This window comes from Psychrobacillus sp. FSL K6-2365 (assembly GCF_038003165.1).
GTDB lineage: Bacteria > Bacillota > Bacilli > Bacillales_A > Planococcaceae > Psychrobacillus > Psychrobacillus psychrodurans.
The window spans coordinates 3460290-3575632 of record NZ_JBBOOO010000001.1 but is presented as its reverse complement, the minus strand read 5'-3'; the positions used below and the strand labels follow the sequence as shown (position 1 = coordinate 3575632).

Below are 115343 nucleotides of genomic sequence, written 5' to 3'. Positions count from 1 at the left end.
GCAATTGAAAAAGGTGACTTTCCTGAATGGGAGCTTCTAGTTCAAACGATGAGCGATGATGATCATCCAGAGCTCGATTTTGATCCATTAGATGATACGAAGCTTTGGCCAGAAGATTTATTTCCATGGAAAGCCGTAGGTAAAATGGTGTTAGATCGAAACCCTGAGGATTACTTTACAGAAGTGGAGCAGGCGGCGTTTGGCACAGGGGTGCTCGTAGATGGGTTAGACTTTTCAGACGATAAAATGCTGCAAGGTCGCACATTTTCGTACTCGGATACTCAGCGACATCGTGTTGGAGCGAACTATTTACAGCTTCCAATCAATGCTCCTAAGAAGCGCGTCGCAACCAATCAAAAGGGAGGACAGATGGCGTACCGGTTAGATAGAGGACCTTTCCAAAATCCACATATCAACTATGAGCCTTCTATATTAGATGGATTAAAGGAAGCAACACAGGTAGGCAAAGAATATACTCCTATGATAAAAGGAAACTTAGTTCGCGAATCCATCGATCGTCAAAGTAATACCAAGCAAGCTGGGGAAACTTATCGCCAATTTGAACAATGGGAAAAAACGGAGCTCATCTCTAATTTAGTAAATGACCTATCTGCATGTGATCCGCGAATTCAAGAGAAAATGATTGCACTAGCGGAGGAAGCGGATGCCGATTATGGGCGACATTTAAGAGAGGGACTTGCTCAAGCTAAAAATAATGGTTCCTCTCAAAAACCGTTAGGAAATAAAGGCGGAGATCAAGCACCAGAACAAGCGGTCAAAAAAGGTCATGAAGCCGATCCATATTAACAGTAAAAACCCTGCTCTTTCTTGAGCAGGTTTTTTTATTGTTGTGGATGCGGGCAACTGGATTGTGTTTGTACGTTAACATACTCCACTCATGCTTGTAGTTAAGGTCTTTTAACGATAGACACCTTGTGTATTTTCAATAAAGAAATATAATAAAGGAAAGAAACTGCATAGGGGGTATATATATGAGTTTACTAGCATTCGGAGCTATTTCATTGGTTATTTTGTTTGGATTATTTGCGCTGGCTATTGCAATATTCGTATTACTGAGGATGTCTAAAAAGTAAGAGGATGACCGATCACATTATGGTTCTCATTTAATAGCCTGCAAAGCCTAGGATACCAATTGTTTTTCGTTAAACTAAGATTTTGTTATGATTAACATAAACTAGTTACATAGGTTTCTATTTTGGAGGAAATAAAATGAAGTTGGTTTCATGGAATGTGAATGGCTTAAGAGCCTGCGTGAAAAAAGGATTTTTGGAATATTTTAATGAAGTAAATGCAGATATTTTCTGTTTACAGGAAACGAAGCTACAAGCAGGTCAAATAGAACTATCATTAGATGGGTATGAGCAGTACTGGAATTACGCTTTGAAAAAGGGGTATTCTGGAACCGCAGTGTTCACCAAGGTAAAACCGTTGTCTGTGAAATATGGAGTTGGGGATAATGATTCAGAGGATGAAGGTAGAATTATTACGCTTGAGTATGACCAGTTTTATTTGGTGAATGTATATACGCCTAATGCAAAACGAGATTTAACAAGACTTCCTTATCGACTTGAATGGGAAGATGAAATGCGTAACTATTTGAATATGTTAGATGCGATAAAACCTGTTATCATTTGTGGCGATTTAAATGTGGCTCACGGGGATATAGATTTGAAAAATGCTAAGTCTAATAGAGGAAACTCTGGGTTCACAGAAGAAGAACGTGGCAAAATGACAGCTTTACTTTCAGAAGGATTTGTAGATACATTTCGTTATTTTTATCCAGACAAAGAGGGTGCCTACACTTGGTGGTCCTATATGAGTAAGGTGAGAGAGCGGAATATAGGGTGGAGGATTGATTACTTTATTGCCTCTGAAACACTTGCCCCCTTATTAAAGGACGCTTCTATAGATGCTCATGTCCTTGGAAGTGATCATTGTCCTGTCATTTTAGAGTTGAAGCAGTAACAAGGTTAGAACGATATAATTTATGAAAGGGTATTATACTTTAGGTAAATAGAGTACAATATTTTTAAATCAAACATTTCGGAGGGACCAATAGATGAATGCTTTAGCAGCCCAATTAAACGAGAAAATGCAAAATGAAAATCCAGCTATTTATAATATGTTATCGGATTTAGGTAAAAACTTATTCTATCCGAAAGGTATTTTAAGTCAAAGTGCAGAAGCAGGGAAAAAAGCACACCGATTTAATGCTACTATTGGAATCGCAACGGAAAATGGCGAACCGATGCATTTCCGTCATATACAAAACAAACTAGATTATAAGCCAAATGATATATATCCATATGCAGCTCCTCAAGGTAAGGAAGCTTTACGATCAATATGGAAAGAAAAACTTTTAGTAGATAACCCTTCTATGAAAGGTAAATCGATTGGCACACCGATTGTGACAAGTGCACTAACACACGGCTTAAGTATCGCTGCAGACTTGTTCATGGATGCTGGTGATGTATTAGTAACACCACAGCAATACTGGGGTAATTACAATACTGTATTCCAAGTAAGAAGAGGCGGACGTGTCGAGACTTTCCCTCTATTCAATGAAGCAGGCGGTTTCCATGTAGAAGCCTTCCGTGAAACAATTGCTAAGCAAAAGGAAAAAGCAATTGTATTGTTAAACTTTCCTAACAATCCTACTGGTTTTACTCCTTCTGTAGAAGAAGCTAAAGCAATCGTCCAAGTGTTGAAGGATGCTGCTGAAGGTGGATTGAAATTAGTTGTATTACTAGATGACGCTTATTTTGGATTATTTTATGAGGATTCTATTAAGGAATCATTGTTCGGATTACTAGCAGACATCCATATGAACATTCTTCCAGTAAAAATTGATGGTGCGACGAAAGAAAACTACGTTTGGGGATTACGTGTAGGATTTATCACGTATGCAGCGGATCCAGATACACTAGATGCTTTAGAACAAAAAACAAAAGGTATTATTCGTGGGACTATTTCAAGCGGATCTCATATTTCTCAAACGATTCTTTTAGAGTCACTACAATCTGAAGAGTTTTCACAAGAAAAAGAAGAGAAATTCCAAATCATGCAAGGGCGAGCTATAAAAACGAAGCAAGTCTTAGCGGATGAAAAGTACGCACCGCACTGGACTTACTATCCGTTCAATTCTGGTTACTTCATGTGCTTGAAGTTAAATTCAGTGGATGCTGAAACTTTAAGACTGCATTTACTCGATCAATACGGTGTAGGGGTAATCTCAAGCAATCAAACAGATATACGAGTAGCATTCTCCTGTGTAGAAGAAAACGATATTCAAGAGTTATTTGATCTAATCTATGAAGGTTGCAAGGACTTAACTAAATAAGAATATTATAAAGAAAACTGTTCCAGGGTCTAAACTCTGGAACAGTTTTTTATTTGGTTCGATTTCAGAAGGAACGGCATTTCTTTCAAATTCGAAACATAAACTATTTAATCAGCACATTTCAACAGGTTGGAGGGAGGGTCAGATGCGAAGTAGAGGATTATCGGTATCCGCACTAATCTTTATAGGTTCATTAAGTATTTTTGTAGCTTTTTTTATGGTATTTCTAGTAGTAAACTTTGAAAAATCGGATGATGGAAACGATGAAGTTCCATATGCCAGCATAACAGTAAAAGAAGAACCTGATAAAGAAGGCCAAGTTGAACCTAGTCCATCAAATGATGATGCAGTTGTAAATTATGCTTCTACAGAGTGGACAACACATGGTGGAGATTACTACAACAGACGCTATTCTATGCTAAACCAAATTACTACTGAAAACATTGTGGATTTAAAACCTACCTGGGTTTCAAGCTTAGGTTCTGGAGCAGAAAATAAATATTCTGGTGAAGCAACGCCAATTGTTGTAGAAGGAATAATGTATATTGCCACAGGGGCTAATGATATTTTTGCAATTGACGCAAAAACAGGAGAACAAATTTGGGCATATACTCCAGAAATTCCTCAAGAAATGGATACTGTATGCTGCGGGTGGACAACGCGCGGGGTTGCAGTCGGCGATGGAAAAGTATACGCGGGTTTGCTTGATGCACGTTTAATCGCACTTGATCAAAAAACAGGTGAATTACTATGGGAAACAACAGTAGCGGAATGGGAAGAAGGATATACAGTAACAAGTGCACCACTATACTACAACGGTAAAGTTTATACTGGGGTAGCTGGTGGAGAATATGGTATACGTGGTCGTGTAATGGCTTACGATTCTGACTTAGGATCAGAAGTATGGAGATTTTATACGATTCCAGGACCAGCTGACGAACATGGAGATACTTGGCCATCAGATAATGATGCTTGGTTAACAGGTGGAGGGCCGGTTTGGAATACTCCAGCAGTTGACCCAGAACTAGGTTACATTTACTTTGCTACAGGTAATACCGCTCCAGATTTAGACGGGAGTAATCGTGAGGGGGATAATTTATATGCCAACTCTGTAGTAGCGGTAAATGCGGAAAACGGCGAGTATGTATGGCACTTTCAAGAGGTGCATCACGATATATGGGATATGGATCCTGCAAATCCAGTTATTCTTTTTGATGTTGAAAAAGATGGAGAAATGCGTAAAGGACTCGGGCAGGCCGGTAAAACTGGGTGGATTTATTTCTTAGATCGTACAGACGGTACTCCACTTGTAGGTATTGAGGAAAAACCAGTGCCTCAAGATGAACGACAAAAAACAGCTGCGACTCAACCATTCCCGGTAGGAGATGCATTTGTCCCTCAAGGTGTAACTGAGGAAGACATTGAACGAGATTTAGTTAATACCTTTGAAGGTGAAATAGGTGATATTTTTACACCTTTCTGGGATGTGCCGGTTACGTTAAAGCCAAGTCCTCAAGGTGGAGCAAACTGGCCGCCATCTGCATATAACCCAGACACGGAACTATTTTATGTACTAGGCAATGATACTTATGTGGCACTTTCCAAAGAAGATGAGGCCGCTTATGAGGAAGGTTCAATGTATATAGGAAGTATTATGGCACCTGTTTCCAATGCTCCTCAGAGAGGAACTATTACAGCAATGGATGTTAAAACAAACAAAATTGTATGGCAAGTTGACTGGGATGCAATTGCATATAGTGGAGTTTTAACAACTGCTGGAAATTTAGTATTTGTTGGACATAATGACGGACGTTTAATAGCTTTTGATGCAAAAACAGGAGAGCAAGTTTGGGAATATATGATGGATGCAGGTGCGAATGCGCCATCTGTTACTTATGAAATAGATGGCGAACAGTATATTTCTATTTATGTTGCTGGGAATGCACTTGCTGGAACAAAGCATGGCGACAAAGTTTATACATTTAAATTAGGAGGAGCTTTACAAGAAGGGCAGGTTATAGATGCGTCGGCAAAAGGTAAAGCCACTAAAGTGGAAACTGAAGTAACGGTAAGTGTAGATACTGGGCTTACTAGTTACAAAAATAGCTGTATAGCTTGTCACGGAGATCAAGGTGCTAATGGACACAATGGTCCAAACTTGCAAAATAGTACAGTAGCAGAAAACAAAGAGGAAGTGATTGATCGTATAATAAACGGCAAAGGCGCAATGCCATCATTTAAGGATACACTTACAGCAGAAGAAATAGATGCGATAGCGGAGTACGTAGCTACTGTCATTTCTCCGTTAGGCGATTAAATTAAAAACCAGTCATCCCTGGATGTCTGGTTTTATTCGTGATGGCATATTGCCATAAAATTATACGCTACACTCTATAAGCAACAAAATCTGTGTCATTAACGCTCTTCTAAGTATGTGTTTCTCTGAATGGTTTGCCTCCACTCCTTAGAGATGATTACTTGCCAAGAAAAAGGGTAAATAGTGTATACTTAGTTCAATAGTTATGGAGAAGGGGATTTTCATGAAAAAAAATTATCCAGATGACGGTTTAGCATTACATACAGACTTATATCAAATAAATATGGTAGAGGCCTATTGGGCAGATAATATGCATGAACGAAAAGCGGTATTTGAGCTATTTTTCCGCAAACTTCCATTTGGTAATGGTTATGGAGTTTTTGCGGGGCTGGAAAGATGTCTCGATTATTTGCGAAACTTTCATTTTACCGATAGTGATTTAGCTTACTTACAAGATGAGCTTGGATATAGAGAAGACTTTATAGCTTATTTACGTACTGTTCGTTTCACTGGAAATGTGTATTCAATGGTAGAAGGTGAGCTTGTATTCCCAAACGAACCGATTATTAGAATTGAGTCAACGCTTGCGGAAGCACAACTTGTGGAAACAGCTTTACTTAATATTGTCAATTACCAAACGTTGATAGCGACAAAAGGATCTCGAATTAAACAGGTGATAAAAGATGAAGTTGCAATGGAGTTTGGTTCAAGGCGTGCGCAAGAAATGGATGCGGCCATTTGGGGTACTAGAGCTGCATACATAGGCGGGATAGATGGAACTAGTAATGTTCGTGCTGGGAAAATGTTTGGAATTCCTGTTACTGGCACGCATGCTCATTCGCTAGTACAAGCATATAAAAATGAATATGAAGCTTTTCATTCTTATGCGAAGCGACATAAAGATTGCGTATTTTTAGTGGATACATATAATACGTTGAAAACGGGAGTGCCAACAGCTATAAAAGTGGCAAAAGAGCTTGGCGATAAGATTAACTTCATCGGTATTCGACTAGATTCAGGTGATATTTCCTTTTTATCGAAGGAAGCAAGAAAAATGTTAGATCAAGCCGGATTCCATGATGCAAAAATTGTTGTTTCCAATGATCTGGATGAATATACAATTCTAAACCTAAAAGCACAGGGAGCTAAGGTTGATAGCTGGGGTATTGGTACGAAGCTAATAACTGGATATGATCAGCCAGCACTTGGAGCTGTTTATAAAATTGTTTCGATAGAAAACGAAGCTGGGGTAATGGAAGATACGATTAAAATTTCTTCTACTACTGAAAAGGTTACAACTCCAGGTCAGAAAAAACTATATCGAATTATAGATAAAGAAAATGGGAAAGCGGAAGGCGACTATATTACGATGCACGACGAGGATCCTACGCATGAGGAACGTTTAAAGATGTTCCATCCAGTGCATACATTTGTCTCTAAGTTTGTGACGAATTTTGAAGCAAGGGATTTACATGTAAAAGTGATCGAAAATGGTCAAATAATCTATGATATACCTGAGTTATCCAAGGTTCGAGAATACGCTCATGATAACCTTGATTTATTATGGGAAGAGTATAAACGTTCACTAAATCCCGAGGAGTATCCAGTGGATTTAAGTCAAAAATGTTGGGATAATAAAATGCGTAATATTCAAGAGATCAAGGAGATGGAACACAATTTTATTGATCAAAATGGAGGTAGGTATTAATGTCAGCTAAACAACAAGAGATTATAGCAGCGTTAAAAGTGAACCCGACCATTGATGTACAAAAAGAAATACGTATTAGTATCGATTTTATGAAGGACTATTTAAAAAAACACCCATTTTTAACTAGTATGGTTTTAGGTATTTCTGGTGGTCAGGATTCTACATTAGTTGGTAAACTTGCACAGCTCACGATAGACGAATTAAATAAAGAGCTTGGTGAGGATAAATATTCATTTATAGCAGTAAGCTTGCCATATGGTGTTCAATTTGATGAACCAGATCGTCAGGATGCACTCGATTTTATAAGACCAAGTAAACGAGTGACGATCAATATAAAAGAAGCAGTAGATGCTAGCGATAAAGCTTTAGAAGATGCCGGTATCATCCTATCCGATTTCGCTAAAGGGAACGAAAAAGCTCGCGAGCGTATGAAAGCTCAATACTCTATTGCAGCTATGCATAATGGGGTAGTTCTTGGTACCGATCATGCTGCAGAGGCGGTAACTGGTTTCTATACAAAATACGGGGATGGTGGAGTAGATATCACCCCAATCTTTCGCCTAAACAAGCGTCAAGGTAAGCAATTATTAAAGGAATTAGGTTGTCCTGAGCATCTTTATACGAAAGTCCCAACAGCTGATTTGGAAGAAAACAGGCCTGCTCTACCAGATGAAGTTGCACTTGGAGTAACGTATGAAGTAATTGATGATTATTTAGAAGGTAAAACGGTACCTGAGGAAGCTCAAGAAAAAATTGAAGGTTTCTATAATCGTTCTATGCATAAGCGTCATTTACCAATCACCGTTTTTGATGACTTTTGGAAATAAGATAGAGCAGAAATAATATATAACAAAAAGTCGAACTGTCATTAAAAAGACAGCTCGACTTTTTGCTTTGTATTGTACTTAAGGCAAATTTTGGGTATGCTTATAGCGTATTGTATAAATTTTCACGCAAGTCAATATATAGGGGACCTGAGGGGGAGAATGAATGAAAGAACGAGCACAGATAGAAGCAATTATTGAAAATATAGAAAAAGTAATGATTGGTAAAAAAAATATTGCCGAACTTGCTGTAGTAGCATTATTGGCGCAAGGCCATGTGTTATTAGAGGATGTACCAGGTGTAGGGAAAACGATGATGGTGCGTGCACTTGCTAAGTCGATCGGAGCAGATTTTAAAAGAATTCAATTCACACCGGATTTATTACCTTCAGATGTATTAGGTGTATCTATTTACAATCCAAAGGAAATGGAGTTTGAATTTAGACCAGGTCCGATTTTAGGAAATATCGTTCTTGCTGATGAAATCAATCGTACATCTCCGAAAACACAATCTGCGCTTCTAGAAGGAATGGAGGAGGCTTCCGTTACTATTGATGGAGTAACAATGCCAATTCCAAAGCCGTTTTTTGTTATGGCAACGCAAAACCCGATTGAACATGAAGGAACATATCCACTACCGGAGGCACAATTAGACAGGTTCTTATTAAAGTTAAAGATGGGCTACCCACATCCGAGCGAAGAAATTGAAGTATTAAATAGGTTAGAGCATGCATCACCGATTGATACATTAGTACCCGTCATCTCTCTTGAGGAATTAATCGAGCTTCAAAAACAAGTGAAGCAAGTAAAAGTAGATGAAACGATGAAGAACTATATTGTTGACCTGTCTAATCGTACAAGACAGGATACATATATTTATCTAGGCGTTAGTCCACGTGCATCTATTGCACTAATGCGTGCTTCACAAGGCCTTGCTCTACTTAATGGTAGAGAGTATGTTACTCCAGATGATATTCAGTATTTGATGCCTTATGTATTTGGACATCGTGTCATCTTACGCCCGGAAGCACGATATGATGGAATTTCTTCTGAAGAAGTGCTTGCTCGAATTGTGAAGCGAACTCCGGTCCCTATTAAGAGGAAAGTAAGTCAATGAAGCAATTGCTTAATCGGTGGAAGAAGATTCGAGGAGTAATAGGCATACTGTTTCTACTAGTAATCGCATTCATATATGCAATGTTTCAAGGTGGATTTGTGAGTTGGTTTTTGTTTTATTTAATTATCCCTATTTCTTTCTATTCGTTGCTGTTATATATGAAGTCGTTAACCGATATCGTTGTTGAGAGAATTATTGAAACGCGCAAAGTTCAAAGTGGTGGGCGGTTCTCAGCAACAATTCGTGTGACTAGGAAAAGTCGTTTTCCTCTTATGTACGTTCAAATGGAGGAGAAAGTCAGTCCTTCTCTTGCAACAGAAGCTTCTTGGAAGCAACTTACCTTTTGGGGTATGAAAAAAGAATTTACATGGACCTATGAAATAGAACATATTCCTCGTGGTGAGCATGTTTTAGAGGGGACGAGTATTCAAGTAAGCGATCTATTCGGGTGGGTAAAAAAAGAAGTATTTATAACTAATCCTAAAACCATTCTAGTATTTCCTAATTTGACTGAGATGGTCTACATACCAATAGAAACGAGGTACGATCAAGGTGCTGCAGCTTCAAGAATTCAGGCAATGAAAGATACATCGATGGCAACTGGGGTTAGATCTTACCAACCTGGTGATAGGGTATCATGGATTCACTGGAAATCCTTTGCGAGAACACAAACATTAAAAACAAAAGAATTTGAAGATCGTCAATCTCAGGATATGTTTGTAGTAGTTGATCGAACTCCTTCACCTCTGTTTGAGGAAGTGGTCGATTTAACTGCTTCTATTATGCAAGCAATCGTAAGACACCAGGCATCCTCTGCGTTTCTGTCTGTTGGAGAGGATCGAATGTTTTTACCTGAAGTTCAGACGGAACAACATCTACAACGAGTACTATACCATTTAACAAAAGTAAAAGATGATTTAACGAAGCCACTAGAGCAAGTAATTTTACATGATCAGTCGTTATCCAATGCGACAACGCTTTTATATGTTACTAGTAACCTAACTTATGAATGGATGGATAGTGTTCAAAAAAATGCAACGAATCTACGAGCTTGTACTTGTTTTGTCATAAAAACCAAAACTGAAAAAAATACCAGTGAAGAGAATGCAATGTACAAGTATGCAGCTAGCAGAGGTTTTCAGGTACAGCCAATTACGAAGGATCGATTTGCCCAAGCCTTCATGGAGGTGAAACGTTCGTGAGTAAAAAAACACAGCAAACTATAATATCTGTATTTGTTTATTCATTTGTTTTAATCCTCATGATGGAATGGTTAAAGCCAGTAATTGAGCTAACAGATACGGGTCATTTAAACTTATTTGGTTGGTATTTAGTTATTTCATTTGTATTCTATTTATTAAAATTGAAATGGGTATATGTATTTCCGATTAAGTTAGTATATATTTGTTGGGTAATTGTAAATATCTATACAGATTTATCTATCTTATCAGTAGAATCTTTTAAGTTAATTTTGGAAATGTTCAAAGAAAATATTGCATCTCTTATAAGTCAAGACTGGGTACAGGTTACAGATCCCTTTCGAACATTTTTGTTTTTTATTTTATTATGGATGACTACTTATTTACTAAACTACTGGATAAGAGTACGTAAAAATTTAATGTTATTCTTTCTATTTACTGTTCTTTTTATAACAATTCTAGATACGTTTAGTCCATATAGTGGCGAAAAGAGTATCGTTATTGTATTAACTTCTGGATTTATCATTTTAGGTTTGTTATATGCACAAAAAATGATTCATGAGCAAGAAGGGAAACTTCATGGTGCATTTTTAATAGCTGGAATTGGAAGTTTAATAGGTATAGTGGTAATTAGTAGCTCACTTGCCTACGCACTACCAAAAGCTGGTCCAAGCTGGCCGGATCCAGTGCCTTTTCTATTATCAACGAGCCCAAATGCTGCGAACGGTGACGATGGTAAAGGCGTGAGAGGAGCTACACAAAAGGTTGGATATGGGGAAAATGATGAACGCTTAGGCGGAGCTTTCGCAAGCGATGATACTCCAGTATTTTATGCAACTACTCCAACTAAGCAATATTGGAAGATTGAAACGAAGGATACGTATACTTCAAAAGGATGGATAAATTCAGCACCGGAGACTCCAGTTCTTAGGGGGTATGAGTTGGGAGAGCCGATTGAATCTGATATAGCACCTGGAACAGAAGATGAATCATTAAAGGCTAGTATTTATATGTCCCAGGCTTATTCTTTTATTATGCAGCCTTATGGAATCGAGCAAGTTGATTCAATGGAGCCAATTTATTTATCGATGAATGAAAGAAATCAAAAACTATATACTTTTAATGGAGGCAATGAAACACCTGTTGGAACCTATGATGTAACTTACAATGAGCCGTTGTATAGCTTAAAAGCACTTAGGGAAACAGTGCCTGCAGATTTAGAAGGATTACCTAGTGAATTAGATCGTTATTTGCAGCTTCCCGAAACATTACCAACAAGAGTAAAAGATTTAGCAACCTCTATTACTTCTGACAGTGATAGTTTATACGATAAAGCAAAAGCAATTGAACGGTATTTCCGTTTGAATGGTTTCAGCTATAATCAGGATATGGCTGCGGTACCAGAAGGTGATACCGATTATGTGGATCAGTTTTTATTTGATACAAAGATAGGATATTGTGATAACTTCTCGACATCGATGGTTGTTTTGCTACGTTCTAAAGGAATTCCTGCACGTTGGGTAAAGGGTTTTGCATCAGGAGAAGTAGTCGAACGTGAAAATGGTCTTCCAGTATACGAAGTGACAAATAATAATGCTCACTCATGGGTAGAGGCTTACTTCCCAGGTATAGGATGGATGACGTTCGAGCCAACTATTGGATTTACGAATTCTGTCAATTTAAATTATGATATAGATACTGAAAAAGATCAGTTGGAAACACCTGAAAGTACTCCTGAGAAAGCTACTGAAAAACCAAAAGGAGAGAAAGAAGATAAGGAAGTTTCTATAGGATTCAGTGAAATTATGAGCAATATTGCTAAATGGGTAAATAATAATAAAGCGTCTATTTTTTGGACAATACTCGGTTTGGCATTACTATCTATGTTTGCATATCACCATCGAAGAAAGTGGTTAGCGAAAGTATTAATACCAGTTAATCGCATGAGAAAAAATGATTGGGATACGTTTGAAAAGATGTATCATCAATTGTTAAAACAATTAGATGGATATGGAATGGCAAGAGAGCAAGGACAGACGTTATCTGCATATGCAAAATATGTAGATGCAGGCTTTGGAGAAACACATATGCGCAAATTAACAGCTGCATATGAAAAAGGTCTATATGGTAATAATCGAGAGGGTATAGATTATGTATCGATGAGAGAAAGTTGGGAAAATTTAATCAATCAGCTTAGCGGTTGATTTTGAGAGCAACAACCTGTAAACTGAAGTCAAATAAAATGACCGATGTTGCCCTCGTATATGTCCGATGATATGGTTCGGATGTTTCTACCAAGTTGCCATTAACAACTTGACTATGAAGGTGGATGCAGTCATGTCTTTTTCAGACATATGCATTCACCTTTTTGATGTAGAAAACATAAACGCGTAGAAAGAGGTATGCTTTCTAACGCGTTTTTTTATCATTCAATGAGACAGAGGGTATAATTGGATTACTTATAAGAAGAGGTGGAGCTAATGTCTTTAACACCATTGTTAAAAGAACAAGAAAAGATTGTCGTTCTAGATTTCGGAAGTCAATATAACCAACTTATTACACGTCGTATTCGTGAATTTGGCGTATACAGCGAACTACTTCCACATACAGTTACAGCTGAGGAATTGAAGAAAATAAATGCAACGGGAATTATCTTCTCAGGTGGTCCTAATTCAGTTTATGATGAAAATGCATTCCATATCGACTCTGCAATTTATGACTTAGGTGTGCCAATTTTAGGTATTTGCTACGGTATGCAGTTAATGTCTCAGCATTTTGGTGGGAAAGTAGAAAAAGCTTCTCATCGAGAATATGGTAAAGCAGAGATCAATGTGAAAAACGCAACACCTTTATTTGGACAACTTCCGGAAAACCAAGTCGTTTGGATGAGCCATGGAGATCATGTAACAGTTGCTCCTGAAGGCTTTGAAGTTATTGCAACAAGTCCATCTTGTTCAGTAGCTGCAATGGCAAATGAAGCTAAAAATTTCTATGCTGTACAATTCCATCCTGAAGTTAGACATTCTATCTACGGGATTGAGTTAATCCGTCAATTCGTATTTGATGTTTGTCATGCAAAAGGTGACTGGTCGATGGAAAGCTTTGTTGAAATGCAGCTTCATAACATTCGCCAAGAAGTTGGAGATAAAAAAGTTCTTTGTGCTTTAAGTGGCGGTGTAGATTCTTCAGTAGTTGCGGTATTAATCCATAAAGCAATTGGTGACCAACTAACTTGTATGTTTGTCGATCATAACTTAAACCGTAAAGGTGAAGTAGAACAAGTTATGAAGACTTTCACAGAAGGCTTTAACATGAACGTCATAAAAATTGATGCTCGTGAACGCTTCATGAATAAATTAGCTGGTGTTTCAGATCCAGAGAAAAAACGTAAAATTATTGGTAACGAATTTATTTATGTATTCGATGAAGAAGCTTCTAAATTAGATGGTATGGACTTCTTAGCACAGGGTACTCTTTACACGGATATTATTGAGTCTGGAACTGCTACAGCTCAAACGATTAAATCTCACCATAATGTTGGTGGACTTCCTGAAGATATGCAGTTTAAACTAATCGAGCCGCTAAAAACTCTATTTAAAGATGAAGTGCGTGCTTTAGGATTGGAACTTGGTTTAGATGAAAAAATCGTTTGGCGTCAACCTTTCCCAGGTCCTGGTTTAGGAATTCGTGTGCTAGGTGAAATAACAGAAGAAAAATTAGAAATCGTTCGTGAATCTGATTTCATCCTTCGTGAAGAAATTGCAAAAGCTGGACTTGACCGTGATATTTGGCAGTACTTCACAGTGCTTCCTGATATCCGCAGCGTTGGAGTAATGGGAGATGCACGTACGTATGATTACGCAATCGGTATTCGTGCTGTAACCTCTATCGACGGAATGACTTCTGACTGGGCACGTATCCCATGGGATGTTCTAGAAAAAGTAAGTGTTCGTCTAGTCAATGAAGTACCTCACATTAACCGCGTAGTGTACGACATTACGAGTAAGCCACCAGCAACTATTGAGTGGGAATAGGACTGTATTTTATTAGTAATTAAAGTGTCTTGAAAACCTTATATACCAACGCTTGTTTAGGGTTTCGTATAAGGTAATAATTACTTACCTGCAACTATCGGTTTCATAAATTACTCTCTTTTATTTGTGTTATTTCACAAGTAGAAGAGAGTTTTTTTCATGACTAAAATTAGATGTCTTTCGATTAAAACAGAAAATAGGAGGGAGGAATCAAGGTTAACTGAACCACTTTTAAAAACTAAAAAAAAAATCCAAACTGCTAGATTTGGATAATTGAAACAGTAATAACTTATCGTGGGGGAGTTTGTACAGAACGCATTAATGAACGTCTTATAGAATCAGTAGAAAGTACAACAATATTATTTGTGAGATACCTCACTCTGATATAAGGAACTAACATAGTTTATAAAACAAACAGAAATATATAGGATGAAAAAGAAAAACCAGTGTAACACTTTATTTTCGTGTTTATGAATGGTTTTTCTTTTTTGGGTGACTAATTAGTGAACAATTATTTTGTAAATGAACTAAATGCTGATTTTAAAAAAAGAATATACCCAAGTACTTGGACGATTCTATCCCTCTGTTTTAGCATGTTTTTTAGTTTCAAAGCTTCCCTAATGTTGCCCGATGCCGTACATAGCCAATCAGCATGGGAGTGGCTATCAGAAGACTGATCATAACCGGCACAATAGAGCCCTCGAGTCCAAAATCCCCCCCCGTGAGAAGTTCAGCACCGTTTACTTTCACAGTAAACAGACCGACTGAAGAGTGTCCAGAAACCGGAATACCAAGTAAACCCTCACATGCATTCCAGGCAAAATGCAGTCCCATGGCAAACCACAAATTCCGTCGCCACATGAATGCTGCTCCGAGCAGAAGACCTGCTTCTATAGAAATGGCGAACGAGCTCCAAAGTGTTGCCCCTGTATTTCCAAGATGGGCAACTCCAAAGAATAGTGAGGTCACAGCGAGTGCGAGCCAGTTTCCTGCTAATTTACTGATGGCTTGGAACATAAGCCCACGAAAGATGAGTTCCTCAATAATGGCTGCGCCTAAAGCTGCTTCAATGGAGGATATAAGAACAGAACCCATATCCGCACTCGCCCATTGAAAGGAGTAACCTCCCATAGCAACTATTATAAAAGTGGATACTATGATAAAGATTGCCCCAGTTAGTAATCCCATGCCAGCTTCAATTCCTATGCGGTGTGTTGATATCTCTGGAGTTGACCGACTTGCCAGGTATTTCATCGTAAGCTTGTAGACCATAATGGCAACAAAACCCGCTGTTAATGTCAAAAGAAGGGAAAAAATTCCCTCTACTTGTTCTGCTAGAGCACGGAATAGTGAATCCACGAGAATAATACCGATTGACCCTGCAATCATCCAGATGATTGGAAAGCGCCAAAATCGACTCCATGTACTTAATTTCCCACCAACCTGCTGCTTCACTTTGTGTGCAGACGTTTTCTTCATTCTTGCTTCAGCTCCTCTATTGCTTGATAGTTATGAGTATAGGCTGAAAAAGTCATAAAGAGAAAGTGAGCTTTTGTCATTATTTAAACATGACCAAAAAAGCCAGCAACAATAATAAGTTGCTAGCTTCATAGATATCGGTTTCTTAATGATCCATGATTCCGGAATCTCGGGCTTTACGGGCGGCCTCACGCCTTCCACTCACATTAAGTTTCGAATAAATGGTTGAGATGTAATTTTTAATAGTTCCTTCACTAAGAAATAGTGCCTCAGCAATGTCTTGATTGCGCAAGCCCAAAGCCAGCTTATGCAGCACTTCAATTTCACGGGTACTGAGTCCGTATTCATTACTTTTTGTGGAGGAGTTATTGTTCATACTTTTAATCATTTTACTCGCCATCTCCTGAGTGATTAAAGTCCCTCCCGCATGAACTACCCGTATGCCTGCAGCCAGATCCCTAGGATGAATAGCTTTGAGCAGATAACCTTCTGCTCCATGGCTTAATGCTGTCAATACATACTCTACTTCTCGATAGGAGGTCAGCATAATAACTTTGATTGCAGGTATCCGTTCTTTTATCAGGGCAGTTGCGGCAACGCCGTCCATGACCGGCATATTGATATCCATCAGCACAATATCTGGCCGAAACTGCTCACAGCCTTTAATTGCTTCTTCGCCATTCTTGGCTAACCCGACAATTTCTAAATCTTCTTCCATGGAGAGTACTATGTGCAGACTCTCCAGAATTAATTCCTGATCATCGGCAAGCAACACTTTAATTTTCGCCATGCAGCATCAATCCTTTCAGCGGAATTTCACAACTGACTTCGGTGATTGCTGCATTTCCCACTTTAGGTGACACAAACAGTCTACCTCCCAATCGCTCAACTCGATGTTTCATAGTAGTCAAGCCAAAGCCATATTCCAAATTGTTTTCAATCGGTTTTCCATTATTTTGAATTAACAATTGCAAATTGGACTTGGAAAATCGAAGCTCCAAATGCAGTTGAGACGCTTTTCCATGTTTTAGTGCGTTTGTAAAAGACTCCTGAATGACTCGAAGGATAGTTTGTCGCACTTCAAAACGCATCGGCTGCTCTGTTCCAAACAGACTCAAAGTGAGGACTGTTCCAGTGTACTCCCGGAAACTGACCGCAAGCGCCTCAACTTGTCGTGTAAGATTCGACTCCTCTTCTTCTCCCATCTCGTGGACAATGTTTCTCATTTCGTCCAGGTTTTGTTCAGCTAATGCTCTTAAACGAATTAACCGACCTTTTACCTCGGTAGGTTTGCGATCCAAAAGGGCAATGGAAGCATCAAGACTCATAATGAGTGAGATAAAGGAGTGCCCCAGTGTATCATGAAGTTCCTTGGACATACGGTTGCGCTCTTCAAGTAAAGTCATCTTCTCAATCTCATCTGCATAGTGGGTTAACAGCTTATTTTGTTGCTCCACTTCAGCTACCAGTTCATCTTTCTGATAATACGCTTTGGCTATTAAGCTTACCCATAAGCCGATGAAGCAGAATAACAGATTGTCTGCTCCGATACTCAGGGTTTGTTCCCAAGGTAATCTTAAGAAAGACTGAAAGGTAAAAGGAATCAAAGTAACCGCAGGAATGATCCAGAACGTCTGCTTAGTCAATAAGTATCCCATTGTAAGGCTCGGTAACAAGTAGTCTGCTTTTGATGTCAAATCCGGATCGAAGACAGAATTCACATAATAAGAACCACCTAGCAATAGCTCCAGTATGCAGAACCAGACTTTGTTCATCCTTCGTTGAGGAAACCAAAATATCATAGGGATGATAAGTGCTATCATCAACCAGATGAAGTTTAACAATATTCTGTTCGAAAGCTCACTTTCTGTGAAAAACCGGGACAATAGCAAAATATAATGGTATAAACGCAGGGCAAATATGCCCCAATCCATGAAAGATAATATTTTTTTTATATCGCCATCCCCACTTTTCCAATAAAGTAAATAACACCTATGATTCAAGTGTATCATTAAAGTTTTCTTCCAACAATTTACTTTTTCTTATAATGAGAAATCTTTTTGCAACTATTCCATCCTCGATTGGTTGCTTCGTTCATGACTTAGGGAGTACTACGCTCTACCGGCAATATATGTAACCTGAAACTCCGCAAGTATTGTTTCGATTTAATGTAGTATCACCTCACACTAACCTCGTAGTGTATGACATTTAGTGTAAGCCCCAGCTACTATTAATGGGAATAGTTAATTAATAATAGCCTTGTGCCCATATTGCAAAAGGACACAAGGCTATTTTTTATGACTTACGTAAAACAGATAAATAAATTGCTATACTTCCGTTAGTTTTATAAATTTCAAAATCCGTTTTATAAGCTCTCGGTAAATCACTTTCCCAAATTTCTTTCCATGCCATACCAACGCCATTAAGATCTTTAGATTCTACTTCCCAAACGTAATATTCTCCATTATCAATAGTGATGCTATCTTCTCCAGCCATTTCTTCCGTTCCAATCATAAAGTCAAAGTCACCGGTAAAATCACTTTCATAGTTACTATAGACTGCATAAATATCGCTATTTACTTTATTCTGTAAAAATTCCTCCCACTTCTTCGAGAATATACTACTATCATTATTGTTTGTTCTAACCTTATTTCCATAGATTACTTTAGTATCTTTCACTTAAAATCTCCACCCTTCTAAAAGGAATATATCATGGTATATATGACAACTGATTGTCATCATTTATTTTTTTGTGGATTTTATTCAATTCATTGTAATATTCTTGTTTCAATGTTTGTGGGTTAATCACATCAACAGTACTACCGAACATTAATAAAAAAGGAATCAGATTTCTATTGCTATCATATTTGAAATTGACCTTTATATAATTATTTTGTATTTCAATTTCTTCATCCAAAAAAAAATCATATAATTTCCCTAATTGATTTCTATGGAAAATTAACTCAACCTGCTCGTAAATAGTTGTTAAGTCAATTTCTTTTCCTTCACTTTGGATAGATTTTTCATCTATTAAGAGGTGCTCTCTAATTCGAGTAAGTTTGAACATTCTTCTATCTTTTCTTTTTTCACAATACGCTTCCAAATACCAACTACCATTTGTTAGAACTATGTTACTAGGAGAAATAACGCGGCTAGTAATATCTCCATTTAAAGAAATGTACTTTATTTTTAACTTTTTTTTCTGTGATATGGCACCTCTTAAAGTAGTTAGCTTTTCTTTGGTCTCTTGTTCTATTTCTGTTCTATGGATGGTAGGAGAGTAGAAGGAAAGGTTACTAAAAGATTCATCACCCTTTAAATTCTCTAGCTTTTCAATGAGAACTTGGTTATCCTCTTGTAATATATTATGTTGCATTCTTAAAGATTCTATAATTTTTAGTTTCTCCTTATCTGAAAACAAATATTTATCCATCTTGTAGGATGGCATCAGTCCAACACCTCCATTTCGACCATGAATGGTTATGACTGGGAGGCCAGATAATCCTAATGATTCAATATCTCTATAAATCGTTCTTTTACTTACTTCTAGTTTTTTGGCTAGTTCATCGGCTGAAACTACTTCTTTATTTAACAAGGCAACTAGTATAGACAATAGTCGTTCGATTTTTATCATTATTCACACTCCCTCTATACGAAATTGAGATTATCGGTCAGATTCATTTATTATACTATGGCTGAAATATACGTCAGTGTTTTGTTTTTTGAACTCTTAGAATTAACATATTAACGAACTATTTTGTTGTTTATTTGAATAATGTTCGGATTCTGTATTGATTTTCTAAAATAATGATGTTATATTACTAACATAATTTAATTATGTCGTCGTATAACGTTGGGAATAAGGCCCAAAAGTCTCTACCGAATCACCGTAAATGATTCGACTACGATTAAGTGGAAGAAGAATAATTTTTCCCTTACTAGAGATACTAAAGCAGACGACTGATTCACTAGTCGTCTGCTTTTTTCTGTTATACGGACAATAACTGGAGGAAATTATGAAAAAGTATTTTCAGTTTGAAGAATTAGGAACTAACTATCGCAGTGAAATTATTGGTGGTTTAACAACTTTCCTAGCAATGGCGTATATTCTTGTAGTTAACCCAATGATACTATCACTTGAGTCGGTTGAAGGATTACCTGATTTTATGCATATGGATAAAGGAGCTGTGTTTACAGCTACTGCACTAGCGGCAGGTCTTGGTTCTATATTAATGGGCGTACTAGCAAAATACCCAATCGCACTTGCGCCAGGAATGGGATTAAATGCATTTTTTGCTTTTACAGTTGTTTTGGATTTTGGGATATCGTGGCAAATCGCTTTAACCGGAGTTTTTGTAGCAGGTATTATCTTTATTCTTCTTTCTTTAACCGGTATTCGTGAAACAATTATTAATGCAATTCCAACGGAGCTAAAATTTGCAGTTGGCGCTGGAATTGGTTTATTCATAACCTTCGTAGGTTTGCAAAACTCTAAGATTATCATTAGTGATCCTTCTGTAATCGTAGGTCTAGGAGACTTAACAGATCCTAATATATTATTAACAATTTTTGGTCTCGTAATTACTGTAATTATGATGGTAAAAGGCGTTAAGGGCGGAATTTTTTACGGAATGCTAATTACTGCAATCGTTGGGATGATTTTCAGCCTAGTACCATTACCAACTGGAATCGTTAGTAGTATTCCAGATGTCAGCCCAACATTTGGGGCTGCACTTGATCCAATTTTTAACGATCCAACTTCTTTATTAACAACGCAATTCTTAGTTGTAGTACTCACTTTCTTGTTTGTAAACTTCTTTGATACAGCTGGAACATTAATATCTGTAGCAAACCAAGCTGGGTTGATGAAAAATAACAAATTACCGCGTGCGGGTAAAGCGCTACTAGCAGATGCAATCGCTACAACAGCTGGAGCGGTAGCAGGAACTTCTACTACTACTAGTTATGTAGAATCGACTGCGGGTGTAGCAGCTGGTGCTCGTTCAGGATTTGCAGCAGTAGTGACAGGAGTATTAATGTTATTGGCATTATTCTTCTATCCAATATTAAGCGTAGTTACTTCTTATGTTACTGCACCGGCATTAATAATAGTTGGTGTGCTAATGGTATCTTCCTTAGGGAATATAGATTGGAAGAAATTCGAAGTTGCAGTGCCTGCATTCTTCGTAATTATTGCAATGCCATTAACATATTCTATTGCAACAGGTATCGCAATTGGATTCTTATTTTACCCAATTACAATGATCGTTGCTGGACGTATTAAAGAAATACATCCAATTATGTATGGACTATGGGTAATATTCCTTTGTTACTTTATTTTCCTATAAAATGTTTCAACAAAGAGGGGGCATCTTGCCTCTCTTTTTTTGTTTCTTCTATAAAGAGAGTTATTAATTAGGGAATGGTTGTCATGTAAAAGAATTGGGTGGCTTAAACGTATTTAAGTTTATGATGAAATACAAATAAGAAGATATAATATACTGAGTTAAACTAAACTCATAAAGTTTAATACTAAAAAAATAGACTAATTTAAGTTTATAGTAGTGCTATGAAGCTAGTGTTCTAAAGGGTTGTAATCAAATCTAACTTATTGTTGCATTTGTCAGAATAAAGTGTTATCATATTTTACACAACTTCTTTACTAAAAGGTGTTGACGAAGTTGTTAAAAGGGTGTTAAGATACAAAGGTCGCTGAAACAAGACGACAACTTACAACAACATGAACATTGAAAACTGAACATGCAAAACGTTAAGACATACAGCTTATCAGCTAACTTTGTTAGTCTGATAGCAAAACAATTTTGACATCATTTAATGATGATGCCAGCAAAACAAAATGAGCTTTTAAACTAGTTCTATTCGCTGGATGACGAGACGTAGTGCAGTGCGAGGGAGCAATCGAGAGAGGGAAGGGACGTACTAGCGTACGTGACTGACCGAACGAGTGAAGCTGACAAAGCAATGTGCTGCGTAACGTCATCCAGATCTTATGGAGAGTTTGATCCTGGCTCAGGACGAACGCTGGCGGCATGCCTAATACATGCAAGTCGAGCGAATGACGAAGAAGCTTGCTTCTTCTGATTTAGCGGCGGACGGGTGAGTAACACGTGGGCAACCTGCCCTGTAGATTGGGATAACTCCGGGAAACCGGGGCTAATACCGAATAATCCATTTCCTCACATGGGGAGATGTTAAAAGACGGCATCTCGCTGTCACTACAGGATGGGCCCGCGGCGCATTAGCTAGTTGGTGAGGTAACGGCTCACCAAGGCGACGATGCGTAGCCGACCTGAGAGGGTGATCGGCCACACTGGGACTGAGACACGGCCCAGACTCCTACGGGAGGCAGCAGTAGGGAATCTTCCACAATGGACGAAAGTCTGATGGAGCAATGCCGCGTGAGTGAAGAAGGTTTTCGGATCGTAAAACTCTGTTGTGAGGGAAGAACAAGTACGAGAGTAACTGCTCGTACCTTGACGGTACCTCATTAGAAAGCCACGGCTAACTACGTGCCAGCAGCCGCGGTAATACGTAGGTGGCAAGCGTTGTCCGGAATTATTGGGCGTAAAGCGCGCGCAGGCGGTCCTTTAAGTCTGATGTGAAATCCCACGGCTCAACCGTGGAAGGTCATTGGAAACTGGGGGACTTGAGTACAGAAGAGGAAAGCGGAATTCCAAGTGTAGCGGTGAAATGCGTAGAGATTTGGAGGAACACCAGTGGCGAAGGCGGCTTTCTGGTCTGTAACTGACGCTGAGGCGCGAAAGCGTGGGGAGCAAACAGGATTAGATACCCTGGTAGTCCACGCCGTAAACGATGAGTGCTAAGTGTTAGGGGGTTTCCGCCCCTTAGTGCTGCAGCTAACGCATTAAGCACTCCGCCTGGGGAGTACGGTCGCAAGACTGAAACTCAAAGGAATTGACGGGGGCCCGCACAAGCGGTGGAGCATGTGGTTTAATTCGAAGCAACGCGAAGAACCTTACCAGGTCTTGACATCCCGCTGACCGGCCTAGAGATAGGCTTTTCCCTTCGGGGACAGCGGTGACAGGTGGTGCATGGTTGTCGTCAGCTCGTGTCGTGAGATGTTGGGTTAAGTCCCGCAACGAGCGCAACCCTTGATCTTAGTTGCCAGCATTCAGTTGGGCACTCTAAGGTGACTGCCGGTGATAAACCGGAGGAAGGTGGGGATGACGTCAAATCATCATGCCCCTTATGACCTGGGCTACACACGTGCTACAATGGACGGTACAGAGGGTCGCAACCCCGCGAGGGTGAGCAAATCCCATAAAACCGTTCTCAGTTCGGATTGTAGGCTGCAACTCGCCTACATGAAGCCGGAATCGCTAGTAATCGTGGATCAGCATGCCACGGTGAATACGTTCCCGGGCCTTGTACACACCGCCCGTCACACCACGAGAGTTTGTAACACCCGAAGTCGGTGGGGTAACCCTTACGGGAGCCAGCCGCCGAAGGTGGGACAGATGATTGGGGTGAAGTCGTAACAAGGTAGCCGTATCGGAAGGTGCGGCTGGATCACCTCCTTTCTAAGGATAATATCGGAATACGAATCTTTATTCGTATCTTAACGTTTTGCAGTTCAGTTTTGAATGTTCATTTTTATATGAAGATTCATCTCTTGCTCCTGCGATTACTCGTCGCAAAGTGAGCAAAACTTTGTTCTTTGAAAACTGGATAAAACGACATTGAAACAATAAACAACAAGAAATTCTGTTGTGATTACTTACGTAATCATGACGTGTAAGACTTTTTAACTTTTAGGTTAAGTTAATAAGGGCGCACGGTGAATGCCTTGGCACTAGGAGTCGACGAAGGACGGCACTAACACCGATATGCTTCGGGGAGCTGTAAGTGAGCTTTGATCCGGAGATTTCCGAATGGGGAAACCCACTGTTCGTAATGGAGCAGTACATTTGCGTGAATACATAGCGCATCTGAGACACACCCAGGGAACTGAAACATCTAAGTACCTGGAGGAAGAGAAAGAAAAATCGATTCCCTGAGTAGCGGCGAGCGAAACGGGAATAGCCCAAACCAAGAGGCTTGCCTCTTGGGGTTGTAGGACACTCTACATAGAGTTACAAAGGAATGAGTTAGACGAAGCGATCTGGAAAGGTCCGCAGGATAGGGTAAAAGCCCCGTAGTCCAAAATTCATTCTCTCTTGAGTGTATCCTGAGTACGGCGGAACACGTGAAATTCCGTCGGAATCCGGGAGGACCATCTCCCAAGGCTAAATACTACCTAGTGACCGATAGTGAACCAGTACCGTGAGGGAAAGGTGAAAAGCACCCCGGAAGGGGAGTGAAATAGATCCTGAAACCGTGTGCCTACAAGTAGTTAGAGCCCGTTAATGGGTGATAGCGTGCCTTTTGTAGAATGAACCGGCGAGTTACGATTACATGCAAGGTTAAGTTGAGAAGACGGAGCCGCAGCGAAAGCGAGTCTGAATAGGGCGAATGAGTATGTGGTCGTAGACCCGAAACCAGGTGATCTACCCATGTCCAGGATGAAGGTAAGGTAACACTTACTGGAGGTCCGAACCCACGCACGTTGAAAAGTGCGGGGATGAGGTGTGGGTAGCGGAGAAATTCCAATCGAACCTGGAGATAGCTGGTTCTCTCCGAAATAGCTTTAGGGCTAGCCTCAAACGTTAGAATCTTGGAGGTAGAGCACTGTTTGGACTAGGGGCCCATCCCGGGTTACCGAATTCAGACAAACTCCGAATGCCAATGATTTATGTTTGGGAGTCAGACTGCGAGTGATAAGATCCGTAGTCAAGAGGGAAACAGCCCAGACCACCAGCTAAGGTCCCAAAGTATTTGTTAAGTGGAAAAGGATGTGGCGTTGCTTAGACAACCAGGATGTTGGCTTAGAAGCAGCCATCATTTAAAGAGTGCGTAATAGCTCACTGGTCGAGTGACGCTGCGCCGAAAATGTATCGGGGCTAAACAAATCACCGAAGCTGTGGATTGATACCTTTGGTATCAGTGGTAGGAGAGCGTTCTAAGGGCGTTGAAGTCAGACCGGAAGGACTGGTGGAGCGCTTAGAAGTGAGAATGCCGGTATGAGTAGCGAAAGACGGGTGAGAATCCCGTCCACCGTATGACTAAGGTTTCCTGAGGAAGGCTCGTCCGCTCAGGGTTAGTCGGGACCTAAGCCGAGGCCGATAGGCGTAGGCGATGGATAACAGGTTGATATTCCTGTACCACCAAACCACCGTTTGAGTAATGGGGGGACGCAGAAGGATAGGGTAAGCATGCTGTTGGTTATGCATGTCCAAGCAGTAAGGTGTGAATGTAGGCAAATCCGCATTCTATAACATTGAGCTGTGATGGCGAGGACGTATGTCCGGAGTTCCTGATTTCACACTGCCAAGAAAAGCCTCTAGCGAGGTGATAGGTGCCCGTACCGCAAACCGACACAGGTAGTCGAGGAGAGAATCCTAAGGTGAGCGAGAGAACTCTCGTTAAGGAACTCGGCAAAATGACCCCGTAACTTCGGGAGAAGGGGTGCTCTTTTGGGTGCATAGCCTAGAAGAGCCGCAGTGAATAGGCCCAGGCGACTGTTTAGCAAAAACACAGGTCTCTGCAAAACCGTAAGGTGAAGTATAGGGGCTGACGCCTGCCCGGTGCTGGAAGGTTAAGAGGAGTGCTTAGCGCAAGCGAAGGTGCGAATTGAAGCCCCAGTAAACGGCGGCCGTAACTATAACGGTCCTAAGGTAGCGAAATTCCTTGTCGGGTAAGTTCCGACCCGCACGAAAGGCGTAACGATCTGGGCACTGTCTCAACGAGAGACTCGGTGAAATTATAGTACCTGTGAAGATGCAGGTTACCCGCGACAGGACGGAAAGACCCCGTGGAGCTTTACTATAGCTTGATATTGAATTTTGGTGCAACTTGTACAGGATAGGCAGGAGCCTTAGAGCCCGGAGCGCCAGCTTCGGAGGAGGCGTCGGTGGGATACTGCCCTGGTTGTATTGAAATTCTAACCCATACCCGTAACCCGGGTAGGAGACAGTGTCAGGCGGGTAGTTTGACTGGGGCGGTCGCCTCCTAAAGTGTAACGGAGGCGCCCAAAGGTTCCCTCAGAATGGTTGGAAATCATTCGAAGAGTGTAAAGGCAGAAGGGAGCTTGACTGCGAGACCTACAAGTCGAGCAGGGTCGAAAGACGGGCTTAGTGATCCGGTGGTTCCGCATGGAAGGGCCATCGCTCAACGGATAAAAGCTACCCCGGGGATAACAGGCTTATCTCCCCCAAGAGTCCACATCGACGGGGAGGTTTGGCACCTCGATGTCGGCTCATCGCATCCTGGGGCTGTAGTCGGTCCCAAGGGTTGGGCTGTTCGCCCATTAAAGCGGTACGCGAGCTGGGTTCAGAACGTCGTGAGACAGTTCGGTCCCTATCCGTCGTGGGCGTAGGAAATTTGAGAGGAGCTGTCCTTAGTACGAGAGGACCGGGATGGACACACCGCTGGTGTACCAGTTGTTCTGCCAAGAGCATCGCTGGGTAGCTATGTGTGGACGGGATAAGTGCTGAAAGCATCTAAGCACGAAGCCCCCCTCAAGATGAGATTTCCCATTACGCAAGTAAGTAAGATCCCTCAAAGACGATGAGGTAGATAGGTTCGGGGTGGAAGCGTGGCGACACGTGCAGCTGACGAATACTAATCGATCGAGGACTTAACCAAATTTGTTTAACGTAACAATGTCGTTTATCCAGTTTTGAGTGAACAAACACTCTATTTATTATGAGGGTTTCAAGATACAAGCAGTGCTAGGAAACAAGTGAGAGAAAGAAGGAACGTACTAACGTACGTGACTGACAGATCGAATGAAGTTGACAACGCAATGCGCCGTATATTGAAAGCCGAATGAGTCTAGTGATGATGGCGAAGAGGTCACACCCGTTCCCATACCGAACACGGAAGTTAAGCTCTTCAGCGCCGATGGTAGTTGGGGGTCTCCCCCTGTGAGAGTAGGACGTCGCTGGGCACAAAAGAGAAAGTCGTTACCGAATTATCGGTAACGGCTTTTTGTATTTAGAAATAAGCCGTATAAGCCGTAGGCAGTCTATCTCTATAAGAAAGTATGCGAGAAAGTAGAGGGGCAAAGAGTTCGAGGAAGCAAACGAGAGAGACTCGGAGCGTATAACATACGCGAGAATTGAACGAGTGCGGCTGACGAAGAAATCTGCCGTCCATCTGCTTTCGCAGCCCTGGACACGGAAGTAAAGCTCTTGCGCCGATGGTAGTTGGGGGTGGGGGTCTCCCCCTGTGAGAGTAGGACGTCGCTGGGCACAAAAGAGAAAGTCGTTACCGAATTATCGGTAACGACTTTTTTGTATTTAGAAATAAGCCGTATATGCCGTAGGCACTCTATCTATATAAGAAAGTATGCGAGAAAGTAGAGGGGCAAAGAGTTCAAGGAAGCAAATGAGAGAGACTCGGAGCGTATAACATACGCGAGAATTGAACGAGTGCGGCTGACGAAGAAATCTGCCGTCCATCTGCTTTCGCAGCCCTGGACACGGAAGTAAAGCTCTTGCGCCGATGATAGTTGGGGGTCTCCCCCAGTGAGAGTAGGACGTCGCTGGGCACCAAAGAAAAGTCGTTACCGAATTATCGGTAACGCATTTTTTGTATTTAGAAATAAGCCGTATATGCCGTAGGCAGTCTATCTCTATAAGAAAGTATGCGAGAAAGAAGAGGGGCAAAGAGTTCAAGGAAGCAAATGAGAGAGACTCGGAGCGTATAACATACGCGAGAATTGAACGAGTGCGGCTGACTAAGAAATCTGCCGTCCATCTGCTTTCGCAGCCCTGGACACGGAAGTAAAGCTCTTGCGCCGATGGTAGTTGGGGGTCTCCCCCTATGAGAGAGTAAGAGCCGCTGGCACTAAAGAAAAAGTAGGTACCGAGTTATCGGTACCTACTTTTTTGTATGTTGATATAAGAGAGTAAAAATTTCCGAGCTTAATTTCATTCTAGAGCACTATAGTCACTTTTAAAGAAAGAGTTTCTTCAATTTGCTACATGCTCACTCTATTCAGAATAGCAAATGGTTTTTATATAGTAGTTGCTAAGAATAAGAAAATATCTTTCAAAGCTTCTTTACCATTTTAGGATATGGAAGCTTTTTCAAGTGTATATAAATGGGAAGCTTTTTAAGCAACTCCAGTGCCTTCTGTTCATTGTATTTTTTTTCTATCTCTTTAAGTCGCATTATTTCTTCTTGTGAGTAGGAGGAGAAACCATTCTCTCCAGCTTCTTTAAATTTTCTTATCCATGTAGTGATTGAATTGACGCTTACATTCAATTCTAATGCTAGCTCTTTACGCCCTCGTCCATTTTTTAGAACTTCTAGAACTGCATACATCTTTTGTTCCTGAGTTGTTTGTGTATATCTTTTCCTAAATTGTCCATGCATTGTCTGATCCCCCTATTTTGAAATTGGTGACACTTTTACTAATCTTCATGAAATAAGAGTACAACTATTCTTCATTTTAACACTTCACTCAATTAGTGTATTGTACTACCTATTATATAATTTGTCATCAGAATATTTAAAATTTATTAGAAGTATAGTCAAAATTACTGTTTAAAACACTCGTTATAGCTTGAATTCCTTGAAATTGTGACTCTATATGCGATAATGAAGAACAATATAAAACAAATAGTAGGAGTTGGTTGGGTGGATTCATCAGCAATTTTGATGGTAGTTATAATTTTTGTTATCAATATTGTCTACGTGACATTCTTTACTTTGCGAATGATTCTTACACTGAAGGGTTACCGCTATATTGCTGCTTTAATAAGTATGGTAGAAGTGGTTATATATATAGTAGGGCTGGGTTTAGTTTTAGATAATTTAAATGAAGTTCAAAACTTGATTGCTTATGCGGTAGGATATGGAACAGGAGTTATCATTGGTACTAAAATTGAAGAGAAAATGGCACTTGGTTATATTATGGTTAATGCGATCTCCACAGAAATGGAATTAAAATTACCAGAAATTTTAAGAGCAGAAGGCTATGGTGTGACAGATTGGCAAGCAAATGGGCGTGAAGGGAATAGACAAGCTCTTCAAATCTTAACTCCTCGTAAATACGAGTTAAAGCTATATATGAGACTTAAAGAACTTGATCCGAAAATATTTATCATCGCATATGAAGCTAAAACGATTCACGGTGGATTTTGGGTTAAATCAGTGAAGAAAGGAAAATTATTTAAATGAAGAAAGAGACAAAATGGTTTGAAGTGGGAGAGAATGAAAGCGTTACAGAGTGTATAGAAAGAATGACTAGAGATGGTTTCCAGATCGCTGGACGGAGAGAGGAACCGCTTTTTGCAGAGGTTGATGGTCAACCTATTCCGGTAAGACAATTAATAATGTTAAAAGGAATTAAAGAAATATAATAGCGATAATTAGACCTAAAACCGAACATTAAAGTTATCTGAAAATTAATCGTTCGTATTTAAGCGTTGACGTCTTCCATTTAACTTGTTAAAATATGAATAGAAATAGACGATTATATCCCCATATATGCTAAAGGATTGGCTTTAGCGTCTCTACCAAGTCACCGTAATGACTGGACTATGAGGGAAAGCGACTTATGGATACTGCAAAAGGATGTGTTTGTTTATGTTTTTTCCGACACAAACTGGGCATTTATGTTCCCTAAGTAAACTGCTTTTCTTTCATAGAGAGAAAGTAGTTTATTTGGGGAATTTTTTATGCTTACAACATTTATGCCTTAGGTTAATCCATTAAGCTCGATGTAATCGCCTGAGTTTTAGTTTCGATGCCGAGGTGAATTTGACAGAAGGGACGATAAATTTTGAATACAAAAATTGGTGTGATAATGGGTAGTTCTAGTGACTGGGAGACAATGAAATATAGCTGCGAGATTCTTGAAGAGCTTCATATACCTTATGAAAAACGAGTAGTATCTGCACATCGAACACCAGATTTAATGTTTGAATATGCAGAGGAAGCAAGATCACGCGGAATACAGGTCATTATTGCAGGAGCTGGAGGCGCAGCGCATTTACCAGGTATGGTTGCGGCTAAGACAACACTTCCGGTTATCGGGGTGCCAGTTCAATCTAAAGCACTAAACGGATTAGATTCATTATTATCGATTGTTCAAATGCCAGGTGGAGTGCCGGTGGCAACCGTTGCAATTGGAAAGGCTGGAGCTACAAATGCAGGATTACTTGCCGCTCAAATCCTTTCTATCCTAGATCATGAGTTAGCAGAACGTCTGGAAAAGCGAAGAGAAGATACGAAAAACAAAGTATTTGAAAGCAATGGTGAGCTTCAATGACAAAAGTTATTTATCCGGGACAGACGATAGGAATAATTGGTGGAGGGCAGCTTGGTAGAATGATGGCATTAGCTGCAAAGGAAGCTGGATTTAAGGTAGCAGTTTTAGATCCTATGATAGATTCACCTTGCGGACAGGTTTCCGATATACAGATTGTTGCGTCATACAATGACGAGGCTGCGTTAGAGGAGTTAGCAGAGGTAAGTGATGTCATAACTTATGAGTTTGAGAATATAGATTATGCTGGATTAAAAAGACTATCAGAGATTGCTTATGTTCCTCAAGGAGCGGAATTAGTGAGAATTACACAAGATCGTATTCTTGAAAAAACAGAAATTCAGGCAGCTGGCGTGCCAGTTGCGAAATTTGTCGAAGCTAGTACGTATGAAGAGCTAGAACAAAGAATCGATAAAGTCGGCTTTCCATGCGTAGTCAAAACCTCTCGTGGAGGATATGACGGCAAAGGGCAGCAAACAATTCAATCGAAGGAACAACTAACCTTAGCTAAAAATTTGTTTGCTCATTCTGCATGTATCGCAGAGGCATTTGTACAATTTACTAAAGAAATTTCGGTCATTGTACAGCGCAATGGAAATGGTGAAACATACTGCTTACCAATTGGTGAAAATATTCATGTAAATCATATTTTGCACGAAACGATTGTTCCAGCGCGTATTGATGAATCACTTGCTTCAATGGCAATAGAGGCTGCTGAAAAAATTGCTAACCATCTAAATTTAATAGGCACACTTGCGGTTGAAATGTTCGTTTTAGAGAATAATAAATTATTAATAAACGAATTGGCACCAAGACCACATAACTCTGGCCATTACTCGATTGAAACATGCAATATTTCTCAATTCCATCAGCATGTAAGAGCAATCTGCGGATGGCCACTAAGAGAACCAAAACTTTGGACAGGAACAGTTATGGTGAACATATTGGGACAGCATGTGATTCCTGTGACGAATAATCTTTCCAAATACCCCAACTGGTCAATTCATTTATATGGTAAAAACGAAGCGAAAGAGAATAGAAAGATGGGACATGTCACCATCCTATCATCAGATATTGAACAGACATTAATGGAGATAGAACAATCTAAAATTTGGTTATAGCCTAGGAGGAAGTTAAATGATAGAACGTTATACACGCCCGGAAATGGGAGCAATTTGGACAGAACAAAATAAATATAATGCATGGTTAGAAGTAGAAATTCTTGCCTGTGAAGCTTGGGCTGAAATTGGAGATATTCCTAAAGAAGACACAGTTCTTCTTCGTAAAAATGCTTCTTTCGACGTAGACCGTATTTTAGAAATTGAAAAAGAAACTAGACATGACGTAGTAGCGTTCACTCGTGCCGTATCAGAAACTTTAGGAGAAGAGCGCAAGTGGGTACATTACGGTCTGACTTCTACTGACGTAGTAGATACAGCTCTTTCTTATATTATTAAACAAGCAAATGTTATTTTACGTAAAGATATTGAAAACTTTATCGAAATCTTAGAAAACAAAGCAAAAGAGCATAAATACACAGTAATGATGGGACGTACGCATGGAGTTCATGCAGAGCCAACTACTCTCGGACTAAAGCTAGCTCTATGGACTGAGGAAATGAAACGTAACCTAGAACGATTTGAAGCTGCTGCAAAAGTAATTGAAACAGGTAAAATGTCCGGTGCTGTTGGAACATATGCAAATATTGATCCGTTTGTAGAGCAATATGTATGTGAAAAATTAGGTTTAGCCGCATCACCAATTTCTACTCAAACATTACAACGTGATCGTCATGCACAATACTTAAGTGTTATCGCATTAGTTGCTACATCAATCGAGAAATTTGCTACAGAAATTCGTGGTCTTCAAAAATCAGAAACACGTGAAGTAGAGGAATTCTTCTCAAAAGGTCAAAAAGGTTCTTCTGCAATGCCACATAAGCGTAATCCTATTGGGTCTGAAAACATGGTTGGGTTATCAAGACTTATCCGAGGCTACATGATGACGGCATATGAAAATGTTGCTTTATGGCATGAAAGAGATATTTCTCATTCGTCTGCAGAACGAGTAATCTTACCTGATGCAACAATTGCACTTAACTATATGTTAAACCGCTTTGGTAATATTGTGAAAAACTTAACTGTGTTCCCAGAAAACATGAAACGCAATATGGATTCAACTTTAGGTCTAATATACTCTCAACGAGTTTTGTTAGCATTAATTGATAAAGGGCTAGCTCGTGAAACGGCATATGATACTGTACAACCACTTGCGATGCAAGCGTGGGAGTCTCAAACTGCTTTCCGTACTTTTGTAGATGCGAATGAGCAAGTTACTTCATTGTTATCAAAAGAAGAGCTAGATGATTGCTTTGACTATAACTATCACATTCAACATGTAGATATGATTTTTGAACGTTTAGGACTTAACTAAGCTTTAAATTGATTAGGGGGAATTGAAAGTGGAAAAAGGTCGCCTATTATACGAAGGTAAAGCAAAACAATTATTCGAAACAGAGGATGAAAATATCCTCTTTGTATCATATAAGGACAGTGCTACAGCATTTAACGGTGAGAAAAAGGAAAACATCGATGGAAAAGGTATTTTAAACAATAAAATCACTACTATCCTTTTTGAGCAGTTAAAAAGTCAAGGAATTGAATCCCACTTTGTAGAACAAATCTCAGACAATGAGCAACTTGTTCGCAAAGTGGATATCATTCCACTTGAAGTAGTAGTCCGTAATATTGCAGCTGGTAGTCTATCAAAGAGATTAGGAATTAAAGAGGGAACACCTTTAAAGCACACTATCGTGGAATTTTATTACAAGGATGATGAACTCGGAGATCCTTTATTAACAAATGCTCATCTAGAATTACTAGCACTTGCTACACCAGAGGAAATAGATACCCTTCAATCAAAAGCATTAGAAATCAATCAAGTGCTGATGCCCATTTTCAAGGAAATAGGAGTTACCCTAATCGATTTTAAACTAGAGTTTGGAAAAACAGCAAACGGAGAAATCCTACTTGCGGATGAAATTTCTCCCGACACTTGTAGATTGTGGGACGACAAAACAAATAACAAACTAGACAAAGATGTGTTTAGACGTAATTTAGGAAGCTTAACAGAAGTTTATGAAATAATACTTTCCCGCCTAGGAGGATTATCAAAATGAAAAAAGTTAAAGTATATGTGACATTACGTGAAAGTGTTTTAGATCCACAAGGTTCTGCAGTTATGGGAGCTCTTCACTCGATGGACTATAAAGAAGTGAAGGACGTTCGTATAGGGAAATTTTTAGAGCTTCAAATTGAAGAGGGAACACGTGACATAGATTCAATAATAAAGGAAATGTGTGAAAAGCTTTTAGCTAATACAGTAATCGAAGACTATCGTTATGAAGTTGAGGAGGCTGTAAGCAAATGAAGTTTGCGGTAATCGTATTTCCTGGATCGAACTGTGATTTAGATATGTATCACGCGATCAAAGACGAGCTTGGAGAAGAAGTAGAATATGTTTGGCATGATGCAAAAGATTTAAGCAGTTTTGATGGTATTTTATTGCCAGGCGGATTCTCATACGGCGATTATTTACGCTGTGGAGCTATGGCTAACCAATCAAATGTTATGTCAGAAGTCATTAAAGCAGCTGAGGCTGGTAAACCTGTTCTAGGTATTTGTAATGGATTCCAAGTGCTAACAGAAGCCGGATTACTACCTGGAGCCCTTCTACGCAATAAAAACCTAAAATTCATGTGTCGTACAGTTGACTTAAAAGTCGTGAACAATGAAACTCAGTTTACAACTGTATATGAAAAAGACGAAATAATTCAAATTCCAATTGCACATGGTGAAGGAAACTATTATTGCGACGAAGAAACACTTGCTAGATTAAAAGCTAACAATCAAATTGTTTTTAAATACGCATCAGAGGGTCCTAATGGAAGCATTGAGGATATCGCAGGTATTGTCAATGAAAAGGGAAATGTCCTTGGTATGATGCCACATCCAGAACGCGCTGTAAATGAACTAATAGGTGGATCAGATGGATTAGCATTATTCAAATCAATAGTGAAACAGTGGAGGGAAACTCATGTCAGTCATGCTTGAACCAAATCCAACGCAAATTAAAGAACAAAAAATATATGCTCAAATGGGTATGTCAGATTCAGAATTTGAAATGGTTGAGGAAATTCTTGGTCGTCTACCGAACTATACTGAAACTGGGTTATTTTCAGTTATGTGGTCGGAGCATTGTTCGTATAAAAACTCTAAACCTGTTTTAAGTAAGTTCCCTACAAAAGGGAAACATGTTTTACAAGGACCGGGTGAAGGTGCTGGAATTGTTGATATTGGCGATGGTCAAGCAGTCGTATTCAAAATGGAGTCTCATAATCATCCATCTGCGATTGAACCTTATCAAGGTGCAGCAACAGGCGTAGGCGGTATTATCCGTGATGTTTTTTCAATGGGAGCACGTCCAATTGCAATGCTAAATTCACTTCGCTTTGGAGAACTCAAGACTCCACGTGTGAAATACTTATTTGAAGAGGTAGTAGCTGGTATAGCTGGTTATGGTAACTGCATAGGAATTCCAACAGTAGGCGGAGAAATTCAATTTGACGACTGTTACGAAGGAAATCCACTTGTTAATGCAATGTGTGTTGGACTGATCAATCATGAGGATATTCAAAAAGGGATAGCAGCAGGTGAAGGTAATACAGTAATGTATGCTGGAGCAAAAACTGGACGTGACGGTATTCATGGTGCAACATTTGCATCGGAAGAGTTAACTGAAGCTTCTGAAGAAAAACGTCCAGCCGTTCAAGTAGGAGATCCTTTCATGGAGAAACTTCTATTAGAGGCTTGTTTAGAAGTGATTAAATCGGATGCATTAATTGGTATTCAAGATATGGGAGCAGCAGGATTAACTTCCTCGTCTGCAGAAATGGCTTCTAAAGCTGGCTTCGGTGTAGAAATGAACTTAGATTTCGTACCACAACGTGAAACTGGGATGACAGCCTATGAAATGATGCTTTCTGAATCACAGGAACGTATGCTAATCGTTGTGAAAAAAGGCCGTGAAGATGAGATTGTTAAAATCTTTGAAAAATATGACCTAGATTGTGTAGCGGTTGGTAAAGTTACAAGTGATAAAATGCTTCGTTTAATTCATAACGGAGAAATAGTAGCAAATGTACCTGCAGATGCACTTGCAGAAGAAGCACCAGTTTACTATAAACCCTCATCAGTACCTGCTTACTATACAGAATTCCAAGCGTTGGAAAATGTAGAGCCTGCAGTGTCAGATTATAAAGAGACTTTACTAAATCTACTTCAACAACCTACAATTGCTTCTAAAGAATGGGTTTACGATCAATACGATTATCAAGTACGCACAAGTACAGTTGTAACACCTGGTTCAGATGCTGCGGTAGTTCGAGTTCGTGGGACTAATAAAGGACTTGCTATGACAACAGATTGTAATTCACGTTATATCTATTTAGACCCAGTTGTTGGCGGTAAGATTGCGGTAGCTGAAGCTGCTCGAAATGTTGTTTGTTCAGGTGCAAAACCGCTTGCTATTACGGACTGTTTAAACTTTGGTAACCCAGAGAATCCAGAAATCTTCTGGCAAATTGAGAAATCAGCAGACGGTATTTCTGAGGCATGTATTGCATTAGAATCACCAGTAATCGGTGGGAATGTATCTTTATATAACGAACGTAGTGGGACTGCGGTTTATCCAACACCAACAATTGGCATGGTTGGACTTGTAGAAGACCTTGCACATGTAACGACCCAATCGGTGAAACAAATTGGAGATATTGTATACGTAATTGGTGAAACAAAAACAGAATTTGGTGGATCAGAGCTTCAAAAATTAGTAGAAAAACGTATTTTTGGACAAGCACCATCAATCGATTTAGAAGTAGAAGTAGCACGTCAAAAAGCTCTTTTAAACGCAATCAAATCTGAGGTTGTACAGTCTGCACATGATATCTCGGAGGGTGGATTTGCAGTAGCTTTAGCTGAAAAAGCTTTCGGTGCTACTGGTCTTGGAGTAGAAGTAACTATTACTGGATCGGCTACAAGTGCGTTATTCAGTGAATCTCAATCACGCTTTATCGTAACGGTAAAACCTGAACATGCTAAGAAGTTTGAAGAAATCGTAGCAGATGCAGTACAAATTGGTACAGTAACTGATTCTAATAATATAGTAATCTCACATGAAGACGGAACTACTTGGATTAGCGGTTCTGTTGATGAATTCCGTTCCGCTTGGAAAGGAGCAATATCATGCTTGCTGAACTCAGAGGCTTAAACGAAGAATGTGGTGTATTCGGGATATGGGGACATCCAAATCCTGCAGCCATGACTTATTATGGATTACACGCACTTCAACACAGGGGGCAAGAAGGTGCTGGAATTATCGTGACGGATGGCAAGTACCTACGTGCAGTAAAAGGGGAAGGTCTAGTAAACGATGTATTTAATAACGGCAAACTAGAGAAATTAGAGGGGCATGCTGCAATAGGCCATGTTCGCTATGCTACCTCTGGTGGCTCTGGCATTGAAAATGTTCAGCCTTTGTTATTTAATTCGACAACTGGAGGCCTTGCGATTGCACACAACGGGAATATCGTAAATGCAACTCGTTTAAAACGTAACTTAGAGCAGCAGGGTAGTATTTTCCAAACAACATCTGATACAGAAGTTCTTGCGCATTTGTTGAAGAAGAGTAATCTTGCTTCATTTGAAGATCGTGCAAAACAAGCATTACGCTTATTAGATGGAGCTTTTGCTGTTATTATCATGACCGAGCATGCTATGTATGTGGCGCAGGATCCACAGGGCATGCGACCTCTTTCTTTAGGGATGTTAGACGGTGCATGGGTAGTTGCATCTGAAACAAGTGCATTCGATTTAATTGGTGCAGAGTTGGTCCGTTCGATTGACCCAGGTGAATTATTAGTAATAAATGAAGAAGGTTGTCGTTCAGAGCGTTATGTAGAAAAAAAAGACCGTGCTATTTGTACGATGGAGTATGTCTACTTTTCTCGTCCTGATTCAGATATTGATGGTATTAATATTCATATGGCTAGAAAACGTCTTGGTAAGCAGCTTGCAAAAGAATTATCTATTGATGCAGACGTTGTAACAGGTGTACCAGATTCAAGTATTTCTGCTGCCATTGGTTTTTCAGAGGCTACAGGTATTCCTTATGAGCTTGGTCTTATTAAAAATCGTTATGTTGGCAGAACATTTATTCAGCCATCACAAGACCTGCGTGAGCGTGGTGTCAAGATGAAGCTGTCACCAGTACGTCAGGTTGTGAATGGCAAACGGGTAGTTATGGTAGATGATTCAATTGTTCGTGGAACTACTTCTCGTCGCATTGTGAAAATGTTGAAGGAAGCTGGAGCAACAGAAGTTCATGTTGTTATTAGCTCTCCTCCTTTAAAGAATCCTTGTTTTTATGGCATTGATATTAGTTCGGATTCTGAACTGATTGCTGCTAATAATACAATTGATGAGATGTGTGAATTGATCGGAGCGGATTCGTTAACATTCTTATCGGTTGAAGGAATGGTAGAGGCAATTGGAAGATCAGATGCTGAAAAAAACTGTGGGCAATGCTTAGCATGCTTCACTGGAGAATATCCGACAAGTATTTACGCGGATACGAAATTACCACATGAAAAAGAGCTTGTTCGATAGGAGGATTTTACATGTCAAAAGCATATGAAAAAGCAGGCGTTAATATTGAAGCTGGATATGAAGCCGTGCAAAGAATGAAATCACATGTCGAGCGTACAGCTAGAAAAGGAATCATGGGCACTTTCGGTGGTTTCGGTGGGATGTTCGATTTATCTTCATTGAATTATAAGGAACCTGTTTTGATCTCTGGAACAGATGGTGTTGGAACAAAATTGAAGCTTGCATTTATGACAGATTCACACGATACAATCGGTGTAGACTGTGTAGCAATGTGTGTTAATGATATCGTAGCACAAGGGGCCGAGCCTTTATTTTTCTTAGATTACGTAGCAGTTGGTAAAGCTGTTCCTGAAAGAATTGAACAAATTGTTAAAGGGGTAGCAGACGGCTGTGTACAATCCGGAGCAGCATTAATCGGTGGAGAAACAGCGGAAATGCCTGGTCTTTACGAGGAAGATGAGTATGATCTTGCAGGATTTGCAGTAGGAGCTTGTGAAAAATCAAAAATCGTAACAGGCGAGAATATTGCAGAAGGCGATGTGTTAGTAGGTATTGCCTCAAGCGGTGTTCATTCAAATGGATATTCACTTGTACGCAAAATTGTATTTGAAGAGCGAGGCTACTCTCCGAGTGATGTTGTGGAAGGATATGAGGCGTTGGGTGAAATTGGTAAAGCCCTTTTAACCCCTACGAAAATTTATGCAAAGCCTATAATGGAAATGCATCAAGAGCTTTTTATTCATGGGATGGCACATGTGACTGGCGGAGGGTTTTACGAAAATCTACCACGGATGATGCCTGATGGTCTAGCCGTTGAAGTTGAACTGGGTTCATGGGAAGTGCTGCCTGTATTTGATTTCTTAAAAGAAAAGGGCGAGCTAGCGGACCGTGATTTATATAATGTGTTTAATATGGGGATAGGCTTTGTACTTGCACTTTCTACAGAAGAAGCGGAAAAAGCAATTTCTATTGCTGAAGCTCATGGAGAAAAGGCATTTACAATTGGTCGTGTTGTGAAAGGTGAAGGGGTAATCTTCAACGGAACACATGACGGGAGCTTAGTATAATGACCGAAGTAGTAACGAAATTTGCTGTATTTGCATCAGGAAGTGGTACAAACTTTCAGGCTATTTATGATGCAGTGAAACAAGGAAAACTCACTGGTGAAGCAGTGCTAGTAGTTACAGATAAGCCAGATGCTTTTATAGTAGAACGTGCCGAGAAAGCGGACATAGCTACGTTGGCTATTAAGCCTTCAAGTTTTTCTTCCAAGTCAGCTTATGAACAAGCAATTTTAGAAAAACTAACCGAACTAAACGTGGAATGGATTGTCCTTGCAGGATATATGCGACTGATTGGAGATGTTTTATTAGAAGCATTTCCAAATCGAATTATCAATATCCATCCTTCTTTACTACCCGCATTTCCGGGAAAAGATGCCATCGGACAAGCTATGGAGCACGGAGTAAAGGTAACTGGAGTCACGGTTCACTATGTGGACGCAGGTATGGATACTGGCACTATCATAGCACAGCAAGCAGTAGAGGTAGTGGAAGGCGATAGAGTACAAACCGAAAAACGAATCCATGAAGTAGAGCATGCATTATATACGAAAGCTTTACAGCAGTTGTTTGGGAAGTAATTAATACTTAGGATGTGCGCCATACATGCCGCAAGAGCACGAAGAATGAGACTTCAAAAAGGATGTAGGGGCAGAAGCCGACTCATCCTTGAAAGCGAAGTGTGCGGCAGTGCATAGTCGTAAAAATAGTCATTTAAATGCAAGTAGTTGCTTTACTTGCTTTGGCATGTTAGTTACTTGCGTTTAGCATAGCAATACTTGCTTAACTTTATAAGATACTTGCGCTTATGATACGGTTACTTGCTCTCTGGAATGATTTACTTACGTAGCGGTAAAAATATCCATTTAATCGGTTTACAGCAGCGCATAGCCGTAAAAATAGTCATCAAAAGGCAAATATTTTGTTTTACTTGCTTTGGCACGTTAGTTACTTGCGTTTAGCATAGCAATACTTGCTTAACTTTATAAGATACTTGCGCTTATGATACGGTTACTTGCTCTCGGGTATGATTTACTTGCGTAGCGGTAAAAATATCCATTTCATTCGATGTAGCAGCACTTGTTTACAAGTGCGACAGGCTTTAGCCGTAAAAAGTCATCAAAAGGCAAATATTTTTTTTACTTGCTTTGGCACGCTAGTTACTTGCGTTTAGCATAACAATACTTGCTGAACTTGATAAGATACTTGCGCTTATGATACGGTTACTTGCTCTTAGTTATGTTTTACTTGCGTAGTGGTAAAAATATCCATCTGCTAACTGTATTGCAACTCTTGTTTGCGGATGCTGCAGCGCACATCCAGCTTAGTGGCAATGATTAAGTTCTAATCTCAGCGGTAATATTCCAATAGCAATGAACACAAATAGAACTACCAATTTAAGGAGGAATTATGGTGTCAAAACGTGCGTTAATTAGTCTTTCAGATAAATCAGGAATTCTCGAGTTTGCAAAAGAGTTGGAACTACTTGGCTATGAAATTTTATCAACTGGTGGAACGAAATCATTTTTAGAACAAAATGGTGTGGCAATTACATCAGTAGACCAAGTTACGAACTTTCCAGAAATTTTGGATGGTCGAGTAAAAACATTGAACCCAATGATACATGGTGGTTTATTGGCAAAGCATGACGACCCTTCACACCAAGCACAGCTAGAAGAGCATCAAATAACTCCTATTCAAGTAGTTTGTGTAAATTTATATCCTTTCCGTGAAACGATTTCCAAACAAGATGTGACATTTGAAGATGCTATTGAAAATATTGATATCGGCGGACCATCAATGCTTCGTTCAGCAGCGAAAAATCATCAGTACGTAACAGTTATAACAGATGCATCTGACTATGCTGAAGTACTTGCACAGTTAAAAGAGAGTGGTGAGACGACACTTGAAACAAGACGCAAACTTGCTGCAAAAGTGTTCCGTCACACTGCTGCATACGATACATTGATTGCTGGCTATATGACCGATTTAGCTGGTGAAGAATTCCCAGAATTGTTGACACTTACATATGAACGAAAGCAATCTTTACGTTATGGTGAAAATCCTCATCAACAAGCAGCATTTTACAAACGACCACTTGGTTCTGATTTTTCGATTGCTTCTGCAACACAACTGCATGGTAAAGAGCTATCCTATAATAATATCCAGGATGCTAATGCAGCTATTCAAATCGTAAAAGAGTTTAAACTTCCAGCTGCAGTAGCGGTGAAACACATGAATCCGTGTGGTGTTGGGACAGGCGAAACAATTTCGGATGCTTTCAATAAAGCCTATGAAGCAGATTCAACGTCTATCTTTGGTGGGATTGTTGCATTAAATCGAGAAGTAGATGCAGCAACTGCAAAAGTATTAGCAGGTATTTTCTTAGAAATTATTATAGCTCCTTCATTTTCAGATGAGGCAATTGCTATGCTTACAGCGAAAAAGAACATTCGCCTTTTGACTATTTCTTATGAGCAAACGAAAAAGGATGCGTGGAATACAGTATCTGTGGAGGGGGGATTACTTGTTCAATCCCCTGATACATTCGGGTTAAAGGATGCAGATGTAAAAGTAGTAACCGATCGGGAGCCAACTGCCGATGAATGGAAAGCATTAGAGCTTGGTTGGAGCGTAGTTAAACACGTTAAATCTAATGCAATCGTAGTAGCAACTGAAGATATGACCATTGGTGTTGGTGCAGGCCAGATGAACCGTGTAGGCTCAGCTAAAATTGCTTTAGAGCAAGCGGGACAACGTGCAATAGGAGCAGGTCTTGCTTCAGATGCATTTTTCCCAATGAACGATACAGTGGAGATAGCTGCTAAAGCAGGTATTACAGCTATTATTCAAACAGGTGGGTCAGTGAAAGACCAAGATTCTATCGACAAAGCGAATGAATATGGTATTGCGATGGTATTCACTGGCGTTCGTCATTTCAAACACTAAGGAGGAATATCTAGATGAATATTCTCGTAATTGGTAGTGGTGGCCGTGAGCATGCAATAGCCAAACAATTCATGGATTCACCTTCAGTTGAAAATGTATTTGTAGCTCCGGGTAATGACGGCATAGCAAGGGATGTTCAGATTGTTCCCATTGATGTGCTGGCTTTTGAAGAACTGGCAACCTTCGCAAAGGATAATAACATTGACTTAACATTTGTAGGACCAGAGCAACCACTGGCAGCCGGCATCGTAGATTATTTTGAAGCAGAAGGTTTACGAATATTTGGTCCCACAAAAGCAGCAGCTCAAATTGAAGGAAGTAAGGCGTTCGCAAAAGAAATTATGGATAAATACAATATTCCTACAGCTGCGTATGAAACTTTCACAGAGGTAGCTAGTGCGAAGGCATATATTGAAAAGCTAGGAGCTCCAATTGTTGTAAAAGCAGATGGACTTGCAGCTGGTAAAGGTGTCGTAGTTGCCATGACAGTGGAAGAGGCAAACCAAGCTGTGGAAGACATGATTGGTAATCAGTTATACGGAGAGTCCTCATCACGAGTAGTTATTGAAGAGTTTTTAGCCGGAGAAGAATTCTCTTTTATGTCATTCGTCCATAAAGGACAAATTTATCCAATGGTCATCGCACAGGATCATAAGCGTGCTTATGATGGCGATAAAGGACCGAATACAGGGGGAATGGGTGCTTATTCACCAGTTCCACAAATCTCATCGGACATAGTTGACAGAGCGTACGAAACTGTCATAGTTCCAACTGTGAAAGCAATGACAGCAGAAGGAATCACTTTTACAGGTATTCTTTATGCAGGATTGATATTGACGAATGAAGGACCAAAAGTAATCGAGTTCAACGCGCGTTTCGGAGACCCGGAGACGCAAGTAGTATTGCCCCGAATGACGAGTGATTTTGGAAAGTTCATGTTAGCCTTGATGAATGAAACACCATTTGAATTAACATGGTCAGATGAAGCGGTGCTTGGTGTTGTAATCGCATCTGAGGGTTACCCTGCTGACGTGAAAAAAGGTGCTAAGCTTCCAGATTTAACTACATTAACTAGCGCAGGATTATATGTTTTCCACGCCGGGACTAAAGTAGAAGACGAAGACTTTATAGCTAATGGAGGACGTGTCATCCTCGTGGCAGCGAGCGAGTCTACTTTAAAGGAAGCACAACAAAAAGTATATGAAGGCTTAGCTGATTTTGAATGGAATGGTCTATTCTATCGTAAAGATATTGGCTGGCGTACATTTCAATAATTGACGATCAGGCAAAGAAAAACGATATGTTTTTCTTTGCTTTTTTAAAGGAAGTATATAAAAGTCTCTCTTGAATATAATCCAGCAATGATTTCCGTGGGATTTACACATTTATGCTATAAAATAGTAAACTAATTTTGGCGAAAATATCCTTCCAACAGTATATATAGACATATAGCAAGTAGCCTACAGAAGGAAACAAGTAATGATAAAATAAAATTGAATCAGTCATAAATGTTCAAGCCTGTCGAAGTCTACTGAAAACGCTAGAAATAGTTTTTAACTTAAAGAATTGTGACTCCATTTTGTTAGTTTTACATGTTGATTTCAAGCCTTTATTTCCTAACTTTACCATTTTATTTCCCTGAATTTAAAATTCGCTACTTTGCTTTACTAAAGTACTATGCTAATATTATTTTTATGAGTAAACAAAAAGAAAGGAGAATGGATGGAATGCAATATCCCATTTGGAAGATTGAAGAAATAAGGCATCAGCTCGATGTGGTCAATGGAACGCAGTCACCAGACATTGTTATTACTAATGCAACGTTTCTGCATAGTCATTTAAAGAAATGGATTACAGGAAACATTTGGATTGTAAAAGATCGGATTGTTTATACGGGTTCTGAAATGCCGTTAGTTTCCGAACAAACAGAGGTATATGATGCAACTGGTCAAAAAATTGTACCGGGTTATATTGAGCCTCATGTACATCCATTCCAGCTTTATAATCCACTAACATTTGCAGATTATGCTGCTCAATTAGGAACGACTACATTTATCGCAGATAACTTAACTTTTTTCTTGATGCTTGAAAATAAGAAAGCGTTTTCATTTATAGATGAACTACAAAAAAGGCCATTTTCTTTTTATTGGTGGGCACGTTTTGATTCTCAAACGGAGTTAGAGAATGAAGAAGAATTGTTTACTTCAAAAACGGTAGGAGAATGGATAAAGCGTCATGATGTCATAATGGGCGGTGAGTTGACAGGTTGGCCACGCTTACTTTCAGGTGATGATCAAATGCTTTATTGGCTGCAGCAAGCTAAGACAAATGGTATGAAAATTGAAGGGCATTTTCCTGGAGCCTCTGAGCGCACGCTTGCAAGGATGCGTTTATTAGGAGCAGATGGAGATCATGAGGCGATGACTATTGAAGAAGTGGAGCGCCGTATTCTTCATGGATATGCAGTAACACTCCGTCATTCGTCGATACGTCCAGATTTACCACAACTATTAAAGGATATTTTAGAAAAAGATCTTCATATTTTTGATCATTTAATGATGACGACAGATGGAGCAACTCCTTCGTTTCATGTGGATGGAGTTATGGATAAATGCATTCAAGTTGCACTTGATGCAGGAGTGAAACCGATTGATGCATATTTGATGGCATCCTTTAATGTGGCGAAATATTATAATTTGTCTAATTTACATGGCGTAATTGCAACGGGACGTTTTGCAAATCTCAATTTCTTAAAGGATGAGCAAAGTCCTGTCCCATTAAGTGTATTATCCAAAGGAGTATGGTTGAAGAAAGAGCAACAAAAGACGAGAACATTAGAGCCAATTGACTGGTCTCCTATGCCAGACTTAAACTTGTCGTTTGATGTATCAGAAGCAGACTTTCAGTTCTCGATACCGTTTGGTATAGAAATGGTAAATGATGTAATTACTAAACCCTATTCCATCTCATTTGATACAACCGACATCGAGCTATCAAAAGATCACGATGAAAGTTTTCTATTGTTATTAGACCGTAAAGGGAAGTGGAAGGTATCCACACTTATTAAAGGTTTCGCAACTTCTCTAATGGGCTTCGCTTCTTCGTACTCTAATACAGGAGATATTATATTAATTGGGAAGAATAAAAAAAGTATGCAACAAGCCTTTAGGGAAGTTAAGAAAATGAATGGTGGAATAGTCATTGTAGAAGATGAGCAAGTTGTTTGTTCTATTGAACTTCCAATAGGCGGAGTACTTTCTAATAAGTCAGTAGAAGAATTAATAGAAGAAGAGCTAGTATTAAAAAAAGAACTAGCTAATAGAGGATTTAAGCATGGGGATGCGATTTATACATTGTTATTTCTACAAGCGACACACTTACCATATGTAAGGATTACGCAAAGAGGAATTTTTGATGTGATGAAAAAACAAGTATTATTTCCAGCATTAATGAGGTAGGGGGACGTTGGTTGTGTTCAAACGATGGGGAATTTTAATAGCTGCTAGTGTACTTCTCGTAGCTTGTTCCAGTAAAGATGAAGCAGATCCAGTAGAAGAGATAATAGAAGATGTAGTGGAAGAAGTAGAAGTACAAGCGGAGGAAGAAGTGCTGCCGTATAGGGCTCCCTTCACTGGTATTGGCTCAGAAAAAGAATTGACACAAAGACCCGTATTAGTCACTATCAACAATCATCCGCTCGCACGTCCACAGTCGGGAATAGCAAAAGCAGATATCATTTATGAAATGTTAGCAGAAGGCAATGTGACAAGATTTTTAGCAGTGTACCAAAGTGAGATTCCAGAAAAACTTGGACCTGTTAGAAGTGCTAGAGATTACTTTGTTGACGTTGCCAAAGGGCTAGACGCATTTTATATTGCACATGGATATAGTCCAGATGCTCAAAAAATGCTGAGTTCTAGAGTAGTTGATAATATAAATGGAATGCAATACGATGGCATATTATTTGAGCGATCAAGTGAAAGAAAAGCTCCTCATAATTCGTATATTACAAAAGAAAAGATTTTAGCAGGTGCGGAAAAAGTAGGAGCTTCGATGGAAATGAGTAAAATACCTAGGTTCTCTTTCTATGAATCCTTTGAAGGGATAAAAATTGGTAATCCCGTATCTAATTTTTCTATCCATTACGGATCGGGCTCATCTTTTGAGAATGAATATACGTATATATCGGATGAGGGTATTTATGAGAGAGAGACCGCTGGAGTTCTTACAATAGATAAAGAGACAGACAAAGCTATTAAAATTGCAAATGTAATATGCATGGAAATTCCACATAAAGTTATTGATAGTTCTGGTAGACGTCAGTTATCTTTGAATGATGGAGGAAGAGCTTATATATTCCAAGCAGGTATTATGAAGGAAATCGAATGGGAAAATATTGATGGAATTCTTATGCCGATGGAAAATGGGGTTCCTGCAAAACTAGTACCGGGACAGACTTGGATCAATTTTATACCAACTAGTCCTGGATTAGAGGAAATGGTAACTTATTTACCTTAACTAGCCTAGGTATTGTATGTAATAAGTGAAAATCCAGATACGAAATAATATAGCCAATTAAATAAAGAGGAGATGACCGCAATGCAGATTGAAAAAATTAAAGGCAATCAAACCGAACAACTATTTAAAGCGGTACTAGAATTAAAGGATATGGAAGAGTGCTATCGATTTTTTGATGATCTATGTACGATAAGTGAAATTCAATCCTTGGCACAGCGTTTCGAGGTCGCACATTTATTGCGCTTGAAAAAAACATATGAATCTATAAAAAAAGAAACTGGGGCAAGTACTGCAACAATATCACGTGTAAGACGTGCATATGACTATGGTAATGGTACCTACGATGAGATGTTAGGGCGACTATATCCTGATGAAAATCCAGTACCAACAATAAAAGAGTAGGAAGAAAAATATAAGTTTTCAAAATATGTTAGAACATGTACTGAACAGCGATGTCTGTTCAGTTTTTTTGTTATAATGGATGAATGTTAACTAATTAGATGTAGGTGAAAAAAATGGAATATAAAGATTGGCGACATATATTTAAGTTAGACCCGGCAAAACCTATAGGTGCAGATGCTCTAGAAAAAATCTGCGAATCTGGTACAGATGCAATTATCATCGGTGGATCTGACAATGTAACACTCGACAATGTGATTGATTTGCTCATGCGTATTAGAAGGTATGCAGTTCCTGTGGCATTAGAAGTATCTACGATTGAATCTATTACACCTGGGTTCGATTATTATTTTATACCGAGTGTATTAAATAGCTCTGAAACGAAGTGGGTAAAGGATTTACATCATGCAGCTACCAAGGAGTTCGGAGAAGTTATGAATTGGGATGAGATTATCCCAGAGGGGTATTGCATTTTAAATCCCGATTGTAAAGCGGCAAAATTGACGAATGCAGTGAATCCGAGCAGTGAAGAAGATATAATAGCTTATGCGGAAATGGTGGAGTATTTATTTAAATTTCCAGTCTTCTACATGGAATATAGCGGAATGTATGGAAACGTAGAAACTGTGAAAAAAGTAAAGAATCGTTTAAAAAACACAAAGCTATTTTATGGTGGAGGTATACAAACAGAGGAGCATGCAAGACAAATGGCTACCTATGCGGATACAATCATTGTGGGCAATCAAGTATACGACAACTTGGCAGAGGCATTAAAGACAGTTCAAGCTGTAAAGACATTGAGTAAACAATAGAATTACGATATGATTAGGGAACAAATGTTCTCGAAAGGAAGTGCACTATGGAAATCATCGCGAAAAACCTATTGAATGGTATGAATAAAGAACAAGAAGAAGCCGTGAAGACAACAGAAGGTCCACTTCTTATTATGGCTGGTGCAGGTTCAGGGAAAACGCGTGTATTAACGCATCGAATCGCATATTTAATCGTGGAAAAAGAAGTATACCCATCGAAAATCTTAGCAATCACCTTTACAAACAAAGCGGCAAGAGAAATGCGTGAACGTATTAACGGCTTATTGGGAGCAGGAACAGGGGAAAGAATGTGGGTGTCAACGTTTCACTCCATGTGCGTACGTATTTTAAGAAGAGATATTGATCGAATTGGATACACAAAAAACTTTTCGATATTAGATACAAGTGATCAATTAACGGTTATTAAAAATGTGCTAAAAGAACAAAATATTGATTCGAAACAATATGACCCTCGCTCGATGCTTAATGCCATCAGTGGTGCCAAAAATATTTGTATCGATTCGGATACGTATCGTGCGCAGATGAATGAGATGAATCCATTTGAAAAGACAGTGGCAAATGTGTATCAAAGCTATCAAAAAAAATTGAGAAAGAACCAATCCCTCGATTTTGATGATTTAATCATGTTGACATTGACATTATTTAAACGAGTTCCTGATGTGCTTGAATTTTACCAAAACAAGTTCCAGTATATCCATGTGGATGAATATCAGGATACGAACAAAGCACAGTATGAACTAGTGCAGATGCTTGCTAAAAAGTTCAAAAATATTTGTGTCGTTGGTGACTCGGACCAATCAATTTATCGTTGGCGTGGAGCTGATATTCAGAATATCTTATCGTTTGAAAAAGATTACCCAAATGCAAAAGCAATTATGCTAGAGCAAAATTATCGTTCATCACAACGAATCTTACAGGCAGCAAATGACGTCATTGGTAATAACACGAGTAGATATCCGAAGGTTTTGCGAACGGAGAATCTAGAAGGGGAAAAAATCGAGTTATTCCGAGCGATGAATGAACAGCAGGAAGCACAATATGTAGTTCAAAAAATTCAAGACTTGATGGAACTAGAAAATCGTACTTTAAATGATTTTGCTATTTTATACCGTACGAATGCTCAATCCCGTGTGATGGAGGAAGTGCTCGTTAAATCGAATATGGCTTACACAATTGTGGGCGGCACAAAATTCTATGATCGTAAAGAGATTAAAGATTTACTTGCCTATCTACGTTTGATAGCCAACAACGATGATGATTTGTCTCTTGCTCGGATTATTAATGAGCCTAAACGAAACATTGGAGCGACATCCTTTGAACGTATGGCGCTCTATGCACTGGACCAGGACCGCTCGATTTTAGACGCGTTAAGTGAAGTGGACTTTATGGGGATACCAGCTCGTGCTGTAAACTCAGTTATTCAATTTCAAGGGTTAATCAATAACCTGACCCAAATGCAGGAGTTTTTGTCTGTGACAGAAATTGTCGAGCAAGTGCTAGATAAGACAGGATATCGCACGATGTTGAAAAATGAAAAGACAATTGAAGCAGAAAGTCGCTTAGAAAATATTGAAGAGTTTCTGTCTGTAACGAAAGAATTTGAGAAACAGAGTGATGACAAGTCGTTAGTTGCATTTTTAACTGATTTGGCACTTATCTCAGATATAGATAAATTGGATGAAGATGAAGATGTATCTAAAGGGAATATTATTTTAATGACAATGCATGCGGCAAAAGGGTTAGAATTCCCTGTAGTATTTATCATTGGGATGGAAGAAAACATCTTCCCACATTCACGATCACTTGGTGACGATGATGAAATGGAAGAGGAACGACGCTTGGCCTACGTGGGAATCACTAGAGCAGAAGAAAGACTTGTAATTACCTGTGCGCAGTCTCGAACTATTTTTGGTCGTGGAAGTTTTAATAGCCCATCTCGTTTTATCAAAGAAATTTCAGATGATATTCTGGAAGTCGTTGGTTGGACAAAAGATATTGGCAAAAATCCAGAAAGACATGCAAAAGCTAGTGGTAATACTCGTAAAGCAGTAGTTACTCGTCCAGCATACAACGAGTCTGGTGGAGAAAAAATGGGCTGGCAAGTCGGAGACAAAGCGACTCATAAAAAATGGGGTGAAGGTATGGTTGTCAGTGTTCGTGGAGAAGGTGAGAATACTGAGCTAGATATTGCATTCCCAAGTCCTACGGGTATTAAGCGTCTGCTTGCAAAATTTGCCCCAATCGAAAAAGTATAATCACAACAGGAGGAACCCTGGATGGATCAGTTAGAACAACGAGTACAAGAGCTACACAAATTGTTGAATGATTATGGACATGCCTATTATGTATTAGATGATCCTATTGTTCCGGATGCCGTATACGACCAATACTTGCATGAACTAATAGCTTTGGAGGAACAAAATCCAGATTTAATATTACCAGATTCTCCTACTCAGCGAGTTGGTTCCATCGTAAGTGAAGGCTTTAAAAAAGTAACTCATGCCAATCCAATGCTAAGCCTATCCAATGCATTTGGCGAAGAGGATTTACGTGATTTTGATAAACGCATTCAAGGTATTATCGGTGAGTCACCAACGTATGTATGTGAATTGAAAATTGATGGTCTTGCAATTTCCTTATTGTATGAGGATGGACTTTTAAAAAGAGGAGCTACCCGTGGGGATGGTTCCACCGGTGAAGATATTACAAGTAATATTAAAACCATTCGTTCGATTCCAATGCGCTTAAAAGAAAAGGTAACCATAGAGGCAAGAGGGGAAGCATACATGCCAAAGTCTTCCTTCTCTAAGTTGAATGAAGAACGTACAGCACAAGCAGAAGTCTTATTTGCCAATCCACGCAATGCGGCAGCAGGTTCCTTACGTCAGCTCGACCCTAAAATTACTGCTAGTCGTAATTTAGCCATGTTCGTATATGGTATGGGTGGCGATGGTGAGGATCAGAATATAGACAATCATTTGGATGCACTAGGATTTATGAAGAAACAGGGGTTACCAACTAATAAGGAAACAAAAAAATGTACATCCATTGAAGAAGTACTTAGCTTTATAGAAGAATGGACGAAAAAAAGACATGACATTCCATATGAAATTGATGGGATTGTTATTAAAGTAAATGACTATGCACAGCAAGAAGAGCTAGGGTTTACCGCGAAGAGTCCACGCTTTGCGATAGCGTACAAATTTCCGGCAGAGGAAGTAGTTACTAAAATTATCGATATTGACTTAACGGTTGGTCGTACGGGTGTTGTCACTCCAACTGCTATTTTAGAACCGGCACAAGTAGCTGGATCTACTGTGCAACGTGCAACACTTCATAACGAAGATTTAATCCGTGAAAAGGATATTAGAATTGGTGATCATGTTATTATCAGAAAAGCTGGAGATATTATTCCAGAAGTAGTTTCCGTTATAAAGGAAGAGAGAAAAGGCACGGAAGTACCATACGAAATGCCAAGCCATTGTCCTGTTTGTGAAAGTGAATTAGTTAGAATCGAACAAGAAGTCGCACTTCGTTGTGTAAATCCACAATGTCCCGCTCAAATCCAAGAAGGTATTTACCACTTTGCGTCTCGCAATGCCATGAATATTGATGGACTTGGTGAAAAAGTGGTTGAACAGCTGTTTAGAGAACAATTAATAAAAGATATTTCAGATCTATATAATCTGACAGTGGACGATTTAGTAAAGCTTGAGCGTATGGGACTCAAATCGGCAACTAATTTAGTGGAAGCAATAGAAGCATCTAAAGCAAACTCAATGGAAAAAGTATTATTTGGACTTGGAATTCGCCATATTGGGGAAAAAGCGGCAAAAATATTATCCGAGAGTTTTCATAGCTTTGATGCGCTAATGAAAGCAACAAGAGAAGAGCTTATAGCGATTTTTGAAATTGGAGACAAAATGGCTGATTCATTAGTGACCTATTTTGAGCAAGAAGAAGTCCAATTACTGGTTAATCGCTTAAAAGAAGCAGGATTGACACTACAGTATACTGGTAGAATTATTGATGCGAATGTAATGGAAAATAGTCCATTTGCAGGGAAAACAGTTGTTTTAACAGGTAAACTAATGCAACTATCTCGTACAGAAGCAAAAGAAAAAATAGAGTCATTAGGTGGTAAAGTTGCTGGAAGTGTCAGTAAGAAAACAGATTTGGTCATTGCTGGAGAAGAAGCAGGATCTAAACTTGAAAAAGCCACAAGCCTCGGTATCGAGGTTTGGGATGAACAAAAATTATTAGACTCCATAGCGGAGTAAAGGGAGTGGCGAACATGACCAAAAAACATATAGGCATGTTGACGCTGGCTTTATTACTAACGGTCTCAGGTTGTGCCCCTTCTTTGGATGACAAAACAGAGGTTATTCAAAATACAGAAGAAGCAGCAGAGGCCAAATCAGTAATAATTCCGAGTTTGCAGCTAGACGAAACATATTATCGAACATTATTACCTTACGAGGAAAGTGCGAGTAGAGGGTTAGTAGTATCCAACTTATCTAGTAAGTATGATATGAAGGAAGTGGAAAATGGACTTCTTCGTATTTCTCAAAATGAGTTTTCGCCAGAAAAGTATTTGTTCCAGGAAGGGCAGTACTTAGATACGAGTACCTTAAAGGATTGGCTAGCAAGAAGCAATCAAGAAGAAGGTGGATTAAATCCTAGTGATGTAGGTTTAACTGGGGAAGAAAAAGCAAAAAAAGCCCCGGTTTATATTACGCATATCGTGGAACAAAACTATTTAGAAAAAGTAGATAATAAAGTAAGTCTATCAGGAATTTCCATAGGATTGGCGTTAAATTCAACTTATTACTACAACAAAGAAAAATATGGTGCTACGTTTGAAGAGAAACTGACCCAGGCTCAGATTGAAGAGAATGGCAAACGAATCGCTGAAGAAGTAGTTACCCGTTTACGTAAAATGGATGGTCTTGCGGATATTCCAATTGTAGTCGGCTTGTTCAAACAAAATAGCCGGAACGCAGTTGTTCCAGGAACATATTTTACGTATAGTACAGCGACAGCAGGAAAAAATGTATCTGACTGGAAAGCAATTGACGAGGAGTATGTTCTATTTCCTACTGCGGACTCTCAAGAAAAATACCGTGATTTAGATACAGTTTTCCGCGGCTTCAAACAAGATGTAGAAACATACTTTTCCAATTATACGAGTATTATTGGGACAGGTTATTTCAAAGATAAGCAACTTCAAAAGTTGACAATCACTATTCCTATACAGTTTTATGGTACTGCAGAGGTTATTGGATTTACACAGCATCTTGCAGGCTTAGTAAAAAATCTCCCTGCGATGAATATTGAAGTACAAGTGAATTCGATAGATGGTGCAGAGGCATTATTAGTGAAAAAAGCTGGTGATGAAGAACCGTATGTGCATATATACACACAATAAGGAGTAAAGAGGTACTCTCTGTTCAAGCAGAGTGAAAAATGATATGATATTTCGTATGGTTACCTGAATTCGGAGGTGTGATAAATGGCGGAGTTAACAAAAGAAGAAGTAAAGCATGTTGCCCATCTTGCGAGACTTGCAATTACAGAGGAAGAAGCAGAAAAGTTTGCACTTCAACTAGGAGCAATCACGGAATTTGCTGAGCAATTAAAAGAGTTGGATACAACAAATGTAGAACCTACTACACATGTCCTTCCATTAGTAAACGTGCTACGTGAAGACGTAGCTACTAAAGGTTTGGAAAGAGATACGATGATGTTAAATGTGAAAGACCAAGAAGCTGGTCAAGTAAAAGTACCATCAATTATGGATTAATAAATGTAAGGAGGGAAAATCATGACGTTATTTAATCGCTCATCGAAAGAATTACAAGGGCTTATACATAATAAAGAAGTTTCTTTAGTGGATTTGACAAACGAAGCTTTTGCACGTGTAGAAAAACTTGATGGCGAAGTAGAAGCCTTCTTAGCTTTGAATAAAGAAAAAGCATTAGAAACAGCTACAGAATTAGAAAAAATACCTTTTGAAGAACGTGGACCATTATTCGGTTTACCGATCGGAGTAAAGGATAATATCGTAACAGAAGGATTAGAAACTACTTGTGCAAGTAAAATTTTACAAGGATTCAATCCTATTTATGATGCAACGGTTGTGAAAAAGTTACGCGAGGCTGGTATGATTACAATCGGTAAATTGAATATGGATGAATTTGCAATGGGATCTTCCAATGAAAATTCAGCCTATAAAACAACTAAAAACCCTTGGTCATTAGATCGTGTTCCTGGTGGTTCTTCAGGTGCATCAGCAGCAGCAGTAGCAGCTGGTGAGGTGCCGTTCTCGCTAGGTTCAGATACTGGTGGATCTATTCGTCAACCAGCATCCTATTGTGGTGTTGTCGGCATGAAACCTACGTATGGACGTGTTTCTCGCTTCGGTCTAGTAGCGTTTGCTTCTTCTTTAGATCAAATTGGTCCGATCACTCGTAACGTAGAAGACAATGCACTACTTCTAGAAGCAATTTCTGGAGTTGATGCAAATGATTCTACTTCAGCAGATGTTGATGTTCCAAACTTTGTAGCAGCTTTAACAGGAGATATTAAAGGTCTTCGTATTGCTGTACCTAAAGAATATTTAGGAGAAGGTGTAAGTGAAGCAGTTCGCCAATCTATTATGGATGCGTTGAAAGTATTAGAAGAACAGGGAGCAACTTGGGAAGAGGTTTCATTGCCACATTCTAAATACGCTTTAGCTACATACTATATTCTTTCATCTTCTGAGGCTTCTTCCAACCTTTCTCGTTTTGATGGAATTCGTTATGGCTTCCGTGCTGAAAACGTTGAAAACTTATTGGATCTTTATAAAGAAACTCGTGCACAAGGATTTGGTGACGAAGTTAAACGTCGTATTATGCTAGGTACTTATTCATTAAGCGCAGGTACTTACGATGCTTACTATAAAAAAGCACAGCAAGTTCGTACACTTATCAAACAAGATTTCGATAAAGTTTTAGCGGATTATGATGTAATTGTCGGACCAACGGCACCAACTCCAGCATTCAAAATTGGAGAAAACGTAGAAGATCCATTGACGATGTATGCAAATGATATTTTAACAATTCCAATTAACCTTGCAGGTGTACCAGCAATTTCTATCCCTTGTGGATTTGAAGATGGATTACCACTAGGTCTACAAATTATCGGGAATTATTTTGACGAGTCAACGATTTATCGCGTAGCACATGCTTATGAGCAATCTACTGATTTCCATAAACAAACTCCTCAGATTTGGGAGGGAAAATAACATGAACTTTGAAACAGTTATTGGATTAGAAGTACACGTAGAGTTAAAAACTAACTCGAAAATCTTCTCATCAGCACCTAATCATTTTGGGGCTGAACCAAACACAAACACAACAGTAATAGACCTAGGATACCCGGGTGTATTACCTGTATTGAATAAAAACGTAGTCGATTTTGCAATGCGTGCAGCACTTGCGCTAAATATGGAAATCGAGCAGAATACGAAGTTTGACCGTAAAAACTATTTCTATCCAGATAATCCGAAAGCATATCAAATTTCGCAATTTGATAAACCAATCGGTAAAAATGGTTGGGTTGAAATTGAAGTAAACGGTGAGAAAAAACGTATTGGAATTACTCGTCTTCATATGGAAGAAGATGCTGGGAAACTTTCCCATGCAGATGGATATTCTTTAGTTGACTTTAACCGTCAAGGAACTCCGCTAGTTGAAATCGTTTCAGAACCAGATATCCGTACACCTGAGGAAGCTTATGCTTACTTAGAAAAAGTAAAATCTATTATCCAATATACAGACGTTTCAGATTGTAAAATGGAAGAAGGATCTTTACGCTGTGATGCGAATATTTCTATTCGCCCTTATGGTCAAGAAGAATTTGGTACTAAAACTGAGTTGAAAAACTTAAACTCATTCAACTTTGTACGTAGAGGACTAGAGCACGAAGAAGTTCGTCAAGCAGAAGTATTATCTGCTGGTGGAATCATTGAACAAGAAACTCGTCGCTATGATGAGAAAACTGGTAAAACGATTCTTATGCGCGTTAAAGAAGGTACGGACGATTATCGTTATTTCCCAGAGCCAGATTTGGTGGATCTTGTAATTGATGATGCATGGTTAGAACGTGTACGCTCAGAAATCCCAGAGCTACCAGATGCTCGCAAACAACGTTATATAGAAGAGTTAGGGTTATCTCCATACGATGCACATGTATTAACATTATCTAAGGATATGGCTAACTTCTTTGAAGCAACTATTGCTGATGGAGCTGACGTAAAACTATCTGCTAACTGGATGATGGGTGAGGTTTCTGCATACTTAAACGCAGACCAAAAAGAATTGAAGGATATAGAACTAACTCCTGCTAATCTTTCTGGAATGATTAAATTGATCTCGGATGGTACTATCTCATCAAAAATCGCGAAAAAAGTTTTCAAAGAGCTTGCTGACAACGGTGGAGACGCTGCAGAAGTCGTAAAAGCTAAAGGCTTAGTACAAATTTCTGACGAAGGCGCCCTACGCGAAATCGTAACAGCAACACTTGATGCTAATCCGCAATCTATCGAAGACTTCAAAAACGGGAAAGACCGCGCAATCGGCTTCCTAGTTGGACAAATCATGAAAGCAACAAAAGGCCAAGCAAATCCGCCTCTTGTTAACAAAATCTTGAACGAAGAAATCGTAAAACGCTAATACTCAGGGATGCCCATTTCATTTGGGCATCCTTTTTTCTATAAAAGTATCCGCTCCCAAGCGCAAGTAAACCCCAATAATGAAGCTTTTCGCCAAGGCGAAAAGCTATTAGCATATAAATCTTCCAGATAACCCCGTTTAGCAAGTAAAAGTAAATACTCCGCAAGTAAACTGGTCCCGAGCGCAAGTATCTCACTAACTCCGCAAGTAACACCACCCTGAGGGCAAGTAAAGCCCAATATGGAAGCTTTTCACAAAGGCGAAAAGCTAAGAGTATATAAATCTTCCAGATAATCCCATTTAGCAAGTGAAAGCATCAACTCCGCAAGTATACTGGTCCCGAGTGCAAGTATCTAGCCAACTTCGCAAGTAAATCCACCTCGAGCGCAAGTAGATCCAAATAAGGAAGCTTTTCGCCTTGGCGAAAAGCTAAGTGCATTTAAATCTTCCAGATAATCCCGTTTAGCAAGTAAAAGCATATACTCCGCAAGTAAAAGCATTTAAACCTTCCAGATAATCCCGTTTAGCAAGTAAAAGTATCAACTCCGCAAGTAAACAGGTCCCGAGCGCAAGTATCTAACCAACTCCGCAAGTAAATCCACCTCGAGCGCAAGTAAACCCCATCCCACGGCAAGTAAACCCCATCCCACGGCAAGTAAACCCACTTATAGAAGGTTTTTCTTATATGTGATCGGTGCTCTCTCGTATAGCATACAACCTCTCATTCATCCAAATTTTAGGGATACAAAAACTAAATAGTATTTATTTCCATGTGTGTTGGTGCTATGATGAAAGAATATTTTAATTAATACGTAATGGGGAGTAAGCACAGTGGAGTTATGTTTTATTGGTGGCGGGCATGTTTTAAAAGGTGAATTGGATGAAGTATTTGAAGAATTGTCGAAGAGGATTAAACCAAATTCGAAAGTTTTAGTAGTTCCTTTTGCAACGGAAATTTCAAAGTATGATAGTTGGATGGAAAGTTTAATACAGGTTTTCTCTAACATTTCAAATGTGACACTAGATTTATTACATGAGGAACTTTCCACAAAAGAAATGGTTTCGATGATAAATGAGAGTGATGTTCTATATTTGATAGGTGGCAGACCAGAAAAGTTACTCAAGATAATCGAAGAAAAAGAACTTTCTTCAAGCATTAGAAATTATCCTAGGTTACAAATTGGTTATAGTGCAGGGGCTTTGGCATTTTGCCGGGAATGTATTTTAACAAAAGACGATGATTATCCAGAGTCGTTAGTGATAAAAGGTTTAGGTTTAGTAGACTTTAGCGTGGAGGTACATTATAACGAAGCATCTGATGATGAATTATTTGCACTTTCCACTGAACGTACTATTTATGCTCTCCCAGATGGAGGCGCCATTTTTTATAAGGATGGAGAAATACATAAAAAAGTGAATGACGTTATTTTATTTCAAGCGAAGAAGAAATCAATAATATAAAAAGTTATAGAATAGTCTAGCTTGTTTGAATAACGATTGAAAACGAAGTATACTTAGAAAAAAAGGAGGCAACTCACTTGTCTACAGAACAACAATATTTTGAAAATGCAAAGCCACTAACTCAATATATGGATGATATGACTACGAAGAAAGAAGAATCTTTCAGCATCTACAATAAATTCGATGTACCCGCAGATGATGAATTTATTGAAGTATTAAAGGAAAAAACACCACATATACTAGTTATTACAGAAGACTGGTGTGGCGATGCTATGATGAATAATGCTATTTTACGTAAAATTGCAGAGGCTGCTAATATTGAAGTACGTGCTGTTTATCGCGATGAAAACTTGGATTTAATAGATCAGCATTTAACAAATGGTGGCCGTTCAATTCCTGTTTATTTGTTGTTAAATAGAGATGGTGAAGTGGTTTCTAAATGGGGTCCACGCGCAGGGTTAGTTCAACAGTTTGTAATGGATGGTAGAGCAAAGTTTCCTGCAAAAGAAGATCCTTCTTTTGAGGAAATACAAAAAGAATTTTATGCGCAAATGACTAATGAGTTTATCAGCAATCAGGAATTTCATCTAGCTGTATATGAAGGTATACGTAATACTTGGATTCAAGCACTACAAAAATAAAATATTACTAACCACATTCCTAAAGGAGTCGGCTAGAGTCGACTCTTTTAATAGTGTCATGGAACTTTTTGTAATGATGTATAGTCTTTATGAGAAGTAAGTATTGTGAAGCAGAAAGGAAATAAGTATGAAACGTGCAAGAATTATCTATAATCCAACTTCCGGAAGAGAGTTATTTAAAAAACATTTACCAGAGGTTTTGGAAAGCTTAGAGATCGCTGGATATGAAACATCATGTCATGCGACCACAGCTGAAGGAGATGCCATCGAGGCAGCGAAGAAGGCGGTAGAAAATGGCTTTGATATTATCATTGCATCTGGAGGAGATGGAACGCTTAATGAGGTAGTTGCAGGTGTAAGTGAATTTGAGAAACGTCCTAAAATTGGGCTAATTCCGATGGGAACGACAAATGACTTTGCTAGAGCTGTTCATATTCCAAGAGACATAAAAAAAGCAGTGGATATTATTATTAAAGGTGATTCGATTCCAGTGGACGTAGGCTTAGTTAATGATCGCTATTTTATCAATATTGCTGGTGGCGGTCGAATTACGGAACTTACTTACGAAGTACCGAGCAAACTTAAAACGATGCTTGGGCAGCTTGCCTATTATTTAAAAGGTATAGAGATGCTTCCATCGATCAACGCAACAAAGGTTAGAATTGAATATGATGGGGAAGTATTTGAGGACGAAGTAATGATGTTCTTAGTTGGTTTAACGAATTCAGTAGGTGGATTTGAAAAACTTGCTCCAAATTCGAGTATTAACGATGGGTTATTTTCTTTATTGATTCTAAAAAAAGTGAACATTGCTGAATTTATTCGTGTGGCGTCTTTAGCTTTACGCGGAGATCACTTAGCAGATCCACATGTTATTCATAAAAAAGCGAAACATATTAAAGTTACTTCTGATGATAAAGTTCTTCTTAACCTAGACGGGGAATACGGAGGGACTATTCCTGCAACATTCCAAAATTTATATAGACATATAGAGGTCTTTGTTCCAATCGATGAAATTCGAGAACAGGATAGACCGTAAGCAAAAGCTCAGCATTATAAATGTTGAGCTTTTTTGTATGAAATTTTAAACCATAGAAAATCAAAAATCCCTGTCTTGCTATCATAATTTTGTATTACCTTCATAATAATAAAGTTCAATAACTTTAATTTTGGGTATTATGTAGGTAAAGGGGTGAAGCACATGTATAAGAAACAGGAAAAGTATTTAATGTGGCTTGCTTTTATTGTGGCAGGAATCATGATGCTATCGATTGCGGGGAGAATATTTGGTAATTAGAAAGGGGGAAGAATGATGAATGAAGAATCCGTATTTTTTAGTCGCGTACTAACCGAATTGACCTTATCGTTTCATATTATTTACGCAACTATTGGTGTTGGTGTTCCTTTAATGATTATGATAGCCCAATGGGTAGGTATTAAAAAGAATGATGAACATTACATATTACTAGCACGAAGATGGGCGAGAGGATTCGTAATTACTGTTGCAGTTGGTGTAGTGACTGGAACAGCGATTGGTATGCAACTTTCTTTACTCTGGCCGAACTTTATGGAACTAGCGGGAAATATTATTGCCCTTCCACTATTTATGGAGACATTTGCTTTCTTTTTTGAAGCTATTTTCCTAGGAATTTACTTATACACATGGGATCGATTTGAGAATCAAAAGAAGCACCTTCTGTTACTTATTCCAGTAGCTGTTGGAGCATCATTTTCCGCTGTTTTTATCACAATCGTAAATGCATTTATGAATGCACCCCAAGGGTTTGATGTATTAAACGGAGAGTTAGTGAATATTAGCCCACTTCTAGCTATGTTCAATCCTGCTATGCCAACAAAGGTAGCACATGTAGTAGTGACTGCATATATGACGTCTGCATTTGTGTTAGCGGCAATTGCAGCTTTCCGTTTATTGAAAGGCTCGAATCATATATATCATAAAAAAGCATTATTCTTAACAATGAAGGTTGGCTTAGTATTCTCAATTGCTACTGCTATTATTGGAGACTTTTCGGGGAAATATTTAGCTGAATATCAGCCAGAAAAGCTAGCAGCTGCGGAATGGCATTTTGAAACGGAAGAAAGTGCACCACTAATTTTATATGGAATCTTAGATGATGGAGAAGTGAAGTATGCGATAGAAATACCTTTTGCTTTAAGCATTCTAGCACATTTTAATCCGACTGCAGAAGTAATTGGTTTAGATCAGTTCCCTGCAGATGAAACACCACCGTTATATATCCACTATCTTTTCGATATTATGGTGACGATTGGTATGTCGATGGTAGTACTTTCGGGATTATACTGGCTAGGTACGAAGCTAAAATGGGCATTTGTTAACTCCAAGTGGTATCGCTGGCTCATTGTTCTAGGTGGACCGGCATCAATTATAGCGATTGAAGCAGGATGGTGGCTTGCAGAAGTCGGAAGGCAGCCTTGGATTCTAAGAGGTATTATGCGAGTCGAAGATGCTGCAACGACCAGTCCCCATGTGGATATTATGCTCATACTATTTGCAGGACTGTACTTGGTACTTGGTGTCGGAAGTATTGTAGTTTTAACGCGCATGTTTAGGAAAAACCCAGTGGAACAGGAAATAGAGGATAGACATGTAGAAAAAGGCGGTGATATATTATGACATTAGAAATCATCGGAATCTTTGTGTTGTGGACATTTCTTTTTGGCTATTTGATCGTTGCATCTATTGACTTTGGTGCAGGTTTTTTTAACGCTTACAGTTTACTCACTGGTAAGCAACGAATTCTAACGAATATTATACAGCGCTACTTGTCACCAGTTTGGGAAGTAACGAATGTGTTTCTTGTATTTTTCTTTGTTGGCATTATCGGATTTTTCCCGAAGACTGCTTTTTATTATGGTACGACCTTACTAGTACCTGCGAGTATAGCGTTAATATTACTTGCAATCCGTGGCTCCTACTATGCTTTTGAAACGTATGGTTCTAGAGGGCATAAGGGATATTCATTTATGTATGGTCTTGCTGGTCTATTTATCCCAGCAGCACTTTCCATTGTATTAACTATTTCAGAGGGCGGCTTTGTTCACATGATTAATGAATCACCAACTCTCGATTATGAAGCGCTATTTACAAGTCCTCTCACATGGTCGATTGTAGTGCTAAGCCTTTCTTCTGTTTTGTATATTTCATCAGTGTTTTTGACCTGGTATGCCAATAAAGCAGGTGATTTAGATGCAACTAGGCTGATGAGAAAGTATGCGCTCATTTGGGCACTTCCCACCATTATAACAGCGGGCGGAATTATGGTGGAGCTCCGTTCACATAATCTGGAGCACTATGAAAATATGCTCGATATATGGTGGGCATTTGCATTGTCGTTATTGCTCTTTATCGGAACAGTATGGTTATTATGGTCGAAAAGAAGTTACGGATTGGCATTTGTGCTACTAGGAGGGCAATTCTTAATAGCGTTCTTCTCATACGGATTTGCGCATCTTCCATATTTACTGTATCCACACTTAACGATATATGACAGCTTTACAAATGAAGCTATGGCTATTGCCTTAATTGTCGCTTTTATAGCTGGGCTTGCTCTGCTAATCCCATCGTTGTATTTATTACTAAGATTATTTTTATTCAATAAAGACTATGTACGTGGAAAAAAAGAAAATAACCACGCGTAAGGAGGAGAGATTATATGACAGAGTTTATGATATTTTACGCACCATTCATCGTATTAATCGGCTCCATTATCGTAGCCTTTTGGGCTGCTTCTAGGGACGGAGCAGTGAAGGACGAATAAAAGGTAATGACCTCAATCGTATAGATTGAGGTTATTTTTTATATTGAGGATGGCCCTAAAAAGTTTAAAATAGCCCATAGACAAATAAATAGAGCCCATAAATCTAAAAATCTCCAATAAAACTTGCACTAAAACCCTAAAATTTAATAAAATAGCCCATTTCTTATCAAATATAGCTCTTAAAATACATTTTCGCCAATGAAATAGTCTCTTAATACTGGATAATAATAAAGGCTATTCCGGTATAATATTCACCTTAATATGCTAAAATTATAGGAGTATGAAAGGTGGAATTTTATGAGGTACGATGTACTATTATTTGACTTAGATGATACATTGCTCGATTTTGGAATGACTGAACAGAATGCACTCCGTCTTTTATTTGAAGAGTATGGACTTCCAAATGGTTTAGAAGATTATTTTACTAGTTATAAATCGATTAGTAAGGTGTTATGGGATGACCTTGAGTATGGTCGCACATCTTTAGCGGAATTAAAGGTCGAACGTTTTAAACGATTATTTATAGAACATTCCTTAGATATAGATCCGATATTATGCGGTCAAAAGTACATAGAAAATTTAGGAAAAGAAGTTCATATGATTGATGGAGTAGAGGAATTGTTTGCAAGTTTAACAGATTTTCGAATTGCACTCCTTACTAATGGATTTAAAGACGCCCAACATGCTAGAGTAAATGGCTCGGCATTAAAAAATCTCTTTGAAGTCATAATTACCTCTGAAGAAACAGGATTTCAAAAACCGCAAAAAGAAATTTTTGCATATGCATTAGAACGACTTCAAATTTCCGATCCATCGCGTGTATTAATGATAGGAGATTCACTTTCATCCGACATCCAAGGTGGAAATAATTTTGGAATTGATACATGTTGGTTTAATCCAAAAAGAAAACTAAATCATACTGATATCCAACCGACATTTGAAATTCATACCTGGGATCAGTTATCAAAAATCGTAAACAAGCAAATTACAGAAGTAAAACAATAATTCAGAGACCTCAAAATTGAGGTTTTTTTGTTTATATCCACCTTTAGAAACTATCCAGTTTTTCAAAAAAAGGATAAATGATGTTAAATAGCACACGATAAAACAAAACAAGAGAGGAGGAAATGTAAATGAGTAAACGTTGGTTAAATGTAATGACAGCGATTTTAATGACTGTTGGGTTGATGGGTTTGACGTCAATGGAGGCAAAGGCAGACATGCCAACAGATGTAAAATTAACGTCGGAGCAGCAAGAAGAGATGAAGGTGTTACAACAAGAAGCTCTTAAGCAAAAGAAAGAAATTATCAACAAATACGTTGAGTACGGCGTCTTTTCGAAAGAAAAAGGTCAAAAAATAATAACTCATTTAGAGCAACGTTATATAAAAATGGAACAGAATGGGTTTGTTCCAATCTTTCATGACGACTATAAAAGACATCGAAGTAAAGAATCCTAACCAATAAAGTATTAGCAACCAAAGTAATAATTTTGGTTGCTTTTTTTGATTTACAACGTAAGTTAAAGTGTATGGAATTTCACGAGAAACTCTATGCAGTAAACTAATCCTAATCGTATTCCATGAGCAATAAATCGAGCTAGAAGACCCCCAAAATACATATACAGATAAAATAACGGAAAAATATATGATTATGCGTATGAGTCAGCAGACTTGTACGCATTCTTTTTGGTATAATGAATCAATCATAACTAGAACGGAGTTTAACATTGAATACACCAGTACAAAAAAATGATCAGTTAACAGTCCATATTGAAGATTTAACACATGACGGAGCAGGAGTTGCAAAGGTCGATGGATATCCTCTATTTATAGCTGGAGGCTTACCGAACGAAACTGTCGAAGTACATGTGCTAAAAACATTAAAAAACTATGGCTTTGCCAAATTGAAAAATATCGTGGAGCCTTCACCATTTCGTGTAGAAGCACCATGCCCAGTGTTTTATGAATGTGGGGGATGTCAGCTTCAGCATATGACGTATGAAGGACAGCTTGAATGGAAAGAAAGTATGGTTCGCAATGTCATGAAACGCATAGGGAAGATAGATGCGCCTGTGCTTCCTGTAAAAGGCATGTACAAGCCATGGGAATATCGCAACAAATCCCAAATTCCATTTGATTTAGAAAATGGTGAGGTAATCGCAGGATTCTACCAATCGAAATCACATCGAATTGCAGATACGAATACTTGTTTAATACAAACAGATGAAGCAGATAGATTACTAAGAGCAGTAAAGGAAAATGCGTTGAAACTAGATTTAATTCCATACAATGAAGAAACGAAAAAAGGTCAGCTTCGTCACCTAGTCGTACGTAAAGGACGAGCAACTGGAGAAGTGATGGTTGTACTAGTAACGAAGCATGCGAAATTATCGAAGCAAGAGGAAATTATTCAGTTCATTAGTGAAGTAGAGCCAAATGTGAAATCGATTGTTCATAATGTGAATAGCCGAAACACAAATGTGATCTTCGGAAATGAAACAAACGTTATCTGGGGAAAAGCAGTTATTGAAGACTTAATCGGAGATGTTCGCTTTGAAATTTCGGCTCGCTCATTTTATCAAGTAAATCCAGAACAAACTGAGGTACTTTATAAGCAAGCTTTGGATTATGCTCAGCTTACAGGTGATGAAACAGTTATTGATGCTTATTGTGGTATTGGTACAATCTCTCTATTCTTAGCACAAAAAGCAAAACAAGTACTTGGTGTAGAAATTGTTCCTCAGGCTATTGAGGATGCAAAAAGAAATGCGGAGCTGAACGGTTTTACTAATACTTATTTTGAGGCTGGTCCTGCAGAGGAAGTTATACCTAAATGGTACAAAGAAGGAAAACAAGCGGATGTCTTGGTAGTTGACCCGCCAAGAAAGGGCTGTGACGAAGCACTACTTACGACAATTATTGAGCAGCGTCCAAAGCGTGTTGTTTATGTTTCTTGTAACCCTGCCACCCTTGCTCGTGATTTGAGAATTTTAGAAGATGGCGGCTATAAAACAAAAGAGGTTCAACCAGTGGATATGTTCCCACAATCAACACACGTGGAGTGTGTGGCTTTAATAATGTTGAAATAACTTGGTGGCAATAGGTTTAGCGGATTTTAGTTGAATACTGAAGTGTGTTTCATGTTCCCCTGGTCTAATGGTCGGGGGATTTTTTGAATGATACATATGCATAGAGATAGATAAGAATACACACCCTGTTATTAGTAAAGAATGGGGGAGTTTTGTTGCATATTACAAAAGTATTTTGGTATGCCATTACTATATGTATTGCAATTGTGCTTTTGGGAACTCTTGCTCCCGATTATTTAAATGAATTTACCGCATCCGTGACCGATTTTATTTCCAATCAGTTTGGATGGTTTTACACACTTGTTATCGTTGCACTAATCAGTTTTTGTATTTATATGATGTTTTCACGTTTTGGTAATATAAAGCTGGGGAAAGATGATGATGAACCGGATTTCAGCTTGCCTGCCTGGTTTGCAATGTTATTTAGTGCAGGTATGGGAATCGGACTCATGTTTTTTACGACAGCAGAGACCATCTCCCATGCTTTTATAAAATCACCAAACGCGGAGCCGGGTTCGGAGCAGGCGATTTTGGAATCGCTTCAATACACTTCGTTACATTGGGGTTTCCACGGCTGGGGATTATACGCTGTAGTTGCACTAATCTTTGCTTATTTTAAATTCCGTGTAGGCGCTCCTGGTTTGATCAGCGCAACACTTGAACCTTTATTCGGCAAAAAAATGATGCGCGGCACTGTTGGCCGAGTAGTCGATACACTTGCTATTTTTGCTACAGTGGTCGGCGTTGCCTCCACACTTGGATTTGGCTCGGCCCAAATCAACAGTGGATTAACCTTTTTATTTAACGCACCGAAATCTTTTTGGTTTCAACTAATTATTTTAGTTGTAGCCACTGTCATTTTCATCGCATCCGCATGGACAGGTATTGGAAACGGCATTAAATATCTAAGTTCGATCAACTTGTGGCTCGCACTTATACTGCTGCTCGCATTATTTATCGTAGGGCCAACAATGTATATTACAAATATGTTTGTAACGACAATCGGTAATTATATAGGCAACTTTATACAAATGAGTTTCGATTTAAAGCCAGTAAACGAAGCTCAAAGGGACTGGGTTAACGACTGGACCATCTTTTATTGGTCATGGTGGATATCATGGGCACCATTTGTTGGAATGTTTATTGCACGTGTATCAAAGGGACGTACAATTAGACAATTTATAATTGGTGTATTAATCGCCCCTACCCTTGTGACGTTCATTTTTTTCGCTGTATTTGGTGGGTCAGCATTGAACTTAGAACAACATGGCATTGCAAAACTGTCCAAATTGGCTACAGAAACAGTAACATTCGGCATGTATGAACATTACCCAATTGGTATGATACTATCTTTTTTGACGATAGTTGTGATTGCGATATTTTTCATTACATCTGCCGATTCAGCCACATTCGTACTCGGTATGTTTAGTACAGGAGGACAACTTAATCCATCAAACGTCGTGAAAATAGTTTGGGGCCTGATTCTCTCAGCGATGGCTGCAATTGTTATGTACTCCGGCGGTCTTGACGGTTTTCAAAATATGCTCATAATTGCAGCACTCCCATTTTCTATTATTCTTATTCTAATGGTCATATCGTTTTACAAAACAATCAAACGAACCGAATGATTGGAGATCAACAATATTTTACAGCGAGGTGGGATGATAAATGAAGCTTGTAAACGTTCGTAAAGGCCAATTTGTTTATTATCAAAATAAATTGCATAAAGTGTATTCAGTAAAGGCATTTTTTAAACAGTCAATTCATCTCATTCGCCTGGAGAATTTTAAACAACAGCTTGCTATGGCGAAAGAAATTGATTTCTATAAGCCTAAACACTTAGATAGTTTTGCTTACAATCAAAAACGTTTTACACTCAATAAGGACGTCAAGGCTAAAGTAGGTGATTACATTTTAGTGATCAATCCAAAACCTGATTCGCTGGATCATCACCATCTCAACGCTATTGAAATCGTATCCTCGGTTGAAAGAAATGGCGTGATTAGTAATCTGTCGAATGGAATCAGACATGATGAATACTGGGTGATGGTTCCTGGACTTGAGGATGGTGCGACGATTATCGACTTACAGGACCCGAATGCAGAAATGGCTGAGGAGTCGGAATCACAACCGGCAGAAACCAATTTGTCGGAAACGTATACACCTAGAATTGGCGATGTCTATCAAAAAAATGACAGTAATCCAATCGTGCAAGCAATGGTTGTTTCCATTCAAGGGCAGAATGTTTGTCTAGGTGGCAATTTAGAAGTAGAAATGGCCATATTAACCGACGATGAAAAGTGGAGTTATGTGCTAAATGTGATGGACTAATGCGAGCGAGGTAGGAGCGGATGGCTACACACACTTATTAACCTAATTTTCTCCTCCTAACCCTTCTCCTTACTACACTTAGGTGAATAAGGGGAATCACAACTTTATTGTAACTCGAAAAGAATGGGAGAACAGAGTGTGAAAAGAACGTTTGGTCTCAAGACTTTTAGTTAACCGTGGAATGAGGGTTTTGACGGTTTATAGATGTAACATTAATTCAATAAATTAATTAAGCAGATGGTTTAGAAGTGCAATGATGCATATCTAAACCGACTGCTTTTACATTTATACTAGTTTTAAATCATGAATGGTGGTAAGTAAGTATTGTAGATTTAGTTTGAAAAGAATAGATGATTTTACATTATAGAGAAGCTTAATAGACCTTGTTTTATATGTCTACATTAGTGTTGGTAATCCATTACTCGCTAAAATTTTCTGATTATTTAATGAATAATATCCCTTTCTAGTGTATATTTAGGATATATAAATAACTAATTACGCAGCAGGACAGCTGCGTTAGTTGAAAGGAATGTTCAATGAAAAGGATTATTTTTTCGACAGAGAGTGGAGCGGATTTACCGAAGGACCTGGTTGAAAAATTTCAAATTCAAGTCGTACCCATGCACGTCATCATGGATGGGAAGGATTATTTAGATGGTGAGCTATCGGTAGAGGAAGTTTTTGATTATCATAGTCGCACAAAAAAAATACCATCTACTACAGCAACGAATGTACATGAGTATCATGAATTGTTTACAAAAATTAGAATAGATTTTCCAGATAGCATTATTATTCACATTGGATATACCTCTAAAGCATCTGCGTCCTTTCAGAGTGCGTTAATTGCCGCGGAAGGTTTTGAAGATCTTTTTCTCATTGATGCACTAAACGTTACAGGTGGATTGGCTGCAATCGTGATATATGCGGCAACTTTACTCGAGGAAGAACCTTCCATTAGTCATGTTCACTTAATAGAAAAAATAGAATCTGTGGTTCCTAAAACAAGATTGGCTTTCCTTCCCGGTAGTTTAGACTTTCTCAGAGCGGGTGGACGGGTAAGTAATGTAGCTTATATTGGAGGGTTATTATTAAAAATAAAGCCCTGTATAGAGTTAATAGAAGGAAAGCTTGTTTCCACTAGAAAATATCGTGGGAGTATGAACATTGTGGCGGAAAAGCTCATGCGAGATTACTTAAATCAATACGAAATTGATAGAAAACAGCTGTATTTAATCTACTCTATCGGACTAGATGAGAGTATTAAGAGTAGAATGAATGAAATCGCAAATGAAACAGGTTTCGAGAAAGTAACATGGATGCAAGCTGGCGCAATGATTTCTACCCATGCAGGACCTGGTGGTTTTGGAATTGCAGGAATGGAAAGTTAGCAACCTAAGTTAAAGAAGGAGTTCCAAGTGAGGAATCGACTTTTTTAGTTCCAATAATAGGTGATTATTAGTTTAGTAATGTTAACAACATTTAAGCCGCTTGATATAGTAGTGTAAATATCAAAAATAAAGAATAGGAAAAAGGGGGTTGAAAGTGAATGTTAGATACCCAATTGGAGAATTACAAGTTCCTGAAAAAGTAACATTAGAAAATATTCAAGAATGGCTACAGGATATTAGAACGTATACGGTGCGACTTAGAGAAACTGTTGATACATTAAGTGATGAGGATTTAAACAAAACCTATCGTGAAGGTGCATGGACAATTCGTCAGCTTGTTCATCATATTGCAGATTCACAGTTGAACATGTACCAACGTTTGAAGCTAGCTTTAACTGATGAGAATCCAGTAGTACCAGGTTTTAGTGAGGAAAAGTGGGCTGTTCAACCAGATACAGAGCTTCCTGTAGAATGTTCTATTAAAATGTTAGAGGGGATAAATGAGCGTATTGTATACTTAGGACAAAGTTTAACTGAAGATCAATTAGAACGAGCCTTTACTCACAAAACAAACGGTACAATAACAGTGGCAACAAAAGTTGCAAAATTAGCTTGGCACGAAGAGCATCATTTAGCTCATATAAAAATCGCATCATCAAAATAATACACTATGGTTTTATCTAACTAAATATTTGATGGAATAAAAAAGCAGACGGTTTGGAAGGGCGATATGCACCTCTAAATGACCGTCTGCTTTTAATTCTACATTCAAGGAGAAAACAAGTAATAGTGAAATTTTAAACATTGAACTTTTTAGCAAACATGTTTGGAGATAATTTTAAAAAGCTAGGTTATACTATAATAATGACTTGTAGAAGTCGATTTCATAATTACTTATTTAATTTAAATATACGAGTGTTACATTGGAGGGGAAGGAAGCAACTCCAGCGGGACCAACACGAGTGATAGACTACAGGCTCGAGCCGCCCATGGAAACCGCCCGCCTAAAGTCGAAATCAATGCTATAGGGATTTCATAAATTAGTATGATTGAATGAAATTATTTTATATATTTACTCGCCGATTACACCATGATGAGAGGATTTGAACTTTGAATATGAAAGAGAATTTTTGGCTTGATTTACCACGACCATTTTTTGTACTTGCACCAATGGAAGATGTGACGGATGTTGTTTTTCGTCATGTCGTAAGTAAAGCAGGTAGACCGGATGTATTTTTTACAGAGTTTACAAATACGGAGAGCTATTGTCATCCGGAAGGACAGAAAAGTGTTCGTGGACGTTTGATATTTACAGAAGATGAACAGCCAATGGTTGCACATATATGGGGAGACAAGCCCGACCATTTCCGTGAAATGAGTATTGGCATGGCAGAACTTGGCTTTAAAGGAATAGATATTAATATGGGTTGTCCTGTACCTAATGTAGCAACGAGAGGGAAAGGAAGCGGCCTAATTTTACGTCCAGATGTTGCAGCTGAAATTATACAAGCAGCAAAAGCGGGAGGTTTACCTGTCAGTGTTAAGACGAGGCTTGGTTACTCGGAGTTAGAGGAGTGGCAGGACTGGCTAACACATATTTTGGAACAAGATATTGCTAATCTATCAATTCATCTACGTACAAGAAAAGAATTGAGCCAAGTAGATGCACATTGGGAGCTAATCCCGGAAATTAAAAAATTACGTGATCGTATCGCACCGAATACGCTATTAACGATTAACGGCGATATTCCTGACCGGGAAACTGGGTTGAAGCTCGTCCACCAATATGGCGTTGATGGGGTTATGATTGGACGTGGTATTTTTAAAAATCCTTTTGCATTTGAAAAGGAACCGAAAGAGCATAGTACTTCAGAATATCTAGATCTTCTAAGATTACAACTGGATCTTCAAGATCAATATTCAGCAGAATTGCCACGTTCCATCACAGCACTACACCGCTTCTTCAAAATATATGTCAAAGGATTCCGTGGAGCTGGCGAACTAAGAAATCAATTGATGAACACAAAATCGACGGATGAAGTGCGTGCATTGCTTGATAACTTTGGAGAAGAGGGTTGATGTAACTCTCAACTCATGTGATTTATTTTATTCACTATCTTTTGTTTTAAAGATGTATTAAACCACCAACCCCCTTATTCCCACCTACAGTCTGTACACTCTGAAGCAGTCTGGGGTTAAAATCATTATCGAAACCCTTGGATGTGTCTGATTTTAGGCATTTCAAGGGTTGTTTTTATGTTAGGGATTTGTATGAGAATTATGGAGATTAAGATAGGGCGAAAGGCAATGCAGTATTCAATGGAGAAGATAATTTTATATTGCTACTTAATTCCTTCTTTATTAAATAAGTATATCCATAAATTTACACCCTTAAATTCAATTTAATGTATACTATAAATATCCTGTTAAACAAGTAGGAAAGTCTTTTTCTAGGAGATTTACGATGAAATTAGATTGTTTAATTGTAGATGACGAAATTGCTTTAGCAGAAACAACTTGTGAATATTTTAATATGTTTGAAGTCAAAACAGCATTTGTGACAAATGCGGAAGAGTGCGAACGTTTTTTGGAAGAACATAAACCGTCTTTGATTCTTCTAGACATCAATCTCGGTAATGAATCGGGGTTTGATTTGTGTAAAAAATTGCGTGAAACAACGCAGATTCCTATCTTATTTATAAGTGCTCGTTCTAGTGATGATGATGTTTTAATTGCGCTTAATATAGGTGGAGACGATTATATTCATAAGCCATATACATTAAGTATTTTATTAGCTAAAGTAAAAGCGGTACTTAAAAGATATGGAAATAGTTCTAGCATTCAACAAGGTGTATTAGAGTTCGGACAGATCCAAATTGATACGAGACTTCATCGTGTTCGAGTAGATGGTATTGATATTCAACTAAAAACAATGGAATATAAGCTTTTGTATTATTTAGCGAAAAATAAAAACCGTATCATCACAAAAGATGAACTGTTTCAAAATGTATGGAAAGATACCTTTGTAGGGGATGGGACCCTAAATGTACATATTCGGCATTTACGTGAGAAAATTGAACGTAATCCAAAGGACCCGCAATTTATAAAAACTGTATGGGGAACAGGGTATGTATTAGAGGATACTAACAGATGAAAATAAAGCTGCTAATCTGTATGATTTTGGTTGTTTTTGCTATAGGAATTACTTTCTCCATAATTATTATTAACAATAAAGATATTCCAAAAGTGGATCTTGTAGCCATAAATGATGTAGTTAAAACGGTAGAAAAAAATTGGGGACAAGTTAGTGAAGAAACTTTTTATAATAGCGACATAAAACAACCATTTTCTATTATAGATCACTTAGAAAACGTGATTTATCAAACACCAGGAAATCATTTTAACAATATATACGAAGCCATAGAAAATAGAGATACATTTATAGATTTGAAGCAAAATAACGAAATTGTAGGGAAGATAATTATCCGTAATAATGAGCAAGAATTAATGGATCAAATGAAAAGGGAACTCGTCATTTCCGTAAGTTTCATTTTCGGTTTATTAGCGATATTTAGTATATTTTATCTTTACTATATTAACAGAACGTTATTGAAACCTTTTCAGCAGCTTCAATATTTCGCAGTGAATGTGGCTAGAGGTAATTTGGAGATGCCTTTAAAAATGAACGAGAACAATTACTTTGGTGCGTTCACGGAAAGCTTTGATTTGTTGCGTGATGAACTCGATGCTTCACGTCAAAGAGAGTATGAATCCAACCGTAGTAAAAAAGAGCTTGTTGCCACATTAAGTCATGATATTAAAACACCGGTTGCTTCAATAAAGGCGGTTAGTGAATTAATGCTTATGCAGGTAAAAGACGATAAGGTGATCAAGCAAGTAAATACTATTTATTCAAAAGCTGATCAAATCGACTTACTTGTTACGGATATGTTTCATGCCACATTAGAAGAGCTGCAACAATTAAAATTAACGGTATCCGAAGAATCGAGCGAAGTGCTTGTTGATATGATTGAAAATGTCAATTATGATCACCAAATTGTATATGATTCAATTCCACACTGTATTATTTTAACGGATCCACTACGTATGCAGCAGGTATTAGACAATATTATAAGTAATTCATATAAATATGCAGGAACAAAGGTCACTATTAAGTCCGAGATCAAACATGGCTACCTTGAGCTCTACATTATAGACTTTGGGTCGGGAATTGAAGAAGAAGAATTACCTCTACTGTTCAATAAATATTATCGTGGGAAAAATGTCGGTGGCAAGAATGGTTCAGGTCTTGGTCTATATATATCTAAGTACTTCATGGAGAATATGTATGGTCAAATTAGCTGTTACAACGGAAAAGATGGTTTTACGGTTGTCCTGAAAATCATGCTAGCATAAGAATTAAGAATTAGTTAAGAATTGCACAAAGATTTAATAAGAATTCATTTTGTATGATAAGACTGTAATCTACATTACGGTCTTTTTTCTTTGAGTTGAAAATACAAACATGAGCTTAATAAAGGGAGAGTGCTAAAAGCATGACAAATGTAATTATTAAAACGGAGAAGCTATGTAAAACCTTTTCGAACGGTGGAAATCAACAGCATGTATTAAAAAATCTAGATATTAGTCTAATAGAAGGGGATTTTACAATCATAATGGGTAGTTCAGGATCTGGAAAATCCACTCTACTGTATGCAATTAGTGGCATAGATAAACCAACATTAGGTGAAATCGATTTTGGTGGTAAAAATTTAGCTAAATTGAACAACGATCAACTGGCGATATTTCGAAGAAACAATTGCGGCTTTGTCTTTCAGCAGATTTATTTACTAGATAATATGAGTGTCCTCGATAATGTACTGGCTAGTGGTCTTTTAGTAAATAAGAATAAGCGTGAAGTCGTGCAAAAAGCGAAAGAATTATTAATACAAGTAGGGATTAGTGAAAACGCATGGTCTAAATTTCCGACACAACTTTCTGGTGGGGAGGCACAGCGAGTTGGAATTGTTCGTGCATTGATTAACAGTCCAAGAATACTTTTTGCTGATGAGCCAACCGGTGCATTAAACTCAGCATCAAGTGAAAGTGTGTTAGATATTTTTACAAAGGCAAATCAAAACGGGCAAAGTATTGTCATGGTCACTCATGATATGAAAACAGCATTACGTGGAAATCGAATTTTATATTTGCGAGACGGTGTCATTTGTGGTGATTTAAAATTGGGTGAATACAGTGAACAAAAAAATCTAGAACGGCATGAAAAGATTAAACATTTTCTAGCAGAAATGGGGTGGTAAGATGAAAATCTTGAACCTATCTATGGCGAATATTAGAAAAAGTAAGTCTGCTACCGTTTCTTTATGTATATTCATTTTGGTTGCTACGCTACTTCTTAATGTTGGTCTAATGGTTGTTACTCAACTAAATGCATTTTTTGATCAAAAAGCAGAGCAATTAAAAGATCCTCACGTAACGATTGTGATGGATCAAACAAGTTTTCATTTAACTCATGAAGATTTTTTAAAGAACTATTCTGGGATAAAAAAGACCGAAACAGAAGAGATTATCCATATGAACCTTGCTAATTATAAATTTGGTAACGGTGAATTAACGAACAGTGCAGTAATTTTTAATGCAGATACTAATCGAAATATTGGACCGTTAAAGTTAATCGAAAAAGTGAATACTTCAAGTTCCAAAGATATATTTGTACCTTATAGTTTTAAAACGGATGGTGGTTATGAGTTAGGTGATGACTTTAGAATCACATATCAAGACAAGGACTTTGAGTATCGAGTTGCTGGATTTTTTGAAACAACGATAATGGGTACAAATAACATCGGCGTTATGAAATTTATGTTACCTAAGACTTCCTATCAAACACTAGCAGACGAACTTGACTATCAATCAGATGAGTTAATCATATCGGCAGTGATGGAAGATAGAACAAAATCCTCACAGTTAAAAAATGAATTTATTCAGAATGTAAAGAAGTCACAACATAAGGACACTACTTACATTTTTGGTTTAGATATCGAATTAGTTAAAAATGTAAATACATTAACTATCAATATCATAGCTACAATATTAGTAGCTTTTTCTGCGATTATCGTACTGGTCTCACTAATTGTCATTAAGTTCCGTGTTTCTAATAGTATTGAAGATGGAATGGTAAATATAGGAGTACTTAAATCAATTGGCTATACAAGTCGGCAAATTTTCACATCAATTCTACTTCAATATATCATGATAGCTCTTAGTGCGAGCGTGGTAGGAATTGCATTATCATATGCTTTAATGCCTTTGTTTGGAGGTATTATTTCGACTATTTCTGGTTTAATATGGATTCAAAGTTTTGATATGATTGTTAACATAATCAGTATTTTCTTTGTAACCATTTGTGTTGTGGTCGTAACTTTGTTATCTGCTTTTCGTATAAGAAAAATTCTACCTGTTGCGGCACTTCGTGGAGGTGTTCATACACACAGTTTTAGAAAAAATCACATTCCTTTGGCAAAAGCTAAAGGTGGTCTTCATTTTCTACTTGCTATAAAGTCAATGTTGGTAAACTCAAAACAAAATATAATGATTAGTTTAATAGTTATGGCGCTAACTTTTGCGACAGTTTTTTCAGTAGTGATGTATTACAACATTGCTTCAGACAAATCGGCATTCGTTAACTTATTTGGATCAGAACCTGCAAATGTATATATAGCTGTTAAGTCAGATGCAGACATAAGAAATCTTTTAAGCGACATTGAGCAAATCGATCATGTAAGGAAAGTGAATATATTAGACACAATTGAAACAAATATTGATGGTCAAACAGTTTATACAAACGTTACTGATCATTATTCCCAGCTAGAGAATAATGTCGTTTATAAAGGGCGTCAGCCAAAGTATGAAAACGAAATAGCTATCTCCTGGGTAGTTTCAAATCAAATCAATAAAGGAATTGGCGATACGGTTGACGTAGAATATGGGGCTGAAACAGTAAGTTATTTAGTAACAGGTCTTAGTCAATCGATTGGTAATTTAGGACAGATATCTTCATTAACAATGGAAGGTATTCAACAATTACAATCAGAATTTAAAGGTACCACACTCTATGTCTATTTAGACGGAGTATCGAATAAAGACTTTATGAAGAATGTCCAGGAACAGTACGGGAATTATATAGGTGAAACATTAGATATCGATGAAAATATAGAAAGCCAAACCGGAATGTATACAGCTGCAGTGTTTGCAGTTATGCTACTGGTTTTGACAATTACCGTTCTAGTTGTTGTGATGATTCTGTATTTGGTTATAAAAACAATGATTATTAAGCGAAAGAAAGAATTTGGAGTAATGAAAACAATAGGCTATTCAACAATTCAACTGATGAACCAAATATCCATCAGTTTTCTACCCGTGATTTTTATAGGTGTTACAATTGGTGGTGTGCTTGGCTATTTTTTCACTAATCCTATGCTTTCCGTATTACTTTCAAGCGCTGGGGTTAAACGTATGGAGTTTACTATTAATTTACCCATTATTCTAATGCTTTGTGCAAGCATCCTTATACTAGCCTATTGTATTTCAATGTTAGTATCCTTAAAAATAAAGAAAATTTCCGCTTATAGTTTAATTACAGAATAGATCAATTGATTCCATGATTAAAACAGATGAAAAGAATTAGAATATATTTAGATTTGTAAGCTGAATATTTCTAAAAACATTGCTATACTAACTTTTGAGTAACAATATAAAAAAATTGCTAATTCCCCTTTTTTGAAAGAATAAGATGGTGCTGAATGGATTAGATAAAATTGGTTGTATAGTCCAGAAATAACCTAAAATATTTTTAATAAACCTGTGCCATCAAGTTGGGTAATAGTACGAAACCTAGTAAAAAGATAAGGAGGAATTAATATGAAAAAGAGTAATACGGAGTTGACACTAGAACAACGAGAGGAATTACTCACAGTATTAAAAAGCCGTTTTGAGAAAAATATGAACCGTCATGATGAGATTGAATGGATTAGTGTCCAGACAAAACTAGAAACAAATACTGACAAATTGTGGTCGCTTAATGAAATGGAAAAAACAGAAGGGGAACCGGATGTTGTTGGTTATGATAAAGAGAATGACGAATATATTTTTATAGACTGTTCAGCAGAAAGTCCTAAAGGCCGTAGAAGTGTTTGTTACGACCGTGAAGCGTTGGAGTCAAGAAAAAAACATAAACCAGAAAATAGCGCTATTGATATGGCAAATGAGATGGGCATTGAACTGTTAACGGAAGAACAATATCGGGAGTTGCAAAAACTTGGAAATTTTGATTTGAAAACGTCGAGTTGGGTTCAAACACCTGATGATATAAGAAAACTCGGTGGGGCTCTATTTTGTGATAGTCGCTACGAGACTGTTTTTGTGTACCACAATGGAGCAGACTCGTACTATGCTGCAAGGGGATTCAGAGGCACTCTAAGAGTTTAGATTTATCCCGCATTAACTGGCAGTAATACACCCATTTCAAGGCTTGGATTAAGCAACAAAGCATAAGTGGGAGACAACTGCCCGTAAACGCCCGAATGGTTCAACCTACAATCAGTGGGGGATGATGGAAACCCCCACTGATTGAAGTTTCACTTTATACAAAGCACTATTTGTATTTTAGAGTTAAGGTGTCAGCTCCTCATACAATTTTGAATTGTATGGGGAGCTGACACCTTTTAATACGTTGATAACATTAATAAAGTCGAAAATAACAGCAAAATTTATTATTAAAAATGAGGGTAGTTATGAAAGTTGAATTTGAAAATAATATCATTGAATATAATGTTCAGTATGGAAATGGGAAGAAGCTGTCTATTCATATAGATACGTTGGGTTTCATTACTGCTAAAGTTCCAAAAGGCACAAGTAAAGAAATGATTGATAGGGCAATAGCAAGCAAAGGAAAATGGATACTAGAAAAAATCCATGAAATTAGAACAGCTCGAGAATTACCTAAGGCAAGAGAGTATCACGCTAACGGAAAGTTTTTGTACATTGGAAAAGAAAGATTTCTTCACGAATTAATAGATTGTAATGATTTAAATGAAGAGGTTCTTAAGAAAAATCTCAAGAAGTTCTATAAGGATAGATGCAAGACTATTGTAGAGGAACGTATAAAAATATATCAAAAGCTGCTGAAAGTTAAACCTAAAATCATTGAAATAGTTGAGTCTAAAGTTAAGTGGGGTAGCTGTAGTTCGGATAAAAAGATTACCTTTAACTTTCGTCTTGCTATGGCTCCTATAGAAGTAATCGATTATGTGATAATCCATGAATTATGTCATATAACTCATATGAATCATGACCGATCCTTTTGGCGACGCGTTGGAAGTATTATGCCAGATTATAAAGACAAGGAAGAGTACTTAGCAAGGCACAGTAATTCGATGTCTCTTTAAGAAACTATCACATTTAACGAAAAATGTGATCGTTTTTTTGCACTCAACAACTTTATCTGGTAGATACATTCGTGTAATTCAAGCAAACGTGAATGTTGTGATTTCCATGTTTGTTTCTGACATAGAAACGTTACAATATCCACCTTCCATGCATATCTAATTAAATTCTTTTCACTGTGCTTATACCCTCCGTGTATCTTAGTTGTTTGCATATTTTATAAAGAGGGGAAAAGTTGTATTGTCCTCTTTGATTAATTTATAGGAGGGAGGAATGGACATGCTGTTTTTTGTAAAGGAAATACAGAAAGTAAGTAAAAAAGTGGGGCCGGAGGGAAGGAGTGCAATGAGATTACAAGATCCTCGCGTAAATGGTCAATTGCTTAGGGATCAGAAAGCCCGGGATACTGAAGCTAAGGAATTAGAGAATCGTAGAAATCGCTTATTGAAAGGAGATAGCTGATTAGGATAGAAGACGTTGCTTCACCGAGATAGGTGTGGCTACGTCTTTTTATTTTATGAATTTAAATCTATAATATTTGTAAGGTATACGTACAAAGACAAAAATAGAAATGCAATATAGTATTACATAGAATATTGGGAGGTCATATTTTGTTACTTTACTTTTAATATGTATTATCTATCTAATTAGTAAATAAAATTAGGAGATGATATATTATGATATACAAAAACTCAACCAGTGATATTTCTACTGATATGTTAGAAGGTTTTTTTGTGGATTGGCCTAATCCACCAAGTCCACAAACCCACCTACTGCTGTTAAATAAAAGCAATAAAGTAATTATTGCGATTGATGATAATACTAATAAAGTAATTGGATTTATTACAGCAATTAGTGATGGAGTTTTATCGGCCTATATTCCATTCCTGGAGGTTCTACCGGAATATAAAAATAAAGGTATAGGTAAGGAACTAGTTAGCCAGATGTTAAAAGAACTTGCTGACATCTATATGATTGATTTGTGTTGTGATGATGACTTAGTTTCTTATTATGATAGGTTAGGGATGACGAAGACAAATGGTATGGTTATAAGGAACTATAAAGTGCAATCTGGAACTATATAAACTAATTTTAAGAAATAACAATTTATTAAAGTTGTTAATTGTTGTCCAACAAAGCAAGTAAATGTTATTTATAATGCTCACGTTGTGTTATTTAGTTATGGATTAAAGTGCCATCACCTGCCGCCAATTTGTTTTTATTCGATTGAATTTCTGAAAAACTATGAAGGAATAAATGATAGAAATAGCGAATCTAAAGAGGATAACATAGTAAAGGGAGATGAGAAAATGGATACGAATCATTCGATAATAACAATTGAAGCAACTGTACATGCACCGATTGAAAAAGTGTGGGAATATTGGACAGTGCCTGCTCATATAACGAAGTGGAATAATGCTTCTGATGAATGGCATACACCATACGCAGAAAATGATTTAAAAGCCGGTGGGAAATTTGTTTCTAGAATGGAAGCGAAAGATGGAAGCTTTGGTTTTGATTTTGGAGGCATTTATGATGAAGTACGTACCCACGAGTTCATTTCTTATAAATTAGAGGATGGAAGAAAAGTTCAAATCACTTTCATCGCGGAAGAAAACGACACGAAAGTGGTAGAAGTATTTGAAGCTGAAACGGCTAATCCGATTGAAATGCAGCAAGAAGGATGGCAGGCAATTTTAGACAACTTTAAAAGACATGCGGAGCAACAGTAATTTTACATGTATAGAAAAGTGCTTGGTTCACAATTAGAACCAAGCACTTTTTCTATACTCTTTTATTGCTGAAAAAAATAGATTTTTGATCACTTCACAGACTTTAAAATAATCCGATAAACAAGTATAAGGTTATAGAGAGTCAGTTTTCTTATTGTGAGAATGTGTTGATAATCGTAAGTTTATAAAGGGTTTTATAGGAAATAGAGTTTGAGTTATAAAGAACAGGGGGTTTCAAAGTTGAAACTAAAAGGAAAGCTGATTAGTACTTATTTGATAATTACGGTATTCATCTTTGTAGTGGCAGGTGTGTCATTGTTAGCACTTGGTGCTACTAACCAACACTCGAAAGAAATGTATCATAATCGTGTTATACCTTTAACGGTTGTAGTTGAAATGGCAAGCTTAACAGAAAATACGAGGGTACAAATGCTGTCTGCAGTGTTAAATGAAAGTCCTGAAAAGACGCAAACAGCAAAAACGAATATGGAAGAAGTGTCGTTACTCATCGAGCAGTACCGGGGGCTAGTACTTGATGAGAATGGGGCAAAAGCCATTACGAAATTTGAAACAGATTGGAATGCATTTACAACTATAGTTCAATCGAATATCGGATTAGTTAATGCTGGTAACTATAATGATGCCCTTGCTGGTCTAAGAGCGGGTGAGGAAGCATTTGCGGTTTCTAGAGATAGTTTACTAGTATTAAAAGATAGAAATATCTCCCTTGCGGAGGAACTGAATAATATCAACAAGTCAGCATTTGAAACGAATCGATTCATCGTATTTGTCATTACATTTGTTGCATTGATAGTAGCTGTTGTCATTGGTGTTGTTATGGGCAACAAAATTGGAAATCCAACACGTAAAGTAGCAGAAAGACTGGTGGAAATTGCATCTGGTGATTTAACCAAGTCACCATTAATTACGAAGCGAAAAGATGAAATTGGAATGTTGGTCAATGCTACAAATGAGATGCAACAAGATTTACAAAATGTTATTTCTGAAATACATTTGGCTTCCAATACATTATCAAGTCAATCCGAGCAATTATCTCAATCAGCAGAACAAGTTAAAGTTGGTAGTGAGCAAATCGCGACCACAATGCATGAGCTTGCAAATGGGGCCGAGACACAGGCGTCCAGTGCGTCGGATATTTCTGAAATGATGGATGGTTTTGCACAAGCTATTCAAAGTTCGGATGAATCGAGTAGAGGTATTGTTGAAGATTCTCGCTTGGTGACACTAGGTGCGGAGGATGGACAGCAGTTAATGGAACTATCCGTTAATAAAATGAAAGATATCGATGGAATTGTCAAAGGCTCTGTGGACCGAGTAAAAGGATTAGACGACAAGACGAATGAAATATCAACCCTAGTTGAGGTTATTCAATCTATCGCCGATCAAACAAACTTATTGGCTTTGAATGCAGCAATTGAAGCAGCAAGAGCAGGAGAGCATGGAAAAGGATTTGCAGTTGTAGCAGATGAGGTGAGAAAGCTTGCGGAGCAAGTATCCCATTCAGTTGGAGAAATTACCGATATTGTCGCAACCATACAAAATGAATCTCAATCAGTAGTTACCACTTTAGAGAACGGTTATAAAGAAGTAACAGATGGAACAGATCAGATACAACGTACTGGTGAAAAATTTAAAGAAATTACAATTGGTATTCATGCAATGACAGAAAAAGTAGAGCAGATTTCAAAGAATCTAGCCCAAGTTAGCGCAAATAGCCAACAGATTAATGCATCTGTTCAAGAAATTGCTTCCGTTTCAGAGGAATCTGCTGCTGGTGTAGAAGAGACAGCTGCGTCCGCTGAGGAATCGGTTGGTTCAATGGAAGAAGTGGTAGCAAGCTCCCAACATTTGGCGACAATTGCTATGAACCTTGCTGATGCAGTTTCTAAATTTAAAACAGCTAAAACAGCAGAATAAAAAGTGCCTGGTTCTAATGCAATTCTGAATTGTGTTAAACCAGGCATATTTATTTTTTATGAAAATAATTTAAAAGTTAAATTGTAAGGTAGTAACATAGTGGAATTGAAATCGTGTAAAATGGAGAAGATGTTGGTTATATAGATAGTTTATAGGAGGTTAATAAATGGAAAATAATGATATATTAATCAGATTAAGATATGCCCTAGATATTAAAAACAAAGACATGGTAGAGATTTTTAAACTAGGTGGCGTTGAACTTACAAAAGAAGATGTACTTAAAATTCTTACTAAATCAAAAGAAGATGATGATGTTGAAGTAGTGGAAGATGAAAATCATATGAAGTGTAACAACAAGATGTTGGAATCATTTTTGAATGGTTTAATCATACATAAAAGAGGTAAACAGGATCCAAAACAGGCACAATCTACTAATCCAGAGCCTGCAGAACAGCAGAAGGATCATGTGAATAATATACTCTTGAAGAAACTAAAAGTAGCTTTACAGTTAACAACGGAAGATATGCTGGAAGTATTAGATGATGGCGGAATTATTGTATCTAAAGGTGAACTAGGTGCTATTTTAAGAAAACCAGGGCATCGTAATTATAAGGAATGCGGGGATAATTTTGCACGCAAATTCCTTAAAGGATTAGCTGTAAAATACAGAAATTAATAAAGAAGAGCGAATTCTAAATTGAGTTCGCTCTTCCTCTTTTTCTATAGACAATTGAAAATGCTATATTTTCACGGTTTGTTGCAATGTGGATAATACTTCTTGTAAAGAATTCAGCTCTTCTTTATTCAAAGGAATCATAGGTAAGCGAACACCACCTACAGGAATTCCTTTTAAATTTAATGCCGATTTTACAGGAGTTGGATTTGGCGCTGCAAATAATGCTTTCATGATAGGTAAAAGACTGCGATGATCCTTAGCAGCTTCTCTTACATTGCCACTATTAAACTTTTCAATCATTGTTTGCATTTCGTTCCCAATAACATGTGATGCTACTGAAATAACTCCTGCTCCACCAATCGATATTACTGGGATTGTTAACCCGTCATCACCGCTATATAGTGAAAAATTTTCAGGTGTATTTTGAATAATTTCAGCCATTGTATCTAAATTCCCACTAGCTTCTTTAATAGCTACGATGTTCGGAATATCGGAAAGTCTTACAACGGTTTCTACTGACATATTGACAACACTCCGACCGGGAATATTATATAACATAATCGGTAAAGATGTAACTGCAGCAATTGCTTGGAAGTGTTGGTACAATCCTTCTTTTGATGGTTTGCTATAATAGGGAACAACAAGCATAATACCATCGACACCTGCATCAGCTGCTTGTCTTGTTAAATCGATGGATGCTTTTGTGTTATACGAGCCGGTGCCAGCAATTACCGGGACTCTACCATTCACAACTTCTACTGTAAATTTAAACAGTTTAACTTTTTCTTCCTCTGTTAACGTCGGAGACTCTCCGGTTGTACCAGATATGACTAAACCATCAGTTCCATTGGCAATTAAATAGTCTATTAAGTTTCGTGTAGCTGGAAAATCTATTTCCTCATTATGATCAAAAGGAGTCACCATAGCCGTTAATATTTGTCCAAAATTCATAACTTCTCCACATCCTCTAGTTATATTATTAAAAATTCAGGGAGAAGGGCGGTATCAATTATGCCTCCGCGTAATTGCGTAAAGATTTTAAATTACACTAGCGAAATTCAAAATCTATGACATCCGCCGGAGGCATAACTTGACGGTTGTTTAGTCAAGTTATGTAGACGCAAAAAAGCAACAACGAGGGCTCGTTGTTGCAATAGAAATAAAGTAATATTTCCGTGCGTAAGATAGCCCTCCATATAGTCTCCTATATGACAATTCAGTGTTTATTCAACAGCAGAACCAGCTTCAAGAAAAATGAGATTCTTTCAACTTCGGCAAATTCCCCTTTCCACAAATATCAAAGGATCTCATTATCCTCCAAATGTGTACTGATGGTCTTCGCGCCTCTATCCTTACTTCAAATGTATTTGAAATAAGAGAATATTTAATTATTAAAATAATACATGTTTTTTAATACTAATGCAACAGTTTACCTGTAAAATAAATATAAAGCTATTTAAGGTCAGTATAATTAATAAGTTTCATACGTTAAAACCATACTATTCAAGAGGTGAAAAGGATGTATAAATTATTGTCTCATAATGATTTAGATGGTGTCGGATGTGGCATTTTAGCAAAGCTTGCTTTTGGTGAGCAAGTGAAGGTGCGTTATAATTCGATTTCCTCCCTTAATCGAGAGATTGAATACTTTTTAGAAAATGATGAGCCAGATACATTTTTATTTGTAACTGATTTGACTCCAAACGAGGACAATGAAAAAAGGCTTAATGACTTTTATAATGCAAAAGGGAAGGTCCAACTGATTGATCATCACAAATCTGCCTTACACTTTAATGATTATGAGTGGGGATATATTCTAGTAGAAGATCACGAAGGCAAATTAACTTCAGCTACTTCATTGTTATATGAATATCTTGTAACAAATAAATTGTTGGAACCAACTGCAGCACTCACAGAATTTGTAGAATTAGTTAGACAGTATGATACATGGGAATGGGAGAAGAATGAGAACCACCAAGCTCACTCGCTTAACTCACTATTCTATTTAATATCGATGGAAGAATTCGAAGAAAAAATATTAGAGAGACTTCGTACAAGTGATCATTTTGATTTTGATGAATTTGAAAAGAAAATATTGAAAATGGAAGCGGACAAGATTGACCGTTATATTCGTCGCAAGAAAAGAGAAATTGTCCAAGCAACCATAGGGGAACATTTGGCAGGAATTGTGTATGCAGAAACTTACCATTCAGAGCTAGGCAATGAACTAGGAAAAGAATATCCACATCTCGACTATATAGCGATAGTAATTATGGGGGGGAAAAGAATTTCCCTTCGTACTATATATGATCATATTGATGTATCTGAAGTTGCTGGTCAGTTCGGCGGCGGAGGACATCAAAAAGCATCTGGATGTACCTTAACAGAAGAAGCTTATAAGTTATTTGTTTTGGACACTTTCCATCTGCTACCGATACTAGAAGATGCAAAAAGAAATCAATATAATTTGAAACAATCATCATTTGGTTCATTTTATATGAATAGAAAAAATGATACGTTCATTTTGTATTCTAAAAATAATCAGGATTGGATACTTGAAAAAAATAAAACCGAAATAGGACAAACCTTTACTAGTTTTGAAGAAGGAGAGCGATTCCTAAAAAGAAACTATGAGGCAGCTTTGGTAAGGGATGACTTGTTCGTTGATTACTTAATGAGTGAAGTGAAAAAAAGAGACAATTCATGATGAATTGTCAATTCTAAGGATTTTAATCTATTTACTTGCGTTCGTCTGTTAAATACTTGCTTTCAAGAAGTCGGTACTTGCGGAGTGTCCTTACTTACTTTCTTTCAATCTGGATTTACTTGCTCTTGAACTAGCTGTACTTGCGGAGTGGTAATTTAAACCAAAAATATCTACCTCTAATAAAACCGGAAAATTGAATATAAATAGAATGATAAGGTATCATTAATGCCGACAGACTAATTATAAAAAACATGAAACCGCAGAAATTTAGGGGGTAAATTAAATGGAAATTGGAATAACAACGTTTGTAGAAACAACACCAGATGTAAAAACAGGCAAAGTAATTAGCCATGCTGAGCGTATACGTGAGGTTGTTGAAGAAATTGTATTAGCGGATCAAGTTGGGTTAGATGTATTTGGTGTAGGGGAACATCACCGAAAGGATTATGCGGCTTCTGCTCCAGCTGTTCTTCTAGCTGCAGCTGCTTCACGGACGAAGCAAATAAGACTCACAAGTGCTGTAACAGTACTTTCTTCTGATGACCCAGTGCGAGTGTTTGAGGAATTTTCTACATTAGACGCTATTTCTAATGGTCGTGCTGAAATCATGGCTGGACGTGGTTCCTTTATCGAATCTTTCCCCCTTTTTGGCTATGACTTAAAAGACTATGATGAACTGTATGAAGAAAAGTTAGATTTGCTATTAAAAATACGGGAGTCTGAAATGGTTACATGGGATGGTAAGCATCGAGCTGCTATTCAGAATCGCGGGGTATATCCGCGTCCCGTTCAAAACCCTCTACCGGTTTGGATTGCAAGTGGTGGAACTCCACAATCTGTTGCACGAGCTGGTTTCCTTGGATTGCCACTAGTGCTGGCGATTATCGGAGGAAGTCCATTACAGTTTGAACCACTAGTGAGGCTATATAAGAAAGCTGCTAGTGAAGCAGGTCATGATGTGTCCAAGCTGACAGTTGCATCCCACTCGCACGGTTTTGTTGCCGAAAGTACCGAAATGGCAGTAGATAAATTTTTTCCGCCGACACAGCAAGCGATGAACGTTTTAGGCAGAGAACGCGGATGGGGTCCGTATACGCGTTCAACCTTTGATGCTGCACGTAGCTTGGAAGGTGCTTTATACGTAGGAGATGTAAAGACCGTAGCAGATAAGATTATATTTCTCCGTAAAAATGTTGGTATCACCCGTTTTATGCTTCATGTACCAGTTGGTTCAATGCCACATGAAGACGTGATGAAAGCAATAGAATTACTAGGTAAAGAAGTGGCACCGAAAGTTCGTGCGGAAATAGCTAGATGGGAAGCAGAAGGTAAAAGTAATTAATAAAGTTCTTTCGTAAAAAAAATATATATGAGTAGCTCTAAGGGAACGATTTTCGTTCTCTTTTTTTAAAAGATATTATATAAAATTTACCTGTGAACACTGGGTTCAAGGCATTTTCATGAATAATTAATCTCGCTGACTTCCGTTTCAGGTATGGTGCAAAGGTTAAGAGTGCCACCTCGTATGACAACGCCTTCGTGACCCACATCCTGTGGGCCTTCGCGGGAGAAGCGATGAACCATCATCGACCATTGGGATACGTTGTGATGGTTCATCTGACTCCCTCATCCCGCAGGAGTCTCGACCTTGCACTACAATCAAAGTAATGAGTAATGCTTGAGAAGATTTCCCTTATTACTAGCGTTAATTTCAGCTGGACATTTTATCATATAATTCACTTTTATTTAGTTGTTCTTGCTTACAATTATCAGTTTTTGTACATGGTTGATTGGAGCGCAGTTCTGAGCGGAAATCAACGGCATATCTAGGAAAGAGGACCGGGAATCATTTTGCCTGGTTTTTTTTATTTTTTTTATTATGAAGCAATGATTTCACTCATAGAAATAGAAAGAGTAGTAAATTCAGATGTTTAAAACAAGTTATAAATAGGTTGAATGTTATAATAAGAATAATATTTAGTATGAAAAACGTATAAAAGAGAAGTGAAGGTGAGTAATGATATGAAAGAGAAAATAATTATCAATGCCGATGAGTGCTACCAGCAAGCAGAGGAGAAGGCCAATCATTATTTCCAATCACTTTATGCGCAGGCCCAAAAAAAGACATATGTGAAAGTTCTAACGGAAGATATACATTTGTGGAAACATAAACATATCCGTCATCCCATATTTTCCTTGTTTTCAAGAGGGAAAGGAAAAACTAATACTAGCGGGTATCACAATTATATAAAGTGGCTCAATTATACAGGGAAATTAGATAGTTATTTGAATCGAAGCATTTCCTATATTTTTATGCGAGATTTAGGTAAAGCATTGAACTCTCCAGACACTGAAAATCGAATCCGCAGTATAGTGGATAGTTTAAAAACTCAGCTCACATCTACGACGGCAGACCGTAAGAATGATGGGGAGCTATTCAGTATGACTGCTTTGTATCGCCTTGCACAGAAGGAAGGAGTAGAATCGACTTTCATATGGTTGATCAACAAACTAAAAAATGTATCCACAAATATTCCAACAGGAATGAATGCAGAGCATGCACAGCGAAAACTTATTAAAATCATTGCTGGAGTAATTATGCAAGAGAATGAAGAGATGGACGTTGGAGTTACTGTAGAAGACAGGAAACAGAGGCTTGATAAAGCTATTAGGCTCGGTTATTCCTACGGGCTTACCTATCCGTTTATCGACGATCTCCTAGATGCAGAAATTTTATCGGACGAAGAAGAAAAACAATACGCTTATCTGATACGTAGCACACTTACTACAGGAGTAGTGCCAGAACTAGGTGATTGGGTTGGAAATAATGCAGAGTTAATCCGATATATTCACACAGAACTTCGAGAAGCTTTTGAATATATTAAGGCGCATCAACGACCAGAGAAAAGAAATAGTTTTTTTGAGCAATCTTATGTGTTTTTTAATTCTCAAGAAGTGGATCGAGAAAAGGATTTAACTAATGCAAAATATACAAACGAAGAGCTGTATATACCAGTTATTCTAAAATCTGCTTCTTCTCGATTGATTGTTCGTTCCGTAATTGGAGCTCCTGAAGATGAGGGATTTGACAGCCGAACATTTTTTTATGGCATTTACAATCAACTGGCAGACGATTTTGCAGATATGTTTGATGACCTGAAGGATGGTGCGGTAACTCCTTATACTTACTACTTGAAGTATCACGATACACGGCCAGATCTAATAAATCCATTTGAAATGTACTGGACAGTAATCTCTAATTTGATTCATCAAGTTTATCATTCAGATAAAATGACGCGTGAAGTTATTTTAGATCGGGCTATAAACGGGTTAAAACGATTCAAGGAGCGAGCAGGTACGGAAAAATACAAAGAGGTAATGGACCTTTTTACCTCGGGGAGTCCTAAATTCAATAAACTAATTCAAGAGATGGTACGAAAAGCGGATGATGTAGATTTCTTCGACAAGCTGCTGCGTGATCATATGATTACAAGCTTGAAAAGTGACAGACAAGGGCAGGAAGACTTTATAGAAACTGCTAAAGCTATACGTAGTCAGCTTAATAGTGTACTAGATATCCCGAAAACTAATGAGATGGCTGATTCTATAATAGATGCTGCAAACTACAGCTTACAAGGAGAAGGAAAGCGATTAAGACCAATAGTTACGTGGTTTATGGGAGTCAACGCATATGGCTTAAATAGCTCAATACTTGAACCACTCTTAAAATCTTTAGAATATATGCATACAGCTTCTCTGATTTTTGACGATCTTCCGTCCCAAGATAATGCTACGCTTCGCAGAGGTCGTCCAACACTTCATGAGGTTTATACTATTTCTATTGCCGAGTTAACTGGCCTTTTCCTGACCCAGAAGGCAATCTTAGAGCAAACCACTTTGGACCAGTTCGATTCAAAAGCTGTGCTGCGACTTATTCAATATTCCGCACAAGTAACTGCGGATATGTGTAGGGGGCAGGCAATGGACTTAGATTCAAAAGGCCAACAATTGTCTTTAGAACAACTAAATAGAATGTGCTTTTACAAAACTGGGCTAGGATTTGAGGCATCTATTCTAATGCCAGCAATTCTTGCAAACACTAGTAAATTAGAAATAGATGCATTGAAAAAATTTGCCCGTCATGCAGGTATTGCGTTTCAGATTAAGGATGATCTTCTTGATGTGGAAGGTGATACAGCTTTACTTGGGAAATCGACTGGTAAGGATACAGAAAATAACAGCTCCACTTTCGTATCTATATTAGGTGTGAATGATGCAAAAAAAGAAATGTGGGAAAATTATTGTATTGCGATGGAATCATTACATGATGTACCGCGAGATACAGCTTTTTTAAAGCATTTCTTGGATTATATTATAAATCGCGACAAGTAGGACTGGGTTATATTAACCTCTCCTTTAACGCTAAATCAAAGTGATAAGCTAGACTAAATCTTTAGTGGAGTACTTCACACTAATTGAATGAAGTGGAAGGTGACGGCTAAGCCCTTCGAAAACGATAGAAACAGGTTTTGACCTTAAAGGACCGGGCATGTTTGCCTGGTTTTTTTTTATTCTTCCAGAACTTGACTGGTTATTTCTCTATTTTTAATTATGGCCGTATTGAAACCGGAGTTCCGATCGGGATAATACGTGCTAATTCTTCAACGTCTTTATTGTGCATGCGGATACAGCCGCGTGATACTGCATTACCTATGGAACTAGGGTCATTGGTACCGTGAATCCCGTAATGTTCTTTAGATAAACTCATCCACATGGTACCGAATGGTCCACCAGGATTAGGCGCTTTGTTTATAATGATAAAATCGCCAACAGGTGTATTATATAATATTCTTCCTACAGCTATAGGATACTCTTTTTGTATAACACCGTCTTTTCGTAATCGTAGCAGGCGATTATTTATAGAAACCTCAATTTGGTATGGAAGCGTATTTGGGTCAGGGTAACCTGGTATAACAATGGATTGACCAATATAAAGTACATTTGGGTTTATGGATTGGTTAGCGTTAATGATTTCGGTTATAGGGGTTCGGTAGTCTCTAGCTATTTGACTTAGTGTTTCCCCTTGTTGAACAGTATGAATCATTGTAAACACCTCCGTTATTCATTGTTAAAATAGTACATTATATGCAACTTTTAAAAAATGCTTCATCATATCGTGTTTTTCAATATATTATCTGCACTCGGAAAGTCTGTTAATTTTAGTATAAGGACATAGTTTCGCGAATAGAATCTCTTATAACAGAATTCTAAAGGTGGAATGAGATTGAAAATACTATTTATATTTCTATTATTTGTTGTTTATTTCGCATTATCACTGTCATTAGAAAGTACAAACGCAATTGGGCTATATCTAATCATTTCATTGGGATTCTTCTTTTGGGGAGTCATAGAGTGGAGACGTTCTATTAATAGGAGAAACGCTGAAGATAGAGCGCGATGTGAAGAGTTGCTAGCGGAGATTCCGCATACTCAATCACTGATTTCGGACAATTTGTTAAATGTAATACTAATCGATGATGTAAATAATATTTTATATATACTCCAAAGAGATTCTTTGGTAGAAGATTTTAGTATTGAAAATGTTCCGTTTTCTCAGGTGCTAGAGGTTGCAATAGTAAAGGAAGAGCGTGTTTTAAACTTATACCCTAAGGAGGGTCTATTGGGAAGTACGCTAGTGAATAATGAAGAAATAATAGAAGAAGATTCAGATGAGGACGAAGAAGAGGAAGAAGTAGAAGAATCTATAGAAGCATTGTGTTTAAAAATAGTAGTTGATGATATAACCAATCCCATTTTAGAATATCCATTTATAGTATTTGGTGAACCCCTTGCAACAGACTCTGAGAAATATATAGAAGTAAATTCACTTTGTGACGAATGGTATCAAAAAATATGTATAATTATTAAACGCTATGAACATGACAAAGTAGTTGTGAGACTCTGGCAATAGCATAGCTTGTAGCTGTGATGCAACTTAGTATTCGCTATTATTCTGCATTCGCAAAAGTGTACAATCAAAAGTGAGAATAAATATGTTAGGTGGCTGGGACAAAACTAGTCTATGAACTTGAAAAACGTGAAATCAGTAACTCAATTTCACGTTTTTCACTTTATTTTGGAAATATGGATGCAAGGATATACCTTCTGACCAATAAAGATGGAATGATGCCTTTGAACGGACTTCTTCCATACAAACGTGAATTTATTGGCATTCGCTTCTATTTTTGTACCATCGATAAAAATCGCCTCTCGATCAATTAGCATCTCTTCTACTAACTGGCAACGGAACTGAACGAAGCACTGATGAATAAGTTCTTTCATATCGGGCTGGATACGGAAACGATTGATGGTATGATAGCTTGGCTCAAATCCCTGAGCGAGCCACATCATGCGGATACTATCTTTACTTGATATAGAAGAGATATTAGTTGTTTGGAGTGAAGGGCGGCGACTCCTAGGGGACAAGCGCGTGGGAGAGACTACAGGCTCGACCCGTGCCCCCAGGAAAGCGTCTGCCGTAACGGAAAACAACGGCTACGAAGTATATATAAAAATAAAGCAGTTCAATTTTACTCCAAAGTAAAATTTGAACTGCTTTTAATTTTAAGTTGTTTTTTCACAATTCAAATTAGTAAAAAAATGATTATATAGACCTGTTATTTTGTTTGGAGATAGTGTTATTATATCTTTAAATCACAAAACGAAAATAGGTATTTATATATAAAGTGGAAGGAGGTTAAAAAATGTTGCAAAACTCTATTAATATAAAAGCAGAAACTATTGAGGAAGCAGTTCAAACTGCTTTAAATATACTAAAGTGTTCAATCGAGGATATTAATGTGGAAGTAATACAGTCTCCTTCCAAAAGTCTATTTGGACTAAGAAAGCTTCCAGCTGAAGTGAAGATTACTAGAATTTCATCTGACAGCATAGTAAAGAAAACAACTAGTTTGGAAGATATACCATCTTTTGAGGGAGTAGATGAAAATTTAGAGGAGTTCATTGAAGATTTTTTAGACTCCCAACTAGTAGAAGATGACGGAGAAAAACAAATAAACTTCAAGTTAGATCAAAAACCGAAGTTTGGTAATTCAGTGCATACTGATAAACGTCTTTTTGGTGTATGGATTCAAAATAATAAAGTAATAGTTCAAGAAAGTGCTCAACGGCTTCCAATAATAGAAGCAGATAAAAATTTGAAGGTGTTAGTGAATGGTCAAAAACTAACGAAACCTCAATTGGTTACTAGCAAAGACAAAATAATAGTTGAACTAGAAGGTGAAGTAATTCCATCGAGTTTTTGGATTGAAGTAAAGGATAATAATATGATGGCGACGCTATCGATTAATCCTGGAAAGAATATCATAAGAAATTTAGAAGAGACAGAACCTCAAGAACATCTTTTTATTAGAGCTCAAGAAAATATAACTTATTTTACTGATATTTCAATAGAAGATGTTCTAACCCAACTAAAATCATTAAAAATAGAAAATGGAATAATTCATTCGGCAATTCATGAAGCATTAAATAACGGAGAAGGCGAAGCTATAATTGCAAAAGGTACATATCCCGTTGAAGGATTAAATGGGGATATTGAAATTCTAGTTGAGGGTTGGCTAGAGGATAAGGGCGAAGATGATAATAGTGATAAATTAGAAAAAGTGGACTATAGAGAAGGTCAAACTATTTTGTCAGTTGAAGTTGGAGAAGTGATTGCGAAGAAAATACCTTCAATATTAGGGAAGCCTGGAAAGGATTTGTTTGATAAACCTGTACCTCCTAAACCTGTATCTGATGTGATTATAAAAGTGGGAAAAGGAGCAGTACAAAAGGATGATCAAATAGTTGCAATCGCTACTGGAAGACCATTTATTGAATCCAGAGGAAAGTTAGTGAAAATGGATGTTATAAAAGAGTATGTCCATAATGGCGATGTAGGTTTGGAAAGTGGTAATATTCGATTTCCTGGTGATGTGAGAATAACGGGTAATGTATTAGACTCTATGGCTGTTGATGCGGAAGGTAGAATTTATATAAACGGTACAGTTAATAGATCAATCGTCCAGTCTAATTACTCAATGAAAATAGAGCAAAACGTATTTTCATGTGAACTATCTGCCGGGAAGATAAATCATGTGATTGCCTCGCTTATCCCAATACTTTCTGAGATATTAACATATTCAAACCATATTTTAGCTGCGATCAATCAAATCCTAATGGTAAGACGTGAAAGTAATCCGAAAGAAGAAACGATTAAACTGTCGTACCTTATCAGATTGTTATTAGAAAAAAAATATATGGACTTTAGCGAGCTAACTAAAAAGTTAATTACTATAATAAATAATAATGAAAATAGCTTAGATGAGGATTGGAAATCTCTTTCAAATACTTTAAATAAGCATTTTATCAATGTCTCCAAAGATCAAAATATTCAGTTGCAGACATTAGAACAGTTCATAAACTGGATGCAGGAAATGTATGAAACATACTATTTGGCGCCTGAACCAAGAGTAGCCATAGAAGTGCCCTACGCCATTAATTCTACTCTATATTCAAGTGGGAATGTTCATATAATAGGACAAGGTGTATACCATTGTAATATTCAAGCAGATTATAACATCATTGTTAAAGGGGTTTGTCGCGGAGGAAATTTAAGTGCTGGAAATGAGATATTTCTAGATGATGTTGGTTCTGAAAATGGTGGTAAAACGACTATTCAAGTTCCTTCTAATGGAAAGGTACACATCAACTATGCTCACGCTGATACCGTTATTCAAGTAGGAAGAAGAATTCATACCTTTAAAGTAGGAACTCCAAATATAGTAGCCTCTTTAGATATAAATGGGAATTTAAGCTTATATAGGTAGAAAGCAGTAACGAGAGGAGCTATGCCAGATGGACATTGAAATAACAAACTCGCATATTGATCAGGTAGCAGTTATTAATATAGATGGAGAAATCATTCAGGTAAATCGGTTATGGGAAGAGAATGTTAACAACCCTTTTGCTCTTCAAACAGGCAACGATTATTTGAAATTGTTAAATGAGTTGGATGAATTAGCTGCATACAATGGAATTACAGATGTGTTAAATGGAAAAATGACATACTTTCATACCTCCTATGCTAGTTCCTTGTCTACAGAAATAAAATCTTTTTCGATGCTAGTCACCCCGTTACTTGAAGATAAAATTATAATAGGGGCAACTATTATCCTTAGAGATGTTAGTGAAAATGAAAATGAGCAAATGGAAGTTTATGATGTTTTAGAGAGTATGACAGATGCTTTTATTTCTTTGGATAAGAACTGGAAGTTTACCTATATAAATAAGGAAGCAGAAAAGTTGTTGTTTGCTTCAAAAAAGGAGTTATTAGGGCAGGATATTTGGGGGAGATTTCCAGAGGCAATTAATACAGTATTTGATGAAAACTATACTAAAACAATGAAAAAAAGAGAACAGACCCGCTTTGAAGCATACTATGAACCATTCGATGCTTGGTTCGAGGTCAATTCCTATCCAAAGGAAAATGGAGGTATATCCGTATACTTTAATAATATCAACGATAAAAAAGTAAGAGAAAGAATGCTATGGGATACTGCACATCATGATTACTTAACAGAAATTCCTAATCGTTTGCTGTTGTATAAAAATCTAGAAAATAAAATAGCTGACAGTATTCCTTTTGTAATATTCTTTTTGGATTTAAATAATTTTAAACTTATTAACGATGCGTATGGACATGACATTGGAGATGAGTTTTTAGTAGAAGTTACAAACCGGCTGAAAGATGAACTAACAAGTAAATACTTTCTTTCTCGATTTGGAGGAGATAAATTTATTCTTTACACGGAATATATCGATGAATTTCAAGTGCAAAGTGATGCTTATCAAATTTTAGCGGTCATAGAGAAGCCATTTAAGAACACAGCATTACCACCAATGAATATGTCCGCAAGCCTAGGGGTTAGTATATTCCCAGAGGATGGTAATAATGTAGATTCTTTGATCACTGCTGCTGACACTGCTATGTATGAAGCAAAGAAAATTAAAGGTGATCAATGGATTAGATATAATCGTGAAATGTCAAAGTCATTAAACAGAAGACTTATTATCGAAAAAAGTATAGAACAAGCAGTTATTAACAAAGAAATATACCCTGTTTTTCTACCTCAGGTAGATATTCTAAACAATAAGATTAGGGGAATTGAAGTGCTAACTAGATGGAATCATCCTGAATTAGGTGTTATACATCCTAAAGAGTTTATTCCTGTAGCAGAAGAAACCGGTCAAATAAGGATGTTAACGGAATATATAATTGATACATCATTATTCATATATACTAAATGGGGAAAAATATATAATTTTTCAGAGGAAGTCTCTTTTAATATTTCCTCCACTTTATTAAACGAACCTTCATTTGTGTCGTTTTTATTGTACCAAGTAAATAAGCATTCCATTTCAAGAGATAAGATTGCAATTGAGATTACGGAAAATTCACAGATTTATTCTTCCTCTGTTATTTTAAATCATTTACATGATATCCATGAAGCAGGTATTCGCATAGTTATCGATAATTTTGGTACTGGTTATTCGAACCTAGCTTATATAGTTAATCTTCCATTATCCAAAGTTAAAATTGACAAGTTTTTTATAAATAGCATTGGAAACAACCAAAAGGCAGAAGCAATTCTCCAATCAATAATAGGTTTAGCAAATAATATGAAAATCGATATACTTGTTGATGGCATTAAAACAAAAGAACAGATAGAATTCTTGCATGTTCATAAATGTACATTAGTTCAAGGTCCCTTTTACGATGATCCACTTACCGAAGAACAATTTAACTATCGGTTACAACAGTTTGATATTCAATATTCTGATAGATTATAGAACTATTGATGATTAGCTGGCTTTGGTATGGTTCCGAAGCCAGCTGTTTTTGAGTTTTATAACAAATATCGTCTGGGTTCAATTTTCCGTAATGGGAGAGAAGAAATCATCCACTAATTGAAGTCTCAATTTATCTGGGTTCATTACAATATAAAATTCATTAATTTTGTTACTCTCAATGTAAAAGCTGATGACACTGTGTAAATTACTATTCATATAATTTATCATTGCAGGCTGACCATTGACATTTTTTATCTCAAAATAATAATCTGTAGAGGTCTTCTTCGCAATACCATATAAAAACGCCAATACACTCGGTAAAGAATGAATAGGACGTATAGCTGCTTTTACTTTTCCACCACCATCAGAATAGAGGGTAACATTTTCGGATAAAAGCTCTAGTAATATATTCATATGTTGTTGTTCAAAAGCATGGATAAATCGGTTAATAATAGATTTGTTATTTTCAAAGTTTAGACTTTCACTTTCTATACCAGAGATTTTTTGCTTCGCTCGACTTAATATTTTTCGGCAGTTATCCTCTTTCTTCTCTAAGACATTTGCAATTTCTGAATAGGAGAATTCAAAGACTTCTCTTAATAGTAAAGCTGCTCTTTCATCTGGTGCCAAATGCTCCATCATCCTTAAGTAAGCAATACTTAAACCTTCTTTTTGTAGAACATTATCAAATGGATCAAGAGCATGTGCTTCCTCAAACAATATGGGTTCAGGGTTCCATGGGCCCACATATTTTTCCCTTTTGTACCGTGAAGACTTTAAGCTATCTATACAACGGTTTGTCATCATCTTACAAAGATAGGCTTTTACGTTTTCAATTTTGTCTTCTTCAACTTGATAGGCTTTTAAAAAAACTTCATGTAGAAGATCTTCGGCTTCTACTACAGATCCTAGCATACGATAACCTATAGAAAACAATAAACGTTTATACTGTTGGTAAAGTTCATTGGTAATTTGCACAATATCACCTCTGCTCTTTTTCTATTATTTCTTCCGCAGCTTGTTTCGCGCTACTTACTGCTCCTTCAGCCAAAATGGAATGAGATGAGACCCAGTCCCCTGCTAAATATAATCCGGAAATCTCCAATTTAGAACGCTGTAACTTTTTTTCATCTCCTATTTGAGGTAAGCGTTGGTTCACCGTAATATTAGGCATAAAACGGCTTGAAATTTTGTTTTCTTGCCAGCCAGGCTGTATCTTTTCTAAAAATTGCTCTAGCTCGTATTTAAGTACTTTTCCATCTATATTATCATTTGGGTGAAGATATTTGAAAACGTGAAGCACGATAGTATTTTTGTTTTCGGAAAGAATAGCTGCATTTGAATGAACAGAATAGTAAAAAGGCTCCGTTATTTCCATAGCAAAAAATCGATTTGGTTTAGGAAGCTGTCTTAGTGCGACATCTAAAGCAGCCCCCTTTATAGGTAATAGCTTAGTAAAGAAATCCATTTGCATTTGCGTGATATTTTCACCTAACATTTTCATAAGCTCTTGAGGACTGGTTGTACTCAGTAAATACTTACATGTTAACTCCTCTTTAGTAGAAAGAGACAACCTAAAAATATTGTCTACTCTTTTAATTTCATTAACTATTATGCCTGTTTGTATTTGTACTCCAGAGCAAACCGCCTTGTTGTGTAGCTGATCAATAATTGTTTGCCATCCTTTGTCTATATAAAGTACACCCTTCATTACCATCTGTAGATGGGCAACTATAACACTTGCACTTACTTTCTCTGGGGCATGACAGTAGGTTGCTAGCCTACCGAGAATAAGGAGTAGAGCTTGAATATTTTTCGAATTGGTTAATTGTTGAATCCATAGTTGAAAAGTTTGCTCTGAAAGCTTTTCGATATCCGTACTTTTAAGTTTCAATAAAACCTTCAACCACTCCATACGCTCTTTCCAGCTCAAAAAGTCAGTTGTAAATACTCCTAGTGGGTTAAAAGGAGCAGCATATTCCACCTGGTCATTTATTAATAATCCCTGTAATTTTGGTGACTTACCATATAGTTCTATGCCGAGTTCTTGAAGAATAGGTACAGCGTTTCCTTTTGCATAAAGTGCATGTGGGCCCAGATTAAAAAACTCCTGATTAATCTTATCCGTTCTAGCTCTACCACCAACTTTTTTATCTTTTTCAATGATTAATATAGACAACCCTGTTTTAGCCAAATAATTAGCTGCAACATAACCCGCCAAACCACCACCAACTATTACAACATCCCATGTTCCTTCCATAAGATGAATCCCTCCTCTGTTAGTTCATAACTTAAGACGGAGCTGGAGAATGATTTGTGACACTTTAAAAAAGTTTTTTACAAAAGGCAAAAAAGGAATACAAGATTAAAATTATACGAGAGCGAACTAGTGATCACAGCTTGGCATACCTGGAACAATTCCACTCGTTGGAGTTAATCTTTTTTGAGTGGATTGTTCATGGAGAATATTTACTATTATTTTCTGAATAACCTTTGACTCAGGTGTTTCATTTAAATGAAATGCAAGATTGCATTCTTCCATGGGGTCCCTTGTAACATTATATAATTCATACTGATCTTCGACTGGGGATTGCTTAGTTGTTGTTATACAAATAGCAACTTCCTTCGTATCTGAAACTGGTTGGGAATCTTTCAGATTTATCTCTTTATCATCTATTCCAGGATTACTCCAAAATTGAGGGTTATCAAAATAACGAGTAAGTTTCCATATCTCTTCTGTTTTTTCTTTTCCAGTAGGCAATTTCAAGATCACCGTTTCTAAATGATTCGGTTGAATAACTGATTCATATGGTTTTCCAGTTACAGAAAATTGGTTCAATCCTTTAGTTACTTCATCATCCGTCATAAAATATATAGGTTCGTTTGCTCGAGTGAATTTGTTATTCCCATTTACCAATTCGGAGAGATCTCGTCCTACCAATGGATGCACTTCGGTATGGCTTTTTTTGAGCTCATTTTGAGCATCGGTAACATCGATATTTGCGAGACCTAGGAGTGTTGGGATAATGTCTAAATGGCTTGTGATCATGTCGGTTTCCATTGTAGTAGAAAACTTTGAGCTATGAATAATTAGTGGGACGTGCAGGGATTCTTCATAAGCATTATGCCATTTTTGAAATAAACCACCGTGAGCTCCAGTTAGGCTTCCATGATCTGCTGTAAAAACGATAATCGTATCCTCATAAAAAACAGAAGAATGAAGAGCCTGAAATACTTTATACATCTCATCGTCTACCTTTTTTTGAAGAGAATAGTAAAGCTGTCGATAAAGTAGTGAATCGAAGGTAGGCTGTAGTGCTTGTTGATATACATCTCGATAACTCAACTGAGCAGATGGTTTAGTGAGTAGGTTTTCATTAGCTGTAGGAGCAGGTGGAACAAAAGGGAGAGTCGGATCAATTTCAAAATTAAATGAGGGATTAAATCGAGTGAAAAGTCCAAGGAGAGTAATATCATGTGGATTTACAAAGGAGGACACAATGAGCCAGGGCTGATTGTCATCTGAATGTGCATTTTTCTCAAGCGAATGAATTAAATCGACGACCTCGGCTGCATAAACCTCATCCCGACCACTTATCCCGACGCCAGCAGAAGATCCCGAGTTTCGAGGATTTGACCCATGAGGTTCAGGACCAATCCAACCATCGAAACCATAATTGTTCAATCGATTGGCGTGTTCATAAAGCTGTTCTTGTGCACGATTAGATACACCAGTTTTAGTGTTGTAGCTAGGTAGGGCATTATGTGTACCAGGGATTAGAATATCCTCATCGGAAAGATGCCATTTGCCTTTCCAATAGGTTTGATACCCTGCAGTACGAAAGTATTCTCCTAAAGTAGGAACCGTATTATGATCTAACCAAAATACATCAGGGTCGAATGCGCCTTTAGCAACACCAGTTGTTTGTGTCACACCGTGCAGTGATGGATATTGTCCAGTAAAAAGAGTTGCCCTGCTTGGTGAACAAGCAGTACTTCCAATATAATGATTTAAAAATGTCATCCCATTATTTCTCAAAAGCTCTTGTGTTTTTAAATTTTTCATTCGCCATTCTTTTATTGCCTCTGTTTCGTAAACAGTCGGAAATCTCTCTTCATCTACAATCATAAAAAGAATATTTGGTCGCTTTTTATGTTGATGAGAAATTGAAAAGACTTTATTTGATTTGTTCAATTTAAAAACTCCTCCATTTATTTTGTCTATCTATTTAGCTTATGAAAAATGAAGGAGGTGTAATGGATATTTAGTCTAGAGAGATGTCCAATTATTAATAGAGGAAATAGTTACGAAACGTACATACTTTCTAATATTTGTACAACTTCTTCAACGGGAATTTTCATATCATCATTTAACCATTTTCGTATTACTTCGATAGTTCCTCCTGTTGAAAATGAGAAATAATATTCTAAATATGTATCATTAGCATTTGGTAACTTTTTCTTTTCTGCGATTGAATTTTCATAAGTAAAGTTCAAAATTGTATTAAATACTCGAGAGCTACTTTTTTCATTTAAAATAATTTTGCAGAACTCTTTGTTTTCAATTATTAAATTCAAAACTCCATAAAGGGAGTCGTCTCCTGAATTATTTATTTTACTCATCATATTCTCTATCATTTCATCTTCAATACTTCTCATTAAATCAAACGGATCATTGTAATAAGAATAAAAAGTTCCGCGATTAATATCAGCTTCTTTACAAATCTCAGTTACTGTAATTTTATTTAAGTTTTTTTCCTGAAGTAACAGTAAAAAAGCATCTATAATTACTTTTTTACTATATAGGGTTCTTCGGTTTCCTTTTATACCTACCATGTATTTCTCCTCCTACTTATTATTCAAATTAATTTATTATGTCTTTAATTGGACAGTAGTTTTAAAAAATGTTCTTTTAATAACAGGCAGTTCAACATTGTTTATTGTTATCTTTCAATAGCTTTAATATACTATTTCTGTGCCATTAAAACAACAGAATGTATAAATAATAACTCGTTGTTTTAATAGGGAGGGTAATATTAGGATGAGAGGAAGCTTTAAATGGCAAAATATCTTTACAAGTTAGGTAAATGGGCAGCAAACAATAACAAAAAAGTAATCGGCAGTACATTAGCGATTCTGATTGTTATAGCAATCTTTGCACTAAATTTGGGACCAAATTTTTCGGAAGAAATGACTATACCAGGAACAGAATCAGAAAAAGCGCTTCAACTCATGAAAAAAGAATTTCCATCTAATACAGGTGGTCAAGTACAGTTAGTATTAAAAGCACCGGAAAATAAAACCTTAGATTCCGAAGAGGTTAACAAAGTAATTACAGATACATTGATAGCGATAAAAGACAAAGATAAACATGTTGTTTCTGTAGTTACTCCGGTTGAATTAGGTAATTTAAGTAAAGATAAAAAAATCGGTTATGCTGTTGTTGCTTACGATGTGGCAGCCGATAAAGTATCGGAAAAATCAAAGGACAATATTATTGAAAATATAAAAGAGACTCGTGATGCTGGAATTCAAACGGAGTTAGCTGGTGATGTTGTATTTTCTGAACTGGAAATTGGAGGAATCACAGAAGCTATTGGAGTAGTTGTAGCCTATGTTATATTGGCAATTACTTTTGTCTCCTTCTTAGCGGCAGGAATGCCAATCTTAATGGCAGTTATAGGATTAGCTATTGGTCTATTATTGATAGTGATTGGAACAAATTATTTAGATATCACTTCTGTTTCGATAACCTTAGCTGCAATGTTAGGTCTGGCAGTAGGTATCGATTATGCTCTCTTTATAATGACTCGGTTTAGACAACAAAGGAAAGAAGGATACTCCGTTTCAGAGTCTGTAGCAATTGCAACTGGAACAGCTGGAAGTGCAGTAGTGTTTGCGGGGATAACTGTCATTATTGCACTGTTAGGTTTATCTGTTGCACAAATACCATTTTTAACTATGATGGGTCTTTCTGCAGCACTTTGTGTTCTATTGGCAATATTGATAGCAGTTATTGTGGTTCCTGCCTTTTTAGGAATGATGGGCCAAAAAGTAGGACCAGATAGAAAAAATACTTTTTTAAGCAAAATCAAAAGTGATAAAAAACAAACTACTTCCGATAGATGGGGGAATTTTGTAGCAAAACACCCGTGGAAGGTTGCGATTGTTGGAATTGTAGTTCTTGCTATAATTGCGACTCCTATGCTCCATATGGAACTTGGTCTCCCAGATAACGGTTCGAAAAATGAACAGACAACGGAAAGAAAAGCATATGATTTACTAACTGAAGCTTATGGACCTGGCCATCATGCAACGTTACTTGTAGTTGCTAAAACCTCAAGTGAAACTACCAATTTACAATTGGCGTTAAATGATACTATAGAAGAGTTAAGTGGTTTATCAAATGTAAAAAGTGTTAGTCCTGCAATTCCTGGACCTTCAGGTGAGCTATATCTTATTTCTATTACTCCAGTGACAGGGTCAAACGATTCAGCAACAAAAGATCTTGTAAATGATATTAGAAAAAGGTCCGATTTCTTGGAAAAATCCGATCATATAACATTAATGGTTACAGGTTCTACAGCAGTAAATATTGATATATCACAAAAATTGAGTGATGCATTGCCAGTATTTGCCCTATTAATTATTGGATTTTCATTCGTTTTATTGGTACTAGTATTTAGATCTATTCTAGTTCCATTAAAAGCAGTTCTGGGCTTTATACTTTCATTAGGTGCAACCCTAGGATTTACGGTATTTATTGTACAGGATGGAAACTTGATTGATTTATTTGGATTTCCTATTGCAGATCCAGTATTAAGTTTCTTACCAGTAATTGTGATAGGAATTTTGTTTGGATTAGCAATGGACTATGAGGTCTTTTTAGTTAGTAGAATGCGTGAAGTTTATACACATACAGGAAATGCACGAGAGGCTGTTTTAGCTGGGATGAGAGATAGTGGCGGAGTAGTTACAGCTGCTGGTTTAATCATGATTTCAGTATTTACTGGATTTATGTTAGCACCAGATCCAATGATTAAATCAATGGGCTTAGCACTCACATTTGGTGTTCTATTCGATGCATTTGTAGTAAGAATGGCTATTGTACCTGCAGTAATGATTATAATGGGGAACTCAGCTTGGTACTTACCAAAGTGGTTAGATAAAATACTTCCGAATTTAGATATAGAGGGAGAAGCATTTATGAAAGAAGTGGAAAAAAACAAAAAATAATATTTCGGTCGGTGAATAATCCAAAAAACTCTTAAACTACACACGTTTTTATGAACAAAAACAGGACCTATTCTATTGCCCGTTAATGCGGGACAAACGCCATAAGATTACCAAAAAAAAGGGGATGCTGGTTGTGACGTAGGTCACAACCAGCATCCCTAAAAATTTACTTGGTAATAATATAGCAACAAGTCTGTCCAAAGCACTTCGGAAAGCTTAGAAACAGGTTTTGAATGTAAAGGACTGGGTGTCTTTTTACCCAATTTTTTTATTGAAATTAATAATATTTTAAACTAGCCATTTTAAACTAGCCATTTTATTTAACTTTTTCTAGCATTTCTAAAAAAGCGGGAGGAATGGTTATTTGTTGGTTTGAATTGCTTAGTAACTTGGTTAACTCATCTACTTCGCTAATTTTATTTTCACCTTTAATTATTTTAACTTCATTATGCAATCTTTCCATTTTCTCATCTAGTGCAAATGCGGAATCTGCTGCTTCTTTCAACTCGATTAATAGTTGTTCTGGTACAAATTGGTCGTATTTATAAAAGATTTTATGTTCAAGGCTTGCCCAAAAGTCCATCGCAATAGTTCGTATTTGCACTTCTACTGTCACAATTTCCTTCCCGTCCGACATAAAAACAGGAGTTTCCAATAAAACATGTAAACTCTTATAGCCATTGCTTTTTGGGTTTTTGATATAGTCTTTTACTTTCAATACTTTTATATCACTTTGTTTTTCTAACATGTCAAACACCCGATAAATATCAGAAATAAAAGAACAAGTAATCCGCATGCCAGCAATGTCTTTCACATTTTCTCTGATGCTTTCTACTGAGATACCCTTACCTTTTCTATTAAGTTTTTTCAATATACTTTCTGGGGATTTCAATCTAGAATTTGTATGTTCAATTGGATTATACTCATGGATCATTAGAAATTCTTCGCGTAAAATTTCAATTTTTGTTTCAAGCTCATTTAATGCAAATTTATACAACAGCATCATTCGTGTCATTTTCTTTTTCATCTGCTGAAACTGTTCTACTTGCTCTTGATTCATCTATAAGGACTCCTTCAATAATATGCCTGTGAAAATAATAACAAATTTGTCCTAGCTAAACAAACTTATTGCTAAGTAAAACCAGCAAAAGGAATTATAATTGGGCTTGCTATCTTTATAGATTACGAATTAAATTTCTCTAGTATCTAGAGTTTTTACAAGTAAAAGTTGTTTGCAATTTCATATAATTATAGAGCGTTCGAGCATGTCTACCCTTTTGAGTATTATTGTTTATTTTAGGATGTAGCCGACGGAGAAATTCGCGATCACATTCACAACGATTATTTCCTCTTCTATAACAATCATCATGTGCTTTACAAGCTGTATCTACGTCATTTATCGGCGCACCAGGACCGCTACAACCGGGTCCACACCAATTATACCCGGGGAACACGCAAAAACGGGGCTTTCCATTTCCTCTACGTGCCAAATTAAAAACCTCCTTAGAATGTTTTATTACTTATAGTCTATTCTGTAGCTTTAATAATGTATAAACTCTTACCCACTTAAAGAATGTCCGATAGTTGGTGATAAGTGCCAACTAATTTCTTATTGACAGCTAAAGTTATTCGTTGGTATATTATGTGTAACCGGTTACACAATGAGATGAAAAGAGTGAAACAATTGGCGAATATTAGAGATGTGGCGAAAGAGGCTGGTGTTTCAGTTGCTTCTGTATCCCGTTATTTAAATAAAAAAGGATATATCAGTGAGGAAGCAAAAAAGAAGGTTCAAAGTGCGATTGAACTATTGGGCTATAAGCCGAATCTAGTTGCACGCTCATTGAGTACAAAACAAACCAATTTGATTGGACTAATCGTACCGGATATAACGAATCCATTCTTCCCTGAACTTGCTAGAGCGGTCGAAGATGTCGCGTTGTCTTATGGATATACAGTGATTTTATGTAATTCGGATGAAGAAGCTGAAAAAGAGATAAATTATATTGAAATGCTTAAGCAAAAATATGTTGCTGGATTTATTGTTGCGACTAATCAGTTACAAGCAAGTCATTATGAAGATTTAGATATCCCCATAGTTGCACTTGACAGGATGATTCATGACTCAATCCCAACTGTTTCTTCAAATAATATAGAAGGAGCTAGGCTAGGAACCTCCTATTTATTGGAGCAAAATTGTCAAAACATAGTGTTCATGCGTGGTCCTTCTGGACTTGGACCGGCTGATGATCGACTTGCTGGTTTTTTAGAGGCGATAGAAGGAAAGGATATTACATCACATATAATAGAATGCCCGTTTAACTTTGAGCATTCTGAAAGAATAGCAAAGAAGTTTTTAACTGAAATTGAAGGAGTAGATGGGATATTCGCAAGCACTGATGTATCAGCGGCTGGTGCATTAAAGGCGGCATATTCCCTTGGGATAAGTGTCCCATCAAATGTACAAATTATAGGGTTTGATGGTATATCCCTAGCTGGAATGCTGACGCCTGGATTAACAACAGTAGCACAGGATATTTATAAATTGGGTGCGATTGCTATGAGAATGTTGATAAAAAAAATCGAAGATATTGAACTAGATGATAAAGTTATTCAAGTTCCAGTGGAGTTAGTAGTGCGCGGAACAACAAGGAGTGAGTTACGCTGATTACAGTTATTGGTAGTGTAAATATGGATATAGTTGTACAAACAGATAATTTTCCTATACAAGGTGAAACCGTATTAGGACAATTATTTACGACCGTACCTGGAGGGAAAGGCGCAAATCAAGCAGTAGCCGCCGCGCGATTAGGTAGCAAAGTACAAATGGTTGCAAGCGTAGGAACTGATAGCTTTGGCAAAGAGCTTGTTGAAAATCTAGAAAAAAATGCTGTAAATGCAAATGGTGTCATTATAAGTGATGGAACTGCTACTGGAATAGCCAATATATTGCTATCTGAAGGAGACAATCGGATTATCGTTGTACCTGGTGCTAATCATGCATTAACACTGGAACATATTGAAAAAATGAAAGAAACGATTCGACAAAGTAAATTTGTCATGATGCAGTTAGAAATTCCAATTCCAGTAATTGAATACTCATTAAAACTTTGTTCGGAATTGAATATACCTGTCTTATTGAATCCAGCTCCTGCAGGAGGCTTTCAAAAAGAATTTATGGATTATATTGCATATTTGACTCCAAATGAAACAGAGTGCGAAGTTATTTTTGGATTAGATGTGGAAGCTGTTTTAGAAAAGTATCCAAACAAGTTAATCGTAACTCTAGGTAGTGAGGGAGCTCGTTATTTTGACGGTGAAAAGCATGTCATTGTTGAAGGATTTAAAACGGATGTAGTAGATACAACTGGAGCGGGGGATACATTTAACGGAGCTCTTGCACATGCACTTGCACAAGGACTAGATTTAGAGAGTGCAGTACAATACGCAAATGCAGCAGCTTCATTATCAGTAGAGAAATTTGGAGCACAAGGCGGAATGCCAGCACATGATGATGTGAAGAAAAGATTAGAAGGAGCATCTAAATCATGAAGAAGCTTGGTATTTTAAACCGTGAGCTTGCTGCTGAGTTTGCTAAGCTTGGCCATACAGATCAAATTACAATAGCTGATTGTGGGTTACCGATTCCAGATGGAGTTCGTTGTATAGATTTGTCTTATGTAATTGGCAAACCCTCTTTTACAGAAATTTTTGAGGCTGTGTTAGATGATGTACAAGTTGAGTGTGCCTTTATTGCTAGAGAATTAAAAGATGCTAATACAAAGCTACATAAAATTGTTCAAGAAAAAGTTGGCAAAACTACAGAAATTTCACATGAAGAGTTTAAAGTAATGACACGAAATTCAAAAGTTATTATACGCACAGGTGAAGCTACTCCTTATGCAAATATTATTTTACAATCAGGCGTCATATTCTAAAGGTAGGTGAATAGCAATGATCGAAATGACTGGAATTTCAAAAGCATTCAATGGAAATACAGTTTTAAGTAATATTGAATTTGAAGTGAAAAAGGGAGAAATTCATGCACTAATGGGTGAAAATGGTGCAGGTAAATCTACTTTGATGAAAATATTAACGGGTATCTATACACGTGACTCTGGGGATATAAAGGTAAAAGGTCAAATAGTAGATTTTAAAAATCCAAAAGAAGCAGAACAACATGGAATTGCAGTTATTCATCAAGAGTTGAACATACTTCCTGATTTAACGGTAGCAGAAAATTTATTTCTTGGAAACGAAAGAACGTTTGGAAAAAGCCCGGTTTTAAAAACAAAAGAAATGAATAAACAAGCAAAGGAAATCCTATTAAGTTTGGGACTCGATATTGATGTAAAAATGGTAGCTCGTTCACTTTCCGTTGGTAAACAACAAATTATCGAGATTGCAAAAGCAATATCGTCCAATGCAGAGCTTATTGTAATGGATGAACCCACAGCGGCTTTGACAGATCGGGAAATAGAAACACTCTTTGTGACGATTCGAGCATTGCAAGCCAAAGGAGTTTCGTTTGTATATATTTCACACAGAATGGAAGAAATTTTTGCTATCTGTGATCGCATTACGATACTACGAGATGGACAATACGTTGGAGTTAAAAAAGTGAAGGATACAACATTTGATGAAATTGTTCAAATGATGGTTGGACGAGAGCTTGGTAATCGTTTTCCAGAACGATCTGTTAAAATTGGCGAAGTAAAGCTGGTTGCGAAGAGTTTAACGAGAAACGGTTATTTTGAAGATGTTTCCTTTGAATTACGAAAAGGAGAAGTCTTAGGAATAGCTGGTTTAATGGGTGCCGGACGAACAGAAGTAGCACAAGCTTTATTTGGATATAAAAAACTAAATAAAGGCGAAGTTTTTTTAGATGGTAAGTTAGTGAAAATCCAGAATCCATCAAAAGCTATAAAATTAGGTTTTGGGTTTGTAACGGAAGATCGAAAATCGGAAGGATTGATTGTTGATTTCTCTGTGAAAGATAATTTAGGCATTACCAACTTTGATAAGATCTCTAGAAATGGTGTAGTAGGTGCAAAAAAAGAACAAGAATTATACGATTCAATGGTAAAACGCCTTGGAGTTCGTACTTCTGGTCCAAACCAATTTGTGAAATCACTAAGTGGTGGGAATCAGCAGAAAATTGTTATAGCGAAATGGCTTGGAATAGAACCAGACATCCTTATACTAGATGAACCAACAAGAGGTGTCGATGTTGGAGCTAAAAAAGAAATTTATTCAATTATTAATGCTTTGGCGGAAAAAGGTGTAGCAATATTAATGATATCCTCTGAACTTCCTGAGGTTATTGGTATGGTGGACCGAGTACTTGTCATGCATGAAGGAAAAATAACAGCAGATTTAACAAAAGATGAAATGACACAAGAAAAAATTATGCATTATGCTACGGGAGGTGACAAAGTTGCTCAAATCTAGTTCACAATCATTTTTACAAAAACTCGGACCTGTAATTGGTTTATTACTAATCGTGGTCATAATTAGTGTAATGAGTCCAAACTTTTTAACGCTAAACAACTTATTAAATGTACTTCGACAAGTATCTATTAACGCACTAATCGCTTTTGGGATGACATTCGTCATTTTGACAGGCGGAATTGACTTATCAGTTGGTTCAATATTAGCGCTAACAGGAGCAGTAACCGCTGGATTTTTAGCAAGTGGTATGGATCCAATGCTTGCAATGTTTTTAGGGTTAATCCTTGGAGCAATTTTGGGTGCAATAAACGGTATTATCATTTCAAAAGGGAATGTGGCTCCATTTATCGCAACACTTGCAACAATGACTATTTATCGTGGTTTGACTCTAGTCTATACAGAAGGTAGACCTATTTCAGGACTAGGTGATTCTTTATCATTCCAACTGATAGGAAAAGGTTATTTCTTTGGAATCCCGGTTCCAGTAATTACAATGGCTATAGCATTTGGAGTATTATATTTTGTTCTTAAAAAGACAACATTTGGTCGTCGAGTGTATGCAGTTGGTGGAAATGAAGAAGCTTCTCGCCTTTCTGGTATTAAAGTAGATCGTATAAAAGTTTATGTTTATGCGCTTACAGGTACCCTAGCAGCTTTAGCATCATTAATTTTAACTTCTAGACTAAACTCTGCTCAACCAACAGCAGGAAATATGTTTGAGCTGGATGCTATTGCAGCTGTTGTGCTAGGTGGGACAAGTTTAACTGGTGGACGAGGTTGGATTGTTGGTACATTAATTGGAGCACTCATTATTGGCGTCTTGAATAATGGCCTAAATCTTATTGGGGTATCCTCTTTCTTCCAACAGGTGGTGAAGGGTGCAGTTATATTGGTAGCGGTTTTATTAGACCGAAAAAAAACAGTATAAAAGGAGAAATTAATCATGAAAAAAGTACATTTAGTTTTATTAATGATGATGATTATGCTTGTTCTTGCGGCATGTTCAACAGAGGCACCAGGTTCTTCTAAGGAATCAGACTCAACAGATAAAGAAGGAAGCTACAAAATTGGTTTATCTGTTTCTACTTTAAACAATCCATTTTTCGTAACATTGAGCGATGGGGCTAAAGCGAAAGCAGAAGAACTAGGAGCAACTTTAACTGTTGTAGATGCACAAGATAATGCGGCAAAACAAGCAAGTGATGTAGAAGATCTAATTCAACAAGGGGTAGATTTAATCCTTATTAATCCAACAGATTCAGAAGCTGTAGTTGCAACAGTTGAAGCTGCAAATGCTGCTGATATTCCAGTTATTACAGTTGACCGCAGTTCTGAAGGTGGGGATGTAGTAGCTCATATTGCTTCTGATAATATTGCTGGTGGCGAACTAGCTGGAGAATATTTACTTGGGTTAGTTGGAGAAGGTGCACAAGTCGTTGAACTTGAGGGTATTGCAGGTTCTTCTGCTGCTCGTGATCGTGGTGAAGGATTTAACAATATTGCAAATGGTAAATTAGAAGTTGTTGCTAAACAAACAGCGAACTTTAATCGTGCAGAAGGTTTAACAGTTATGGAGAATATTTTGCAAGGTAACCCAGATGTAAAAGCAGTTTTTGCACATAATGATGAAATGGCTCTAGGTGCACTGGAAGCAATTGAAGCAGCTGGAAAAGATATTCTAGTAGTTGGTTTTGATGCTACAGGGGATGCAGTAAAATCAGTAGAAGACGGTAAACTTGCTGGTACAGTAGCTCAAAAACCAGATTTAATCGGTCAAAAAGCTGTAGAAGCAGCAATGAAATCACTAAAAGGTGAAAAAGTAGAAGCTTCTATTCCAGTCGAATTAGAATTAATCAAAAAATAATAAGCATTTTGGTTCCACATACAATAAAAACTAAACAAATAACTAGTATAAGAAATAGCGTCCATGACCGAAATATCGATTATGGACGCTGTTTTAATAAGACGTGAGTAGAATAACTACAAGGAATTTTCAACAAATTGTTCTTCTGATATTACTTGTAATCCATTTCTTTTAAGTAAAGCAGAAGTAACTCCATTTCCAATAATTTTCTTCCCTTTAAATTCACCATTGTAAATCATTAAACTACCACAGGATGGGCTATTCTCTTTTAGAACAACTATCGTTGCATTTATCTTTTTAGCCTTTTCTAGAGTAGCATAAGCTCCTTTTAAGTAAATTTCAGTAACATCTCTACCAGACTTCTCAATAACCTTAGCTTTTCCATCAAGTACGTCTTCGCCGTCTCCTCCTATTATTTCAGCAGGTTCTCTGGGAGTTGAAAATCCTCCCAGTAATTCTGGACATATTGTAATAGCTTTATTTTCTTCCACTAATTTACGTAACTTACTATTTAGACTGTGAGTTCCATTATATCTTACCTCTAACCCTGCTAAACAGGAGCTTACTAATATCATTAACTAACATCCCTTCAATATAATCTCATTCCTTAATAAAGGTATTTCATTCATGGCAGTTGAATAAGCATATAATACTTACTAACTTTCTAAAATACATTGGAAGCGTTCCACACCTGGATACTTTTCTCCTAAACTCTTTATTTTAAATCCACAATTCTTATAAAAATTCACAGCCTCTTTATCGGTCTCAGCAAAAATACTAGTTAATGAATGTTTAACTTTTATAAAACTAATCATTTTACTTCCTATACCTTGTCCTCTATGGTTTGGAGAGACTGCAATATGTTTTATTTCACAACGTTTTAGGCCTAAAAGCTCTATTCCTATACAACCGACAACTTCATCTTCAAGGTCATATCCATACAACGATAGAACTGGAGATTGGATATATAATCCATATTCTCTCTCGATATTCCTTTCCGAGGTTGCCAAGGATAATAGTTTTCTCAAGTTAGGTTGAATAGATGGTGATTTCATTTCTTTCACAATGACGTCCCTCCTTGCATTAACCTGCAGCTTAATTCAATGGGTATGTTTAATGTTTTCTTCTCAATTACAGCCAACTAAACTGACCTTAACTTTCATACGTTCAAAACCAATAGAAGTTCTAATTTCAAGTAAATTTACAATTGAATTAACAAAAATACATTTACTGATAATAGAATAAAATGCTGCTACGTTTATTTAGTTCTCGAAAAAATGCATTGATCATGCAGTGATTTTACCTGATCAGCACATCCTTCGATTTCATTTATTTTTAGTATTAAAATTTAATAATTCTGTCTCTATCTCTTTATCTGATACAAATACTTCTTCATTGTTTTGGCTCTTACTTTTAGGAACTAACAATAATATGCCTAATATTAAAACAATTAAAATTAGCCATACAGAAATAGTATGCAAATCTTTCCCTGTTACCATAGCAACTTGAAATACAATTGAGGCTGTCAGTAATGATAAACTAATTATTAAAAGTCCAAATAACCTGTACATAACAATCCCCTTTCAATTCTTAGTTCACAAAATCGTTACTACTGATACTTATTCTAGATAATTAGTAGTTTTCTTCTTAAACTACTGCTACTTTAGTTCAACAAATTCTACAAAAGGACATCAATCCCTCTGAATCAACGCCCCTGTTAATGAGAAGATATTTATTATTGTCCTTCTATTTTATGCCACTTCAAATCTTCACTGTTAGATACATTTGTATCTTTTGGGTATCCGTAATAATAAAGCTTTTTTCCGTCTTTATTAAATGCAGTTGGGTAAAGAAAGTCTATTTGTTCACTAAATGGATACAAGAAAGAAATACGCTCTCCATTCTGTATCTCTTTTCTTTCTACAATAGGCTCGATACCAGCCTCAATATATGCGACTTCTTCATCGTATGAGATTACACTCAATAGGGTAGCTGCATCATTCCCAGTGGTAATGCTAATACCTCCAACTGTTTGAATTTTATCAGAACTATACGGAATGTTGGTTGATGCCGAACTGCGGAAAAGCACACCTGACTTTTCAGATAGTACTGTTTGGTACATCTCTGCTTCATCGCTCTTAAATAAAAAAATAACGGATGAATCTGTATCATATTGTTCTATCAACTTTGCATCTTTCGAAAGGAAATCATTACTTTTGGCAGCACTTAACGCAGTAAACCTGTACCCACTTATAAAAAATATAAGTGTGAATACAACTAACAATTGTATTGGTATTACAAAATTCCGTTTTTTCATCAATAAACTCCCCCTAAAATTGCAATCCTTTAATTAATCTCACCTGCCCCGTTTATTTAAGTGTAAACTTTCACAAACTTTTTTATATTTTAACATAAATATCCAGTTTAAGTGGGAGTAATTAAATAAGATGTAATGTGGTTGTCAGCATGTCATTCTACAATATATCAGCCTTTAGCTTTAACGTTGCCTTAAGAAAAAAATCTCATTATGTCAAATATGATCTTTTTTATCAGCCTAGAACCTGGTTCTAAAACAACATTGTATTTTCTAGAAATGGACTTTTTAAACGGATTGAATAGTCAAAATTTTTTGACATCTATACTGGAAAATAATACTATTGCGTTAAATGACATATCGTTTTGCATGATATAAGGAGGCTTTGCAATGGCATATAACAGTAGCACTAATGAATCCAAGTGACAGATATAGACTGATGAATGTAATAACAGAGGTTTCACATGGAAGAGTGAATATGGGACCTGGAACACTTTATGGAGTTCTTGTCCGTATACAAAAATCTGGTCTAATTACTCTATCGGAGGATGATGGTAGAAGAAAAAAATACACAATTACAAATGAAGGGAAAGAAGCTCTGCAGAGTGAATATAATCGGTTAGCAGCGTTAGTTAATGATGGAATAATTTTGAAAGAAGGTGATGTGGATGAAAGTAGTTCTAAAACTGAGACCGAGTAATTATTGGCGTATTGGTGAGCATGAGAGTTGGTTTACCGATATGGCCAAGGAAGGGTTGCATCTAAGAAAGGTCGGCTCAATATTTGTGCATTTTATTAAAGAGAAGCCTAAAGAGACAAGGTACAGGATAGATGCAATACATAATAAAGAGATTACATTTGAGCAACAGCAAATGTATGCTGAAAGTGACTGGTCTTTTGTTACAAGGTATGGAATGTTTAGTGTGTTTTCATCTCCAGTTGAGTTAAATGCCCCTGAATTACATACGGATCCTGAGGAACAAGCCTATACTCTCAAAGCTCTTGAAAAAACGATCGTTAATAGTGCTTTACTGGCAACAATTATTACATTAATACTAATTGGATTAATCTACTTTTTTTTATTTGTTAACTCCACACCTACTTTATCCTTCGTTGAAGGTGAAATTATTCAACCTCTGCCTTTATTTATAATTATTTATTTTACTTATAGCTTAATAAGTGCCGCAGTTGGAATACGTTCTTTAAGAAATAAACTAAAAGAAGGTAATGCAATTGATCATGCTGCTCCTTGGAAGAGGATGCGCAAGGTTAATTTATTGATATCAAATGTATTTATTGTCTTAGCTATTGTTACTGCAGCTATTCCATATATTCAGCTTGGCATGAAAGAGACACTAGAAATGCCTATAAATGATATTGATGTACCTATCGTGAGACTTTCGGATATTGAACAGAGTACTGAAATGGTAAGAAAAAAAGATTCTATGCGAGGAGATATTGATAGAGGCAATAGTTATACCTATAAATGGAGTATAATGGCTCCAACTCAATACGATGCACAAGAGCATGGTATCGTCTATGGGGAAGAATGGAAAGATGCTAGTGGCGTGTATTCGCCAAGTACTTATTCGAAGGTCTATAAAATCATTTTTCCATCTATGAGTGAAAACCTTGTAGATGATTTGATAGAGTGGCATGGTATGTTCGAAGGAAAAGAAAAGTTATTACAGCTAGAACATAGTAGCTTTGATTATTTGATAATTAAAGAGGACGACGAAACGA

At 37.4% G+C, this 115343-nt stretch carries 93 protein-coding genes, 3 rRNA genes, 1 pseudogene and 4 riboswitches (2 of these 101 cut by a window edge); of the genes and pseudogenes, 78 read left to right on the top strand and 19 right to left on the bottom strand.

All coding sequences use genetic code 11. The features are described from left to right. From MKY29_RS17960 to guaA, 10 genes are all read left to right on the top strand, one after another. Positions 1 to 807, top strand: partial view of a catalase gene (locus MKY29_RS17960; RefSeq protein ID WP_090569094.1) — the 3' portion only. The gene continues 789 nt to the left of window position 1, outside the view; the window shows 807 of its 1596 coding nt (coding positions 790-1596); its start codon lies beyond the left edge, outside the window; the stop codon is at positions 805 to 807. A 423-nt stretch (positions 808 to 1230) separates the two neighbouring features. Further along, positions 1231 to 1986, top strand: a complete 756-nt coding sequence (locus MKY29_RS17955; protein WP_093496733.1) for an exodeoxyribonuclease III — start codon at positions 1231 to 1233, stop codon at positions 1984 to 1986. Between the two features lie 94 nt (positions 1987 to 2080). After that, positions 2081 to 3361: an aminotransferase class I/II-fold pyridoxal phosphate-dependent enzyme gene (locus MKY29_RS17950; RefSeq protein ID WP_340880424.1), complete on the top strand. Its 1281-nt coding sequence runs from the start codon at positions 2081 to 2083 to the stop codon at positions 3359 to 3361. A 145-nt stretch (positions 3362 to 3506) separates the two neighbouring features. Then, positions 3507 to 5678, top strand: coding sequence for an outer membrane protein assembly factor BamB family protein (locus tag MKY29_RS17945; protein ID WP_340880423.1), 2172 nt, complete (start codon positions 3507 to 3509; stop codon positions 5676 to 5678). Between the two features lie 223 nt (positions 5679 to 5901). Then, positions 5902 to 7386 (top strand): nicotinate phosphoribosyltransferase, encoded by a 1485-nt coding sequence (locus MKY29_RS17940; protein WP_093496736.1) that lies wholly within the window; start codon positions 5902 to 5904, stop codon positions 7384 to 7386. Then, a complete protein-coding gene (gene nadE, locus MKY29_RS17935; protein WP_090569109.1) occupies positions 7386 to 8213 on the top strand; it encodes an ammonia-dependent NAD(+) synthetase in 828 nt (275 codons plus the stop codon). Before MKY29_RS17940 ends, nadE begins: the two co-directional genes overlap by 1 nt. 163 nt (positions 8214 to 8376) lie before the next feature. Further along, the gene (locus tag MKY29_RS17930) at positions 8377 to 9327 is read left to right on the top strand and encodes an AAA family ATPase (RefSeq protein ID WP_093496737.1); all 951 of its coding nucleotides are present in this window, start codon (positions 8377 to 8379) and stop codon (positions 9325 to 9327) included. Then, positions 9324 to 10529 (top strand): DUF58 domain-containing protein, encoded by a 1206-nt coding sequence (locus MKY29_RS17925; protein ID WP_093496738.1) that lies wholly within the window; start codon positions 9324 to 9326, stop codon positions 10527 to 10529. Before MKY29_RS17930 ends, MKY29_RS17925 begins: the two co-directional genes overlap by 4 nt. Beyond that, positions 10526 to 12730, top strand: a complete 2205-nt coding sequence (locus MKY29_RS17920; RefSeq protein ID WP_340880422.1) for a transglutaminase domain-containing protein — start codon at positions 10526 to 10528, stop codon at positions 12728 to 12730. Before MKY29_RS17925 ends, MKY29_RS17920 begins: the two co-directional genes overlap by 4 nt. 34 nt (positions 12731 to 12764) lie before the next feature. Beyond that, positions 12765 to 12866: riboswitch (purine riboswitch) on the top strand. A 140-nt stretch (positions 12867 to 13006) separates the two neighbouring features. Further along, positions 13007 to 14560 (top strand): glutamine-hydrolyzing GMP synthase, encoded by a 1554-nt coding sequence (gene guaA / locus MKY29_RS17915; protein ID WP_090569118.1) that lies wholly within the window; start codon positions 13007 to 13009, stop codon positions 14558 to 14560. A 606-nt stretch (positions 14561 to 15166) separates the two neighbouring features. On the opposite strand, the gene MKY29_RS17910 is transcribed toward guaA, so the two are convergent. The 5 genes from MKY29_RS17910 to MKY29_RS17890 all read right to left on the bottom strand — a co-directional run bounded on the left by MKY29_RS17910 (position 15167) and on the right by MKY29_RS17890 (position 19673). Continuing rightward, positions 15167 to 16039, bottom strand: coding sequence for a CPBP family intramembrane glutamic endopeptidase (locus MKY29_RS17910; RefSeq protein WP_093496740.1), 873 nt, complete (start codon positions 16037 to 16039; stop codon positions 15167 to 15169). Between the two features lie 145 nt (positions 16040 to 16184). Beyond that, on the bottom strand, positions 16185 to 16829 hold the full coding sequence (locus tag MKY29_RS17905) for a response regulator transcription factor (RefSeq protein ID WP_241600182.1): 645 nt from the start codon (positions 16827 to 16829) through the stop codon (positions 16185 to 16187). Beyond that, the gene (locus MKY29_RS17900) at positions 16816 to 17973 is read right to left on the bottom strand and encodes a sensor histidine kinase (RefSeq protein WP_340880421.1); all 1158 of its coding nucleotides are present in this window, start codon (positions 17971 to 17973) and stop codon (positions 16816 to 16818) included. The genes MKY29_RS17905 and MKY29_RS17900 overlap by 14 nt, the downstream gene beginning before the upstream one ends. 361 nt (positions 17974 to 18334) lie before the next feature. Then, complete coding sequence (locus tag MKY29_RS17895; RefSeq protein WP_241600178.1) at positions 18335 to 18718, bottom strand: GyrI-like domain-containing protein; 384 nt, start codon at positions 18716 to 18718, stop codon at positions 18335 to 18337. 31 nt (positions 18719 to 18749) lie between these two features. Beyond that, on the bottom strand, positions 18750 to 19673 hold the full coding sequence (locus tag MKY29_RS17890; protein WP_241600176.1) for a helix-turn-helix transcriptional regulator: 924 nt from the start codon (positions 19671 to 19673) through the stop codon (positions 18750 to 18752). Between the two features lie 189 nt (positions 19674 to 19862). Continuing rightward, positions 19863 to 19964, top strand: a riboswitch (purine riboswitch). Positions 19965 to 20055: 91 nt separating this feature from the next. On the opposite strand from MKY29_RS17890, the gene MKY29_RS17885 reads away from it, so the two are divergent. The 4 genes from MKY29_RS17885 to rrf all read left to right on the top strand — a co-directional run bounded on the left by MKY29_RS17885 (position 20056) and on the right by rrf (position 27068). Then, positions 20056 to 21387, top strand: coding sequence for an NCS2 family permease (locus tag MKY29_RS17885; protein WP_241600174.1), 1332 nt, complete (start codon positions 20056 to 20058; stop codon positions 21385 to 21387). 659 nt (positions 21388 to 22046) lie between these two features. Beyond that, a 16S ribosomal RNA gene (locus MKY29_RS17880) occupies positions 22047 to 23601 on the top strand. Between the two features lie 234 nt (positions 23602 to 23835). Next, positions 23836 to 26764 (top strand): 23S ribosomal RNA (locus MKY29_RS17875). A 188-nt stretch (positions 26765 to 26952) separates the two neighbouring features. After that, positions 26953 to 27068, top strand: a 5S ribosomal RNA gene (gene rrf / locus MKY29_RS17870). The 16S, 23S and 5S rRNA genes sit together here, the layout of an rRNA operon. A gap of 1106 nt (positions 27069 to 28174) precedes the next feature. On the opposite strand, the gene MKY29_RS17865 is transcribed toward rrf, so the two are convergent. Then, on the bottom strand, positions 28175 to 28501 hold the full coding sequence (locus MKY29_RS17865; protein WP_090567962.1) for a transposase: 327 nt from the start codon (positions 28499 to 28501) through the stop codon (positions 28175 to 28177). A 225-nt stretch (positions 28502 to 28726) separates the two neighbouring features. Between MKY29_RS17865 and MKY29_RS17860 the strand changes: the two genes are divergently transcribed. The 49 genes from MKY29_RS17860 to MKY29_RS17625 all read left to right on the top strand — a co-directional run bounded on the left by MKY29_RS17860 (position 28727) and on the right by MKY29_RS17625 (position 83117). Next, entirely contained in the window at positions 28727 to 29308 is a 582-nt protein-coding gene (locus MKY29_RS17860; protein WP_245402432.1) for a DUF2179 domain-containing protein, read from the top strand. Beyond that, complete coding sequence (locus tag MKY29_RS17855; protein WP_340880420.1) at positions 29305 to 29490, top strand: NETI motif-containing protein; 186 nt, start codon at positions 29305 to 29307, stop codon at positions 29488 to 29490. The genes MKY29_RS17860 and MKY29_RS17855 overlap by 4 nt, the downstream gene beginning before the upstream one ends. A gap of 101 nt (positions 29491 to 29591) precedes the next feature. Beyond that, positions 29592 to 29691, top strand: a riboswitch (purine riboswitch). Positions 29692 to 29912: 221 nt separating this feature from the next. Continuing rightward, on the top strand, positions 29913 to 30401 hold the full coding sequence (gene purE, locus MKY29_RS17850; RefSeq protein ID WP_090567971.1) for a 5-(carboxyamino)imidazole ribonucleotide mutase: 489 nt from the start codon (positions 29913 to 29915) through the stop codon (positions 30399 to 30401). Next, on the top strand, positions 30398 to 31519 hold the full coding sequence (purK, locus tag MKY29_RS17845) for a 5-(carboxyamino)imidazole ribonucleotide synthase (protein ID WP_340880419.1): 1122 nt from the start codon (positions 30398 to 30400) through the stop codon (positions 31517 to 31519). The genes purE and purK overlap by 4 nt, the downstream gene beginning before the upstream one ends. A gap of 16 nt (positions 31520 to 31535) precedes the next feature. Then, positions 31536 to 32831: an adenylosuccinate lyase gene (purB, locus tag MKY29_RS17840; RefSeq protein ID WP_340880418.1), complete on the top strand. Its 1296-nt coding sequence runs from the start codon at positions 31536 to 31538 to the stop codon at positions 32829 to 32831. A gap of 28 nt (positions 32832 to 32859) precedes the next feature. Further along, entirely contained in the window at positions 32860 to 33576 is a 717-nt protein-coding gene (gene purC, locus MKY29_RS17835; RefSeq protein ID WP_093495228.1) for a phosphoribosylaminoimidazolesuccinocarboxamide synthase, read from the top strand. Next, positions 33573 to 33827 carry a phosphoribosylformylglycinamidine synthase subunit PurS gene (purS, locus tag MKY29_RS17830; protein WP_340880417.1) on the top strand — a complete coding sequence of 85 codons (255 nt, stop codon included), beginning with the start codon at positions 33573 to 33575 and terminating at the stop codon, positions 33825 to 33827. Before purC ends, purS begins: the two co-directional genes overlap by 4 nt. Next, positions 33824 to 34510: a phosphoribosylformylglycinamidine synthase subunit PurQ gene (gene purQ, locus MKY29_RS17825; RefSeq protein ID WP_340880416.1), complete on the top strand. Its 687-nt coding sequence runs from the start codon at positions 33824 to 33826 to the stop codon at positions 34508 to 34510. Before purS ends, purQ begins: the two co-directional genes overlap by 4 nt. Beyond that, positions 34494 to 36725 carry a phosphoribosylformylglycinamidine synthase subunit PurL gene (gene purL, locus MKY29_RS17820; protein ID WP_340880415.1) on the top strand — a complete coding sequence of 744 codons (2232 nt, stop codon included), beginning with the start codon at positions 34494 to 34496 and terminating at the stop codon, positions 36723 to 36725. The genes purQ and purL overlap by 17 nt, the downstream gene beginning before the upstream one ends. Then, complete coding sequence (purF, locus tag MKY29_RS17815; RefSeq protein WP_093495225.1) at positions 36701 to 38122, top strand: amidophosphoribosyltransferase; 1422 nt, start codon at positions 36701 to 36703, stop codon at positions 38120 to 38122. Before purL ends, purF begins: the two co-directional genes overlap by 25 nt. Positions 38123 to 38133: 11 nt before the next feature. Further along, the gene (purM, locus tag MKY29_RS17810) at positions 38134 to 39189 is read left to right on the top strand and encodes a phosphoribosylformylglycinamidine cyclo-ligase (RefSeq protein WP_340880414.1); all 1056 of its coding nucleotides are present in this window, start codon (positions 38134 to 38136) and stop codon (positions 39187 to 39189) included. Then, positions 39189 to 39764, top strand: a complete 576-nt coding sequence (gene purN / locus MKY29_RS17805) for a phosphoribosylglycinamide formyltransferase (protein WP_340880413.1) — start codon at positions 39189 to 39191, stop codon at positions 39762 to 39764. Before purM ends, purN begins: the two co-directional genes overlap by 1 nt. An 832-nt stretch (positions 39765 to 40596) precedes the next feature. After that, positions 40597 to 42132 carry a bifunctional phosphoribosylaminoimidazolecarboxamide formyltransferase/IMP cyclohydrolase gene (gene purH, locus MKY29_RS17800; RefSeq protein ID WP_340880412.1) on the top strand — a complete coding sequence of 512 codons (1536 nt, stop codon included), beginning with the start codon at positions 40597 to 40599 and terminating at the stop codon, positions 42130 to 42132. Between the two features lie 14 nt (positions 42133 to 42146). Then, complete coding sequence (purD, locus tag MKY29_RS17795; RefSeq protein ID WP_340880411.1) at positions 42147 to 43406, top strand: phosphoribosylamine--glycine ligase; 1260 nt, start codon at positions 42147 to 42149, stop codon at positions 43404 to 43406. Between the two features lie 453 nt (positions 43407 to 43859). Next, positions 43860 to 45590, top strand: coding sequence for an adenine deaminase C-terminal domain-containing protein (locus MKY29_RS17790; protein WP_340880888.1), 1731 nt, complete (start codon positions 43860 to 43862; stop codon positions 45588 to 45590). Positions 45591 to 45603: 13 nt separating this feature from the next. Next, on the top strand, positions 45604 to 46650 hold the full coding sequence (locus MKY29_RS17785; protein WP_340880410.1) for a DUF3048 domain-containing protein: 1047 nt from the start codon (positions 45604 to 45606) through the stop codon (positions 46648 to 46650). Positions 46651 to 46731: 81 nt separating this feature from the next. Continuing rightward, positions 46732 to 47052, top strand: coding sequence for a YerC/YecD family TrpR-related protein (locus MKY29_RS17780; protein WP_090568010.1), 321 nt, complete (start codon positions 46732 to 46734; stop codon positions 47050 to 47052). Between the two features lie 113 nt (positions 47053 to 47165). Then, positions 47166 to 47861, top strand: coding sequence for a heptaprenylglyceryl phosphate synthase (locus MKY29_RS17775; RefSeq protein WP_241598278.1), 696 nt, complete (start codon positions 47166 to 47168; stop codon positions 47859 to 47861). A 47-nt stretch (positions 47862 to 47908) separates the two neighbouring features. Then, positions 47909 to 50137: a DNA helicase PcrA gene (pcrA, locus tag MKY29_RS17770; protein WP_340880408.1), complete on the top strand. Its 2229-nt coding sequence runs from the start codon at positions 47909 to 47911 to the stop codon at positions 50135 to 50137. A 21-nt stretch (positions 50138 to 50158) separates the two neighbouring features. Continuing rightward, positions 50159 to 52162: an NAD-dependent DNA ligase LigA gene (gene ligA, locus MKY29_RS17765; RefSeq protein WP_340880407.1), complete on the top strand. Its 2004-nt coding sequence runs from the start codon at positions 50159 to 50161 to the stop codon at positions 52160 to 52162. A 14-nt stretch (positions 52163 to 52176) separates the two neighbouring features. Then, complete coding sequence (locus MKY29_RS17760; RefSeq protein ID WP_340880406.1) at positions 52177 to 53310, top strand: CamS family sex pheromone protein; 1134 nt, start codon at positions 52177 to 52179, stop codon at positions 53308 to 53310. Between the two features lie 84 nt (positions 53311 to 53394). After that, positions 53395 to 53685, top strand: coding sequence for an Asp-tRNA(Asn)/Glu-tRNA(Gln) amidotransferase subunit GatC (gene gatC / locus MKY29_RS17755; RefSeq protein ID WP_090568021.1), 291 nt, complete (start codon positions 53395 to 53397; stop codon positions 53683 to 53685). Positions 53686 to 53706: 21 nt separating this feature from the next. Next, positions 53707 to 55170, top strand: coding sequence for an Asp-tRNA(Asn)/Glu-tRNA(Gln) amidotransferase subunit GatA (gene gatA / locus MKY29_RS17750; protein ID WP_090568024.1), 1464 nt, complete (start codon positions 53707 to 53709; stop codon positions 55168 to 55170). A 1-nt stretch (position 55171) separates the two neighbouring features. Beyond that, the gene (gene gatB, locus MKY29_RS17745) at positions 55172 to 56599 is read left to right on the top strand and encodes an Asp-tRNA(Asn)/Glu-tRNA(Gln) amidotransferase subunit GatB (RefSeq protein WP_090568027.1); all 1428 of its coding nucleotides are present in this window, start codon (positions 55172 to 55174) and stop codon (positions 56597 to 56599) included. Between the two features lie 831 nt (positions 56600 to 57430). After that, the gene (locus MKY29_RS17740) at positions 57431 to 58060 is read left to right on the top strand and encodes a Type 1 glutamine amidotransferase-like domain-containing protein (RefSeq protein ID WP_340880405.1); all 630 of its coding nucleotides are present in this window, start codon (positions 57431 to 57433) and stop codon (positions 58058 to 58060) included. A gap of 77 nt (positions 58061 to 58137) precedes the next feature. Then, the gene (locus MKY29_RS17735; protein ID WP_340880404.1) at positions 58138 to 58701 is read left to right on the top strand and encodes a thioredoxin family protein; all 564 of its coding nucleotides are present in this window, start codon (positions 58138 to 58140) and stop codon (positions 58699 to 58701) included. A gap of 127 nt (positions 58702 to 58828) precedes the next feature. Next, positions 58829 to 59740, top strand: a complete 912-nt coding sequence (locus MKY29_RS17730) for a diacylglycerol kinase (RefSeq protein ID WP_093495212.1) — start codon at positions 58829 to 58831, stop codon at positions 59738 to 59740. A 270-nt stretch (positions 59741 to 60010) separates the two neighbouring features. Continuing rightward, positions 60011 to 61357, top strand: coding sequence for a cytochrome ubiquinol oxidase subunit I (locus tag MKY29_RS17725; protein WP_090568038.1), 1347 nt, complete (start codon positions 60011 to 60013; stop codon positions 61355 to 61357). Continuing rightward, positions 61354 to 62382, top strand: a complete 1029-nt coding sequence (locus MKY29_RS17720; RefSeq protein WP_340880403.1) for a cytochrome d ubiquinol oxidase subunit II — start codon at positions 61354 to 61356, stop codon at positions 62380 to 62382. Before MKY29_RS17725 ends, MKY29_RS17720 begins: the two co-directional genes overlap by 4 nt. A gap of 14 nt (positions 62383 to 62396) precedes the next feature. Further along, positions 62397 to 62501 carry a cytochrome bd oxidase small subunit CydS gene (gene cydS, locus MKY29_RS22025; RefSeq protein ID WP_416235963.1) on the top strand — a complete coding sequence of 35 codons (105 nt, stop codon included), beginning with the start codon at positions 62397 to 62399 and terminating at the stop codon, positions 62499 to 62501. Positions 62502 to 62798: 297 nt separating this feature from the next. Continuing rightward, entirely contained in the window at positions 62799 to 63506 is a 708-nt protein-coding gene (locus tag MKY29_RS17715) for a YjjG family noncanonical pyrimidine nucleotidase (protein WP_093495210.1), read from the top strand. A gap of 128 nt (positions 63507 to 63634) precedes the next feature. After that, a complete protein-coding gene (locus MKY29_RS17710) occupies positions 63635 to 63961 on the top strand; it encodes a YckD family protein (RefSeq protein WP_093495209.1) in 327 nt (108 codons plus the stop codon). Positions 63962 to 64230: 269 nt separating this feature from the next. Continuing rightward, a complete protein-coding gene (gene rlmD / locus MKY29_RS17705; protein WP_340880402.1) occupies positions 64231 to 65592 on the top strand; it encodes a 23S rRNA (uracil(1939)-C(5))-methyltransferase RlmD in 1362 nt (453 codons plus the stop codon). Between the two features lie 152 nt (positions 65593 to 65744). Next, complete coding sequence (locus MKY29_RS17700; RefSeq protein WP_340880401.1) at positions 65745 to 67220, top strand: BCCT family transporter; 1476 nt, start codon at positions 65745 to 65747, stop codon at positions 67218 to 67220. A 40-nt stretch (positions 67221 to 67260) separates the two neighbouring features. Continuing rightward, positions 67261 to 67923: a hypothetical protein gene (locus MKY29_RS17695; RefSeq protein ID WP_340880400.1), complete on the top strand. Its 663-nt coding sequence runs from the start codon at positions 67261 to 67263 to the stop codon at positions 67921 to 67923. Between the two features lie 536 nt (positions 67924 to 68459). Beyond that, positions 68460 to 69311, top strand: a complete 852-nt coding sequence (locus tag MKY29_RS17690; protein ID WP_241598353.1) for a DegV family protein — start codon at positions 68460 to 68462, stop codon at positions 69309 to 69311. 154 nt (positions 69312 to 69465) lie between these two features. Further along, a complete protein-coding gene (locus MKY29_RS17685) occupies positions 69466 to 69975 on the top strand; it encodes a YfiT family bacillithiol transferase (RefSeq protein ID WP_241598357.1) in 510 nt (169 codons plus the stop codon). Positions 69976 to 70427: 452 nt separating this feature from the next. Beyond that, entirely contained in the window at positions 70428 to 71390 is a 963-nt protein-coding gene (locus tag MKY29_RS17680) for a tRNA dihydrouridine synthase (RefSeq protein WP_090568563.1), read from the top strand. A 385-nt stretch (positions 71391 to 71775) separates the two neighbouring features. Further along, positions 71776 to 72465 carry a response regulator transcription factor gene (locus MKY29_RS17675; protein WP_241598359.1) on the top strand — a complete coding sequence of 230 codons (690 nt, stop codon included), beginning with the start codon at positions 71776 to 71778 and terminating at the stop codon, positions 72463 to 72465. Beyond that, the gene (locus MKY29_RS17670) at positions 72462 to 73727 is read left to right on the top strand and encodes a HAMP domain-containing sensor histidine kinase (RefSeq protein WP_340880399.1); all 1266 of its coding nucleotides are present in this window, start codon (positions 72462 to 72464) and stop codon (positions 73725 to 73727) included. The genes MKY29_RS17675 and MKY29_RS17670 overlap by 4 nt, the downstream gene beginning before the upstream one ends. A gap of 140 nt (positions 73728 to 73867) precedes the next feature. Continuing rightward, positions 73868 to 74629 carry an ABC transporter ATP-binding protein gene (locus MKY29_RS17665; protein ID WP_093495194.1) on the top strand — a complete coding sequence of 254 codons (762 nt, stop codon included), beginning with the start codon at positions 73868 to 73870 and terminating at the stop codon, positions 74627 to 74629. A gap of 1 nt (position 74630) precedes the next feature. After that, complete coding sequence (locus MKY29_RS17660) at positions 74631 to 76973, top strand: ABC transporter permease (RefSeq protein WP_340880398.1); 2343 nt, start codon at positions 74631 to 74633, stop codon at positions 76971 to 76973. 273 nt (positions 76974 to 77246) lie between these two features. After that, the gene (locus tag MKY29_RS17655; protein ID WP_093495193.1) at positions 77247 to 77813 is read left to right on the top strand and encodes a DUF4256 domain-containing protein; all 567 of its coding nucleotides are present in this window, start codon (positions 77247 to 77249) and stop codon (positions 77811 to 77813) included. A gap of 305 nt (positions 77814 to 78118) precedes the next feature. Continuing rightward, entirely contained in the window at positions 78119 to 78772 is a 654-nt protein-coding gene (locus MKY29_RS17650) for a M48 family metallopeptidase (protein WP_093495192.1), read from the top strand. Positions 78773 to 79043: 271 nt separating this feature from the next. Next, entirely contained in the window at positions 79044 to 79232 is a 189-nt protein-coding gene (locus MKY29_RS17645) for a hypothetical protein (protein WP_093495190.1), read from the top strand. A gap of 215 nt (positions 79233 to 79447) precedes the next feature. After that, positions 79448 to 79855 (top strand): GNAT family N-acetyltransferase, encoded by a 408-nt coding sequence (locus tag MKY29_RS17640; protein ID WP_340880396.1) that lies wholly within the window; start codon positions 79448 to 79450, stop codon positions 79853 to 79855. Positions 79856 to 80080: 225 nt separating this feature from the next. Then, positions 80081 to 80503 (top strand): SRPBCC family protein, encoded by a 423-nt coding sequence (locus MKY29_RS17635; RefSeq protein WP_093495188.1) that lies wholly within the window; start codon positions 80081 to 80083, stop codon positions 80501 to 80503. 240 nt (positions 80504 to 80743) lie between these two features. Beyond that, on the top strand, positions 80744 to 82441 hold the full coding sequence (locus tag MKY29_RS17630; protein WP_340880395.1) for a methyl-accepting chemotaxis protein: 1698 nt from the start codon (positions 80744 to 80746) through the stop codon (positions 82439 to 82441). Between the two features lie 166 nt (positions 82442 to 82607). Then, the gene (locus tag MKY29_RS17625) at positions 82608 to 83117 is read left to right on the top strand and encodes a YehS family protein (RefSeq protein WP_241598366.1); all 510 of its coding nucleotides are present in this window, start codon (positions 82608 to 82610) and stop codon (positions 83115 to 83117) included. A gap of 63 nt (positions 83118 to 83180) precedes the next feature. Here the strand turns inward: MKY29_RS17625 and dapA are convergent, their stop codons facing one another. Continuing rightward, positions 83181 to 84068: a 4-hydroxy-tetrahydrodipicolinate synthase gene (dapA, locus tag MKY29_RS17620; RefSeq protein ID WP_340880394.1), complete on the bottom strand. Its 888-nt coding sequence runs from the start codon at positions 84066 to 84068 to the stop codon at positions 83181 to 83183. Between the two features lie 226 nt (positions 84069 to 84294). Next, a riboswitch (Lysine riboswitch) is annotated at positions 84295 to 84474 on the bottom strand. 162 nt (positions 84475 to 84636) lie between these two features. On the opposite strand from dapA, the gene MKY29_RS17615 reads away from it, so the two are divergent. The 3 genes from MKY29_RS17615 to MKY29_RS17605 all read left to right on the top strand — a co-directional run bounded on the left by MKY29_RS17615 (position 84637) and on the right by MKY29_RS17605 (position 90216). Further along, a complete protein-coding gene (locus MKY29_RS17615) occupies positions 84637 to 85824 on the top strand; it encodes a DHH family phosphoesterase (protein WP_093495184.1) in 1188 nt (395 codons plus the stop codon). A 283-nt stretch (positions 85825 to 86107) separates the two neighbouring features. After that, on the top strand, positions 86108 to 87166 hold the full coding sequence (locus MKY29_RS17610) for an LLM class flavin-dependent oxidoreductase (protein WP_241598367.1): 1059 nt from the start codon (positions 86108 to 86110) through the stop codon (positions 87164 to 87166). Positions 87167 to 87846: 680 nt separating this feature from the next. Beyond that, positions 87847 to 90216, top strand: a complete 2370-nt coding sequence (locus MKY29_RS17605; protein WP_340880393.1) for a polyprenyl synthetase family protein — start codon at positions 87847 to 87849, stop codon at positions 90214 to 90216. Between the two features lie 217 nt (positions 90217 to 90433). Here MKY29_RS17605 and MKY29_RS17600 read toward each other — a convergent pair whose 3' ends face one another. Further along, a complete protein-coding gene (locus tag MKY29_RS17600) occupies positions 90434 to 90928 on the bottom strand; it encodes a L,D-transpeptidase family protein (protein WP_241598370.1) in 495 nt (164 codons plus the stop codon). A 180-nt stretch (positions 90929 to 91108) separates the two neighbouring features. On the opposite strand from MKY29_RS17600, the gene MKY29_RS17595 reads away from it, so the two are divergent. Further along, on the top strand, positions 91109 to 91795 hold the full coding sequence (locus MKY29_RS17595; protein WP_340880392.1) for a hypothetical protein: 687 nt from the start codon (positions 91109 to 91111) through the stop codon (positions 91793 to 91795). A 209-nt stretch (positions 91796 to 92004) separates the two neighbouring features. Here the strand turns inward: MKY29_RS17595 and MKY29_RS17590 are convergent. After that, positions 92005 to 92247: pseudogene (locus MKY29_RS17590) on the bottom strand (transposase); the annotation flags it as partial. A gap of 341 nt (positions 92248 to 92588) precedes the next feature. On the opposite strand from MKY29_RS17590, the gene MKY29_RS17585 reads away from it, so the two are divergent. Beyond that, positions 92589 to 94712, top strand: a complete 2124-nt coding sequence (locus tag MKY29_RS17585; protein ID WP_340880391.1) for a FapA family protein — start codon at positions 92589 to 92591, stop codon at positions 94710 to 94712. Positions 94713 to 94740: 28 nt separating this feature from the next. Then, entirely contained in the window at positions 94741 to 96735 is a 1995-nt protein-coding gene (locus MKY29_RS17580) for a sensor domain-containing protein (protein ID WP_340880390.1), read from the top strand. Between the two features lie 78 nt (positions 96736 to 96813). On the opposite strand, the gene MKY29_RS17575 is transcribed toward MKY29_RS17580, so the two are convergent. From MKY29_RS17575 to MKY29_RS17560, 4 genes are all read right to left on the bottom strand, one after another. Then, a complete protein-coding gene (locus tag MKY29_RS17575) occupies positions 96814 to 97713 on the bottom strand; it encodes an RNA polymerase sigma-70 factor (protein WP_093495177.1) in 900 nt (299 codons plus the stop codon). A 4-nt stretch (positions 97714 to 97717) separates the two neighbouring features. Continuing rightward, positions 97718 to 98995 (bottom strand): phytoene desaturase family protein, encoded by a 1278-nt coding sequence (locus MKY29_RS17570; protein ID WP_340880388.1) that lies wholly within the window; start codon positions 98993 to 98995, stop codon positions 97718 to 97720. Positions 98996 to 99121: 126 nt separating this feature from the next. Then, positions 99122 to 100930, bottom strand: coding sequence for a sulfatase-like hydrolase/transferase (locus tag MKY29_RS17565; protein WP_340880387.1), 1809 nt, complete (start codon positions 100928 to 100930; stop codon positions 99122 to 99124). Positions 100931 to 101040: 110 nt separating this feature from the next. Further along, entirely contained in the window at positions 101041 to 101571 is a 531-nt protein-coding gene (locus MKY29_RS17560; protein WP_093495175.1) for a TetR/AcrR family transcriptional regulator, read from the bottom strand. Positions 101572 to 101793: 222 nt separating this feature from the next. On the opposite strand from MKY29_RS17560, the gene MKY29_RS17555 reads away from it, so the two are divergent. Continuing rightward, a complete protein-coding gene (locus MKY29_RS17555) occupies positions 101794 to 103971 on the top strand; it encodes an MMPL family transporter (protein WP_340880386.1) in 2178 nt (725 codons plus the stop codon). 316 nt (positions 103972 to 104287) lie between these two features. On the opposite strand, the gene MKY29_RS17550 is transcribed toward MKY29_RS17555, so the two are convergent. After that, positions 104288 to 105031, bottom strand: coding sequence for a GTP pyrophosphokinase (locus MKY29_RS17550; protein ID WP_093495173.1), 744 nt, complete (start codon positions 105029 to 105031; stop codon positions 104288 to 104290). A gap of 139 nt (positions 105032 to 105170) precedes the next feature. Then, on the bottom strand, positions 105171 to 105425 hold the full coding sequence (locus MKY29_RS17545; protein ID WP_336285559.1) for a phospholipase: 255 nt from the start codon (positions 105423 to 105425) through the stop codon (positions 105171 to 105173). A 140-nt stretch (positions 105426 to 105565) separates the two neighbouring features. Here MKY29_RS17545 and MKY29_RS17540 point away from each other — a divergent pair, with 140 nt between their 5' ends. The 6 genes from MKY29_RS17540 to rbsB are packed head-to-tail and all read left to right on the top strand — an operon-like array spanning position 105566 to position 111286. Next, a complete protein-coding gene (locus MKY29_RS17540) occupies positions 105566 to 106639 on the top strand; it encodes a LacI family DNA-binding transcriptional regulator (RefSeq protein WP_336285511.1) in 1074 nt (357 codons plus the stop codon). Beyond that, positions 106636 to 107523, top strand: a complete 888-nt coding sequence (rbsK, locus tag MKY29_RS17535) for a ribokinase (RefSeq protein WP_340880886.1) — start codon at positions 106636 to 106638, stop codon at positions 107521 to 107523. The genes MKY29_RS17540 and rbsK overlap by 4 nt, the downstream gene beginning before the upstream one ends. Beyond that, a complete protein-coding gene (gene rbsD, locus MKY29_RS17530) occupies positions 107520 to 107909 on the top strand; it encodes a D-ribose pyranase (protein WP_093495169.1) in 390 nt (129 codons plus the stop codon). Before rbsK ends, rbsD begins: the two co-directional genes overlap by 4 nt. Positions 107910 to 107925: 16 nt before the next feature. Further along, positions 107926 to 109422, top strand: a complete 1497-nt coding sequence (locus MKY29_RS17525) for a sugar ABC transporter ATP-binding protein (RefSeq protein ID WP_093495168.1) — start codon at positions 107926 to 107928, stop codon at positions 109420 to 109422. Next, the gene (gene rbsC, locus MKY29_RS17520; protein WP_093495167.1) at positions 109409 to 110350 is read left to right on the top strand and encodes a ribose ABC transporter permease; all 942 of its coding nucleotides are present in this window, start codon (positions 109409 to 109411) and stop codon (positions 110348 to 110350) included. Before MKY29_RS17525 ends, rbsC begins: the two co-directional genes overlap by 14 nt. 15 nt (positions 110351 to 110365) lie before the next feature. Beyond that, positions 110366 to 111286, top strand: coding sequence for a ribose ABC transporter substrate-binding protein RbsB (rbsB, locus tag MKY29_RS17515; protein WP_093495166.1), 921 nt, complete (start codon positions 110366 to 110368; stop codon positions 111284 to 111286). A gap of 116 nt (positions 111287 to 111402) precedes the next feature. Here rbsB and MKY29_RS17510 read toward each other — a convergent pair whose 3' ends face one another. From MKY29_RS17510 to MKY29_RS17495, 4 genes are all read right to left on the bottom strand, one after another. After that, positions 111403 to 111861: a DUF523 domain-containing protein gene (locus tag MKY29_RS17510; RefSeq protein WP_241598397.1), complete on the bottom strand. Its 459-nt coding sequence runs from the start codon at positions 111859 to 111861 to the stop codon at positions 111403 to 111405. 81 nt (positions 111862 to 111942) lie between these two features. Beyond that, the gene (locus MKY29_RS17505; protein ID WP_445677881.1) at positions 111943 to 112350 is read right to left on the bottom strand and encodes a GNAT family N-acetyltransferase; all 408 of its coding nucleotides are present in this window, start codon (positions 112348 to 112350) and stop codon (positions 111943 to 111945) included. Positions 112351 to 112611: 261 nt separating this feature from the next. Beyond that, positions 112612 to 112857: a hypothetical protein gene (locus MKY29_RS17500; protein WP_093495163.1), complete on the bottom strand. Its 246-nt coding sequence runs from the start codon at positions 112855 to 112857 to the stop codon at positions 112612 to 112614. Positions 112858 to 113021: 164 nt separating this feature from the next. After that, entirely contained in the window at positions 113022 to 113603 is a 582-nt protein-coding gene (locus tag MKY29_RS17495; protein ID WP_241598399.1) for a hypothetical protein, read from the bottom strand. Between the two features lie 382 nt (positions 113604 to 113985). Here MKY29_RS17495 and MKY29_RS17490 point away from each other — a divergent pair, with 382 nt between their 5' ends. Further along, on the top strand, positions 113986 to 114300 hold the full coding sequence (locus MKY29_RS17490; RefSeq protein ID WP_340880385.1) for a PadR family transcriptional regulator: 315 nt from the start codon (positions 113986 to 113988) through the stop codon (positions 114298 to 114300). Beyond that, positions 114269 to 115343, top strand: the 5' portion of a protein-coding gene (locus MKY29_RS17485; protein ID WP_241598401.1) for a DUF2812 domain-containing protein. Its footprint extends 116 nt past the window's final position; the window shows 1075 of its 1191 coding nt (coding positions 1-1075); it begins with the start codon at positions 114269 to 114271; its stop codon lies off the right edge, out of view. Before MKY29_RS17490 ends, MKY29_RS17485 begins: the two co-directional genes overlap by 32 nt.

What these genes read in the sequence shown, in the direction of transcription:
- MKY29_RS17955 (WP_093496733.1), top strand. Translation starts at nt 1,231, where the DNA reads ATGAAGTTGGTTTCATGGAATGTGAATGGCTTAAGAGCCTGCGTGAAA.
- MKY29_RS17950 (WP_340880424.1), top strand. Translation starts at nt 2,081, where the DNA reads ATGAATGCTTTAGCAGCCCAATTAAACGAGAAAATGCAAAATGAAAAT.
- MKY29_RS17945 (WP_340880423.1), top strand. Translation starts at nt 3,507, where the DNA reads ATGCGAAGTAGAGGATTATCGGTATCCGCACTAATCTTTATAGGTTCA.
- MKY29_RS17940 (WP_093496736.1), top strand. Translation starts at nt 5,902, where the DNA reads ATGAAAAAAAATTATCCAGATGACGGTTTAGCATTACATACAGACTTA.
- nadE (WP_090569109.1), top strand. Translation starts at nt 7,386, where the DNA reads ATGTCAGCTAAACAACAAGAGATTATAGCAGCGTTAAAAGTGAACCCG.
- MKY29_RS17930 (WP_093496737.1), top strand. Translation starts at nt 8,377, where the DNA reads ATGAAAGAACGAGCACAGATAGAAGCAATTATTGAAAATATAGAAAAA.
- MKY29_RS17925 (WP_093496738.1), top strand. Translation starts at nt 9,324, where the DNA reads ATGAAGCAATTGCTTAATCGGTGGAAGAAGATTCGAGGAGTAATAGGC.
- guaA (WP_090569118.1), top strand. Translation starts at nt 13,007, where the DNA reads ATGTCTTTAACACCATTGTTAAAAGAACAAGAAAAGATTGTCGTTCTA.
- MKY29_RS17910 (WP_093496740.1), bottom strand. Translation starts at nt 16,039, where the DNA reads ATGAAGAAAACGTCTGCACACAAAGTGAAGCAGCAGGTTGGTGGGAAA.
- MKY29_RS17905 (WP_241600182.1), bottom strand. Translation starts at nt 16,829, where the DNA reads ATGGCGAAAATTAAAGTGTTGCTTGCCGATGATCAGGAATTAATTCTG.
- MKY29_RS17900 (WP_340880421.1), bottom strand. Translation starts at nt 17,973, where the DNA reads ATGGATTGGGGCATATTTGCCCTGCGTTTATACCATTATATTTTGCTA.
- MKY29_RS17890 (WP_241600176.1), bottom strand. Translation starts at nt 19,673, where the DNA reads ATGATAAAAATCGAACGACTATTGTCTATACTAGTTGCCTTGTTAAAT.
- MKY29_RS17885 (WP_241600174.1), top strand. Translation starts at nt 20,056, where the DNA reads ATGAAAAAGTATTTTCAGTTTGAAGAATTAGGAACTAACTATCGCAGT.
- MKY29_RS17865 (WP_090567962.1), bottom strand. Translation starts at nt 28,501, where the DNA reads ATGCATGGACAATTTAGGAAAAGATATACACAAACAACTCAGGAACAA.
- MKY29_RS17860 (WP_245402432.1), top strand. Translation starts at nt 28,727, where the DNA reads ATGAAGAACAATATAAAACAAATAGTAGGAGTTGGTTGGGTGGATTCA.
- MKY29_RS17855 (WP_340880420.1), top strand. Translation starts at nt 29,305, where the DNA reads ATGAAGAAAGAGACAAAATGGTTTGAAGTGGGAGAGAATGAAAGCGTT.
- purK (WP_340880419.1), top strand. Translation starts at nt 30,398, where the DNA reads ATGACAAAAGTTATTTATCCGGGACAGACGATAGGAATAATTGGTGGA.
- purB (WP_340880418.1), top strand. Translation starts at nt 31,536, where the DNA reads ATGATAGAACGTTATACACGCCCGGAAATGGGAGCAATTTGGACAGAA.
- purS (WP_340880417.1), top strand. Translation starts at nt 33,573, where the DNA reads ATGAAAAAAGTTAAAGTATATGTGACATTACGTGAAAGTGTTTTAGAT.
- purQ (WP_340880416.1), top strand. Translation starts at nt 33,824, where the DNA reads ATGAAGTTTGCGGTAATCGTATTTCCTGGATCGAACTGTGATTTAGAT.
- purL (WP_340880415.1), top strand. Translation starts at nt 34,494, where the DNA reads ATGTCAGTCATGCTTGAACCAAATCCAACGCAAATTAAAGAACAAAAA.
- purF (WP_093495225.1), top strand. Translation starts at nt 36,701, where the DNA reads ATGCTTGCTGAACTCAGAGGCTTAAACGAAGAATGTGGTGTATTCGGG.
- purM (WP_340880414.1), top strand. Translation starts at nt 38,134, where the DNA reads ATGTCAAAAGCATATGAAAAAGCAGGCGTTAATATTGAAGCTGGATAT.
- purN (WP_340880413.1), top strand. Translation starts at nt 39,189, where the DNA reads ATGACCGAAGTAGTAACGAAATTTGCTGTATTTGCATCAGGAAGTGGT.
- purD (WP_340880411.1), top strand. Translation starts at nt 42,147, where the DNA reads ATGAATATTCTCGTAATTGGTAGTGGTGGCCGTGAGCATGCAATAGCC.
- MKY29_RS17790 (WP_340880888.1), top strand. Translation starts at nt 43,860, where the DNA reads ATGCAATATCCCATTTGGAAGATTGAAGAAATAAGGCATCAGCTCGAT.
- MKY29_RS17780 (WP_090568010.1), top strand. Translation starts at nt 46,732, where the DNA reads ATGCAGATTGAAAAAATTAAAGGCAATCAAACCGAACAACTATTTAAA.
- MKY29_RS17775 (WP_241598278.1), top strand. Translation starts at nt 47,166, where the DNA reads ATGGAATATAAAGATTGGCGACATATATTTAAGTTAGACCCGGCAAAA.
- pcrA (WP_340880408.1), top strand. Translation starts at nt 47,909, where the DNA reads ATGGAAATCATCGCGAAAAACCTATTGAATGGTATGAATAAAGAACAA.
- ligA (WP_340880407.1), top strand. Translation starts at nt 50,159, where the DNA reads ATGGATCAGTTAGAACAACGAGTACAAGAGCTACACAAATTGTTGAAT.
- MKY29_RS17760 (WP_340880406.1), top strand. Translation starts at nt 52,177, where the DNA reads ATGACCAAAAAACATATAGGCATGTTGACGCTGGCTTTATTACTAACG.
- gatC (WP_090568021.1), top strand. Translation starts at nt 53,395, where the DNA reads ATGGCGGAGTTAACAAAAGAAGAAGTAAAGCATGTTGCCCATCTTGCG.
- gatA (WP_090568024.1), top strand. Translation starts at nt 53,707, where the DNA reads ATGACGTTATTTAATCGCTCATCGAAAGAATTACAAGGGCTTATACAT.
- gatB (WP_090568027.1), top strand. Translation starts at nt 55,172, where the DNA reads ATGAACTTTGAAACAGTTATTGGATTAGAAGTACACGTAGAGTTAAAA.
- MKY29_RS17730 (WP_093495212.1), top strand. Translation starts at nt 58,829, where the DNA reads ATGAAACGTGCAAGAATTATCTATAATCCAACTTCCGGAAGAGAGTTA.
- MKY29_RS17725 (WP_090568038.1), top strand. Translation starts at nt 60,011, where the DNA reads ATGATGAATGAAGAATCCGTATTTTTTAGTCGCGTACTAACCGAATTG.
- MKY29_RS17720 (WP_340880403.1), top strand. Translation starts at nt 61,354, where the DNA reads ATGACATTAGAAATCATCGGAATCTTTGTGTTGTGGACATTTCTTTTT.
- cydS (WP_416235963.1), top strand. Translation starts at nt 62,397, where the DNA reads ATGACAGAGTTTATGATATTTTACGCACCATTCATCGTATTAATCGGC.
- MKY29_RS17715 (WP_093495210.1), top strand. Translation starts at nt 62,799, where the DNA reads ATGAGGTACGATGTACTATTATTTGACTTAGATGATACATTGCTCGAT.
- MKY29_RS17710 (WP_093495209.1), top strand. Translation starts at nt 63,635, where the DNA reads ATGAGTAAACGTTGGTTAAATGTAATGACAGCGATTTTAATGACTGTT.
- MKY29_RS17695 (WP_340880400.1), top strand. Translation starts at nt 67,261, where the DNA reads ATGAAGCTTGTAAACGTTCGTAAAGGCCAATTTGTTTATTATCAAAAT.
- MKY29_RS17690 (WP_241598353.1), top strand. Translation starts at nt 68,460, where the DNA reads ATGAAAAGGATTATTTTTTCGACAGAGAGTGGAGCGGATTTACCGAAG.
- MKY29_RS17680 (WP_090568563.1), top strand. Translation starts at nt 70,428, where the DNA reads ATGAAAGAGAATTTTTGGCTTGATTTACCACGACCATTTTTTGTACTT.
- MKY29_RS17675 (WP_241598359.1), top strand. Translation starts at nt 71,776, where the DNA reads ATGAAATTAGATTGTTTAATTGTAGATGACGAAATTGCTTTAGCAGAA.
- MKY29_RS17670 (WP_340880399.1), top strand. Translation starts at nt 72,462, where the DNA reads ATGAAAATAAAGCTGCTAATCTGTATGATTTTGGTTGTTTTTGCTATA.
- MKY29_RS17665 (WP_093495194.1), top strand. Translation starts at nt 73,868, where the DNA reads ATGACAAATGTAATTATTAAAACGGAGAAGCTATGTAAAACCTTTTCG.
- MKY29_RS17660 (WP_340880398.1), top strand. Translation starts at nt 74,631, where the DNA reads ATGAAAATCTTGAACCTATCTATGGCGAATATTAGAAAAAGTAAGTCT.
- MKY29_RS17655 (WP_093495193.1), top strand. Translation starts at nt 77,247, where the DNA reads ATGAAAAAGAGTAATACGGAGTTGACACTAGAACAACGAGAGGAATTA.
- MKY29_RS17650 (WP_093495192.1), top strand. Translation starts at nt 78,119, where the DNA reads ATGAAAGTTGAATTTGAAAATAATATCATTGAATATAATGTTCAGTAT.
- MKY29_RS17645 (WP_093495190.1), top strand. Translation starts at nt 79,044, where the DNA reads ATGGACATGCTGTTTTTTGTAAAGGAAATACAGAAAGTAAGTAAAAAA.
- MKY29_RS17640 (WP_340880396.1), top strand. Translation starts at nt 79,448, where the DNA reads ATGATATACAAAAACTCAACCAGTGATATTTCTACTGATATGTTAGAA.
- MKY29_RS17635 (WP_093495188.1), top strand. Translation starts at nt 80,081, where the DNA reads ATGGATACGAATCATTCGATAATAACAATTGAAGCAACTGTACATGCA.
- MKY29_RS17625 (WP_241598366.1), top strand. Translation starts at nt 82,608, where the DNA reads ATGGAAAATAATGATATATTAATCAGATTAAGATATGCCCTAGATATT.
- dapA (WP_340880394.1), bottom strand. Translation starts at nt 84,068, where the DNA reads ATGAATTTTGGACAAATATTAACGGCTATGGTGACTCCTTTTGATCAT.
- MKY29_RS17615 (WP_093495184.1), top strand. Translation starts at nt 84,637, where the DNA reads ATGTATAAATTATTGTCTCATAATGATTTAGATGGTGTCGGATGTGGC.
- MKY29_RS17610 (WP_241598367.1), top strand. Translation starts at nt 86,108, where the DNA reads ATGGAAATTGGAATAACAACGTTTGTAGAAACAACACCAGATGTAAAA.
- MKY29_RS17605 (WP_340880393.1), top strand. Translation starts at nt 87,847, where the DNA reads ATGAAAGAGAAAATAATTATCAATGCCGATGAGTGCTACCAGCAAGCA.
- MKY29_RS17600 (WP_241598370.1), bottom strand. Translation starts at nt 90,928, where the DNA reads ATGATTCATACTGTTCAACAAGGGGAAACACTAAGTCAAATAGCTAGA.
- MKY29_RS17585 (WP_340880391.1), top strand. Translation starts at nt 92,589, where the DNA reads ATGTTGCAAAACTCTATTAATATAAAAGCAGAAACTATTGAGGAAGCA.
- MKY29_RS17580 (WP_340880390.1), top strand. Translation starts at nt 94,741, where the DNA reads ATGGACATTGAAATAACAAACTCGCATATTGATCAGGTAGCAGTTATT.
- MKY29_RS17570 (WP_340880388.1), bottom strand. Translation starts at nt 98,995, where the DNA reads ATGGAAGGAACATGGGATGTTGTAATAGTTGGTGGTGGTTTGGCGGGT.
- MKY29_RS17560 (WP_093495175.1), bottom strand. Translation starts at nt 101,571, where the DNA reads ATGGTAGGTATAAAAGGAAACCGAAGAACCCTATATAGTAAAAAAGTA.
- MKY29_RS17555 (WP_340880386.1), top strand. Translation starts at nt 101,794, where the DNA reads ATGGCAAAATATCTTTACAAGTTAGGTAAATGGGCAGCAAACAATAAC.
- MKY29_RS17550 (WP_093495173.1), bottom strand. Translation starts at nt 105,031, where the DNA reads ATGAATCAAGAGCAAGTAGAACAGTTTCAGCAGATGAAAAAGAAAATG.
- rbsD (WP_093495169.1), top strand. Translation starts at nt 107,520, where the DNA reads ATGAAGAAGCTTGGTATTTTAAACCGTGAGCTTGCTGCTGAGTTTGCT.
- MKY29_RS17525 (WP_093495168.1), top strand. Translation starts at nt 107,926, where the DNA reads ATGATCGAAATGACTGGAATTTCAAAAGCATTCAATGGAAATACAGTT.
- rbsB (WP_093495166.1), top strand. Translation starts at nt 110,366, where the DNA reads ATGAAAAAAGTACATTTAGTTTTATTAATGATGATGATTATGCTTGTT.
- MKY29_RS17510 (WP_241598397.1), bottom strand. Translation starts at nt 111,861, where the DNA reads ATGATATTAGTAAGCTCCTGTTTAGCAGGGTTAGAGGTAAGATATAAT.
- MKY29_RS17500 (WP_093495163.1), bottom strand. Translation starts at nt 112,857, where the DNA reads ATGTACAGGTTATTTGGACTTTTAATAATTAGTTTATCATTACTGACA.
- MKY29_RS17495 (WP_241598399.1), bottom strand. Translation starts at nt 113,603, where the DNA reads ATGAAAAAACGGAATTTTGTAATACCAATACAATTGTTAGTTGTATTC.